At 63.0% G+C, this 112,786-nt stretch carries 110 protein-coding genes and 1 tRNA gene (1 of these 111 cut by a window edge); 51 read left to right on the plus strand and 60 right to left on the minus strand.

Annotation, left to right across the window (positions count from 1 at the left end):
• Positions 1-200 precede the first annotated feature (200 nt).
• On the plus strand, positions 201-1,088 hold the full coding sequence (ttcA, locus tag K1X12_RS00005) for a tRNA 2-thiocytidine(32) synthetase TtcA (protein WP_220988751.1): 888 nt from the start codon (positions 201-203) through the stop codon (positions 1,086-1,088).
• A gap of 1 nt (position 1,089) precedes the next feature.
• On the opposite strand, the gene K1X12_RS00010 is transcribed toward ttcA, so the two are convergent.
• The 4 genes from K1X12_RS00010 to K1X12_RS00025 form a co-directional block, all read right to left on the minus strand.
• Positions 1,090-2,379, minus strand: coding sequence for an acyl-CoA dehydrogenase family protein (locus K1X12_RS00010; RefSeq protein ID WP_220985592.1), 1,290 nt, complete (start codon positions 2,377-2,379; stop codon positions 1,090-1,092).
• Positions 2,380-2,455: 76 nt separating this feature from the next.
• Positions 2,456-3,751 carry an MATE family efflux transporter gene (locus tag K1X12_RS00015; protein ID WP_220985593.1) on the minus strand — a complete coding sequence of 432 codons (1,296 nt, stop codon included), beginning with the start codon at positions 3,749-3,751 and terminating at the stop codon, positions 2,456-2,458.
• Positions 3,752-3,792: 41 nt separating this feature from the next.
• Positions 3,793-4,509, minus strand: coding sequence for a hypothetical protein (locus tag K1X12_RS00020; RefSeq protein WP_220985594.1), 717 nt, complete (start codon positions 4,507-4,509; stop codon positions 3,793-3,795).
• Between the two features lie 69 nt (positions 4,510-4,578).
• The gene (locus tag K1X12_RS00025; protein WP_220985595.1) at positions 4,579-5,880 is read right to left on the minus strand and encodes an acyl-CoA dehydrogenase family protein; all 1,302 of its coding nucleotides are present in this window, start codon (positions 5,878-5,880) and stop codon (positions 4,579-4,581) included.
• 130 nt (positions 5,881-6,010) lie between these two features.
• On the opposite strand from K1X12_RS00025, the gene K1X12_RS00030 reads away from it, so the two are divergent.
• Both K1X12_RS00030 and K1X12_RS00035 read left to right on the plus strand, forming a co-directional pair.
• Positions 6,011-6,757: a sulfite exporter TauE/SafE family protein gene (locus K1X12_RS00030; RefSeq protein WP_220985596.1), complete on the plus strand. Its 747-nt coding sequence runs from the start codon at positions 6,011-6,013 to the stop codon at positions 6,755-6,757.
• 171 nt (positions 6,758-6,928) lie between these two features.
• Positions 6,929-7,825 (plus strand): LysR family transcriptional regulator, encoded by an 897-nt coding sequence (locus K1X12_RS00035; RefSeq protein WP_220985597.1) that lies wholly within the window; start codon positions 6,929-6,931, stop codon positions 7,823-7,825.
• On the opposite strand, the gene K1X12_RS00040 is transcribed toward K1X12_RS00035, so the two are convergent.
• The 3 genes from K1X12_RS00040 to K1X12_RS00050 all read right to left on the minus strand — a co-directional run bounded on the left by K1X12_RS00040 (position 7,822) and on the right by K1X12_RS00050 (position 11,024).
• Complete coding sequence (locus K1X12_RS00040; RefSeq protein WP_220985598.1) at positions 7,822-9,561, minus strand: cation:proton antiporter domain-containing protein; 1,740 nt, start codon at positions 9,559-9,561, stop codon at positions 7,822-7,824. The two genes, K1X12_RS00035 and K1X12_RS00040, sit on opposite strands and share 4 nt — an antisense overlap.
• Positions 9,562-9,619: 58 nt before the next feature.
• Positions 9,620-10,081, minus strand: a complete 462-nt coding sequence (locus tag K1X12_RS00045) for a nucleoside deaminase (protein ID WP_225907808.1) — start codon at positions 10,079-10,081, stop codon at positions 9,620-9,622.
• 277 nt (positions 10,082-10,358) lie between these two features.
• Positions 10,359-11,024 carry a crotonase/enoyl-CoA hydratase family protein gene (locus K1X12_RS00050; RefSeq protein WP_220985599.1) on the minus strand — a complete coding sequence of 222 codons (666 nt, stop codon included), beginning with the start codon at positions 11,022-11,024 and terminating at the stop codon, positions 10,359-10,361.
• Between the two features lie 144 nt (positions 11,025-11,168).
• Between K1X12_RS00050 and rsmD the strand changes: the two genes are divergently transcribed.
• Complete coding sequence (gene rsmD / locus K1X12_RS00055) at positions 11,169-11,729, plus strand: 16S rRNA (guanine(966)-N(2))-methyltransferase RsmD (RefSeq protein ID WP_220985600.1); 561 nt, start codon at positions 11,169-11,171, stop codon at positions 11,727-11,729.
• Here the strand turns inward: rsmD and K1X12_RS00060 are convergent, their stop codons facing one another.
• Positions 11,730-12,143 carry a hypothetical protein gene (locus K1X12_RS00060; protein WP_220985601.1) on the minus strand — a complete coding sequence of 138 codons (414 nt, stop codon included), beginning with the start codon at positions 12,141-12,143 and terminating at the stop codon, positions 11,730-11,732.
• 241 nt (positions 12,144-12,384) lie between these two features.
• On the opposite strand from K1X12_RS00060, the gene K1X12_RS00065 reads away from it, so the two are divergent.
• Positions 12,385-13,464, plus strand: a complete 1,080-nt coding sequence (locus K1X12_RS00065; protein WP_220985602.1) for a GGDEF domain-containing protein — start codon at positions 12,385-12,387, stop codon at positions 13,462-13,464.
• 77 nt (positions 13,465-13,541) lie between these two features.
• Here the strand turns inward: K1X12_RS00065 and K1X12_RS00070 are convergent, their stop codons facing one another.
• Entirely contained in the window at positions 13,542-15,524 is a 1,983-nt protein-coding gene (locus tag K1X12_RS00070) for a transglycosylase domain-containing protein (protein WP_220985603.1), read from the minus strand.
• Between the two features lie 223 nt (positions 15,525-15,747).
• Between K1X12_RS00070 and K1X12_RS00075 the strand changes: the two genes are divergently transcribed.
• Complete coding sequence (locus K1X12_RS00075; RefSeq protein ID WP_220985604.1) at positions 15,748-16,179, plus strand: c-type cytochrome; 432 nt, start codon at positions 15,748-15,750, stop codon at positions 16,177-16,179.
• Positions 16,180-16,183: 4 nt separating this feature from the next.
• Here the strand turns inward: K1X12_RS00075 and K1X12_RS00080 are convergent, their stop codons facing one another.
• Together K1X12_RS00080 and rsmI are read right to left on the minus strand one after the other, a co-directional pair.
• A complete protein-coding gene (locus K1X12_RS00080) occupies positions 16,184-16,558 on the minus strand; it encodes a YraN family protein (RefSeq protein WP_220985605.1) in 375 nt (124 codons plus the stop codon).
• On the minus strand, positions 16,548-17,423 hold the full coding sequence (rsmI, locus tag K1X12_RS00085) for a 16S rRNA (cytidine(1402)-2'-O)-methyltransferase (RefSeq protein WP_220988753.1): 876 nt from the start codon (positions 17,421-17,423) through the stop codon (positions 16,548-16,550). Before rsmI ends, K1X12_RS00080 begins: the two co-directional genes overlap by 11 nt.
• A gap of 47 nt (positions 17,424-17,470) precedes the next feature.
• Between rsmI and K1X12_RS00090 the strand changes: the two genes are divergently transcribed.
• Together K1X12_RS00090 and dnaJ are read left to right on the plus strand one after the other, a co-directional pair.
• Entirely contained in the window at positions 17,471-18,769 is a 1,299-nt protein-coding gene (locus K1X12_RS00090; protein WP_220985606.1) for a penicillin-binding protein activator, read from the plus strand.
• Positions 18,770-18,870: 101 nt separating this feature from the next.
• Positions 18,871-20,022, plus strand: coding sequence for a molecular chaperone DnaJ (gene dnaJ, locus K1X12_RS00095; protein ID WP_220985607.1), 1,152 nt, complete (start codon positions 18,871-18,873; stop codon positions 20,020-20,022).
• A gap of 3 nt (positions 20,023-20,025) precedes the next feature.
• On the opposite strand, the gene K1X12_RS00100 is transcribed toward dnaJ, so the two are convergent.
• Positions 20,026-20,709 (minus strand): TetR/AcrR family transcriptional regulator, encoded by a 684-nt coding sequence (locus tag K1X12_RS00100; protein WP_220985608.1) that lies wholly within the window; start codon positions 20,707-20,709, stop codon positions 20,026-20,028.
• A 257-nt stretch (positions 20,710-20,966) separates the two neighbouring features.
• Between K1X12_RS00100 and K1X12_RS00105 the strand changes: the two genes are divergently transcribed.
• The 5 genes from K1X12_RS00105 (at position 20,967) to K1X12_RS00125 (ending at position 26,948) form a co-directional block, all read left to right on the plus strand.
• A complete protein-coding gene (locus K1X12_RS00105) occupies positions 20,967-22,067 on the plus strand; it encodes an HlyD family secretion protein (protein ID WP_220985609.1) in 1,101 nt (366 codons plus the stop codon).
• Positions 22,068-22,071: 4 nt separating this feature from the next.
• Positions 22,072-23,667, plus strand: coding sequence for a DHA2 family efflux MFS transporter permease subunit (locus tag K1X12_RS00110; RefSeq protein ID WP_220985610.1), 1,596 nt, complete (start codon positions 22,072-22,074; stop codon positions 23,665-23,667).
• 154 nt (positions 23,668-23,821) lie between these two features.
• The gene (locus tag K1X12_RS00115) at positions 23,822-25,072 is read left to right on the plus strand and encodes an acetyl-CoA C-acetyltransferase (RefSeq protein ID WP_220985611.1); all 1,251 of its coding nucleotides are present in this window, start codon (positions 23,822-23,824) and stop codon (positions 25,070-25,072) included.
• A gap of 153 nt (positions 25,073-25,225) precedes the next feature.
• Positions 25,226-26,269, plus strand: a complete 1,044-nt coding sequence (locus tag K1X12_RS00120) for a class I SAM-dependent methyltransferase (protein ID WP_220985612.1) — start codon at positions 25,226-25,228, stop codon at positions 26,267-26,269.
• Between the two features lie 7 nt (positions 26,270-26,276).
• Positions 26,277-26,948 carry a pseudouridine synthase gene (locus tag K1X12_RS00125; RefSeq protein WP_220985613.1) on the plus strand — a complete coding sequence of 224 codons (672 nt, stop codon included), beginning with the start codon at positions 26,277-26,279 and terminating at the stop codon, positions 26,946-26,948.
• Here K1X12_RS00125 and K1X12_RS00130 read toward each other — a convergent pair.
• Positions 26,945-27,796, minus strand: coding sequence for a TauD/TfdA dioxygenase family protein (locus tag K1X12_RS00130; protein ID WP_220985614.1), 852 nt, complete (start codon positions 27,794-27,796; stop codon positions 26,945-26,947). The two genes, K1X12_RS00125 and K1X12_RS00130, sit on opposite strands and share 4 nt — an antisense overlap.
• Positions 27,797-27,904: 108 nt before the next feature.
• On the opposite strand from K1X12_RS00130, the gene K1X12_RS00135 reads away from it, so the two are divergent.
• Together K1X12_RS00135 and K1X12_RS00140 are read left to right on the plus strand one after the other, a co-directional pair.
• Positions 27,905-29,734: an ABC-F family ATP-binding cassette domain-containing protein gene (locus tag K1X12_RS00135; RefSeq protein WP_220985615.1), complete on the plus strand. Its 1,830-nt coding sequence runs from the start codon at positions 27,905-27,907 to the stop codon at positions 29,732-29,734.
• 81 nt (positions 29,735-29,815) lie between these two features.
• On the plus strand, positions 29,816-30,352 hold the full coding sequence (locus K1X12_RS00140; protein ID WP_220985616.1) for a PAN domain-containing protein: 537 nt from the start codon (positions 29,816-29,818) through the stop codon (positions 30,350-30,352).
• Here K1X12_RS00140 and K1X12_RS00145 read toward each other — a convergent pair.
• The 6 genes from K1X12_RS00145 to K1X12_RS00170 all read right to left on the minus strand — a co-directional run bounded on the left by K1X12_RS00145 (position 30,321) and on the right by K1X12_RS00170 (position 35,360).
• Entirely contained in the window at positions 30,321-31,922 is a 1,602-nt protein-coding gene (locus K1X12_RS00145) for a peptide chain release factor 3 (RefSeq protein WP_220985617.1), read from the minus strand. The two genes, K1X12_RS00140 and K1X12_RS00145, sit on opposite strands and share 32 nt — an antisense overlap.
• A gap of 113 nt (positions 31,923-32,035) precedes the next feature.
• Positions 32,036-32,404, minus strand: coding sequence for a hypothetical protein (locus K1X12_RS00150; RefSeq protein WP_220985618.1), 369 nt, complete (start codon positions 32,402-32,404; stop codon positions 32,036-32,038).
• A gap of 81 nt (positions 32,405-32,485) precedes the next feature.
• The gene (locus K1X12_RS00155) at positions 32,486-32,890 is read right to left on the minus strand and encodes a hypothetical protein (RefSeq protein WP_220985619.1); all 405 of its coding nucleotides are present in this window, start codon (positions 32,888-32,890) and stop codon (positions 32,486-32,488) included.
• Between the two features lie 74 nt (positions 32,891-32,964).
• Positions 32,965-33,318 (minus strand): DUF1491 family protein, encoded by a 354-nt coding sequence (locus K1X12_RS00160; protein WP_225907810.1) that lies wholly within the window; start codon positions 33,316-33,318, stop codon positions 32,965-32,967.
• 38 nt (positions 33,319-33,356) lie between these two features.
• Complete coding sequence (locus tag K1X12_RS00165) at positions 33,357-33,659, minus strand: hypothetical protein (protein WP_225907811.1); 303 nt, start codon at positions 33,657-33,659, stop codon at positions 33,357-33,359.
• 96 nt (positions 33,660-33,755) lie between these two features.
• The gene (locus tag K1X12_RS00170; RefSeq protein ID WP_220985621.1) at positions 33,756-35,360 is read right to left on the minus strand and encodes a sensor histidine kinase; all 1,605 of its coding nucleotides are present in this window, start codon (positions 35,358-35,360) and stop codon (positions 33,756-33,758) included.
• A gap of 160 nt (positions 35,361-35,520) precedes the next feature.
• On the opposite strand from K1X12_RS00170, the gene K1X12_RS00175 reads away from it, so the two are divergent.
• A complete protein-coding gene (locus K1X12_RS00175; RefSeq protein WP_220985622.1) occupies positions 35,521-36,495 on the plus strand; it encodes a hypothetical protein in 975 nt (324 codons plus the stop codon).
• Between the two features lie 84 nt (positions 36,496-36,579).
• Positions 36,580-36,999, plus strand: coding sequence for a SufE family protein (locus K1X12_RS00180; protein ID WP_220985623.1), 420 nt, complete (start codon positions 36,580-36,582; stop codon positions 36,997-36,999).
• A 5-nt stretch (positions 37,000-37,004) separates the two neighbouring features.
• Here K1X12_RS00180 and K1X12_RS00185 read toward each other — a convergent pair whose 3' ends face one another.
• The 16 genes from K1X12_RS00185 to K1X12_RS00260 form a co-directional block, all read right to left on the minus strand.
• On the minus strand, positions 37,005-37,616 hold the full coding sequence (locus K1X12_RS00185; protein ID WP_220985624.1) for a hypothetical protein: 612 nt from the start codon (positions 37,614-37,616) through the stop codon (positions 37,005-37,007).
• Between the two features lie 17 nt (positions 37,617-37,633).
• A complete protein-coding gene (locus K1X12_RS00190; RefSeq protein ID WP_220985625.1) occupies positions 37,634-37,978 on the minus strand; it encodes a helix-turn-helix domain-containing protein in 345 nt (114 codons plus the stop codon).
• Positions 37,979-38,079: 101 nt separating this feature from the next.
• Positions 38,080-38,580 carry a PAS domain-containing protein gene (locus tag K1X12_RS00195; RefSeq protein ID WP_220985626.1) on the minus strand — a complete coding sequence of 167 codons (501 nt, stop codon included), beginning with the start codon at positions 38,578-38,580 and terminating at the stop codon, positions 38,080-38,082.
• Positions 38,581-38,727: 147 nt separating this feature from the next.
• Positions 38,728-39,141, minus strand: coding sequence for a Ros/MucR family transcriptional regulator (locus K1X12_RS00200; RefSeq protein WP_220985627.1), 414 nt, complete (start codon positions 39,139-39,141; stop codon positions 38,728-38,730).
• 168 nt (positions 39,142-39,309) lie between these two features.
• The gene (locus K1X12_RS00205; protein ID WP_220985628.1) at positions 39,310-41,085 is read right to left on the minus strand and encodes a Na(+)/H(+) antiporter subunit D; all 1,776 of its coding nucleotides are present in this window, start codon (positions 41,083-41,085) and stop codon (positions 39,310-39,312) included.
• Positions 41,085-41,528 carry a hypothetical protein gene (locus K1X12_RS00210; protein ID WP_220985629.1) on the minus strand — a complete coding sequence of 148 codons (444 nt, stop codon included), beginning with the start codon at positions 41,526-41,528 and terminating at the stop codon, positions 41,085-41,087. The genes K1X12_RS00205 and K1X12_RS00210 overlap by 1 nt, the downstream gene beginning before the upstream one ends.
• Entirely contained in the window at positions 41,525-43,033 is a 1,509-nt protein-coding gene (locus K1X12_RS00215) for a proton-conducting transporter transmembrane domain-containing protein (protein ID WP_220985630.1), read from the minus strand. The genes K1X12_RS00210 and K1X12_RS00215 overlap by 4 nt, the downstream gene beginning before the upstream one ends.
• Entirely contained in the window at positions 43,030-44,568 is a 1,539-nt protein-coding gene (locus K1X12_RS00220) for a monovalent cation/H+ antiporter subunit D family protein (RefSeq protein ID WP_225907812.1), read from the minus strand. Before K1X12_RS00220 ends, K1X12_RS00215 begins: the two co-directional genes overlap by 4 nt.
• Positions 44,565-45,065, minus strand: a complete 501-nt coding sequence (locus K1X12_RS00225) for a cation:proton antiporter subunit C (protein WP_220985631.1) — start codon at positions 45,063-45,065, stop codon at positions 44,565-44,567. The genes K1X12_RS00220 and K1X12_RS00225 overlap by 4 nt, the downstream gene beginning before the upstream one ends.
• A gap of 3 nt (positions 45,066-45,068) precedes the next feature.
• Positions 45,069-45,521 (minus strand): Na(+)/H(+) antiporter subunit B, encoded by a 453-nt coding sequence (locus K1X12_RS00230; protein WP_220985632.1) that lies wholly within the window; start codon positions 45,519-45,521, stop codon positions 45,069-45,071.
• Positions 45,518-46,138, minus strand: coding sequence for a DUF4040 domain-containing protein (locus K1X12_RS00235; protein ID WP_220985633.1), 621 nt, complete (start codon positions 46,136-46,138; stop codon positions 45,518-45,520). The genes K1X12_RS00230 and K1X12_RS00235 overlap by 4 nt, the downstream gene beginning before the upstream one ends.
• Positions 46,135-46,503 (minus strand): monovalent cation/H(+) antiporter subunit G, encoded by a 369-nt coding sequence (gene mnhG, locus K1X12_RS00240; RefSeq protein WP_220985634.1) that lies wholly within the window; start codon positions 46,501-46,503, stop codon positions 46,135-46,137. The genes K1X12_RS00235 and mnhG overlap by 4 nt, the downstream gene beginning before the upstream one ends.
• A 1-nt stretch (position 46,504) precedes the next feature.
• Positions 46,505-46,801, minus strand: coding sequence for an MrpF/PhaF family protein (locus K1X12_RS00245; protein WP_220985635.1), 297 nt, complete (start codon positions 46,799-46,801; stop codon positions 46,505-46,507).
• Positions 46,798-47,286: a Na+/H+ antiporter subunit E gene (locus tag K1X12_RS00250; RefSeq protein WP_220985636.1), complete on the minus strand. Its 489-nt coding sequence runs from the start codon at positions 47,284-47,286 to the stop codon at positions 46,798-46,800. Before K1X12_RS00250 ends, K1X12_RS00245 begins: the two co-directional genes overlap by 4 nt.
• 94 nt (positions 47,287-47,380) lie before the next feature.
• Complete coding sequence (locus K1X12_RS00255; RefSeq protein ID WP_220985637.1) at positions 47,381-48,580, minus strand: DUF2336 domain-containing protein; 1,200 nt, start codon at positions 48,578-48,580, stop codon at positions 47,381-47,383.
• 66 nt (positions 48,581-48,646) lie between these two features.
• On the minus strand, positions 48,647-49,132 hold the full coding sequence (locus K1X12_RS00260) for a hypothetical protein (protein WP_225907813.1): 486 nt from the start codon (positions 49,130-49,132) through the stop codon (positions 48,647-48,649).
• A 145-nt stretch (positions 49,133-49,277) separates the two neighbouring features.
• Between K1X12_RS00260 and K1X12_RS00265 the strand changes: the two genes are divergently transcribed.
• From K1X12_RS00265 to K1X12_RS00285, 5 genes are read left to right on the plus strand one after another with little or no spacing between them, the layout of a single operon-like run.
• Positions 49,278-50,777, plus strand: a complete 1,500-nt coding sequence (locus K1X12_RS00265) for an MFS transporter (protein WP_369426042.1) — start codon at positions 49,278-49,280, stop codon at positions 50,775-50,777.
• Positions 50,778-50,809: 32 nt separating this feature from the next.
• On the plus strand, positions 50,810-51,865 hold the full coding sequence (gene alr, locus K1X12_RS00270; RefSeq protein ID WP_220985638.1) for an alanine racemase: 1,056 nt from the start codon (positions 50,810-50,812) through the stop codon (positions 51,863-51,865).
• Positions 51,866-51,871: 6 nt separating this feature from the next.
• The gene (locus K1X12_RS00275) at positions 51,872-52,657 is read left to right on the plus strand and encodes an MlaE family ABC transporter permease (protein ID WP_220985639.1); all 786 of its coding nucleotides are present in this window, start codon (positions 51,872-51,874) and stop codon (positions 52,655-52,657) included.
• Positions 52,657-53,430 carry an ABC transporter ATP-binding protein gene (locus tag K1X12_RS00280; protein ID WP_220985640.1) on the plus strand — a complete coding sequence of 258 codons (774 nt, stop codon included), beginning with the start codon at positions 52,657-52,659 and terminating at the stop codon, positions 53,428-53,430. Before K1X12_RS00275 ends, K1X12_RS00280 begins: the two co-directional genes overlap by 1 nt.
• A gap of 18 nt (positions 53,431-53,448) precedes the next feature.
• Positions 53,449-54,024 (plus strand): HutD/Ves family protein, encoded by a 576-nt coding sequence (locus tag K1X12_RS00285; protein WP_220985641.1) that lies wholly within the window; start codon positions 53,449-53,451, stop codon positions 54,022-54,024.
• Here K1X12_RS00285 and K1X12_RS00290 read toward each other — a convergent pair.
• Complete coding sequence (locus tag K1X12_RS00290) at positions 53,978-55,165, minus strand: TIGR03862 family flavoprotein (RefSeq protein ID WP_220985642.1); 1,188 nt, start codon at positions 55,163-55,165, stop codon at positions 53,978-53,980. The genes K1X12_RS00285 and K1X12_RS00290 overlap by 47 nt on opposite strands.
• A gap of 134 nt (positions 55,166-55,299) precedes the next feature.
• Here K1X12_RS00290 and radA point away from each other — a divergent pair, with 134 nt between their 5' ends.
• The 5 genes from radA to K1X12_RS00315 all read left to right on the plus strand — a co-directional run bounded on the left by radA (position 55,300) and on the right by K1X12_RS00315 (position 60,451).
• Positions 55,300-56,682, plus strand: coding sequence for a DNA repair protein RadA (radA, locus tag K1X12_RS00295; RefSeq protein ID WP_220985643.1), 1,383 nt, complete (start codon positions 55,300-55,302; stop codon positions 56,680-56,682).
• Positions 56,675-57,208, plus strand: a complete 534-nt coding sequence (locus K1X12_RS00300; protein WP_220985644.1) for a CvpA family protein — start codon at positions 56,675-56,677, stop codon at positions 57,206-57,208. The genes radA and K1X12_RS00300 overlap by 8 nt, the downstream gene beginning before the upstream one ends.
• Before the next feature lie 74 nt (positions 57,209-57,282).
• The gene (locus K1X12_RS00305) at positions 57,283-58,146 is read left to right on the plus strand and encodes a hypothetical protein (RefSeq protein ID WP_220985645.1); all 864 of its coding nucleotides are present in this window, start codon (positions 57,283-57,285) and stop codon (positions 58,144-58,146) included.
• 115 nt (positions 58,147-58,261) lie between these two features.
• The gene (purF, locus tag K1X12_RS00310) at positions 58,262-59,713 is read left to right on the plus strand and encodes an amidophosphoribosyltransferase (protein WP_220985646.1); all 1,452 of its coding nucleotides are present in this window, start codon (positions 58,262-58,264) and stop codon (positions 59,711-59,713) included.
• Positions 59,714-59,734: 21 nt separating this feature from the next.
• On the plus strand, positions 59,735-60,451 hold the full coding sequence (locus K1X12_RS00315) for an SDR family NAD(P)-dependent oxidoreductase (RefSeq protein ID WP_220985647.1): 717 nt from the start codon (positions 59,735-59,737) through the stop codon (positions 60,449-60,451).
• A 3-nt stretch (positions 60,452-60,454) separates the two neighbouring features.
• On the opposite strand, the gene K1X12_RS00320 is transcribed toward K1X12_RS00315, so the two are convergent.
• A complete protein-coding gene (locus K1X12_RS00320; RefSeq protein ID WP_220985648.1) occupies positions 60,455-61,381 on the minus strand; it encodes a Gfo/Idh/MocA family protein in 927 nt (308 codons plus the stop codon).
• Between the two features lie 228 nt (positions 61,382-61,609).
• Here K1X12_RS00320 and K1X12_RS00325 point away from each other — a divergent pair, with 228 nt between their 5' ends.
• The 3 genes from K1X12_RS00325 to K1X12_RS00335 all read left to right on the plus strand — a co-directional run bounded on the left by K1X12_RS00325 (position 61,610) and on the right by K1X12_RS00335 (position 63,912).
• Positions 61,610-62,632 carry an NADP-dependent oxidoreductase gene (locus tag K1X12_RS00325; protein WP_220985649.1) on the plus strand — a complete coding sequence of 341 codons (1,023 nt, stop codon included), beginning with the start codon at positions 61,610-61,612 and terminating at the stop codon, positions 62,630-62,632.
• A gap of 2 nt (positions 62,633-62,634) precedes the next feature.
• Positions 62,635-63,546: a hypothetical protein gene (locus tag K1X12_RS00330; protein WP_220985650.1), complete on the plus strand. Its 912-nt coding sequence runs from the start codon at positions 62,635-62,637 to the stop codon at positions 63,544-63,546.
• Between the two features lie 99 nt (positions 63,547-63,645).
• Positions 63,646-63,912 carry an HU family DNA-binding protein gene (locus K1X12_RS00335; protein WP_220985651.1) on the plus strand — a complete coding sequence of 89 codons (267 nt, stop codon included), beginning with the start codon at positions 63,646-63,648 and terminating at the stop codon, positions 63,910-63,912.
• A 32-nt stretch (positions 63,913-63,944) separates the two neighbouring features.
• Here the strand turns inward: K1X12_RS00335 and K1X12_RS00340 are convergent, their stop codons facing one another.
• Positions 63,945-65,363 (minus strand): MATE family efflux transporter, encoded by a 1,419-nt coding sequence (locus K1X12_RS00340; RefSeq protein WP_220985652.1) that lies wholly within the window; start codon positions 65,361-65,363, stop codon positions 63,945-63,947.
• 278 nt (positions 65,364-65,641) lie between these two features.
• Here K1X12_RS00340 and K1X12_RS00345 point away from each other — a divergent pair, with 278 nt between their 5' ends.
• Genes K1X12_RS00345 through K1X12_RS00355 form a run of 3 tightly spaced genes read left to right on the plus strand, consistent with a single transcriptional unit; the run spans position 65,642 to position 68,187 of the window.
• On the plus strand, positions 65,642-67,252 hold the full coding sequence (locus K1X12_RS00345) for a hypothetical protein (RefSeq protein WP_220985653.1): 1,611 nt from the start codon (positions 65,642-65,644) through the stop codon (positions 67,250-67,252).
• Positions 67,253-67,567, plus strand: coding sequence for a hypothetical protein (locus K1X12_RS00350; protein ID WP_220985654.1), 315 nt, complete (start codon positions 67,253-67,255; stop codon positions 67,565-67,567). It begins immediately after the preceding gene.
• Positions 67,564-68,187 (plus strand): DUF3558 family protein, encoded by a 624-nt coding sequence (locus tag K1X12_RS00355; RefSeq protein ID WP_220985655.1) that lies wholly within the window; start codon positions 67,564-67,566, stop codon positions 68,185-68,187. The genes K1X12_RS00350 and K1X12_RS00355 overlap by 4 nt, the downstream gene beginning before the upstream one ends.
• 76 nt (positions 68,188-68,263) lie before the next feature.
• On the opposite strand, the gene K1X12_RS00360 is transcribed toward K1X12_RS00355, so the two are convergent.
• Together K1X12_RS00360 and K1X12_RS00365 are read right to left on the minus strand one after the other, a co-directional pair.
• A complete protein-coding gene (locus tag K1X12_RS00360) occupies positions 68,264-69,454 on the minus strand; it encodes a hypothetical protein (protein WP_220985656.1) in 1,191 nt (396 codons plus the stop codon).
• Positions 69,455-69,515: 61 nt separating this feature from the next.
• Positions 69,516-70,892: a class II 3-deoxy-7-phosphoheptulonate synthase gene (locus K1X12_RS00365; protein ID WP_220985657.1), complete on the minus strand. Its 1,377-nt coding sequence runs from the start codon at positions 70,890-70,892 to the stop codon at positions 69,516-69,518.
• Between the two features lie 153 nt (positions 70,893-71,045).
• Between K1X12_RS00365 and K1X12_RS00370 the strand changes: the two genes are divergently transcribed.
• Positions 71,046-72,353: an AAA family ATPase gene (locus K1X12_RS00370; protein WP_220985658.1), complete on the plus strand. Its 1,308-nt coding sequence runs from the start codon at positions 71,046-71,048 to the stop codon at positions 72,351-72,353.
• Between the two features lie 95 nt (positions 72,354-72,448).
• On the opposite strand, the gene gor is transcribed toward K1X12_RS00370, so the two are convergent.
• The 3 genes from gor to glmU are packed head-to-tail and all read right to left on the minus strand — an operon-like array spanning position 72,449 to position 75,986.
• Complete coding sequence (gor, locus tag K1X12_RS00375; protein WP_220985659.1) at positions 72,449-73,834, minus strand: glutathione-disulfide reductase; 1,386 nt, start codon at positions 73,832-73,834, stop codon at positions 72,449-72,451.
• Between the two features lie 55 nt (positions 73,835-73,889).
• Positions 73,890-74,591, minus strand: a complete 702-nt coding sequence (gene rpiA / locus K1X12_RS00380; protein ID WP_220985660.1) for a ribose-5-phosphate isomerase RpiA — start codon at positions 74,589-74,591, stop codon at positions 73,890-73,892.
• A 9-nt stretch (positions 74,592-74,600) separates the two neighbouring features.
• Positions 74,601-75,986, minus strand: a complete 1,386-nt coding sequence (gene glmU, locus K1X12_RS00385) for a bifunctional UDP-N-acetylglucosamine diphosphorylase/glucosamine-1-phosphate N-acetyltransferase GlmU (protein WP_220985661.1) — start codon at positions 75,984-75,986, stop codon at positions 74,601-74,603.
• A gap of 81 nt (positions 75,987-76,067) precedes the next feature.
• On the opposite strand from glmU, the gene K1X12_RS00390 reads away from it, so the two are divergent.
• Entirely contained in the window at positions 76,068-76,781 is a 714-nt protein-coding gene (locus K1X12_RS00390; RefSeq protein WP_220985662.1) for an HAD hydrolase-like protein, read from the plus strand.
• Here K1X12_RS00390 and K1X12_RS00395 read toward each other — a convergent pair.
• On the minus strand, positions 76,751-76,993 hold the full coding sequence (locus K1X12_RS00395; protein ID WP_220985663.1) for a hypothetical protein: 243 nt from the start codon (positions 76,991-76,993) through the stop codon (positions 76,751-76,753). The genes K1X12_RS00390 and K1X12_RS00395 overlap by 31 nt on opposite strands.
• Before the next feature lie 496 nt (positions 76,994-77,489).
• Between K1X12_RS00395 and K1X12_RS00400 the strand changes: the two genes are divergently transcribed.
• The 6 genes from K1X12_RS00400 to K1X12_RS00425 all read left to right on the plus strand — a co-directional run bounded on the left by K1X12_RS00400 (position 77,490) and on the right by K1X12_RS00425 (position 81,940).
• Positions 77,490-77,564: transfer RNA gene (locus K1X12_RS00400), tRNA-Val, on the plus strand.
• Positions 77,565-77,632: 68 nt separating this feature from the next.
• Positions 77,633-78,373 (plus strand): lysophospholipid acyltransferase family protein, encoded by a 741-nt coding sequence (locus K1X12_RS00405; protein WP_220985664.1) that lies wholly within the window; start codon positions 77,633-77,635, stop codon positions 78,371-78,373.
• Positions 78,374-79,651: a 3-deoxy-D-manno-octulosonic acid transferase gene (locus K1X12_RS00410; RefSeq protein ID WP_220985665.1), complete on the plus strand. Its 1,278-nt coding sequence runs from the start codon at positions 78,374-78,376 to the stop codon at positions 79,649-79,651. It begins immediately after the preceding gene.
• Positions 79,648-80,634 carry a tetraacyldisaccharide 4'-kinase gene (gene lpxK / locus K1X12_RS00415; RefSeq protein WP_220985666.1) on the plus strand — a complete coding sequence of 329 codons (987 nt, stop codon included), beginning with the start codon at positions 79,648-79,650 and terminating at the stop codon, positions 80,632-80,634. Before K1X12_RS00410 ends, lpxK begins: the two co-directional genes overlap by 4 nt.
• Positions 80,635-80,650: 16 nt before the next feature.
• The gene (locus tag K1X12_RS00420; protein ID WP_220985667.1) at positions 80,651-80,953 is read left to right on the plus strand and encodes a hypothetical protein; all 303 of its coding nucleotides are present in this window, start codon (positions 80,651-80,653) and stop codon (positions 80,951-80,953) included.
• 24 nt (positions 80,954-80,977) lie between these two features.
• Positions 80,978-81,940 (plus strand): lysophospholipid acyltransferase family protein, encoded by a 963-nt coding sequence (locus K1X12_RS00425; RefSeq protein WP_220985668.1) that lies wholly within the window; start codon positions 80,978-80,980, stop codon positions 81,938-81,940.
• 96 nt (positions 81,941-82,036) lie between these two features.
• Here the strand turns inward: K1X12_RS00425 and K1X12_RS00430 are convergent, their stop codons facing one another.
• Positions 82,037-82,621, minus strand: coding sequence for a squalene/phytoene synthase family protein (locus tag K1X12_RS00430; protein ID WP_220985669.1), 585 nt, complete (start codon positions 82,619-82,621; stop codon positions 82,037-82,039).
• Between the two features lie 132 nt (positions 82,622-82,753).
• On the opposite strand from K1X12_RS00430, the gene K1X12_RS00435 reads away from it, so the two are divergent.
• From K1X12_RS00435 to K1X12_RS00445, 3 genes are all read left to right on the plus strand, one after another.
• A complete protein-coding gene (locus K1X12_RS00435) occupies positions 82,754-83,362 on the plus strand; it encodes a superoxide dismutase (RefSeq protein WP_220985670.1) in 609 nt (202 codons plus the stop codon).
• Positions 83,363-83,561: 199 nt separating this feature from the next.
• Positions 83,562-85,166, plus strand: coding sequence for a DEAD/DEAH box helicase (locus K1X12_RS00440; protein WP_220985671.1), 1,605 nt, complete (start codon positions 83,562-83,564; stop codon positions 85,164-85,166).
• A gap of 213 nt (positions 85,167-85,379) precedes the next feature.
• Entirely contained in the window at positions 85,380-86,822 is a 1,443-nt protein-coding gene (locus K1X12_RS00445) for a M20 metallopeptidase family protein (protein WP_439649728.1), read from the plus strand.
• Positions 86,823-87,001: 179 nt separating this feature from the next.
• Here K1X12_RS00445 and K1X12_RS00450 read toward each other — a convergent pair whose 3' ends face one another.
• Positions 87,002-87,400 carry a hypothetical protein gene (locus K1X12_RS00450; RefSeq protein WP_220985672.1) on the minus strand — a complete coding sequence of 133 codons (399 nt, stop codon included), beginning with the start codon at positions 87,398-87,400 and terminating at the stop codon, positions 87,002-87,004.
• Between the two features lie 484 nt (positions 87,401-87,884).
• Here K1X12_RS00450 and nadA point away from each other — a divergent pair, with 484 nt between their 5' ends.
• The 5 genes from nadA to K1X12_RS00475 all read left to right on the plus strand — a co-directional run bounded on the left by nadA (position 87,885) and on the right by K1X12_RS00475 (position 92,847).
• Positions 87,885-89,027 carry a quinolinate synthase NadA gene (gene nadA, locus K1X12_RS00455; RefSeq protein WP_220985673.1) on the plus strand — a complete coding sequence of 381 codons (1,143 nt, stop codon included), beginning with the start codon at positions 87,885-87,887 and terminating at the stop codon, positions 89,025-89,027.
• A gap of 69 nt (positions 89,028-89,096) precedes the next feature.
• Positions 89,097-89,576 (plus strand): hypothetical protein, encoded by a 480-nt coding sequence (locus tag K1X12_RS00460; protein WP_220985674.1) that lies wholly within the window; start codon positions 89,097-89,099, stop codon positions 89,574-89,576.
• Positions 89,577-89,588: 12 nt separating this feature from the next.
• Positions 89,589-91,127: an L-aspartate oxidase gene (locus tag K1X12_RS00465; protein ID WP_220985675.1), complete on the plus strand. Its 1,539-nt coding sequence runs from the start codon at positions 89,589-89,591 to the stop codon at positions 91,125-91,127.
• Positions 91,124-91,978: a carboxylating nicotinate-nucleotide diphosphorylase gene (gene nadC / locus K1X12_RS00470; RefSeq protein WP_220985676.1), complete on the plus strand. Its 855-nt coding sequence runs from the start codon at positions 91,124-91,126 to the stop codon at positions 91,976-91,978. Before K1X12_RS00465 ends, nadC begins: the two co-directional genes overlap by 4 nt.
• 59 nt (positions 91,979-92,037) lie before the next feature.
• Positions 92,038-92,847, plus strand: coding sequence for an SDR family oxidoreductase (locus tag K1X12_RS00475; protein ID WP_220985677.1), 810 nt, complete (start codon positions 92,038-92,040; stop codon positions 92,845-92,847).
• On the opposite strand, the gene K1X12_RS00480 is transcribed toward K1X12_RS00475, so the two are convergent.
• The 10 genes from K1X12_RS00480 to K1X12_RS00525 form a co-directional block, all read right to left on the minus strand.
• Positions 92,848-93,504 carry an O-methyltransferase gene (locus K1X12_RS00480; RefSeq protein ID WP_220985678.1) on the minus strand — a complete coding sequence of 219 codons (657 nt, stop codon included), beginning with the start codon at positions 93,502-93,504 and terminating at the stop codon, positions 92,848-92,850.
• 5 nt (positions 93,505-93,509) lie between these two features.
• Positions 93,510-94,670, minus strand: coding sequence for a cell wall hydrolase (locus K1X12_RS00485; RefSeq protein ID WP_225907817.1), 1,161 nt, complete (start codon positions 94,668-94,670; stop codon positions 93,510-93,512).
• 450 nt (positions 94,671-95,120) lie between these two features.
• Positions 95,121-97,838 carry a pyruvate, phosphate dikinase gene (ppdK, locus tag K1X12_RS00490; protein ID WP_220985680.1) on the minus strand — a complete coding sequence of 906 codons (2,718 nt, stop codon included), beginning with the start codon at positions 97,836-97,838 and terminating at the stop codon, positions 95,121-95,123.
• Positions 97,839-97,989: 151 nt separating this feature from the next.
• Positions 97,990-100,059: a glycine--tRNA ligase subunit beta gene (gene glyS / locus K1X12_RS00495; RefSeq protein WP_220985681.1), complete on the minus strand. Its 2,070-nt coding sequence runs from the start codon at positions 100,057-100,059 to the stop codon at positions 97,990-97,992.
• A gap of 8 nt (positions 100,060-100,067) precedes the next feature.
• Positions 100,068-100,964, minus strand: a complete 897-nt coding sequence (locus K1X12_RS00500; protein WP_220985682.1) for a glycine--tRNA ligase subunit alpha — start codon at positions 100,962-100,964, stop codon at positions 100,068-100,070.
• Between the two features lie 267 nt (positions 100,965-101,231).
• On the minus strand, positions 101,232-101,972 hold the full coding sequence (locus tag K1X12_RS00505; protein ID WP_220985683.1) for a tRNA1(Val) (adenine(37)-N6)-methyltransferase: 741 nt from the start codon (positions 101,970-101,972) through the stop codon (positions 101,232-101,234).
• On the minus strand, positions 101,969-102,931 hold the full coding sequence (gene coaA, locus K1X12_RS00510; protein WP_220985684.1) for a type I pantothenate kinase: 963 nt from the start codon (positions 102,929-102,931) through the stop codon (positions 101,969-101,971). Before coaA ends, K1X12_RS00505 begins: the two co-directional genes overlap by 4 nt.
• A 49-nt stretch (positions 102,932-102,980) precedes the next feature.
• Positions 102,981-103,340: a hypothetical protein gene (locus tag K1X12_RS00515; protein WP_220985685.1), complete on the minus strand. Its 360-nt coding sequence runs from the start codon at positions 103,338-103,340 to the stop codon at positions 102,981-102,983.
• Between the two features lie 92 nt (positions 103,341-103,432).
• Entirely contained in the window at positions 103,433-103,639 is a 207-nt protein-coding gene (locus K1X12_RS00520; RefSeq protein ID WP_220985686.1) for a putative signal transducing protein, read from the minus strand.
• Positions 103,639-104,124 carry a CC0125/CC1285 family lipoprotein gene (locus K1X12_RS00525; protein ID WP_220985687.1) on the minus strand — a complete coding sequence of 162 codons (486 nt, stop codon included), beginning with the start codon at positions 104,122-104,124 and terminating at the stop codon, positions 103,639-103,641. The genes K1X12_RS00520 and K1X12_RS00525 overlap by 1 nt, the downstream gene beginning before the upstream one ends.
• Before the next feature lie 227 nt (positions 104,125-104,351).
• Here K1X12_RS00525 and K1X12_RS00530 point away from each other — a divergent pair, with 227 nt between their 5' ends.
• Positions 104,352-105,308, plus strand: a complete 957-nt coding sequence (locus tag K1X12_RS00530) for a polyprenyl synthetase family protein (protein ID WP_439649729.1) — start codon at positions 104,352-104,354, stop codon at positions 105,306-105,308.
• 1 nt (position 105,309) lies between these two features.
• Here the strand turns inward: K1X12_RS00530 and K1X12_RS00535 are convergent, their stop codons facing one another.
• From K1X12_RS00535 to K1X12_RS00550, 4 genes are read right to left on the minus strand one after another with little or no spacing between them, the layout of a single operon-like run.
• Positions 105,310-106,377, minus strand: a complete 1,068-nt coding sequence (locus tag K1X12_RS00535; protein ID WP_220985689.1) for a glycosyltransferase family 4 protein — start codon at positions 106,375-106,377, stop codon at positions 105,310-105,312.
• On the minus strand, positions 106,374-107,267 hold the full coding sequence (locus K1X12_RS00540; RefSeq protein WP_220985690.1) for a 4-(cytidine 5'-diphospho)-2-C-methyl-D-erythritol kinase: 894 nt from the start codon (positions 107,265-107,267) through the stop codon (positions 106,374-106,376). The genes K1X12_RS00535 and K1X12_RS00540 overlap by 4 nt, the downstream gene beginning before the upstream one ends.
• Positions 107,264-108,976, minus strand: a complete 1,713-nt coding sequence (locus K1X12_RS00545; RefSeq protein ID WP_220985691.1) for a tetratricopeptide repeat protein — start codon at positions 108,974-108,976, stop codon at positions 107,264-107,266. The genes K1X12_RS00540 and K1X12_RS00545 overlap by 4 nt, the downstream gene beginning before the upstream one ends.
• A gap of 55 nt (positions 108,977-109,031) precedes the next feature.
• Complete coding sequence (locus K1X12_RS00550) at positions 109,032-110,036, minus strand: N-acetylmuramoyl-L-alanine amidase family protein (protein ID WP_220985692.1); 1,005 nt, start codon at positions 110,034-110,036, stop codon at positions 109,032-109,034.
• A gap of 625 nt (positions 110,037-110,661) precedes the next feature.
• Here K1X12_RS00550 and K1X12_RS00555 point away from each other — a divergent pair.
• Positions 110,662-112,786, plus strand: the 5' portion of a protein-coding gene (locus K1X12_RS00555; protein WP_220985693.1) for an Rne/Rng family ribonuclease. It continues 644 nt past the right edge of the window; 2,125 of the gene's 2,769 nt are visible here — the first part of the coding sequence; the start codon lies at positions 110,662-110,664; its stop codon lies off the right edge, out of view.

The following is a 112,786-nucleotide window of genomic DNA, read 5'->3' on the forward strand; positions in this document are numbered from 1 at the left end:
GCCCCCCGTTTCGCCAGCGCTCAACGCCTCCCCTGACGCGCGGGGGAGGATAAACGCGCTCCGCGTCAGCGAAGTGCAACCCGATCCTCCCCCGCCCGCGGGGGAGGTGCCCGAAGGGCGGAGGGGGGGCTTCACGGATGACCGAACGAGAAACCGCCCGCCCCTTGCCGCCCCGCCTCCCACATGGCACAGCGATTTTCATGGCCGACACCTCTCTTTCCCCCGTCCTGCCGATGTTTGCGGAGACACCCTCCAGCGTCAGCTTCAAGAAGCTGCGCAAGCGGCTCGTGCGCGGCGCGCTCGAAGTCATTGAAACTTATGGCCTTGTTGACCGCCGGGCGATCGAGACGGGCGAAAAGCCCCGGCCCAAATGGCTGGTCTGCCTGTCGGGCGGCAAGGATTCCTACGGCCTGCTTGCCGTGCTGATGGACCTGCAATGGCAGGGCGCCCTGCCGGTCGACCTGATCGCCTGCAATCTCGACCAGGGCCAGCCCGGCTTTCCCAAACACATCCTGCCCGACTGGCTGACGAAAAATGGTGTGCCCCACAAGATCATCACCGAAGACACCTACTCCATCGTGACGGAGAAAGTGCCCGAGGGCCGCACCTATTGCTCCATGTGCTCGCGCCTGCGCCGGGGCATCCTTTACCGCGTCGCGCGGGAAGAAGGCTGCGAAGCCATCGTCCTCGGCCATCACCGGGATGACGCGCTCGCCACCTTCATGATGAACCTCATCCATGGCGGTCGCCTCGCGGCAATGCCGGCCAAGCTGCTCAATGATGAAGGCGATGTCCAGGTCTTCCGCCCACTGATTACGGCGGCAGAGGCCGATCTCGCCAAGTTTGCCGAGGCGATGGAATTTCCCATCATCCCCTGCAATCTCTGCGGCAGCCAGGACGGGCTCCAGCGCGTGGCGATGAACCGCCTGCTGAATGAGTGGGAACAGAAGAAACCCGGCACAAGGCAGGTCATGGCCCGGGCGCTCGCCAATGTGCGCCCGAGCCATCTGCATGATCCCCGCGTCTTCGACTTTGCCGGCCTCACGCTCGGCGGTCAGGGCGAAGACGACCCCAACGTCCCGTTCTGACTCAGGCTTTTTCCATCGCCGGCGGCCAGGCAATGCCTGTCTCCGGGCGGTGGGCCGGATAGTCGGGCGCGTCGCGGTATTTCTTCAGCTCATTGCGGGCAATCGCGCGCAGGTGAACTTCATCCGGCCCGTCTGCCAGGCGCAATGTGCGAATGCCCGCATAAAGCTCCGCCAGCCCGAAATCATCGGTCACCCCGGCACCACCATGGGCCTGGATGGCGTCATCGATCACCTTCAGCGCCACACGCGGCGCAGCCACCTTGATCATGGCAATCTCATTGGCGGCGCCCTTGTTGCCAACCGTATCCATCATATACGCGGCTTTGAGTGTCAGCAGGCGCGCCATCTCGATGTCCAGCCGCGCTTCACCAATCCTCTGTTCCCAGATGGACTGCTGGTAAAGCGCCTTGCCAAAAGCCGCCCGCGTCAGCACGCGCCGCGCCAGTTTCTCCAGCGCCACTTCGGCCGCGCCGATCGTGCGCATGCAGTGGTGGATCCGCCCCGGCCCAAGGCGCCCTTGTGCAATCTCGAAGCCGCGCCCTTCCCCGAGGATGAGGTTGGCAACCGGAACACGCACATTCTCCAGCAACACTTCAGCATGGCCATGCGGGCTGTCGTCATATCCGAATACCGGAAGCATACGAACAATCTTCACGCCGGGCGTGTCCATCGGCACAAGGATCTGACTCTGCTGGCGGTGGCGCTCTGCATCCGGGTCCGTCTTTCCCATCACAATCGCCACCTTGCAGCGCGGATCGCCCACACCCGAAGACCACCATTTGCGGCCATTGATGACATACTCATCGCCTTCGCGGATAATCGATGTCTCGATATTGGTTGCATCCGAAGACGCCACCAGCGGCTCGGTCATCAGGAAGGCCGAACGGATTTCCCCGCGCAGAAGCGGGCCCAACCAGCGCTCCTTCTGGAAGGGCGAACCATACCGGTGCAGCACTTCCATATTGCCTGTGTCGGGCGCCGAGCAGTTGAACACTTCAGAGCCGAAGGAAACCCGGCCCATGATCTCTGAAAGCGGCGCGTATTCGGCGTTGGTCAGTCCCGCGCCGCGGAACATGCCTTCGTCATGCGCTTCGCTCGGCGGCAGGAAAAGGTTCCACAAGCCTTCGGCTTTCGCCAGCTCCTTCAAGCGTTCCAGTACCGGATTGATGCCCCACCGGTCCTTCTCATGATGCGCTTTATAGGCCTCGACCGCCGGATGGACGTGCTGATCCATAAAGGTGGTAACGCGGTCAATGTATTCCTTCGTCTTCGGACTGTACTCGAACTGCATCTTCTCTCTCCGCTCTATATCTGGCGGAAATCCTGCGCCTCTGGCGCATGACGCGGAATACGGAGGATTGCGGAGTTCAGGCGAACCATCGCATCAATCTGGGCCAGTAGATCGCAAGCGACCCGGCCCTATAGACATAGCCCAGCACAAACGCGGCCCAGACGCCGGTATTGCCCCAGTGTTGCGTCAGCAGAATGTCCGTCACCAGGTAAGCCGCCATCGCCATAAGTCCGGCATTCCGGACGGCTGCGCCCTGCGTCGTGCCGAGGAACAAGCCATCCAGCTGCCAGGCGGCCACACCGATCAGAGGAACAGCTGCGCACCAGGGCAAATAGGCAAGCGCCGCGTCCCGCGCCACAGGATCAAGAATGAACCGGGAGATGATCACCCCGCCGCCTAGCCAGAATAGCAGCGAGAATGCGAGTCCGCAGGCAATGGAAATCTCACTCGTCACACGCATGGCTCGCAACAGCCTCGCCCGGTCCCGCGCTCCGAAGGCTGCGCCAGCTTCCTTCTCAGCCACGAAAGCAAATGCATCCAGTACGAATGCCGAAACAGCAATGAACTGCAGAAGCACCTGATTGCCCGCAAGATTGGCCGTTCCCTGCCGGGCGCCCGATCCAACAAACCACGCGAAAATAAAGAGCAGCGCCAGCGTCCGGATCATGATGTCCCGGTTTGCGCTGAAGAGGGCGACCAGCTTTGCCCGGTCAAACAGGTTTGCAACAGGCCGCAATGCGCCCCGAACAAGAAGCAGGCCAAATCCCAGCGCGACCCATTCGGCAATCGCAGTTCCCGCCCCTATCCCAGCCGGCCCCATGTCGAACGCCGCGACGAAGAGGTAATCTAGGCCGCCATTGAGGGCATTCATCACAATCTGTACCGCCAGCAGGGCGCGTGTCCGCCCCGTCCCGATCAGCCAGCCGGTGACCGCGTATCCCATCAACGCCGCTGGCGCCCCCCAAATGCGGCCCCAGAAATACTCCGCCGCGCCAGCTTCCACGGCGCTTTCGGCATGGAACAGGCCAAGCGCAAAGCGGGAGAGAAGTGGAAAGCTGAGCAGGATGAGTGCCCCCAGCCCGCCACCGAGCAGCAAAGCCCGCAACAGGATTGCCTTCGTCTCTTCTGCGTCGTTTGCCCCGTCCGCTTGCGCCGTGAGGCCGGTTGTCGCCATACGGAGGAAGCCAAAGCCCCAATAGATGAAGCTGAACACCACGGCAGCCAAGCCAACCGCCGCCAGATCCACCGCAGACCCGAAACGCCCCATCACGGCGGTGTCAACGATGCCGGTTGTCGCCGTCGCCACCTGAGCCAGCATGATCGGCCAGGCAAGCGCAAGAGCGCGGGAGTGTGTAAGCTGCGACGGAGTCATGACCGGCGGGGCTTAGCCGGTTTACCCCGGCCGGGAAACGCTCAATCGCTGCCTGCTTCCAGCGTCAGCGTGTAAGGAATGAATATCTCCAGCTCCAGAGGACCAGAGGGTTGGGTCACGATCCGGCTCTCCAGCCCCGTCAGCACGACCTTGGTTCCGGTCAGGCCACCAAACTTTCCACGCCAGTTCGACACTTCGGTCGCAATGTCGGTCATCAGGTCTGCCCGGTGCTTGGCTACATCTCGGGCGCCGATGAACTGCTCATCGCCCATGTAGGCTTCCGCTCGCCCCGTGATCTCGACAGAATCCACAAACGCTTCAGCACGCTTCATCAGAGCTTCGAAGGACTCGTCCTTCCGTGTGTCGATGTTGAGGGTGAGAGTGAAGCGCCCGGTTCCGGAATAATCTGCCGAGTAGACATCTCCGAACAGAACCGTATCGATATCTGCTGTCGACTCTCCAACTGTGCCGCCGGAGAGGCTGAAGCCGTCCGTTTTTGCAGCTCTGGCCTTCAACCGGTTGAACATCGTCTCCAGCTCCTTGCGCCGCTCGCCGGTGTCCCGCGTGGCGCTCTGGTAGCTAACCGAAACAAGGACAAAGTCAGCCGGGATCTGCCTGTAAACAGCCGGCGCCGCGCGCATGTCATCCGTATCAATACGGTTTGCAGTGACAATAATGCGCTCCATATCCTGAGCAGCCGTAGGCAGGGCAAAGATCGCAGCAAGAGCTGCCGCCGCAAATCCAAACCTCAGATGCATGAAAAAACCCTCCCTGTTCTGACAGGGAGGGTCTGCTTCTTCCTTCAGGCTGTCAATCCAGCCGGGAGCTTACTTCCGCCAGATAGCGGCCAGCGCCGGGTCTTCCACGCCGCCTTCATATTTGCGCAGCTCATGGCGACCAACCACCATGTGGTGCACTTCATCCGGGCCGTCGGCCAGGCGCAGCGTGCGCTGGCTGGCATACATGCGGGCCAGCGGCGTCCATTGCGACACGCCGGTCGCGCCGTGGATCTGGATCGCGTCGTCAATGATCTTGCACACGCGCTCGGGCACCATGGCCTTGACCATGGAAATCCACACGCGGGCTTCCTTGTTGCCCAGAACATCCATCGCCTTGGCAGCTTTCAGCACCATCATGCGCATGGCTTCAATCTCGATGCGCGCGCGGCTGATCACTTCGGTATTGCCGCCGAGCTTGGCGAGCTGCTTGCCGAAGGCTTCACGCGACAGGCCACGGATGCACATCAGGTCGAGCGCCTTTTCCGCCGAGCCGATGGAGCGCATGCAGTGGTGGATACGGCCGGGGCCAAGGCGCAGCTGCGAAATCTCGAAGCCGCGGCCTTCGCCGAGCAGCATATTTTCCTTCGGAACACGGACATTCTCGAAGCGCAGGTGCATGTGGCCGTGGGGCGCATCGGGATCGCCGAACACATGCATCGGCCCCATGATCGTCACGCCCGGATGGGGCAGCGGCACCAGGATCTGAGACTGCTGGCGGTTCACATCCGGCCCGTCATTGGTCTTCACCATGGTGATCATGATCTTGCAGCGCGGGTCGCCGGCGCCGGAGATGTAATACTTGTCGCCGTTGAGCACCCACTCATCGCCTTCCAGGACAGCGCTCATGGAGACGTTCTTTGCATCCGAAGACGCCATGCCCGGCTCTGTCATTGCGAAGGCGGAGCGGATCTTGCCTTCGAGCAGCGGCTTCAACCACTGTTCCTTCTGGGCCGGCGTTCCGACGCGCTCGAGCACTTCCATGTTGCCGGTGTCGGGCGCCGAGCAGTTCATGCTCTCCGAAGCGAGCGAGTTCTTGCCGAGTTCGGCGGCAATGTAGGCGTAGTCGAGGTTCGACAGGCCTTCGCCGGTTTCAGCGTCCGGCAGGAAGAAGTTCCAGAGGCCCTGCTTCTTGGCTTCGTCCTTGGCTTTCTCCAGGCATTCCAGCTGGCCGGGCGCATAGGACCAGATGTCCTTGTTGCCTTCTCCGAGGCGATAGAACTCCTCGCTCATCGGCTGCACGGTTTCGGCAATGAAGCGCTTCACATGCTCGTAAAGCGGGCGGGCCGCGTCTGACATGCGCAGATCGTTCAGCTCTTCATAGGCATCAGGCGTTTGTTGTGTGTCAGCCATGGCTCTGTTTCCTCTCTGGATGGGCTTGGTTCTGTAATTTCCCTGAAGGCAGGGTAACTGAGATGGGGGCCAGCGCGCAAACGCTTTCACCCCCTCGTGACGCGCGGGAAAATGCGATAAGGCGCGAGATATGAGCCCGTTTATCGCCTTTGCGCTGCTGGTGACCGTCCTGATCACCTCGTTCATTTCCGGCATTTTCGGTATGGCCGGCGGACTGATCCTGATGGCCGCGCTGACGGCGCTGTTGCCAGTGGCCACTGCAATGGTCGTACACGGCGCTGTTCAGATGGTCTCCAATGGATACCGGGCAATCCTCTGGCGGAAATATGTCGACTGGAAGATCTTCCGCCGCTACGCGATGGGTTCGGTCGCCGCGATCCTGCTGCTGTTTGCAGTCTCCTGGCGCCCGGAGGCAACTGCGGTCTACCTGTTGCTGGCAGTTGCCGCTTTCACCGTCTGGATCCCCAAGAACTGGATCGACATTGACGTTCAGCGGCGCGGCCAGGCGGAAACCGCCGGCTTCCTCCTGCAGATGATGAACACGCTGGCCGGTGTCACCGGCCCGCTGCTCGATATCTTCTTCGCCCGAACGGTGATGGACCGCCGCGCCGTGGTCGCTACCAAGGCCGTCACTCAGGTCTTTGCCCACCTCGTGAAGGTTGCCTTCTGGGGCTCGGCCCTTTGGTCGGCGGAAACGCTGAACTCCCTGCCGCCAGCCTGGTTCTTTATCGCTGCGGTTCCGCTCTCCATGCTCGGCACAACGCTGGGCGGTAAACTGCTGGAGAAGATGACGGATATCGACTTTCGTCGCTGGATGCGCCTGCTGGTCACCGCTGTCGGCGTCTTCATGCTGTCCCGCGCCGCAGGCTGGCTCTAGGCCAGCAAGGGCAGCGCCTTCAGGCAGGAAGCCGAGGCGAGCAGGCGAAGACATCCACATCACAAAGCCGACATAACGCCGGGTAACACTATTCGGCTACTTTATTTTGTGAAACAAATTCATCACCCATAGTGATAGTCTGAAAACCCTGTTCCTCCCCGGGGCCTTGCCATGAATCTGAGAGCGCTTGATCTCAACCTCCTGCCGGTGCTGGAGGCAATCTATGCCGAACGCAGCCTGACGCGAGCGAGCGAGGTGCTGCACATCACGCAGCCAGCCGTCAGCAATGCGCTGTCGCGCCTGCGCGCGCATTTCGAAGACCCGCTCTTCGTCCGCGAAGGCCGGGGCGTGAAGCCAACCGCGATGACTGAAGCGCTGATGCCTGCTGTGCGTGAGGCATTGGACAAGCTGCGCACCGGGCTGGAGCCGCGCTCCGTATTCGAACCGTCACGATCCACGCGCGTGTTCAACATTTCCTGCCGGGATGCGAGCGCGCATATCCTGGCTCCGCCGCTTGCGCAGAAGCTGGAAGCCCAGGCGCCAGGCATCCGCATCGCCTGGAGCCAGATACACAGGTCAGCTGTGTCGAGCGAGCTGGCGTCCGGTCGGCTGGATCTGGCGATCGACATTCACGATCTGCGCGGCCCGGAACTTGAACGCACGCTTCTCTCATCTACCGATTATGCCTGCATGCTGGCCAAGGATCATCCGTTAGCGGATAAACCCCTGACGTTGGATTCGTTTTTCGGACTTCGCCATATTGCCGTTTCCAGCCGCCGGGAAGGACGCTGCCTCATTGAGGAAATGGCGCGATCCAGGGGCTACCGGATCACGCCCGTTCACCGCCTGCCCCATTATATGCCTGCCATTGAAGTCGTTCGCGGCACGAGGCTGGCGCTGGTGGCGCCGCAGCCGGTAGCAGCGTCAGCCGGTCTTGCCGTGTTGAAACTGCCGTTCGAGTTCATTTCTCCCGGCTCGGTACTCTATTGGCACAGGGAATACGCTCAGGACCCGGCGCTGATGTGGCTGCGCAGCATCATTACCAATCTGTCGAAGACGCCTCACTAAGCCCGGCGGTACTCCTCATCCCGGACCAGCGCGAGCCTGTCGCGCACGGTTTCCGTATCATAGCCGAACGCCTCAAGCGCCATACCGGCCATCTGAAGGCCGGACTCTACCGCTTCTGGTACAACATGCGCCGCGCCTGCTTCTTCCAAGCGGCCCGCATGTTCACCGTCATGCGCACGCGCGAGGATCAACATTTCTGCATGCAAGCTGCGTGCGCATCGAACCATCGTCTCCGCGCGAACCGCATCATCCACGGTGACGATGAACTGGTCCGCTTTGCCGATGCCGGTCAGCTCAAGGATTTCCGGCCGCGCAGCGTCACCCACATAGGCCGAGAGACCGTCGAGCCGAGCCTGATGCACTTTGGCCGGGTCCCGATCGAGCGCAACAAGCATGACTCCCTCGCTGCGGAGCACATGAGCGACAGCCTGCCCGACACGGCCATACCCGGCAAGAATGACATGGCTTTCAAATTCCGCCGGTTCTTTGAGTTCCATTCCATTGGCGTCGGGCGCTTCGGTCCGGCGCAGAGCAAGCCGGCGGCCAAGCTGGCCTAGAAGTGGCGTCAGCAACATCGAAAGCCCGGCAACCGCCGAGACGAACGCGGCAAGATCCGGCGTAATCGCACGCCCAGCCTGGGCCGCCGTCAGCACCACGAACGCAAACTCCCCCGCTGGAGCGAGCAGCAGGGCCGCCTCTATCGAGACTGGATGCCGGCCCGCAAACAAACGGCAGGCAAGATAAGCGATGCCAACCTTGACGACGATCAGCCCGGCGAGTGCAGCAAAGATCCAACCGATCTGGCTGGCGATCGCAGGCAGGTTAAGTCCCATTCCAACAGTCATGAAGAACAACCCCAACAGCAATCCCTTGAAGGGCTCAAGGTCGACTTCCGTCTGGTGCTTGAACTCCGTCTCCCCGACCAGCAGGCCCGCCAAGAATGCCCCGAGCGCTACCGAAAGACCGGCGCTGTAGGTAATGGCACCGGCACCGACCACCGTCAGCAGGGTCAGCGCCATCAGGAAGTCCCTTCCCCCACTGGCGGCGGCAAGCCTGAACACGCGATCCAGCAGGAAGTTTCCAACGAACCATATGACCGCAACAGCAATCAGCCCCCGGATGAAAGCATCCAACAGGACGCCGCCCAGATTGGCGCCGCTCTTAAGGGTTACAAAGCCGACGAAGATCAGGATGGGCGCGACCATCATGTCCTGGAAGAGCAGAACGCCAAATGAGGCCCGGCCCGCCGGCAGGGCCGCGCGGCGTTCCTCCACCAGCACCTGCATGACGATCGCCGTAGATGACAGTGCCAGCGCAAGCCCGAGGATCATGGCCGTGGCAAGATCCAGCCCAAGCAACACGCCCGTTGCCGCAATTGCGACAGCGCTCAGAATCGTCTGCACAGATCCCGCTCCCAGCACGACCCGTCGCAGGGCCCAGAGACGCGCAAATGAAAACTCAACGCCCAGCAGGAACAACAGGAACAGCACGCCCAGTTCCGCAAAGGGCATCGCCGCTTCAGGCTCGGTGATCGAAAAGTATTCCAGAAACGGATAGTCCTGCGCAAAATGGCCGAGCGCAAAAGGCCCCAGCGCGATGCCGGCAAGCATGAATGCGATGATGGTCGGCATCTTTAGGAGACGCATGGCCGGAACAAGAACGCCGGCCGCAATCAGAAAGACCAGAAGATCCTTGATCAGTGTCGGGTCGGGCCCGTGTGCTGCGCCATGCTCCATAGGCGATCCTTCCCCTGTTGTGTGAGGCGATCACTATGGCAGTTCGGCGGGTGTCTTGTCAGCCCCGCCGGTTGCGGAAGAAGCTGCGAAGCAGATCGCCTGCCTCTGCGTCGTGCAGCGGGTCCTGGCGCCATTCAGGACGCCAATGGCAGGTCGGCTGCTCAAAGAAGCGGCCACCGTTCATCACCGCGCCCCCCTTCACGTCTTGCGCAGCAAAGACCAACCGGCTGATCCGCGCGAAGCTGATGGCGCCGGCACACATAGCGCAGGGCTCTAGCGTGACATAGAGGTCGAGCCCGGTGAGGCGATAGTTCCCGAGCTTCGCCGCCGCGGCGCGCAGGGCGATGATCTCTGCATGGGCGCTCGGGTCATGCGTTCCCACGGGACGGTTCGCCCCCTCCCCAACGATCTGTCCTGTCGCGGGATCGACGACGACAGCGCCGACCGGCACTTCGCCGTCCGCTGCAGCTTCACGCGCCAGTTCAAGGGCGCGGCTCATCGCTTCGATCTCAATAGTCATAAACAGGGAGATTGCGCCACAACCCCTGAAAGTAAAGGGAAGTTCGCCGACGAGCGTGCTCGGGCGACGTGCCTGCGCTGACAATCATCGGACCGGCGCGCCCACCTTGAGTTCAACCCGCAGCGCCACAAAGGGCTCGACGCTGCGGTTCTCGGCAGAAGGCGGCCTCTCTGGGGCAGCGCACTTCCCAGCATCGGTAGCCTCCAATAACACCGGCCAGGACCGTAACAATTACGGCCCTGGCTCAACGAAAACCTTATGTGTTTTCCGCCGCCGCCTAATCCACCAGCGTCGGTCGGATGGCATCAATGGCCGGTCGGCGCGCAAGAATCTTGTTCCGGCCATAGGCGGCGTTGGCAACGGGAAGCAGGCGCTCTGCGTCTGCCATTGCAGCGCTGAGAACGTCCGCCGACTCCACCACCCTGTCGAGCCAACCTACGGGCACTGCCTCATCCGGCGAATATAGCCGGCCCTGCACCATCGCCTCGGTCATGTACATCGGGTTCAGCCGGTCGCGCGGCATCTCGACGGCAAAGCCGGGCAGCGTCATCCCGATTGCCGTTTCATTGGCGCCGATCTTGTAGGGCCCCCGCGCGCCGATCCGCGTGTCCGCGCCCAGCAGGAGGAACGAGCCCATCGCGATAGCATGGCCGGTGCATGCGGCGATCACAGGCTTATCCAGAGTAAACAGACGGAAAACGAGCTTGCCGCCGCCATTGACGAGCCGCCGGACATCCTCCGGCTCGGCCGACGCAAGGAACTTTAGATCGAAGCCCGCCGAGAACTTTTCAGCCCGCCCGGCCAGCACGATGACCTTTGCCGCAGCCGCCTCGTCCAACGCGGCATTCAGCGCATCGAGCATGGTGAGGCTGATGGCGTTCGCCTTGCCGTCGTCCATGGTGATGAGGGCAATGTCGTTCTCGATTTTGACGGTGGCAGTCACAGAGCGTCTCCTTGGTTGCGCATCCAGACAAAACTCTAGCGTGAGTAGATATCAAGCCCTTGCGCAGGGTCAGGCGACTCACCGTTGTCATTCTGCCGGAGGCGCCCTAGAGGCTGGGACAAAGAGTGGAGGATCCCCAGCCCAATGCGCATCATCGCCGGACAGCACAAGGGCCGCAGCCTTTCCGCACCGAAGGGCATGACCACGCGGCCAACCAGCGACCGGACGCGGGAAAGCGTGTTCAATATTCTGGCCCATGCAGACTGGGCGCCGGACCTGGAAGGCGCGCGCGTGATCGACCTGTTTGCAGGCTCCGGTGCGCTGGGCCTGGAAGCAATGAGCCGGGGGGCGGCGTTCTGCCTGTTTGTTGAGACCGACCATGGCGCCCGCGGCGCAATCCGCGACAATATCGAAGCGCTCGGGTTGTTCGGAAATACCCGCCTGCACCGCCGCTCCGCAACAGACCTGGGCGAGAAGCCAGCTGGCGTTGGCAGCCCCTTTACGCTCGCCTTCCTTGACCCGCCCTACCACAAGAACCTAGTGCAGCCGGCACTGGATTGCCTGGTAAGCGGAGCATGGTTGACGGAAGATGCCATCGCGATTGTCGAAACTGGCTCAGATGAAACGTTGATGTTTCCCGGCTGGGAACTCATCGACACGCGCGACTTTGGCGCGGCCCGTGTTCAGTTTCTCAAGCAGGCCTAGCTAGCCGATCAGATCGCTGGCAATGCAGCGCTTCACGCCCCGCTCGATCTTGTTTGCGTGAAAGGTGCCACCGCCACCGACGGCGTAAAACATGTAGCCCTTGGGCGCCCTCTGTCCACGAAAGCAGGATGTGCCCGTTTCCGGATATGTGAAGCAAGCTTGGCCATCTTCCGTGATCTGAAGGAGACCTTCGGAAAACCCACCGCCAAACTCGTAGAGCGTCCTTCCGCCAGGCTCTACACACTCATTCCAGGGCTGACCGGTCTGCACGACGACCCCGGACATTCGGATGCCAAAGAGCTCCGCCTGCATTTCCTCGACGCTCAGCGGTTCATTCCCCGCCCGCTTCTGTTCGGCGTCAGCAATCGGCGCGAGAAAGGCCATACACACCATAAACGAGGCAAATAATTTCATTCGGCACACCCAATGGAAAAACACACCCACGCAGCAAAACCATTAATACTCAACCTCACCACGCTTGACCTATGCTTTAATTGAGGAAATTTGGATATTTAGAGGCGCTAAGGAACATTACTGAGACACTTTGCGCATGTTTAAGCACTGTCGCGGATGCAAACAATCCAACCGGTATTAACCGTCCTCCAATTCTCTTGGGCTATGAGACTTACCTTGAGAGATAGAGCGGACTACCGTCATGAGCCTGAACGTCGCTGAAGCCAAAACCGCTGCCCCCTCGCCCGAGGCAAGAGGTGGCCAGGAATTTCGTGACGCATGCAAAGCTGCGATCAGCGTTTTCCAGCTCAGTGAAAAGTACAAAACAGCTCCGTATCCGCACGCATATGCTGTCTGGTTTGCATATACAACCAAAGCGGACCCTGAACTTGTCGCTGAGATTGACGAGTTGCTGCTGACGAAAGACACACTGACAGGTTATGATATCGACCTGCTGTTCCAAGCCTATCTGATTGAAGATACCGGTGTGTTTGCAACCCATGATATTGGCCAGGCAATCGGTGATGAAATTCACGAAGTGCTCGGTGTAATCAGCGAGAGCCTGGAACAAACCAGCAGTTTCAATAATCGGCTTGCGCACTTCGAGCAGGATATTCCGCAAGCCCTTTCCGCCGAAAAGCTCAGCGCAGTCGTAACGAACCTGATCGAAGAAAATCGGCGCATGGCAGCGATCACAGACCAACTGAGTCAGGGACTCAGCCGGTCCCAAGAAATGATCTCCACACTGAATCAACAGCTCAACGAAGTACGCAACCAGTCGCTTTGTGATGCTCTTACCGGCGTTCTGAATCGCCGCGCCTTTGATCGGGCTTTGGATGAAGCCGTCGAACGCGCTGGCCGGCTGCACCAGCCGCTTTGCGTCGCAATGGCAGACCTCGATCATTTCAAGACTCTCAACGACACGCACGGCCATCTATCTGGAGACGCTGTATTGCAGGCGTTCGCCGGCGTCCTCTCCGGCGATATTGAACATCCCGAGGCGGTCGCCCGCTATGGCGGCGAAGAGTTCGCACTTATCCTGCCCGAATGCGATCTGATGACAGCCTATAACCGGCTTGTCTCCATGAAGCACAAGTTCAGCAAAATGACCCATCTTTCTGGGGATGGAAATCAGGTAATCCCGCCGGTTACGGCATCCTTCGGCCTTGCACGCCTGGAGCCTGGAATGTCAGCCCGTGACCTGATGCAAAAGGCAGATGCATACCTGTACGAGGCGAAGTCGAAAGGCCGGAACACGGTCAAAGCACAAGGTATCGGCTGAAGCGATCGCCTCCCCCCACAAAAGACAACGATGACGCGGGAAAACTGATCGCGCGAGCAAATCCGCGATGAAGGTTCCTATTCTACCTGCTGGGTCGAGCCACCTCGACTAGCCGTGCGCGAAGAGCCAGACGCCGCAGCGAAGGCCTGCGCCATGCCGCGGTAGAATGTGATGCGTTCTTCCGCTGCCGGATCAAGCAAAACCATCCGGTCTGCACCGAACAATTGCTCTGATTTCTTTCCTTCGTGGGCGATCTTCATGATGTCAGACCAGATATCTGCCGGCAAACCGCCGCCGGTAACCCGCTTCATCGGGCTATCGTCATCATTACCAACCCAGACGCCGCCAACATACGCTGCCGTAAACCCAACGAACCATGCATCTCGGGATTCCTGGCTCGTGCCGGTCTTTCCGGCAACGGACCAACCGGGGATGCGCGCGCGCGCGCCAGTTCCGTGAGCGGAATTTACAGCGCGCATCAGCATAGCATTCATTTCTGCTGCGAGGTCTTCAGCGTATACTCTGTCCCGCTCTGAAGCTGGGTGCTCATAGTACATGGCGCCGCGGGAGTCCGTGACCTTCTGGATGATATAGGGATCAAGCCTGTAACCGCCGGTCTGGAACACGCCATAAGCCCGCACGAGCTCCCACAGGCTGACAACCTGGCTACCGAGTGCAATGGAAGGATAAGGCTCCATCTCGCTCGTGATGCCGAACTTGTTCGCGAGTGAGACGATGCGCTCCGGATTGACCTCAACGCCGAGCTCGGCCGCAATCGTATTGGTCGACCTTGCGAAAGCTTCGACCAGCGTCATCGGCCCATGATATTCGCTGCTATAATTGGTCGGCTGCCATTTGCCGATCGTTATCGGGCGATCATTGAAAACATCATACGGGGAGTACCCGTCCTCGAGCGCGAGCGCGTAGACGAATGGCTTGAAGCTGGAGCCGGGCTGGCGCTTGGCCTGCGTCACGCGATTGAAGGGGGAGGCTGCGTAGTCGACGCCGCCCGTCAGCGAGACAACCGCTCCATTGCGGTCGAGGATCAGGCTGGACGCTTGCCCTGCAGAAACAGACTTCCCATCTTTCGCCATGCGGGCGCTGATCTTTGCCTCGACCCTCTTCTGAATCTTCGGGTCGATCGTCAGGGTAACGACGGCATCTCCCGGCACTTGCGGCAGCATTGCCTTGAGGCGTTCAGCAGCAATATCGAGCGCGTAGCCTAGCTCCACATCGTACTTCGGCGCATCAATGATAGTAATCTTGGCGTCGCGGGCCGCTGCGGCCTGCTCCTTGGAGATGAATTTCTCCCCTTCCATCTCCTTGAGCACGTAGAGCTGGCGCGATTTGGCGCCCTCAAGATTGTCGCGCAGGTTCAGTTTGGAGGGCGCTTTAGGAAGCGCGGCCAGAAGCGCGGCTTCGTGAATTTCAAGTTCAGCGGGCGGTTTTCCAAAATAAAAGCGCGAGGCTGCGTCGATGCCATAAAGGCCCGCGCCAAAATAAATCCGGTTGAGATAGAGCGACAGGATCTCGTCCTTCGACATCTTCTTCTCAAGCTGCCGGGCGAGCGTGATCTCCTGCGCCTTGCGCTGCATGGTCTGGCGCGCATCCAAGACCAGGTTCTTGATAACCTGCTGAGTGATGGTCGAGGCGCCCGATACGGTTTCACCGGCAGCCGCATTGGAAATGGCGGCGCGGGCAATGGCGGCCTCATCAGCGCCGTCGTGTTCGTAGAAGCGCTTATCCTCTGCCGCGATAAACGCCTGCGGCACATGCTTTGGCAGCTCCGCCACCGAGACGGCGCGTCCATAGCGCGGGCCCCGCACGGCGAGCGTGTTGCCTTCAATATCGACAAACTCGATGGCGGGCTCACGCTGGGCTTGCCAGAGCGCTGCCGGTTCCGGCAGTTTTGGCATGCCAGTGTGCAGGCTTTGCCATTTCCAGAAAGCCCAGCCTGCCCCGCAAAGCAGGATGAAGCCAACTGCCAGCAGCAGGATGCGGACGGGGCTCAGCTGGCGCACTTCCAGTGCCTGCGCGGGCACCCGGATAACACGGGGCATTCTGGGCGGATTGGGACTGTCCGTCATGGCGATTGGGCCCGGTCTGGCTACGCTTTTGTGCCTCGAAACCGAAACGTAACTGATAGAAGATTACGGCAGGGTGAAGGCATCTGCTGGCATAGGGACAATTACAGTATTTGCCTTGTTGCTGTCAGAGTGCAGGGTGAAGATACAATAAAATGCACACGCAGCCCCTTTGATTCTGCTGCCGGGAGGCCCAAACATGCGCAAATACCTGTTTCCCATCCTTGCCGCATGCAGCGCGCTGACACTTTCCGCCTGTGGTCAAAAGGCTGAGGCACCGGAACCCGTCGTTCCCGCAGAAGCCCCCGCTGAGCCCGATGGCCCGGCATTTGACGTTGAAGCGCTTGGCATCCCGACGGATGCGGACTCTATCGCGGATGGCCGGGTGATCGCCGAAACACATTGCGCAATCTGCCACGGCCTCGATCAGGATCCGCCACTGCGCACCGATGCGCCGCCTCTGCGCTATGTGCTGTCGCTCTATTCACCCGAAAGCCTGGCAGAAGACTTCCGCGCCGGCATTCATGTCGGCCATGAAGACATGCCCGACTTCGTGTTCGGCGACTTGGGCATGGATGTGCTGCTGGCCTATCTTGTGTCCATTCAGGAAACCCCACCCGCATCCGAATAAGGCTTCAGGCGAGCCCTGGCCGCCAGGCATCCTTCAGGTGGCCCGGTAATTTTCCTGGCGCAAGCACGATCAGGTCATAGCGCCAGCCGAAATCAGAGAACTTGGGCCGCTGTCCCATCCAGGCTTCAGCTGCGCGCGCAATCCGGTGCCACGACTGGACGCTGACGGATGCCAGCGCAACTTCCTGTCGGCTGCGGGCTTTCACCTCGACGAACGCGATCAGACGCCCCTTGCGGGCGATAAGGTCTATCTCACCCACGGGGAGCTTCACCCGTGACGCCAGTATCGAGTAGCCTTTGAGGCGCAGCCATAGCGCGGCGCGGCGTTCAGCCTGGCGCCCGCGCGCCTCGGCTGCGCGGCGCCTACCGTCAGCCGGCATTTTCCGACTTCAGCTGGAGCGCGCGCTGGTAAACTTCCCGCCGTGGCAACCCCAGCGCCTCGGCGACACTGGTTGCCGCTTCCTTGGTTGGCATTGAGGCCAGCGCATCGCGCAGCGCTGTATCGAGATCCGCCGCAGTTGCGACTTTCTCCTCCGGCGGCCCGGCCAGAATGACAATCTCACCCCTGGGCGGGCCTGCCTGTTCATAATGTTCGGCGAGCGCAGTGAGTGTCCCCCGCCGGGTTTCTTCGAACATCTTTGTCAGCTCGCGCGCAACGGCGCCGTCGCGGCTACCGCCCAGAACGCTCGCAAGATCTGCAAGGCTTTCTGCCAAACGCGGGCCGCTTTCATAGAATACGAGCGTCGCGGGCACGTGCTTCAGCGCCTCAAGCGCCGCTTTTCGTGCGCCCGATTTCGGGGGCAGGAACCCTGCAAACATGAACCGGTCACTGGGCAGTCCCGACGCAACCAGTCCCGCCAGCAAAGCAGATGCGCCGGGCACCGGGTAAACCTTCAGCCCCTGCTCCAACGCGTCGTGCACCAGCTTCCAGCCAGGATCGGACACCAGCGGTGTGCCGGCGTCTGAAATGAGCGCAATTCGCCCACCTTCGGCAAGACGGGAAAGGATCTGCGGTCTCCGTTCGGCCCCATTATGGTCATGGTAAGGGCTGAGGCGGGCTTTAATCCCGTAGGCGGACATAAGCTTGGCCGCCACGCGGGTGTCCTCCGCCAGCACCTCGTCTGCCGCGCCGAGAATATCGAGCGCACGCAGGGTGATGTCGCGAAGGTTGCCGATCGGAGTAGAAACAACATACAGGCCTGGCTGAACGGCAACGGGCTGTTGCCCGGCTGCGCGGGCGCCCATAGAGTCGCCACGGGCTGGAATCGAACTGGCGTCGGAAGGATCAGAAGATGACATTGTTGCCACCATTGCTCAGGAAACTCCGGGCGCCAAGCCTTGTGCTGGCCTCGCTGCTTCTGGCAACTGCATGTGCCTCCGCGCCCGCCCGCCCGCCGGTCTCGATTGGCACCGGCCAACCGCGCGTCGATCCGGTCACCGGCGAGCCTGTTCAAGCCAAGCCTGGTGAAGAAGTCGACGATCTGGCGCTGGAACCCTACCACCGAGACGATGGCGGCCTGACCCCTGATTTCATGGTTGGCAAGGATGTGAAGCGCGCTGCCGTGCTGCTACCCTTCTCTCACCCCAGCGCCAATGTGCGTACCGAAGCCGAAGCCATGTTGGCCGGCATCGAGCTGGCGCTGTTCGAACTCGCCGGCACAGATTTCATGATCCTTCCAAAGGACACAGCTGGGCGCGCCTCGACGGCTGAAGCCCGCGCAGACGAGGCCATCAAAGAAGGCGCAGACATTATTCTTGGGCCGCTGTTTGCGGCAAATGTCGGCGGCGTTAAAGATGCGGCAAGCCGCAAATCCCTCCCGGTCGTCGCATTCTCCAATGACAAGACAGTCGCCGGCGGCGGAGTTTACCTTGCCTCCATCATGCCGGAAGAGGAAGTCATCCGCGTGATGGGCTACGCCGCCAGCCGCGGCACCCGCACCTTCGTCTTCCTCGGACCCGACTCCACTTATGGCAAGCAGGTGGAAGCGGCGATGCGCGCCGAGGCGGCCAAGAATGGCTGGCGGATGGCATCGAGTGCCTTCTACCCCGCCGACAGCGGCGCAGGCGACCAGGCCCGCCAGATTGCCAGCGTGATCAAGGCAGAAACCGCTGTCTCCAGAGAGCGCATTGGCGTGATGATCCCGGAACGCGGCGTAAAGCTGCTCGCAGTCGCTCCGCTCCTGCCCTACAATGGCGTAGACCTCGGCAAGGTGCGGCTGCTGGGAACCAGCGCTTGGGACGACAGCTCCATCTGGCGCGAGCCGGCGCTGGAAGGCGCGCTTTTTGCCACGTCCGATCCCGACAATATGTCGACCTTCAAAGACACTTACCACCGGATCTATGGCCGCGCGCCATCTGACCTTGCGGCTGCGGCCTATGACGCCGCCGCGATGGCAGTAAGCCTTTCTACCGCCAGCAGGATCCAGCATTCCGGCGTGACCGATCCGAATGGCTTCATGGGGGTGAACGGCCTGTTCCGTTACCGTCTCGACGGCACCGCCCAGCGCGGCCTCGCCGTCAAGCAAATCAGCGGCTCTGGCGCGGCTGTCGTAGAGAAAGGTATTACCCAATTCCCCCCGGGTGGTAGCTAATTGGCCTGTCCCGCGGCTGATCCCAGCCCTTGCGGGCTGCGTTCAGGCGCCCCAAATGACCCCGCAACAGGGTGAAATAGAGTTCAGGCAGCAACTACATCATGAGCAAGCGCGACTATTACGAGGTGCTGGGCGTTGACCGCGGGGTCGACGAAAAGGCACTGAAATCGGCATACCGCAAGCTGGCGATGAAGTATCACCCCGACCAGAATGCGGGCGACCCGGCAGCCGAAGAGAAGTTCAAGGAAGTCGGGGAAGCCTATGCTGTTCTTTCCGATGCCCAGAAACGCGCGGCTTATGATCGCTATGGCCACGGCGCCTTCGAGAATGGCGGCATGGGCGGAAACCCGTTCGGCCAGGGCGGCAACCCTGAAGACATTTTCCAGGATCTCTTCAGCCAGGTGTTCGGCGGGGGCTTCGCCTCAGGCCGTAAGCGCGGCGGCCCGCAACGCGGCGCAGACCTGCGCTATGATCTCGAAATCACGCTTGAAGAAGCTTTCTACGGCAAGGATGAGACCATCCATGTGCCGCAGGCCGTAACCTGCCGCCCCTGCGACGGCTCAGGCGCCTCGCCTGGCACCAAGCCTGAAACCTGCGAGACCTGCGGCGGCCATGGCCGCGTTCGGGCGCAGCAGGGTTTCTTCACGATGGAGCGCACCTGCCATATCTGTCAGGGGCGCGGCCAGATCATCCGCAAGCCCTGCAAGAGCTGCGGCGGCAGCGGCCAGGTGAAGGAAGAACGCAAACTGCAGGTGAAAATCCCGGCAGGCGTCGAAAGCGGTATGCGTATCCGGCTTTCCGGCGAAGGCGAGCCCGGCACCAGTGGCGGCCCGAAAGGCGACCTCTACATCTTTGTCGAAGTCGTCGAGCACGACATCTTCGAGCGCGACGGCCCCAACCTCTATTGCCGCGCGCCCGTGCCTATGACGACAGCCGCCCTCGGCGGCGAAATCGATATCCCGACCATTGATGGCGGCCGCGCCCGCGTCGCCATTCCCGAAGGCGCCCAGACAGGCCGTAAGCTGCGCCTGCGCGGCAAGGGCATGCCAAGCGTGCGCGCAAACGCCCAGACCGGCGACCTCTATGTCGAGATGTTTGTGGAAACGCCTCAAAACCTGACAGCTCGCCAGAAGGAATTGCTGCGGCAGTTCTGCGACTGCTCCGGCGCCGATTGCCACCCCGAAAGCGAAGGCTTCCTTGGCAAGATCAAGCGTTTCTGGGGCGGCGACGGCGACGAAAAGCGCCCGATCTGATCCTCAACGCTGGCGAAGGCCATCCAGGAAGAGGCTGACTGCATCTTCCACCACGCTGTTTATTTCCTCCGCATCCGGAAAGTATCCGGGATTCAGCAGGGCGCGGTGCGCCATCGTTCCCCTGACCATTTCGAGGAAGAAATGTGCTGCGCGAAGCGGGTCGCGCAACTTCAATTCGCAAGCCTGCTCGCGATCGCGCAGGTATTCCGCCAGCGCATCGCGCACCTCGCTCAGTCCCTTTTCGTAGAACTGGCGTGACAACTCAGGAAACTTCGGCGCAAGCCCCAGTATGATGCGGTAAAGGCCGACTCCGGCAGGCGTGAGAAGCTGCGCGACGAAATTCTGACCGATGCGTCTCAAACCCTCCTCAGCCGGCGTATGGGCAGACAATTCCAGCGCCATAGCGTTGGACAGCTCCTTTACCCGACGCTCCACCACAGCCAGGAACAACCCTTCCTTGTCGCCGAACTGCGAATATAGCGTCGAGAGCGAGCCCCCTGCCCGCGAGACGATCTCCGCCATGCTCGCCGCTTCATATCCCTGCTCAAGAAAGACTTCCCTGGCCGCATCGAGAAATGCAACGCGCCTTTGCTCAGCCCGAGCCGAACGACCAGGCGCCGTGCTTTCAAGGGATTTGGCCTCTGGAGCAGACATCAATGCACTTTCACGCTTTGGTGTAATTGACATTACACTAATTGATAGTGTAATCAAGATTACAAGTCCGGCGCTCTCCCACGCCTGGCGGCAAAAAGCAGAACCAAATGCGTTCCCAGACACTTGCCTCGAAACCCGCCGCTCAACCGCTTCCTCCCAGTGTTGAGCCGGGCCCAGCGCCCTCCCAGACGCTTCCCCCCGATGCGACCGGCCCTGTTCCTCCCGTTCAGGCGCCGGCCGCATCGGCGGCTACTCGGCCCAGCTTCATCGAGAAGCACAGGAGGCCCATCATGATCGGCGTTGGCGTCGTCCTCGCCGTCGTGCTTGCCTGGAAAGGTGTTGAATGGTGGACGACTGGCCGGTTCGAAGTTGAGACCGACAATGCCTATGTCCGCGCCGACATCACGTTGGTTGCCCCGAAGGTTCAGGGGTATGTCGAAAACGTTGTTGTGAGCGACAATCAGGCCGTGAAAGCTGGCGACCTCCTGCTGCGCCTCGAAGGCGCGGACGCCGCCGCCAGCATGGAAGAAGCCCGCGCCACGCTTGCCGCGTCTGAAGCCGAAGCAGCCCGCGCCCGCGCGCAGCTTGCCTCCCTGAAATCCACTGCCGCTGGCGCCGCCGCCAGCCTCACCGCAGAAAACGACCGCTTGTCCGAACTGAACGCCGGCGCCGATGCGGCCAGCGCGAACGCACGCCTTGCCCAGGATGAACTCGCCCGCGACCGGCAGCTTGCTGAGCGCGGCTTCTTTCCGAAGGCCGGCATCGACACCGCAACCGCCAGGTTTGACGCCGCCAGCGCATCGGCCGAGCAGGCCAACGCCGCCGTCGTATCTCAAAACAGCCGCATCGCTGTGTCCCGCACAGCGCTCGCCCGGGCGAATGAAGACCTGAGCGCCGCTGAAGCCGCCATTGCCAGCGCGGACGCGCAAGTCGCGGCCGCCAGAGCGCGCGTCGACGCCGCAGCACTCAATTCCGGCCGCTTTGAAATCCGCGCGCCGGTTGACGGCATCGTCACCAACCGGACCGTGTCGCAAGGCCAACTGGTCAATCCTGGCCAGCAGACGATGGCGATCGTCCCCGTGCAGAACTCCTACGTCATTGCCAACTTCAAGGAAACGCAGGTCGGCAAGATGAAGCCCGGCCAGCCGGTTGAGCTGAGCATTGATGCGTACCCGGACATGAAAGTCCACGGCACCGTCGACTCGCTCGCGCCAGCCTCGGGCGGCCAGTTCAGCCTGATCCCGATGGATACGGCGACCGGCAACTTCACCAAGATCGTGCAGCGAGTGCCCGTTCGCATTTCCATTGCGGATGAAGCATTGGCGACCGGCCTGATGCGGCCCGGATTGTCTGTCGAAGCCACTGTCTCGGTAAAGCCAGCCCGGAACTGATGCCATGACTGCCGCGACGGCCACGCCCGGTGCTGGTGCCCCTGCCGGTGCAGGCGCTGCGCATGAGAAAGTGCCCCTGACACTTCACATTGGCTTCCTCGCCATGGTGATCGGCATGTTCATGTCGATCCTCGACGTGCAGATCGTGGCAAGTTCCATTCGCCAGATTCAGGCGGGCGTTGCTGCCAGCGGTGAAGAAATCGCCTGGGTGCAAACCGGATACCTGATTGCGGAAGTCGTCGGAATTCCGCTGTCAGGCTTCCTCAACCGCGTTTTCGGCATCCGCCGCCTGTTCATCATCTCCGCCGGCGCCTTCACAGTTTCCAGCTTTCTGTGCGCGCTTTCATGGGACCTTGACTCGCTCGTCGCCTTCCGCGCCATACAGGGCTTTGTTGGCGCCGCCATGGTGCCCACCACAATGGCGGCCGCCTTCACACTGTTCCCCGGTGGGCGTTCGATGACCCAGCAGGTCATGATCGGCATGGTAGCAACCCTTGCTCCCTCCATCGGCCCGACGCTCGGCGGATGGGTCACCGAACATCTCGGCTGGCACTGGCTCTTCCTGATCAACATCGTTCCGGGCATCGCCGCCTGCGTGCTGGTCTATTTGTTCGTCCCCAAACAAAAGGGTGATCTCAACCTTCTGAAACGGCTCGATGTGCTTGGCTTCTCGGCCATGGCGCTTTTCCTCGGCAGCCTGGAATGGGTTGTCGATGAAGGCCCTGCGGCGGGCTGGTTCAGCGATGGCGACATTCGCATTGCAACCGCCCTCTGCATCATCTCCGCAGCGATCTTCTTCTACCGCGCTTTTTCTTATCATACGCCGGTCGTTGACCTGAAAGTATTCGGCAACCGGAACTTCTGGTCGGGCTCCCTGCTCGCCACAATCGTCGGCTTCGGCCTCTATGGGTCGGTCTATATTCTACCGCTGTTCCTCGGGCAGGTGCGGGGCTTCTCCTCGCTCCAGATCGGGCACATCATGAGTATCTCCGGCCTCGCCATGTTCATCGGCGGCCCGCTTGCCGGCGCCCTCACCCGCAGGCTCGATCCGCGCATCGTGGTGGGCATCGGCATCGCGCTCGTGATGACCGGCCTTTGGGGCAACGCGCAGCTGACGCCGCAATCGGGCTTTGACGAACTCTTCTGGCCTCAGGCGTTGCGTGGCATGGGCCTCATACTGACCATGGTGCCGGTGTCGAACCTTGCGCTGGGAACCCTGCCCCCGCCACAGGTGGCGAATGCGTCGGGCCTCTTCACTGTCGTGAGAAACCTCGGCGGCGCGATCGGCATCGCAGCGCTGAACACGATGACCTATCATTTCACCGCCCTGCACGAGCAGGAACTCGGCAGCCGCCTCGACCCGTCTCGCCCGGAAGTGCAGGCCTTCCTGCAACAGGCAGAAGCCAACGCCGCCGCCCACGGTCTGGCAGACCCTTCTTCGACGGCAATCGCCCAGCTCGTCATGCGGATGAAACTTGAAGCGCTCACCATGACTTTCAACAACCTGTTCATGGCCATGGCGATGGCGTTCTGCTTCATCAGCCTGACCCTCCTTGTGCTGAAGAAGCCAATCAATGCGCCAGGCGGGCCGGCGCACTGAACAGCTAAACGTATGGCTCACCCTGCGTAAGCCAAAACGCATAAATCCCGCCGAAACTGACCCGGCGTCACGGCTTCCCATGCTCCTTACGCGCGCGTAAGCCTTTGGACAGACGACGCCAGAGCGCGCCTATCATAAGTCAGGGAGATACATCATGGCCGAAGCCTATATCGTTGATACCTGCCGTACGCCTCGCGGCGTTGGCAAAGTCGGAAAGGGCGCCCTCGCCCACATGCACCCGCAGCACCTTGCGGCGACCGTTCTCAGCCAGCTGGCCGAGCGCAACAAGCTCAACACCGAGACCGTTGACGACATCATCTGGGGCACGTCCAGCCAGCGCGGCGCGCAGGGCGGCGACATGGGCCGCATGGCCGCGCTCGACGCCGGCTACAATGTGAAAGCCTCCGGCGTGACGCTGGACCGCTTCTGCGGCTCGGGCATCACCACGGTTAACCTCGCCGCCGCGCAGATCATGTCCGGCATGGAAGACTGCGTCATCGCAGGCGGCTGCGAAATGATGAGCTACACGGCTGCTTCGGCGGATCCGAAAAGCCCGCCGATGATGGACGCTGGCAACCTGCGCCTGCGCGAACGTCACCCGCAATCCCAGCAAGGCTGCTGCGCGGATGCCATCGCGACGCTGGAAGGTATCGACCGGGAAGCCGTGGACCGCCTGGCTGTCGTCTCCCAGGAGCGCGCTGCTGTGGCCCTGAAAGAAGGCCGCTTCAACCGGTCCGTTGTGCCCGTTTACAACGTCGATGGCACGCTCGCCCTCGACCATGAAGAATTCCCGCGTCCGGGCACCACGATGGAAAGCCTGTCGGGCCTGAAAACCGTGTTCAACATGTTCTGGAACATCCCGGTCGACGACAGAGGCACCACCTATGGCAGCCTGATCGAAAGCCGCTACCCGCAGCTCAAAGGCAGCATCCAGCACGTTCACCATGCCGGCAACTCCTCGGGCGTTGTGGACGGCTCGGGCGGTGTGCTGATGGCATCCGACGCCTACATGAAGAAGCATAACCTCAAGCCGCGCGCCCGCATCGTTGCCACGGCGAACATGGGCGACTGCCCAACGCTGATGCTCAACGCTCCGGTTCCGGCTGCCAAGAAAGTGCTCGAGAAAGCCGGCCTCTCCGTCAACGACATCGACGTCTGGGAAATCAACGAAGCATTCTCAGTGGTCGCCGAGAAGTTCATCCGTGACCTGAAGCTCAACCGCGACAAGGTGAACGTGAACGGCGGCGCCATGGCCCTCGGCCACCCGATCGGCGCCACCGGCTCGATCCTCATCGGCACCGCGCTCGACGAGCTCGAGCGCACTGAGAAGCGCTACGGCCTCGTCACGATGTGTGCCGCTGGCGGCATGGCTCCGGCCATCATCATCGAGCGCCTCAGCGCCTGATCTTCGCTCGAAGCGACACAGAATGCCCCGTCTGCCATCGCTGGCGGGGCTTTTTGTTTGGCCTCAAGTAAGCCTGCCCGCAGCAGCGCTGGTCGGATCGGGAACGGCAAATGCGCCTTCCCACAGGGCGCTGGGAAGGCTATCGCTCCGCGAATGATGGATCCTGTTGTCTTTGAAACCTTGCTGCTCGCCCTCGAAACCGAGGCTGTCACCCTGCCTGAGGATGGCCCCATCCTCGTGCTGAATGCCGAGCCCGGCCCCTGGCTGTCGCGCCTGCCGAAGGACCGCCTGGTCCTGCGGACCACCCAGAAACCTGCCCATGACGCCCTGACAGCTGCCGGTTACACCGTACTCGCGCCGGACTCGGTCGAGATCCCGCAAGCAAAGCTGACAATCGTCGTCCCGCCGCGTCAGCGCGATTATGCCCGCGCCCTGTTCGCCCGCGCCTTGCTGGCTGCGCCGGAGGGTGGCCTCATCCTCTCCGCCCTGCCCAATACGCTCGGCGCCAAGACGACCGACAAATCCCTCGCCGAGATCGCCGGCGAAACAACCAGCCTGTCGAAGCACAAGTGCCGCGCCTTCTGGGCAACCAAAGATACCTCCCGGATCAACACGGCGCTCGCAAAAGAATGGATCGCCGAAGATACCCCGCGCGAAATCGAGCCCGATCTCTGGAGCCGACCCGGCCTCTTCAGCTGGGACCGTGTGGACCCCGGCAGCGAGCTGCTGGCCGACAGCGTGCCCGAACATGTGAAAGGCCTCGGCGTCGACATCGGTGCCGGCAACGGTTTCCTCAGCCGCGAGCTACTCACTCACTGCCCCGCCATTGAACGCATGGATCTCTATGAAGCGGACTTCCGCGCGCTCGGTTGCATTCAGGGCACGATGAACGAGTTTGAAGGCCGCTTTCAGGCGCATTGGGCCGACGCGCTGAATGACATGCCCAAAGCGACCTACGATTTCGCCGTGATGAACCCGCCCTTCCATACAGGCCGCGCGGACAATACCGACCTCGGCCGCTCCTTCATCCGCGCTGCGGCGGCAACGCTGAAACCTTCCGGCACGCTGTGGCTGGTCGCCAACCGGCACCTTCCGTATGAGGCAGAACTCTCTGCCTGCTTCCGCGCCCATGAAATGCTGGAAGACGAGGCCGGCTATAAGATCATCCGTGCCGAGAAGCCCAAGCGGCAGAAGTGATTGCCCCATGAACGACACGCGAAAGCTGGCGAAATACCTTGCCGGGCTCGGTTACGGCTCACGCAAGGAGATGGAAATCGCCATCCGCCAGGGGCGCATCAAGGGTTGGGGTGAAGAGATTACCTTCGACGGTGAACCTCTGGACCCCGCCCCAGGCATGGTCATCCTGATGAACAAGCCGGCCGGCTTCACCTGCTCCCACCAGGATCAGGGCCGCCTTGTATACGATCTTCTGCCGCCCCGCTTTATTAAGCGCGATCCGAAGTTGTCATCGGTCGGCCGCCTCGACGCGCAGACTACCGGACTCCTTCTGTTTACGGATGATGGTGCCTTGCTGCACAAGCTCATTTCGCCAAAATCGGAAATCCCGAAAACTTATGAGGCAACCCTCGCCCGGCCGCTGGAAGGCCATGAGGCAGAGCTGTTCGCTTCCGGCACGCTGACACTGCGCGGAGAGGACAAACCCTGCCTCCCCGCCACACTGGAAGTCACCGGCGAGTGCACGGCGCGCCTGACGCTTACAGAGGGCCGCTATCATCAAGCCCGCCGCATGTTCGCCGCCGCCGGCAACCATGTCGAAGCGCTTCATCGCGCCAGATTTGGCGCCCTTGAACTTGGCGACCTCGCCGAAGGCGCATGGCGATTGCTGACTGATGCGGAGCGCAGCGAACTTGCCTAGGCAGCCTTGAAGTACGGTCGGTCACCAGCAATCGTTACCCGCTCCATCACGCGAACCTGCGGAAAGTAGTCGCTGGCTGCATAGTGCTGGCAGGCGCGATTATCCCAAAAGGCAATCGAGCCAGGTGCCCAACGGAAACGGCATTGGTATTCCGGAATTGCAGCACGCGAATACAGATATGCGAGCAGCTCATCGCTCTCTTTCCTGTCCACTCCCTTGATATAGTCCGTGAACGCAATATTGACGTAAAGCAATCTCTGCCCCGTCTCAGGATGAGTCCGTACGACCGGATGCTCCTGCGGCGGAAACCGTTTGTGCAGCTCGTCATTGTTCTTGTTCAGGCGCTTGGCAAAAACGCGCGCAATATCGTGCACGGCGGTAAGTGCGCACAAACGTTCCTGCAGGGCGGGATCTAGATCTTCATATGCCCGAACCATATTTGCAAAGAGGGTGTCCCCACCCACAGGCGGCAACTCGATTGCCCGCAAGATAGATCCAAGCGACGGCGCCTCACGCCATGTGACATCCGAATGCCAGAAATTTTCTTTCCCGCGGGAAGCTGCGCCGTGCGCGATACGCAGGATTTCCGGATTGTCCTGATCGTCTGGCGTTGCCGGATGGATTTCGAGTTCGCCGAATGCGCGGGCGAAGGCGATGTGCTGCGCCCGGGTTATGTCCTGATCCCGAAAGAATACGACCTGGTAGCGCAGCAGCGCAGCCCGGACCTCCAAAATCAGCTGCTCTGAGGGCGCCGCCAGGTTCGCACCAATCAATTCCGCCCCGATCGTCGGCGAAAGCGGGCGCGCCTCAAATTGCGTGAACCCTGCCTCAGCGTCTGAGTACGCCATACTTTTTCCTCCCATTGAATGCTTTTCGGAGATCGTAACAGCCTTTGGCCACAAAGGGGAAGCGGCTGCGCCCTAGCGCCGAGCCCCATCAGCGGCTATCTCCGCGCCATGGCACAGCCCCCTCTGATCACGCTCACCGATGTCCGCCTGTCCTTCGGCGGAAGCCCCCTGTTTGAAGGCGTTACCCTCGCCCTGTCGAAAGGCGAGCGCGCCGCGCTGGTCGGCCGCAACGGGGCGGGCAAGTCGACCCTGATGAAGATCATCTCCGAGCGCATCGAGCCCGATTCCGGCGAAGTCTGGCGCCAGCCTGGCGTAACCTATGCCAATGTCGCACAGGAGCCCGACCTCGCCGGCTACACAACCGTGATGGACTATGCCAGCGATGGCCTCGAAGCGACCTATATGGCGGAGGCAGAGCTGATGGAATTCGGCATCGATCCGGCCGCAGACCCGTCAACGCTTTCCGGCGGACAGCTCCGCCGAGCTGCCCTCGCCAAGGCTTTCGCGCAGGAGCCCACCATCCTGCTGCTGGACGAGCCGACCAACCATCTCGACGTGCCAATGATCGAGTATCTGGAAAGCCGCCTGAAGACTTTCAACGGCGTCGTTCTGGTCGTCAGCCACGACCGCCGTTTCCTAGAAAACATTTCGACCAATACGCTCTGGCTGCGCCAGGGCAAGGTGCTCAAGAGCCCGGAAGGTTACCTCAAATTCGATCAGTGGGCCGAGCAGATCGAGGAAGAAGACGAACGCCAGATGCGGCGCATGACGACGCACCTGAAGGAGGAACAGCACTGGCTTGCCCGCGGCGTCACTGCCCGGCGTAAACGTAACCAGGGCCGCCTCGCCCGCCTGAAGGACCTGAAGGTAGAGCACGCGCAAATGCGCAGCGCCCTGAACGATCGCAAGGCCGCCGCAACCATTTCGGCAGACGCGGGCGACTCCCTCAGCAAGAAGGTGGTCGAAGTCAAAGGCCTGTCGAAAACCTTCATCACGCCGGAAGGCGCGCCGCTCGTCATCGCAAAGGATCTGTCGTTGCGCATCCTGCGCGGAGACCGGATCGGCATCATCGGCCCCAACGGCGCGGGCAAGACGACGCTTGTCCGCCTGCTGCTGGGCGAGATCGAGCCCGACGCCGGCACGCTCTACCATTCCAAGACGCTGCAGGTGACCTATCAGGACCAGACGCGCGATACGCTGAACCCGAAGGACACGATCTGGGAAGCGCTTGCCCCTGAAGGCGGGGACTCCCTCATGGTGCAGGGCCGCCAGCGCCATGTCGCCGCCTATGCCAAGGATTTCCTCTTCAAGCCGGAACAGCTGCGCCAGCCTGTCGGCGCGCTCTCCGGCGGCGAGCGCAACCGGCTTGCCCTCGCCATTGGCCTTGCCCGCACGTCCAACCTGCTCGTGATGGACGAACCGACCAACGATCTCGACATGCAGACGCTGGATCTGTTGGAAGACATGCTCCTCAATTATGAGGGCACGCTGATCCTCGTCAGCCACGACCGCGCCTTCCTCGATGCGACGGTCACAAGCTGCCTCTCCCCGATTGGAGACGGCGAATGGATCCAGACCGCCGGTGGCTGGAGCGACGCGCAGGAACAGCTGAAGGATGTGCGCCGCAAGGATGCTGCCAAGATGCCCGCCGCCCCGGCGCGCGCGAAGGACGCCGCCCCTGCCCCCAAGGCAAAACCCCAGACCAAACTCTCCTTCAAGGACGAGCACCGGCTCAAGGAAATCGACGCGCTCATCCCCAAGCTCCAGGCAGAAATCGCCAAACTTGAAACCGAGCTCGCCGACCCCGGCCTCTATGCCCGTGATGCCGACGCGTTCAACAGGAAGTCCGCCCGCATCGGCGCTGCCCGCGACGAGCTGGACAACATCGAGATGGAATGGCTCGAAATCGAGGAAAAACGCGCCGGCCTAGCGGGCTGATCCACTGGTTTTCAGGGCAAACGCTTCGTTAACGCGGCAAACGTATCTTCAGCGCCGGATAATAGCCGGGAGTCTGAACCGATGCGTCTTGCCATGCTCATTGCTGCTGCCTGCCTTGGCGCGGCTGCTGTCGCCCATGCGGACGGCAAGGACGAGAAAACGCTCCTGGTGCCCCCCATTGCCCCGCTGGAAGCAACTGGCGCTGAAGCCGCGCCGCTGCCCGTCAGCCTCCCCCCTGGCCATGAACCGGAAACCTACCGTTTTGGCGCCACCTATTCGGTCACGGACGCGGTCTCCGCTCTTGCCTGCGAAGCGGCGTGCGATGATGCGCTGAGCTGCCAGGCATGGTCTTTCGTTGACACCTACGGCGCCTCGGCGGCTCGTTGCGAGCTTAAGCGTGGGCAAGGCCGCAAGGAAGAAAACCGCCTCGCAACCTCCGGCATCGCCATCAAGCTGAAAAACGCCACCCTCGGCGAACCGCCTGAGGCTGTCATGACGCCGGCGCCTGCTCCCGGCCAGCTCCAGGGCGGCCTGGCAGAGGCGGACGAAGCCGCCAGCGTCATCATCGAAACGGCAGACGCAGCGCTTACGCCAGCGCCCGCTCCTTCGTCGCCGTAAAGCGGATGCCTGGGTTCTTCTCCTGGGCATAGCCAACATCCCAGGCATTCTTCGCCAGATAGACCGGCGCCCCGTCGAGGTCAGTGCCTGAAGATGATTTGTTCTTTTCCATGAACTCTTCGAGCTTGTTCGGATCATCCGACGCCAGCCAGCGCGCTACATTGTAGGGCGCCTGCTCGAACATCACTTCGAGACCGTACTCAGCCGTCATCCGCTCGATCATCACTTCAAACTGAAGCTGGCCGACAGCGCCCACGATCATGTCCGAGCCGATCGACGGGATGAAGAGCTGGGTCACGCCCTCTTCCGCGAGGCCTTCGAGCGCCTTGCGCAAATGCTTGGCCTTCATCGGGTCTTTCACCCGGGCGCGGCGAAGCAGTTCAGGCGCAAAGTTTGGAATGCCACTGAACTGGATATCTCCGTTCTCGGAGAGAGAGTCGCCAACCCGCAACTGACCGTGATTAGGCACGCCGATCACATCGCCGGCATAGGCGGTCTCGGCGATTTCCCGGTCCTGCGCCATGAACATCAGCGGGTTATGAATATTGAGCTGTTTGCCAGCCGTCGTCTTGAGGCGCATCCCGCGGCGGAATTCGCCGGAACAGAGACGCACGAAAGCAACCCGGTCGCGGTGGTTGGGGTCCATGTTCGCCTGGATCTTGAATACAAATCCGCTTACGGATGGGTCCTCGCGAGAGATGGAAACAGCGGCGCCCTTGCGCACGGCTTTTTGGTCCCGCGGGCCCGGCGCATAGGAATGCAGCGTACGCAGGAGTTCGGCGACTCCGAAGTGGCGCAGCGCCGAGCCAAATACGACCGGCGTCATGTTCCCGCTCAGAAACGCGTCCCGGTCGAATTCCGGCAGCAGGCTTTTCGCCATTTCCGCGCCCTCGGAAAGCTCCGCATAGACGCTTTCGTCCAGCGCCGCTTTCAGCGCGGCCTCTTCATCAGGTACCTCTTCTGCCGCGCCGATGCGGGCAGGTTCTCCGGGGCGACGTTCATATTTCAGGAAGCGCGGCTTGGTCAGGTCCAGCATCCCGGCAAAACGCTGGCCGCTGGCCGCTGGCCAGTAAAGCGGCGCGGTATCGAGCTGCAGTTTGTCCTGCACTTCATCGAGCAGCGCGATCGGCTCGAGCGCCTCACGGTCCATCTTGTTGATGAAGGTGACGATCGGGATGTCGCGCATCCGGCAGACTTCAAACAGCTTCAGCGTCTGCGGCTCAATGCCTTTGGCCGCGTCCAGCACCATGACCGCGCAGTCGGCAGCCGTCAGCGTGCGGTAAGTATCTTCAGAGAAGTCTTCGTGGCCCGGCGTGTCGAGCAGGTTGAACATGTAGCCGTCAAACTCGAACGTCATCACCGAGGCCGAGACCGAGATGCCCCGGTCGCGCTCGATCTTCATCCAGTCGGATTTGGTGCGCCGGGTCTCGCCCCGCGCGGCCACTTCCCCTGCGGCCCGGATCGCGCCGCCGGCAAGGAGGATGTTCTCCGTCAACGTCGTCTTGCCCGCGTCGGGGTGGGCGATAATGGCAAAAGTGCGCCGCCGGGCGGCTTCGGTTACGTGCGACATGGGGATGGGCCGGTCTTGTCTGATCTGGGCGAGGCCCTAACCGATTTAGGCAATGGAATGAAGGGGCTGCCTGCCTTGAGGCGCCACTGGTTTGTTTGCCGGGGTCTGGGGTGTCAGGCCGCGCGGGTCCAGAAGGCGCTCGCATCAGCGCCCCGGCCCTCGGCCAGGCGTGTGCGCACGGCGTCCAGGATGGCTTCCGGCAGGATCGTCAGGCGCGCCTCGGCCACCCGCCCTTCATGCACCGGGAAGAGCGCAGCATTGGCGCCGGTCTTGGCAATAATGAGGGCGGCGAGATCATCGACCATCGCGCGGTCTGGCACCTGGCCCCGGTCATGCACCGCCTGCAACCGCCCGCGCGCCAGCTCCATCGCCTCGCGCGGGCGCAGTGCCTGCACGTCGCCGCCGAACACGGCTTCGCGCATCAGCAGCCGCATCTCCGGCGCTTCAATTTCGGTCACAATGTCATTCAGAAGGAACAGCATCGCCGCCCGGCCCCCAAGTCTTCGCCCCAGCGAGTCGAAAATGCCGGGATCAGGGTAAACAGGCGGTTTATGCCTGCCCGATTAGCGGTTGAGTTTCAGTCCCAGCCCGCCCAGCAACACGCCGGTGCGCGAATTGGCGCCGCAGGCGCCTTCATGTGCGGCAATGGCGGTCACCAGTTCTGCCTCGGCCGCGTCCCATTCGGGTTGCCGGTCGGTCCAGGCGAGCTCTGCCTTACGGATCGCGGCCTTGTAGCGGTCCAGCTCAGCCTGGCGTGCGGGGGTGTTGCCCTTGGCGTCGATTTCACGGCGCAGCTCGCCCCGCCCGGCTTCAGCATCCTCGAACTGGATCTGCACGGCCATGCGCTCATTGTTGGCCGCCTTCACGGCAAGCCCGGCCTTGTTCACATCGGCAACGTAAGACTCGCAGGCAAGCGCAGCAGGCGCAAACATCACGGCGGCGGCAATCAGGACAAAAGCGGGCTTCATGGAATCTCCTCCTGTTTGACGCGGAAGATGCCCGGCAGGCCGGCTTAATGCCAGATTACAATCGCATTAGCCGCTCAAGCAGCCGGATCACCTTCGACCTTCTCGGTCAGGAAGTGGCGCCCTTCCCGGTCTTCAATCTCGATGATCCAGAGGTCGCTGTCGCGCCCGCGGGCGCGCTGCACATAGGCATCCACCGAGGCCTCTTCCGGCCCGATACCCTGCACGATCAGATTGAGGAAAACGCGTTCCCCTTCGAGGTTCATCGACGGGGTATAGGCAGCCGCAGTTCCGTCGAGGCGGGCCACCTTGATCAGCACATCGCCGCGATCATCATCGCCGTGCTGCGTGACGAACGCGCTGGCCCCGGCGATACTCGCCCGGCGGATCAGCGCGTCCGCCCAAAGTCTGGCTGGCAGGCGTTCCATCATCGGCCCGAATGTGCCGTTTCACGCCTGCCGGTCAAGCATCAGCCGCCACCCATGGCGCAGCTCATGCCCACAGTCATCATGGCACCCATGATCTTGCCCTGCTCTTCTGCAGGCAGGTTTTCGATCATCTTCTGGCCGTCTTCCTCGCCCTTCGACATCGCCTTGGCGACCGTGCTGAAGGTTTTCGCATCGAGATTTTTCTCAAGACCATCTGCAAGGCAGGTGCACATCGCCTTGTCTTCACCGGCGTCCGAGCAGGCCTTGACCATAGCGGCCTTCGACGAGCCAGTTCCACCACATGCCGTAAGCGCAAGCGCCAGCGCGCCAGCAACGATTGCCATTCTCATTTTGAGATACCCCTTGACTGATAACAGTTCGCAGAACGTGACACGCTTTGCAGGGCAAGGCCACAGCTTTGTCGGCAGCTTTCTGTGAGCTTACTGCGCCGCCTCATCCAGCGGGAAAAGATCGGCCTCACTGGCGCGCGGCAGGATCACCTCGGCTTTGGTTCCCCGGCCGGGCCGGGAACTGAGACGCAATTCCCCGCCATGCAGTTCAGCAAACCGGCGCACCACAGACAGGCCGAGTCCGGTTCCGGGCTTCGCGCCCTTGGCCTGGGTAAAGGGTTGGGTCAGGCGGGCCAGATCGCTTGCCGGAATGCCCGCGCCCCGGTCCTGAACGCTGAGGATCGCGGCGCCATCCTCAAGGCGCGTCTCCAGTGTCACGGTCTTGCCGCTGCCTGAATACTTGATCGCGTTGGACACAAGGTTCTGCCAGATCTGGCGCACGGCGCGGGCGTCCGCCTCGGCCCACACTTCGCCGGTCGCCTTCAGCTTCAGCGTGACGCTCGCCCGGCTCGCATGGCCCGTCATCTGGCGGATCACCGACTCTGCAGAGGCCGTTAGGTCCACTGGTTCCGGATCAAGCCGCGGCTCGCCCGCCTCGGCGCGCGAGAGGTCGAGAATATCATCGACCATCAGCAACAGGTCCGTCCCGCTCTCATGAATGATCGCCGGATAATCGGCATAAGCTTCCGGCATCGGCCCCATCAGCTCCGCCTGCATCATCTCAGCGTAACCGAGAATTGCATGCAGCGGCGTGCGCAGGTCGTGTCCGAGGGAAGCAAAAAAAGCCGTCCGCCTTTTAAGCTCTGCCTCATAGGCTTCGCGTGCCTCCTCGCCCGGATCGGCAGGCAGGTTCGGCGGCGCGAAAAGTAGCAGCGCTGTGCCGCCCGTGCGGCGCTCGCCCGAGATCAAAACCCGCTGGCCCGTCACCAGCTTTGCCTCGCCCAGAATGGTCTCTCCGTCGGCCGTCATCCCGTCCGGCAGGCTGCCGGGCTCGAACAGCGCAGTCAGCGCTGTGCCGGGCCGCAGGGTCGTCATGCCAAACGTATCACCAGCCGCCGCGCGCAGGCGGCCTTCGGGGGTCACCTCGATGATCGCTGCGCCCTTGGCCGGTATCTGCGGCACCGGCACCGTGAGGCGCGCAGGCTCGATCTGGTTGGAGTTTTCCTGGTCGGAATGCCCGGCTCGTTGGAGGAATGGTTGGAGTTTTTCGGCCATGCCGGAATGCACCAGCATCCACACCATGAGCGCGGCCGTAACGAGGCCGGAGAACGCCAACGGCGCCGCCAGCGCGCCCGTCCATTCAGGCGGCGACGGCAGCCAGCCAAGACCGCCAGCGACCAGCGCCATGAACAGCGCCAGCGTCGCAAATACGCCTGCTTCTGCCGCCATTCGACGTGCGCCCGCCAGCAGTCCGGCCAGCGGTGGCAGCACCAGCAGCACGGTCAGCGGCGATACCCCGCCCCCGCTGAGAATCAGGCCAGCCAACGCCACCACCGTCCAGCAAATCACCACGATACCGCGCCCTGGCGTATCGCCAGCGGGCGTCGCGATTCCTGCGAATCCGGGAAGGACGGCGAACGCCGTGATCGCCAGCACCGGCCACACGGGCGCGCCTGCGATCAGGCCCGCAAAGCCGCTGCCTGCGCACAGGGCGAGCCAGGCAACGTGTACAAACTGTAATCGCTTCTGCGACATGCGGGGGTCCAAATGTTAACGCCCCAGTGAGATTTATTAGGCATTTTCTGCCCTACCGATCACCTGCTGTATTTGTAATGTTGCAAACAGACAAGGCGAGGTTCCCCCGTCAGGGAAGTTAAGGCATCACTATCGCGTGTCGCGTGAGGGAGAGAGAAAGATGGCTGCAGTGCGGGCGTTCGCAGCGGTTTTGGCCGTTGCTGGACTGGCGGGCGTATCAATCGCCCAGAGCAAGGACCCGGTCTCCGAAAAGGCGGCCGTGTACATGACCTATCAATCCGATGCCGACGAAGTTGGCGGCTCGCCGTTTAAGAATTCCGGCGACATCGATGACGCCTTGGCCACCCTCGGCTCCTATAATGCAGACCAGCTGACCCGTGGCTGGATCTCCTATTCTGCAATGGTCGCCTCGCAGGATCCCGATTTCCGCGCAAACGTGCGCGACATCGAAGCCTTCTACGGTCGCGACCGTGTCGTGAACAGCTTCGCAAACGGCGGCGGCTATGCCCGCTCTCTCAAAGGTGGCGATGATGCCGTCGGGTCGGCAATTGCCGTGACGGATGAAGATCTCGCCAAGATCTATTCGTCTGCCGCAGTCGTCAAAGAACAAGGCTATTCGCTGCAGGGTTATGGCTGGGCCAAGTCTCGCATCCGGGACGGCAACAAACGCGCAGACAACCTCAAGCTGATGCAGGGCAAAGGCCAGACGGCAGACAACCTTATCCTCGCTGCGCTCGCCGCGCCGAACGGGGCGACGCCGATTTCGGACACCAACGCCGCCAGCGTGACAGCCGCTGTCGCAACTGCTTCTGATGTGGCCACTGCAGTTCGCCTGCCCGCCTTCCTCTCCACCGGTTTCACCGGCGGCAAGAAGAAAGTGAAGTTCGGCAAGGAGCCGGTCGCCAACCAGATCGCTTCGGTCGCAGCGCTCCGCATCCTTGGCGCCGATGGCGTTGATGAAGCCAAGCTGAGCCGCGTTATGCTCGAGCCGAGCGTGCAGAGCTGCATGAAAATGCAGAACCTGCAGCTGCAGGGCTGCGTTGCCGGTGTCGGCCAGGAGTTCGAAGTTCCTCACTGCATCAGCCAGCACGCACTGGCCGAAATCGCAGACTGCCTTGGCGCCGTTTACAAATAACCAGCGCCCAATCTGCTCTCTCTCCGCCCCGGCACTGACTGTGCCGGGGTTTATTTTTTGCGCTGATTGGCCCAGATGACCGCCATGAGCATTCAGGACGCCGCCAGCGAAATCCGTGAAGAGTTCTCCTGGCTGGAGGACTGGGAAGCGCGCTATGCGCACATCATCGACCTTGGAAAGAACAATCCGCCCCTCGCGCCCGAAGAGCGCACAGAGGAGACCCGCGTGCGTGGCTGCGCCTCACAGGTCTGGATGGTGACCGCCATCGAGGGCGACCGCCTGACCCTGCGGGCAGAATCGGATGCAATGATCGTCTCCGGCCTGATCGCCCTGCTGATCCGGCTCTACTCCGGCGCAACGCTCAGGGATGCGGCAGAGTTCGATGCGGAAAGTTTCCTGGACGAGATCGGCGTGAAAGGCGCGCTTACCGCGCAGCGCTCCAACGGGCTGGCGTCGATGCTGGCGCGTATCCGGCGCGATGCGCAAGCAGCGCTCACAGGCTGAACCCCTCACGGTTGTTTGGACGTCAGACCGTAGAACGCTGCGAGCTGGCGCAACGCAGCGAGGCAAAGGGCCTCTGTCTCCCCTTCTGGGCAGCCGACGCATATCGCGAGGGATTGGAGCGCAAGCTGCTGGCACAGCAGTGCTTCCAGCAGGCGGAGCTGCGCCGGACCGAGCGCGCCCTCAAGACGCTCAAGCTTGGCACTGGCGGCACAGGGCTGCACATCTGCGGCGAACCAGCGGGCGGCGGTCTTGAGACGTGTGGCATCGGGCAACGCCGTTGTTGGACGCTCCAGCATCTGCGCCAGCAGGGAGACGGGTTTGCGGGGCTCTGCTGGCGAGAGGAAGCGGGATGGCAGCGGACCAGCGGGGCGATTGATGCGCTTCAGGCGAGCTGCATTTGCGATCAGACGAGCCGCGTCACCGGGCGCCTCCACCGCGATCGCCTCAGCGAGCAGGCGGCGAGAGATGAGCGGCGAGACGATGCCAGCCGGGCGCCGGCGGGCATCCTGGGTGCGGTAGGCACGCCATTCGCCGCCGGCAAAAACAAGCGTGCCGCCTGATGCCAAAAGGCGGCAAACCTGATCCTCACTGAGACTTCTTGGGGCAAACCGTGTCATTTTGGGGACTCTCTGTGTCAGTTTGCGGCTTCTGTGGCACGCAGAACGGCCACCGAGAGCAAACCCGCGGAGAGCTGTTCCAGCCAGATGTCGAAGTCGGGGTCCTCCCGGTAATCCTCAATGATCTGACAGGCATGGGACACGGTTGACCGGTCGCGGCCAAAAGCACGGGCAACGCGCGCAAGGCTCATCCCGCAGGCCGCATGGGTCAGGTACATCGCAATATGCCGGGCCCGCGCATGGACGGGCGTGCCGCGTTCGGCCGAGAGCACATCTTCCTGCTTCAGTCCGAGCGCATAGGCCACCAGCGCGCCCGCCAGATAGGCCCTGTCTTCATCTTTCCTGGGATTGAAATCCGCCATTCACCACTCCTCTTCGGGTTATGGTGTGACAATACCCGAGGTAGAGAGGTGTAGGATAAGTTTCCTATAGCCGCAACTGAACGCCCGGTAATTGCTGGGGATCAGGCAGCGAAACGCGACTTGGTTTGTTGGACAAGCCCATCGCCCTGAGGGCCGGGACGCAGCAGGCGGCGGCTTGGCAGAAGCTCGTCATGGCAGAGCACCTGGTTGAGCTGGCCATCTTCCCCTGCGAGCGGCAGGCGCAGCCAGGCATGGATACGGCCACCAGACTCGATAACGCCGCCGACAGGCTCGCCCCGCTCCAGCGCCGCAGAGAGGCCAAGAGCATAGCATTCGCCATGCACACCGGCGATCTCGGCAACGCGCATGCCCCGCACTTCAACCCCGAAAATCTCCCGCAGGCGGGAGCCGGCGATACGGAAGCGGCCATCGCCGTCCTCATCCGTCTCAACGATGGAGATACAGGCCAGTGTGCTGCGCAGGGCGCCGGGGTCAATATTCTCCCGGGCGACGCGGCCTTCGCCGTCGCGACGCGATTGCCAATGCCCGATCAGCATCTGCTGAGCATCGGTAACACCTGCAAAAACATTCTGTTGACGCATGAGAGCCGCCCCCGCGGTGATTCGACAAGAATCACCTATCGCGCGAGTGGACTCCGGGATCAAGAGTCAACGAAGGAATTTGTTAACACAGATTAGCGAAATATTTCATTTCGATTTCGCAACGACCGGCATTTGCTTGCGCTGTTCTTACCGTTCCTGGCGGCCAAGCCCCATCTTCTTGGCGAGTTTTGACCGCTGTGCAGAATAGCCGGGTGCGACCATCGGATAGTCTGCAGGAAGGTCCCATTTCTCCCGGTATTCATCCGGAGACATGTCATATTTTGACCGGAGATGGCGTTTCAACGATTTGAATTTGAGACCGTCTTCCAGGCAGATCAGGTAATCCTGATGAATGGATTTTTTCACCGAGACGGCGGGTTTCGGCTTTTCCGGCTCGATTTCCGACCCGCCCAATTCAATCAGGGAGCGGTGAACGGCGCGAATCAAATCCGGCAACTCAGCGGTTTGCACCGTGTTGTTGCGCACATACGCAGACACGATTTCTGTTGCATATACAACGAAATCCCCCGCGCGGACCGTTGTGTTTTCTTCTTCCTGCATGCCGACGCCCCGTACATTACTTGGAAAGCCTATGTCAGCGCATGCGAACGTCAAATACAGAAAAGCCGAGACCGCTGTAGAACAGTCTTCACTTGGCTCTTTATTGCATCGGAGTTGAAGTAGTACGGTTGAGCGGCCGGGCGTGCAGCACACGCCCGGCGATCAGCGTCAACTCGACAGGAAGGACAACAGCAGGACGGCCGCCAGGATCACGGCGGTCCAGATGGTGGCGCCCCCGGAAAGGCCACCGCGGGCAAGATCACCACGCGGGCTGAACGCGGCTTCAAGCCGCTTGTAGGTGCGCTCCGACAGGCGGGCGAAGATGCCCGACATCGCCGGGCCCAGCTTGCCCCAGACCGCGCCGGACCACTGAACGAAGCCGTAGCCCGCCTTGCGGTAAAGCCAGTCGGTATCGAGGATCGTGCCAGGCTTCTCTGCCGGATAAAGGGCGAAGCGCTTGAGCAGGATGAAAGCGAAGGTGGCGAGCACCAGGAGCTGCATCTGCGTGAGCACGTGATCGAGTGTAAAGGGCTGATAGCTCGACGCCTCGATCGGGTAAGGCAGCAGGCCGTAGAGCCACTGATAGCCAAAGCCCGGAATGATGGCCGGCAAGCCGACAGCGATACAGAGGAAAGCCGCCATCCCCATGGCAAGCAACATGTTGAAGGGCGCTTCCTTCACACGTTTGCCGCTGTCATGGCCGAAGAAGGCGAAATACGGGATCTTGATGCCGGAGTGTTCCAGCACACCCGCCGAAGCGAAGAGCAGCATCAGCCAGACCACAATCATGGCCGGATCATGCGCGCCTTCATAGGCAACCGCGCTCATGGTCAGCGACTTTGCAACAAAGCCGGAGAAGAGCGGGAACGCCGAGATCGACAGGCCGCCGATGATACAGAACACCGTGGTCCAGGGCATCGAGCGGTAAAGGCCGCCGAGTTCAGAGGCTTTCGTGGTGCCCGTCCGGTAGAGGACGGCGCCCATGCTCATGAACAGGAGGCCCTTATACATGATGTGCGCAAAGGCGTGGGCACTGGCGCCGTTAAGCGCGAGCGGGTTGCCGACGCCGGCAGCCCCTACCCCGATGGCGCAGATCATGAAGCCGACCTGGTTGTTCAGCGAGTAGGCCAGAACGCGGCGCAGATCGTTTTCGATGACGGCGAAGAAGACCGGGAAGACGGTCATGATAGCGCCAATCCAGATCAGCGCGTCAAAGCCGGGGAACAGCCGCGCAAAGCCATAGACGGCCAGCTTGGTCGTAAAGGCCGACAGGACAACCGCGCCGACAACCGAGGACTTCGGATAGGCATCCTGAAGCCAGTTGTGCATGAACGGGAACGCCGCCTTGATGCCCAGCGCGATGAAAATATAGATCGCGCCCGGATCGCTGAAGCTCTGGAACGCTTCAAGCGAAAGCGTGCCGTTATAGCGCCAGACATAGGACAGACCGTCGAGCAGGATTACACCCGACAGGATCTGGATCACCAGATAGCGCATCGAGGCGAAATAGGCCGCGCGCGTGCCTGCCTGCAACACCAGGAAGACGGACGTGATGGCCGTGATTTCCCAGAAGATGAACAGCGTCATCAGATCGCCCGCGAAGCTGGCCGAGACGGCCGCACCGGCATAGGCGAGGGCCATGCCGTCCTGACGGGGATTGTTCGTGTGCAGCGCGTAGATCGCGTTCAGCAGCGAGGCGATCAGGAAGGCGAGGCCGAAGATGAAGTTGAGATTATCGACCCGGTAGAAGCTGAAGGTGATGTCCAGCGCTTCAGCGGTGAGCAGGTCCACCTCGTGCGGGGCCATCACGAGCAGCGCGATGGCAATAATCGGCGTGCCAATGGTGAGCACCTGGCGCACCTGGCGGAACGGAATGAACAGGGCGACGATCCCGACAAGGATCATCAGCCAGCCAGGATTGAGGGCAGCAAGCCAAGCCGGCATCATTCTTCTCCCTCAAAGACTTTCGGCGCGCCCGCGTTCAGGCGGTCTGCGATGGCCGGATCAATGTCAGCGGGAGGACCGCTGAGATCGCCATAATAATTCTCGTCACGGCGCAGGAGGCGGGCCAGCGGCCAGCCCATCAGCACGACGAAGCTGAACGCGGCAAAGCCCCAGATGGCGTAGAAGCCGACAGCATTGGCGATGCCGATCTTCTCATGCCGGACCACGACGAGATCGAGCAGCACGAGGATCACCGACAATGCGGCCATTCCCCAGAAGATGATCGAGCCGATGCCCTTGGCTTCGGTCCAACCAAAGAGGACGCGCGACATCGGGTGGATGCCATCCTCTGGCGTGCGGGTCATGGCGTTGACCTTCTCTGCCGCCGTTTTCACGAAGCGGCCGGAATTGTCCCTGCCGGGAGGGGTCGTGTCGTTGCTCATGGCAGCGCAGCCTCCTGAACTGATTGTGTAGCCGCATCGAGTGCGGGCGCCAGGAAGTCACCCATCGGATCGATGAGCAGGAATAGCAGCAGACAAAGGATGGCCGTGAACATGGGCGCAGCCACTGTCAGCGCCGGGGCCCCGCCCGGACGCTTGAACTCCTTCACCGGCGTTTCCGGCGGCGGAGGCATCAGCGCGAGGATCGGGATGGGCAGCAGGTAAGCGATGTTGAGCACCGAGGAGGCGATCAGAATGAACGGTACCCAGTCTGCCCCGCGATCAACCGCGCCCTGCATCAGCTCATATTTCGGCCAGTCACCCGCAAAGGGCGGCACGCCGATGATCGAGAGCGAGGCCATGAAGAAGGCGATGAAGATCAGCGGCATCTTCCGGCCCAGGCCGCGCATGTCCGAGATGTTGGTGAGCCCCGTGGCGACATAGATGGCGCCGGCGCACATGAAGAGCGTGATCTTGGCTGCCGCGTGGGCCGCGATCTGGAGCGAACCGCCCATGAAGCCGGCTCGGTCGGCCAGCATCGCGCCGAGCGTGACATAGGCCAACTGGGCGACGGTGGAGTAAGCCAGGCGCGCCTTGAGATTGTCCTTGGTCAGAGCGATCAGCGAGGCGACGACAATGGTGATACAGGCCACATCCATCAGGAATTCACGCGAAGGCGTCGCGTTCAGCAGATCCGCGCCGAAGATATACATCGACACTTTGAGGACTGTGAACACACCCGCCTTAACGACCGCCACCGCGTGCAGCAGGGCCGATACGGGCGTGGGCGCGACCATCGCGTTGGGCAGCCAGAAATGGAACGGCATGAGCGCCGCCTTGCCGATGCCGAAGACAAACAGCAGCAGCAGCGCGCCAGACACCATCGGCGTGATGTCGACATTGGCCAGGAGGCCGCCATCGATAAAGTCGAGCCGCTGGCCGGCGATCACCCAGGTCCACATGATAGCGGTCAGCAGCAGGCCGATCGACGTGCCGAGCAGGGTCAGCAGGTAGATCCGGGCGCCGCGCTGGGCATTGGCATCGCCCTTATGGGCAACGAGCGGATAGGTCGACAGGGTGAGCACTTCATAGAAGATGAAGAGCGTGAAGAGGTTGCTGGCGGTGGCCACGCCCATCGCGCCGCAGATGGCGATGGCGAAGCAGATGTAGAAGCGCGTCTGGTTACGCTCGCGGTTCCCGCGCATGTAGCCGATGGAGTAGAACGAGTTCACGATCCAGAGGCCGCTGGCGACCAGTGCGAACAGGGCGCCGAGCGGTTCCAGCCGGAAGGCAATCGCCAGGCCGGGAGCCGCCTCTCCGATGAACAGTTCCGGCCGCGCGCCGCTGGACACCTGCATGGCCAGCTGGATCACGACAACGAAGAGCGCGATCGATCCGAGGATCGTCACCCCTTCCCTGACATTCGGGAACTTGCCAGTCGCGGCGATGCCCGCGGCGATCAGCAGGGGCAGGATGATGACTGCCGAAATGAGGGTTTCCGGGCTCATCGGAACGCCTCCAGACCAAGGGCAGCCACGGCCCCATCCTGAGCCAGGCTCAGCGGGAAGTTAGCGGCAATGCCGAAATAAAGATTGGCGAGCGCAAGGATCCATAGCGGAACGAGGATGAGCAGCGGCGCCTCCTTGTGCGTCTTGCGCGGGTTGACCGGCGGCTGGAAGAACGCCGCCTGCAGGATGCGGCCGACGTAGAAGACCGCCAGGAAGCTGGAGAACACGACGAGCAGAACAGCCCACCACCAGCCTTCGGCAAACAGCGCGTAGCCGAGCTGAAGCTTGGACATGAACCCTGCCGTGAGCGGAACACCGATCAGCGACAGGCCAGCGATGGCGAAGGCTGTCATCGTCCACGGCGCAGTGCGGCCAAGGCCGGCAAAGTCGCGGATCGTGGTGCCCTGATTGGACAGGCAGACACCGGCGATCGCCATGAACAGTGCGCCTTTCATCAGGGCATGGTTGAAGAGGTGCAGCAGGCCGGCGGCCACGCCGGGCGCGGTTGCCAGCGACACGCCGAGCAGCATGTAGCCAACCTGCGCGACCGAGGAGTAGGCCAGCACGCGGCGCACATCGGTCTGGAACACGGCCTGGAAGCTGCAGATCACCATCGCGGCAATGCCGAGCGGGGCGAGGATCCAGGAGAAGCTCGCCAGCTCGAATGTGTATTCCGGGCGGAAGATCGTGAACAGGAACCGGATCAGCGCGTAGAGCGCGACCTTGGTGGCTGTCGCCGCGAGGAACACGGTCACGAAGCTCGGGCTGTAGGAATAGGCGTTGGGCAGCCATTGGTGCAGCGGCCACATCGCCGCCTTGAGGCCAAGGCCGACGATGATGAAGGCAAAGCCCACCTGCACGGAGCGGCTGTCGGTCAGCGCCGGGAGGCGGTCAGCGATATCGGCCATGTTGAGCGTGCCGGTGGCCGCATAGAGGAAGCCGATGCCGATGATGTAGAAGCTCGCGCCCAGCGTCCCCATGATGAGGTAGTTGAACGCAGCCGGCAGCGCGCGCCGGTCGCGGCGAGCACCGAGGGCCACCATCACATAAGTGGCCAGCGAGCTGATTTCGAGGAAGACGAAGAGGTTGAACGCGTCGCCGGTGGACGCCACGCCAAGGAGGCCGGCAAAGCACAGCAGGAAGGCAGCATAGAACATGCCAAGCTTGTTGTGATTGCCGAGCTCGGACGAAATCGTCGGCCAGGAGAAGATCGAGGCGAGAAAACCGATGCCGGTAACCAGCAGCAGGATCATCGCGTTGAGCGCATCGGTCCGGAACTCGATGCCGATAGGCGGGGGCCAGCGGCCGATCTCATAGGAGAGGACACCGGTGGGATCAGACTGAACCAGGCCCAGCGTGACCATCGCCAGATAAAAAGACAGGCCTGTCACAAGGATCGAACCAAGCCAGGCGATGCGGCCATTGGGGATGATTGCCAGCAGCGGCGCGATCAGCATCGGCACGGCAACGATCAGCACCGGCGCATGCGCCAGCGCCCATGCGGGCGCGGAAGTCAGCACGGATTCAATCATCATGCCGACACCTCTTTGGTGTCTTTTTCCACTTCGAGTTCCTGAGCGAGCGCTGTCTGCATGTCGATGTCGCGGACTTCATCGGCTTCGATGGTGCCGTAGGCTTCGCGGATACGCACGATCAGCGCGAGGCCGAGCGACAGGGTCGCCACGCCCACGACAATCGCCGTCAGCATAAGGACATGCGGCAGCGGGTTGGAGTAGATGTGGTGAAGGTCGGCAAAGCGTTCGCCGCTCGCCGCAACCAGAGCGTCAGCGCCACTGGCAGCTGCGTGGCCGGCGCCATGTGCGTCGCCCATATCATCCGGCAAGAGGATGGGCGCGGTGCCGCCCTCGACCTTGCCAAGTGAAACGTAAAACAAGCAGATCGTCGTCTGAAAGATCGACAGGCCGACGAGCCGCTTGATCAGGTTTTCCGCTGAAAAGGCGATGTAGAGCCCGATCATCATCAGGCCGATGATCGCCCAGTAGCCGGCGCGTTCGAGAATGAATTCGACCATGGCTTACCAGTCCTCGTCGCGAATTTCGGCAACCCGGCCGGCGAGCGCATAGAAGATCGTGACCATCGCGCCCGCCACGGCGCACAGGACGCCAAGCTCAACGATGATGACACCGGCATGCTGGCCATGATGGCCGCCCGGGCCTTCACCGAACAGCGCCTGATACTCCAGGAACAGGCCGCCCTTGAGCAGCGCCCAGAAACCAACGCCGACATAGATCATCACACCCACCGCCGCGACCGTGCGGGCGAAGACCGGCGGAACCGCTTTCATCGTGCTGCTGAGGCCGAAGATCAGGGCGTTCAGGATGATCGCCACAGCGATAACGACCCCCGCCTGGAACGCGCCACCCGGCCCCACTTCACCGTGGAACTGGACGTAGAACCCGTAGATCATGATCAGCGGAATGAAGCATTTGGCGATGACGCGCAAAATCATGTGATGGTCGCTCTTCATGATGCGTCGCCCCCCTTGCCCTTTCCGCCCTTCTTCTTGTTGGAGCGAAGGGTTTCAGCCAGGGAGCGTTCTCCGAAACCGAGCAGCATGGCGACAGCGAGACCGGCCACGAACACCACGACCGTCTCGCCCATCGTGTCGAAACCGCGATAGCTGGCCAGAACGGAGGTGACGACGTTGGGGATGCCCATGTCGTACCAGTTGACGTGCATGTAGGTCATGCCTGCGCCTGTATTGGCCGGCGAGTTGGGATCGCCCAGGCCGGGCAGATCAACCGACGCATAGATCAGCATCACAGCAGTCGCGCCGCAGATGATGAAAGGCCCAAGACGTTTGAGCGGTTTTTCGGGCTTTGCCGTGCGCGCCGTCAGCAGCATCGCGCCGAGCAGCACAGCAGTAGACATCCCTGCCCCGACGGCCGCTTCGGTGTAGCCCACATCGACTGCATCGACGGCGATGTACCAGGCAGCAGATACAAGCGAGTAGACGCCCGAGAGCATCACGATCGCAAACAGGCTGCGCAGGCGGGCGATAGCGATGGCGACGATGAAGAGGATGGCCAGAAGCGTGATGTTGATCAACGCGGGGCCGGCATCAGCCGTGAACAGTTCCCTCATACATGGTCCTCCGGGTCAGCAACGCCGACGGGGCCGATGCGCGGCTGCAGGCCGGCGACATGCGCAGCGTTCACCAGCGCATGTGCCGCTGCGGGGCTGGTCAGGAACAGGAAAATGAAAATGCACAGCAGCTTCACCAGAACCAGCCAGCCTGGTGCCATCAGCGCCATGCCGATCAGCACGAGCGCCGCAGCGGAGGTATCGGTAACGCTGGCCGCATGAAGACGGGTGTAGAAATCCGGGAAGCGCAGGACACCGATCGCGCTGATGATGCTGAGCAGGCCGCCCGCAAGGCAGGCCGCCGCACCGAGCGGATGGCGCACCACTTCCCAGAAGCTGCCAAGATTTGCGAAGAATTCGGTCATCCTATTCGCCTCCCTTCGCAGCATCCGGCCGGCGCGTAAGCGGCACCTGGAAAGAGCGGTAGCGGAAGAATTTCAGGATCGCGATTGTCGTGACGAAGTTGATCAGCGTGTAGATCATGGCGATGTCGAGAAAATCCGGGCGGCCCATCACATAGCCGAGCAGGCCGATGACCAGAACGGTCTTCGTGCCGAACGCGTTGACCGCCAGGATGCGGTCATACAGTGTCGGCCCCAGCAATGAGCGCACAAGCAGAAGCACCATCCCGATCAGGATGGCGATCAGGGCCGCTGCAGTCATGCGCGCACCTCCTTGGGATCGCACGCAACAGCGCAGCGCTGATCCATTTCGATGAAAGCCTCCGGCTGGGTGCCATTCTCGTAGAGACCGTGCACGAGCAGCTTGTCGCCCTCGATCTCAACCGTGACCGTTCCCGGCGTCATGGTGATCGAATTGGCGAAGGTTACCTTGGCCAGATCGGTCTTGCAGACCGTCTTGATCTTGGTGAGCGTGGGGGTGATGTCGAGGTCTGCGCGCAGGCAGGCCTTGATGACCACCCAATTGGCCTTGACCACCTCGACGGCGAGCCAGGGATAATATCTGAGCAGTTGCGGCAGACGCACATAAGGCGCCCCTTCCCGGTCAACGATGCCGAGCCGGAACGACAGCACAAGCGTCAACCCAATGGATGCAACGGCAAAGCCGAGCATCAGCGGCGTGTAATGGCCGGAGTTTCCGAACCAGAAGGCGACAAGTGCCGCTAAAAGTCCCAAGAAATACGCCACAGCGCCCCTCAGCTCCGAACGATCCCGATTTGGTGAACGCCTCACCTAAATGCCCGGAGCGCGCTTGGGAAGCCCGCCAGCCCCGAAAATGACACTAACGCCCGAAGACGAGGCGCGCCGTTCGCTGCGCTGTAGAGAACTCTGCCTCTTCATTTGCGGGGTCACCGAGGGCTTGAGCGTGACGCAGCGCCGCAGGGGAGAACGCCGAAGACAGAGCCCAGTTCCAGTAACGCAGCGTCGTTTGCGCTTTGAGGACAGAGAGCACCTCATAGGTTTCCGCCACCAGCGCGAACTGGGGATGGGGGTGTCCGGGGTCCTGCTCCAACGGGCGGCCAAGGGCGCGCCAGAGGAGCGCGAGATATTCCCGCTTGAGGCCGGTCGCCTTGCAGAGCACGGCCAGCCCCTCCCCGCCCGCATCTGAAAGGATCTTGGCGGCAGTGACGGGCTTGATGCCAGAAAGATAGCCGATCTCCTGCGCCGTCTTGGCCTCCATGCCGGCTTCGGCAGCGGCCTGAACGGCGTGTTCCAGGCTGTCATACGGGCTGCGCGCAATGGCGGCGCGGTTGCGCTGGCGTCGCTCGATCATCTGCAGCGCCTTGCGGGCGACCCCATCCTGCCAGCCTTCGGCAGCAGCCATCTCGAATACATCGGAGCAGAGCGAGATCATTTCCTGCCGCTCGGCAGCGTGCCGGGTGAGGATCTTGCGGCGCGTCGGCCCATCGGCCCACCAGAACATCGCCATGGCATGCGAGGGTTTAAGCTCGATCCGCTCGACCAGCAGCGGGCAATAGCTCGGCTCGTCCCGCGAAGCCGCGATGAGACGGTCGATGGTGGTTTCAGCGAAACTTGCCGTCCGGTTGGCCAGCACTTCGCGGACAATGTGAGGCTCGGCCACCTCGGCAAGCACAGCCGTAACGGCGACGGACAAGTTGCGGCGGCGGGCAATGGTTTGCCGGTGTTCTGGCTGGGTCTGGCGGATGATTTCAGCCAGGTCGCAATCGTCGAACGCGTCGCTTTCCTCCAGCAGAGGCCGGGCCACCGGGAAATTTGCCTGCGCCAGATACCGCAGCAGCCGGCGCGGCGCTTCGCGGCTGCCGGCCAGGCGCGTGGAACAGATCAGACGGTCACGCTCGTCGGCATGGAACAGCATGTCGAGCAGGATATCACCCGCCATCTGCCGGTCCTGCGGCGGGATTCGGGAAGCAGGCATGGAGACGACATCCAGAATACGCCGCAGGAGCGCGTCTCGCGCCGCGCCCAGCGGAGGCTTTTTCTGTTCTGTCGCGTCGTTCATGCGCAATCCTCGGGGATTCTGCCCGGGAACGTTGCACCAAATCCTTAAGGAGAAATGGAATCCGGTTTACGCCTGACGCCAATACTGCGCCGCACTGAGTACGCGGGTTGTACGCGACTTGCCGGGATGGACGACCAGCAGCAGCAGGCTGATGGCCAACAGGATAACCGTGATCAGGAAATGCAGGCCGCCATCGGTGGTGCCGTCGGCCAGCGGGATTTCCCGGCCAAGCCAGGGCGAGAGATGCAGGCCAAGGCCGGTGCCGAAGATGATAACCGCCAGCACGGCGCCGACACGACGGCTGAACGGCAGCAGGATCAACAGGGCCGCCATCAACTCGAAGACGCCGGCAACAAAACGGCCGGCTGGCTCGAACAGTGTCATGCCGGATTTCTCAGCAAGCGCAGCGAACACGATATGCTGGCCGGGCGGAGAGAAGAACTTCACATCCCCCACCGGAGGGTCCGGAAGCGGGTGGAGTGTCAGATGGATGAACATCGCCGCCAGGGCGAGGGCGAGCCCCCAGCTGACCGCGTGCCGGAACGTCCTCATGGGATGTGACCTCGCCCGCAGGGTTAACCAAGGAAAAATCCTATCGGTACAGCCATGGCTTTGCAACCGCGCCCCGCTGCTGCTAGCGGTCGCGTTTCTTTGTCAGCGGTGATGTAACAATGTGCGCTGCGTGGGGACGAGTTAAGTGACAGACCAGACCGGAAACAGCCCAGACGAACCGGCGAAAGAGGCGGGCGCTGAAACCTCCGAAGAGGCAACGGCCGACGCCGCCGTCAGCATTACGTCTCCCGTCAGCGGTGTCAGCGAGGCGATCACTGCGGGCGCCTCATTCCTGGCCACCGCCACGAACTGGCGCGCGCGCAAGCTGCGCCGGGGCGTGAAGATCGAGCTGCCGGCCTATCTGGGCGTCCAGTGCAGCTGGTTCATGGCATTTGGCCTGCAACTTGTGCTGTTTCCCTATCTCATCACCGGCCGGAACCATCTGCATCTCGACGGGCTTGCGCTCGGCCTTGCCAATATGGCGCTGTCGGCGCCGTCAGTTGTCTTCCTGCTGATCGGCGGCGTGGTCGCAGAGCGCGCCGATGGGCGCCGCCTGCTGATCCTCTTGCACCTTCTGGCCTCGGTCCCTTCCCTGTTCCTCGCCTATTCACTGTCGCACGGCCAGCTGAGCTATCCGGCGATGATCCTCTATGCTGTGTGCATCGGCACCATTGGCGCCTTCATGATGCCGGCGCGTGACGCGATCGTGAACGAGGTTGTCGAGCGGCGGATGCGGGTCGGCTCGGGCGTGACATTGCAGCTGGGCGTGACGCTTGCGACGATGGCGCAGTTTCTGGCGCAGATCGCAGGCCTGATCCTGGCAGGCTATGCCGACAAGGCGACACAGATGCCGGCCTGGCTCGGCGGGTTCTCGATCGGCCCGATCAGCGCCGCAACGCTGCTGACTGTGCAGGGACTGGCGCTGGCGACCGGCGCAGGCTTTGCCCTGCTGATGGCGCGGGGGCGGCAGGTGCGCACCGGGCGCAAGGGCATCGGCGCCACCTTCGGGGACATTCTGGACGGCATCCGCGCCGTGCGCAGCGACGGCAAGCTTTCGGCCATGACGCTGCTGATGTTTGGCGTCGGCGTGTTCGTGATCGGCTCCTTCCTTGTGGTGCTGCCGATCGTGAACCGGGACGTTTATCATTTCGGCTCCTCCGGCATCCGCGACATGTTCGTCACCTTCTGGATGGGCGCGTTCGCCTCCTCTGTGGTTCTGGCGATCTTCCGCCGGATCAAGCGTCAGGGCCGGCTGCTGCTGATCGCGCAGTTCATTGCCTCGGCCGGCATGATCCCGATGCTCTGGATCGTGCCGCACTGGGTGTTCCTCGTGATCGTGTTCGTGTGGGGCAATGCGGCGGGCATTTCCATCGCCATGAGCCGGTCCATCGTTCAGGACGCCGCGCCCAAGCACCAGCTCGCCCGCGTCCTCTCGATCTACCAGCTCGGCTTCATGGCAGGCGCGCCGTTCGGCGCAGCGATGATGGGCGCGCTGGTGGACCTTTTCGGCCCGCAGAAGATCGCCATCGTGCCGGCAGGCGGGATGATCCTGCTGATCCTCTGGATGGTGTTCTTCACTCCGGTCTGGAACATGAAAGGCTCAGCCTGGCTGGCACATCACCAGAGCGGCAAGCAGGCAGGATGACAAGGCGTTGAAACTCGCCTAGCGGTGGGCGCATGACCCTTATGCCCCATGCCACCGTGATGACCGGCAACATTGCGGACAATTGGAGAACTCTGGACGCCCTGCACCCCGGCACGACAACGGCTGCGGTGGTGAAGGCGGACGCCTATGGCCTGGGCGCGGCGCGTGTCGCGCGCAGCCTCCGGATTGCCGGATGCCAGACCTTCTTTGTTGCCTATGCCGAAGAAGCCCTTGTGGTGCGCAAGGCCGCCGGGAAAGCGGCCCGCATCTTTGTACTGAACGGCCCCGTGCGGGGCGAAATGGCGCTTTACCGGGACGCCGACCTGACCGCCGTGCTCTCCAGCGAGGCCCATGCGAAGCTCTGGGCCAACGCGCCCAAAGGCTCCTGCGCGCTGCATTTCGACACCGGCATGAACCGGCTGGGCCTGCCCGCCGACATGACGGAAAAGGATCTGGCGGATTTACGCCGCCTGCAGCCCGTTCTGGTGATGAGCCATCTGGTCTCCGCCGATGAGCCGGACAATCCGGTCAACGCCGCCCAGCGCAAGGCGTTCAATGAAATTGCCGATGCCTTCCCCGATACGCCAGCCAGCCTTGCCAATTCCAGCGGCTGTTATCTCGGCAAAGGGTTTGCCTACGACCTGACGCGGCCAGGCCTTGCCCTCTATGGCGGGACCGAGCCGCCGGAGAAGGTGAAGCTGAAACCCGGCGTGATGCTGGAGGCCACGATCCTCGCGACCTTCAAAGGACGCGCTGGCACTCAGGTTGGCTATGGCGGCGCATATACGCTGAGCGAAGACCGCATGCTGGCGACCGTCGGACTCGGCTATGCCGACGGTATACCCCGCGCCGGGGCGAACCGCCTGACCGGATGGCTGCAGGGGAACCCCTGCCCCGTACTCGGACGCGTCTCCATGGATATGATGACTTTGGACGTCACTGACTGCGCAAAACACGCCAAGCCGGGCGCGCGGGTTGAATTTCTGGGTGAGAACGCCAAACTCGAGGCGCAGGCAGCCGCCTGCGGCACGCTGGGTTATGAACTGCTCACGGGCCTTGGCCCCAGGGTGCAACGTGTCTACCGCTGAGGCCAGATGATGCCTAATCCCCTCCAACTCATCGGCCGGGCGACGCTTGGACTGTTCACCGAGGTCGGCCGCCTGACGAGCTTTGCCACCCAGGTCAAAGCGGCGGCCTTCACGCCCCGCTGGTATGGCGGCGAAATCCTGCGCCAGATGGTGCGGATCGGCTTCTACTCATTGCCCGTTGTCGGCCTTTCTGCCGTATTCATCGGCGCCGCGCTCGCCCTCAACATCTATGAAGGCGGCAGCCGCTATGGCGCTGAGCAATTCGTACCGAGCATCGTGGTGCTGGGGATCACGCGGGAACTTGGCGTGGTAATCACCGGCCTGATGCTGGCGGGCCGCGTCTCCGCAGGGATCGCCGCCGAGATTGGCGCCATGCGCGTGACTGAACAGATCGACGCGCTGGAAACGCTCTCCGCCTCCCGCTTCCGCTACCTCTATGCGCCGCGCTTCCTTGCAGCCCTGATCACCCTGCCGATGCTGGTCGCGCTGGCCGACATTATCGGCGTGATGGGCGGCTGGCTGGTCAGCGTGTATGGCCTTGGCTTCGACTCGACGGTCTACCTGCGCAACACGCTCGATTTCGTGACCCGCAACGACATTCTTGCCGGCCTGATCAAGGCCGTGGTTTTTGGCGCCGTGATCGCCGTCATGGGCTGTTATCAGGGCGACCGCAGCCAGGCTGGCGCAACCGGCGTTGGCCGCGCCGCGACCCTTTCGATGGTAGGCGCAGCGGTCCTCATCCTCGCCTTCAACTATGTCATGTCCACCCTGTTCGTGGAGATCGGCCTGTGATGACTGATGCGGCACACCCCCTGCTGAAACTGGAAGGCGTCGAAAAATCCTTCGGGACGAAAACCGTCCTGCGCGGCGTGGACATCGATGTGGCCCCTGGCCAGAGCCTTGTCGTGATCGGCGGCTCGGGCTCGGGCAAATCGGTGATGCTGAAGAACGCGCTCGGCCTGATGACACCCGACAAGGGACGCATCCTGTTCGACGGCGAAGACGTGACCAATGCCAGAGGCAAGGAACGCGAACGGATGCGCGCACGCATCGGCATGCTGTTCCAGTCCGGCGCGCTGTTTGACTCCCTCACCGTGTGGGAAAACGTCGCCTTCCGTCTGATCAATTCCGAAGGCATGAGCCGCAAGGACGCCAAGGAACGCGCCATCGACACACTGAAGAAAGTGCGCCTTGGCTCTGATGTTGGCGCGCTCTACCCGGCAGAGATTTCCGGTGGCATGCAGAAGCGCGTCTCGCTCGCCCGGTCGATCATCTCCGAGCCCGACCTCATTTTCTTCGACGAACCGACGACGGGCCTTGATCCGATCACGGCCGACGCCATCAACGACCTGATCCTTGAAATGGTGCGCGGCCTTGGCGCCGCGGCCGTGACGATTACGCATGACATGGCCTCTGCGACCAAGATCGCCGACGAGATCGCCATGCTGTTCGAAGGCCGCATCATCTGGCGCGGCGCGGCAAAGGATGTCTATTCCAGCGGCAACGACTATGTGGACCAGTTCGTGAACGGACGAGCCGAAGGGCCGATCCAGCCGGCAATCTGATACCCGGATGGGGGCTACATGCAGCTTGTTCACCTGCCAGCGTCGGAGCGAAAACCTGCACCGTGGAAGAATGGCGGCGGAAGCACTGAAGAAGCCGCGGTTTCTCCGGCTGGCGCGTCAATGGACACATTCGACTGGCGCATAAGCATCGCCACAGTCAGCGAAGCCGGAGACTTCTCGAAGTTTGAAGGAATTGACCGGCACCTGACGCTTCTGCGGGGGAAGCTGCTTCTTACTTCTGAAGGACAAACCCACACGCTGTTGCCAGGTGAGAGCCTTGCCTTTGATGGCGGCGCGCCCTTCCACGGAGACCCCGGCCAGGCCCCAGCCATGGATCTCAACATCATGACTCGCAGAGGCAGCTTCGATGCGGAAGTTGCGCGATTGTCTGACAGCGAGGCCCACAATCTGGCGCCCGGATCTGGATTCTTCTTCGCATTGGCCCCCGCGATCGTTGCAGGCAGACAATTGGCAGAGACCGACCTTCTGAGATTTGAAACGGATGCCCCGGAGAGTATCCGCATCGCGGGCGGCCCCGTCTTGCTGATCAAATTCTTGCCCCAACAGCCCGGCCCATCGCCAGACAGGCCGTGAGCAGATAGCCGCCGGTCGGCGCGTCCCAGGCGACCATCTCTCCAACACAATACGTACCCGGAATGTCCCTCAGCATCAGCGTGTCATCGAGCGCGCTCCAGGAGACACCGCCGGAGGTCGAGATAGCGGTATCGAGCGGCGCCGGGCCATGCAGCCGCAGCGGGAAGGCTTTCAGGGTGCTGGCGATCTGCGCAGGATCACGCATCGCATTGCCCCGGAACAGTTCCTGAAAGAGTGCGATCTTTGGGGGCGGCAGGCGCGCGGCTTTCCGCAGGCGGTTGGACAGGGATTCCTTTGCCGGCGATGATGCGAGCCGGCTTGCCAGATCCGCTTCGCCTGCATCCGGCAGAAGGTCGATCATCAGCGTTTGCGGATCGCCCCGGCGGGCAGCAGCGGCAAGGCTGGCCGCAAGGGGATAAAGCGCGCCGCCTTCGAGGCCGCGTTTCGTGATGACGAAATCGCCCCGGCTTTCCTGCCCGAAGGCTGAGAGGCGCACACCCTTGATGGAGGCGCCTTCATGCGCCTTCAGCATGTGATCTGACCACGGAATATGAAATCCGCAATTGGCAGCGCCGAAGGGCTCGATCTCCACGCCGCGCGCGGCCAGCAGCGGCGCCCATCCGCCATCCGAGCCGAGGCGCGACCAGCTTGCCCCGCCAAGCGCGAGGATGGCGGCGTCAGCCTCGACCGTTACCTCCCCTTCCGGCGCGCGAAAGCATAGCCGTCCTGACCGGTCCCATCCCGTCCAGCGATGGCGCGTATGCAGCGTTGCTCCGCCTGCGCTGAGCCGGGCAAGCCAGGCACGCAGCAATGGCGAGGCCTTCATGCCGACCGGGAACACCCGGCCGGAGGAGCCGGCATAGGTCTCGATGCCCAAACCCTTCATCCAGGCGACAATCTCTGCCGGGCCGAACGCGTCGATCATCGCGGCGAGCCGGCCATCGGGCGCGGTATACCGGGAACGGAACAAGCTCTCGTCTTCAGAATGGGTGATGTTGAGGCCGCTCTTGCCGGCCATCAGGAATTTGCGCGCCGGGCTGGGCATCGCGTCATAGATAGACACCTGCGCGCCGCGCGCGAGGGCTGCCTCAGCCGCCATGAGGCCCGCCGGCCCTGCCCCGATGATCGCAACGCGTTTCATCCCGCCCCTTTAGCGGCTGGTCGCGCGGGTCGCCAGCTTTTGCAGATTTTCTGTCCGTCAGGTGGCCAAGGCATTTGCGCCGCTTTGCCTGCCCGCCTAGACTCCGCGCCTCATACTCAGGGTTCCGATTCCTTATGGCCAAAACCTCCACCTCCGCTTTTGTCTGCCAGGCTTGCGGCGCCGTGCACGCCAAATGGGCCGGGCGCTGTGAAAGCTGCGGCGAGTGGAACACGCTGGTGGAAGAAGCTGTCTCCGCCCCGCCCGGCGCGCTGAAGGCCGAGAAGGCCGGCACCAAGCGCGGCCCGAAGGCCGAGTTCGTTGCGCTCGACGCCGTGACCGAAACGCCCGACCGGATCGTGATCGGCGTCGATGAACTCGACCGCGTATTCGGCGGGGGCATCGTGCCCGCCTCTGCCACGCTGATCGGCGGCGACCCCGGCATCGGTAAATCCACACTCCTGCTGCAGGCGGCTGCGCGCCTTGCGCGCAATGGCGTGAAGACGGTCTATGTCTCCGGCGAGGAGGCCGCTGCGCAGATCCAGGAACGGGCCAAGCGGCTGAAGGTCGCCAACTCTCCTGTCCAGCTCGCCACCGAAACCGATCTTCGCAAGATCCTCTCGGCGCTGAAGGAAGCTTCGCCCGCTTTCGTGGTAATCGACTCGATCCAGACGCTCTGGTCCGATGGACTGGAAGCTGCGCCGGGCTCTGTGGCGCAGGTCCGCGCCTGCGCGCAGGAACTTGTGCGCTGGGCCAAGAAATCCGGCGCTGCGCTGGTGCTTGTAGGCCATGTCACCAAGGAAGGTACGATTGCCGGCCCACGCGTGGTGGAACACCTTGTCGATGCCGTGTTCTATTTCGAGGGCGAGCGCGGCCACCAGTTCCGCATCCTGCGCGCGGTGAAGAACCGGTTCGGGCCGACGGACGAGATCGGCATCTTCGAAATGCACCAGTTCGGCCTCGCCCCGGCAAAAGAACCCTCCGCCCTCTTCCTCTCGGCGGATGACGAGCCCGGCGGCGGCACAGCGGTGTTCGCCGCAATGGAGGGCTCGCGCCCGGTTCTGGCGGAAGTGCAGGCCCTTGTCGCCAAGAGCCCGTTCGGCACGCCCCGGCGCAGTGTGATCGGCTATGATTCCGGGCGTCTCGCCATGCTGCTGGCCGTGCTGGAGGCGCGCTGCGGTATCAATCTGGCGGGCATGGATGTCTATCTCTCGGTCGCGGGCGGCTACAAGATTACGGAACCGGCGGGCGACCTTGCAGCAGCCGCGGCACTGCTCTCCTCGCTCTCGGGCAATCCAGTTCCCAACCGCTCGGTGTTCTTTGGCGAAATTGCCCTTTCCGGCGCTGTCCGGCCTGCGCCCCGCATGGATCAGCGCATCAAGGAGGCAGCCCGGCTCGGCTTTCGCAACGCTTTTGCGCCCGAGGGGGTAACATCAGCAGAGAGCGGCTTGACGGTGGCGCCGATTGCAAGGCTTATCGGCCTCGTTGATTTACTCGCGCCGGACGCGCCTGATGCTTGAAAACATTTCAGCTTTTGACGGAATCGTCGTCGGCGTGATTGTCGTTTCCGCGATCATGGCGTTCGCGCGCGGCTTCCTGCGGGAACTGGCAACGCTCGGCGCCTTCATCGGCGCGCTCGCCGCCGCCTATTACGCCCGCAAGTTCCTCTCCGGCACGGTTGCCCAGATGCTGCCGGACGGCACCCATCCGCTGGCGCCGGACGTGATCCTCGTCGTGACGGCCTTCCTGATCGTCTATGTGATCGTCGCCTGGTTCGGGCAGAGCCTGTCGAAATCTATCATGACGAATGGCGAAATCGGCCTGTTCGACCATATTGCCGGGCTCGTCTTCGGCATTTTCCGTGGTTTCATTGCGCTGGTCTTCTTCGCCGTGCTGCTGAACGTCGCCGTCGAGCATGACCGCGTGCCGCCTTTCATCGCCGAGAGCTTCACCTACCCCTATCTTGAGCAGATTGCCGACGGGGTGACGGGCGAAGCCGAAGAAGCCAGCCGCGAATTGAGCGCCGTGCGCGAAGATCAGCGCTAGAAGCTCGTCCAGCGCTTGCTTCGGCCCGTCTGGTGGCTAGGCTCCTGTTTACTGATCGTTTCAGGGAAACTCCGATGCTGAATTTCGATGGCAGAACGCCAATCGCTGCTTTCTGCGGCGCGCTGATGCTGGCAGCCTGCGCGACGCAGGCGCCCTCGCCGCCATCCGTAAGCGTCGAGACAGTCGACTCTGCCGCCAGCCTTCTGGCACCGCTAAGCGTGCCGGTGGCCACCCTCTCGGCGGACGATCCGGGCATTCAGACATTGGCGAAGAAGCTGGAAGGCACTGCCCAGGTCAGCTTCGCTTCAGGCTGGGAACGCTACCAGGAAGACCAGCGACTGAAGTCTGCGCTCACCGAAGCCCTGATCGGATCGGGCGCAGCGGGCCTGCTCCTGCTCAACGTTCCCTGCGAGGGCGCCGGCATTCTGGATCAATACGCCAGCGGCGCCGCAACCAGCGATCTGGCGGCAGATGTGGTCCGTGCGGCGCCCCTCCCGGACAGTCAGAAAACCGAAGCGCTTGCCGATGTGCTGACCGTCGCGCGCGGCTGGAACGCGGTGAACCTTGACCGTCCCCTGAAGATCTCCGGCGTGCATTGCGATGCGGCTGCCTCTGCCGAGTCAAACCGCACGGTCATCTTCTGGGGCATGGAACAGCTCGCCTCGCAGGAAAGCGAAAAGGCCGTCGCGGCTGAAGCGCGCACACCCGGCGTCCCTGCCCGCCCACATGTCTGGCTTGCACAAGCCTCGGGAAGCGCACTCAGCGACATCATTCCAGCAAGCGGCTGGCTGGACCTTCGCGACCTTCCCGCAAAGCCCGCGATCGCCGCGTGGCGCGCTGAAAAAGGCCTCGAAGTGCCTGCACTCCTCGGCGAGAAATCCTGGTCGGCGGACATCGTGTTTCGCCATACAGCCTCGACGCCGGCAGTGCCGTTCTGACACACAGCCTGTGATTTGATGACAGGAATGTCATTGCCGGGCTTTCGCCGCCGGACAAACAGGCCTATATCGGCCGCAAGCAGCCCCGCCCCACATAGCAGAGCCGGAACGTCCGATGGTCTACTTCGATCATGATGACGACAAACCCCACGAAGAGTGCGGGGTTTTCGGAGTCTTTGGGAGCGCCGAAGCCAGTCTTTTGACCGCGCTCGGCCTCCATGCCCTCCAACACCGTGGACAGGAGGCGTGCGGCATTGTCAGCTTTGACGGCAAGCGCTTCGCCTCCGAACGCCATATGGGCCTCGTCGGAGAGAGCTTCGGCGGAGACCTTCGTCAGCGCCTTCCCGGCCATGCCGCGATCGGCCACAACCGGTACTCCACGCAGGGCCGGCCGATGCTTCGCAACATTCAGCCGATCTTCGCAGATCTTGATACCGGCGGGTTCGCCGTTGCTCACAACGGCAACCTGACCAACGCCCGTATCCTGCGCAAGGAACTGGTCCGCAGCGGCGCGATCTTCCAGTCGACGATGGACACTGAAGTGATCCTCCACCTCGTCGCCCGCAGCCCTAAGAAAAAGTTCGTCGAACGCCTCGTCGATGCGATGCATCAGATCGAAGGCGGCTACGCGCTCGTTGGCATCACTGGCAAGAAACTGATCGGCGCACGCGATCCGATTGGCCTGCGCCCGCTCATCCTTGGCCGTCGCGGCAAATCCTATGTGCTCGCGTCTGAAACCTGCGCGCTCGACATCATCGGCGCTGAGTTCGTACGCGAGATCGAGAATGGCGAATTGGTCGTCATCAGCGAGGAAGGCATCGAGTCGATCCGCGCTTTCCCGCCGCGCCCGCCAAGCCCGTGTATCTTCGAATATGTCTACTTCGCCCGCCCCGACAGCTTCATTCAGGGCCGCTCGGTCTATGAAGTCCGCCGCCGGATGGGCCAACAGCTCGCCGCCGAAACGCCTGCGGATGCTGACGTGATCGTGCCGGTGCCGGATTCCGGCGTGCCGGCCGCACTCGGTTTTTCCGAAGCCTCCGGCATCCCGTTCCAGATGGGCATCATCCGGAACCATTATGTCGGCCGGACCTTCATTCAGCCGACGCAGACCGGGCGCCAGACGGCCATTTCCAAGAAGCACAGCCCGAACCGCGCCGTGCTTGAAGGCAAGCGCGTTATCCTGGTCGACGATTCCGTTGTGCGCGGGAACACGTCCAAGAAAATCGTGCAAATGGTGCGCGAAGCCGGCGCGCGGGAAATCCACTTCCGCTCGGCCAGCCCGCCCATCGTGAACCCGGATTTTTACGGCATCGACATGGCGGCAAAATCCGAACTTTTCGCCGCCATCCACACGCACGAGGAAATGGTACGCGAGCTGAAGGTCGAAAGCCTCGGCTTCCTGTCGGTGCCGGGTCTCTACAAGGCCATCGGCGAGCCGGTGCGCAATGGAGCCCAGCCGCAATTTGCCGACCACTGCTTCACGGGCGACTATCCGACCCCGCTGGCAGACCATCAGCGCGATCAGGCGGACAAAGAGCGCCAGCTCTCCCTGCTGGACGACGTGTAACGGGCGCGCTAAACGCCCGGCATGTCCGAGAAACCCAGACTTGTTCTTGTTACCGGCGCGTCGCGCGGCATTGGCCGTGCGATCAGCCTTGAGCTTGCCCGGCAGGGCAATGTTGTCGTGGCTGTCGCCCGCTCCAAGGCGGCGCTGGAAAAGCTTGACGATGAAATCCGCAAGCTTGGCTCAGAAGCCGTGCTGGTGCCGATGGACCTCAAGGACACCAAGGGCATCGAGACGCTTGGCAAGATTATCTCCGAGAATTTCGGCACGCTCGATGGCTTCGTTGCCAATGCCGGCCTGCTTGGCACGCTGGGCCCGCTGGAAACCTGCGGCCCGCGCAGCTTTGAAGAAACGATTCAGGTGAACCTCACCGCCAACGCGCACCTGATCCGCGCGCTGGGACCGTCCCTGCACCGCGCGGAAAGCCCGCGCGCCGTGTTTGTCACGTCCGGCGTGGTGCCCCGCCCGCGCGCTTTCTGGGGGCCTTACCAGGCTTCCAAGGCTGGCCTCGAAGCACTCGTCAAAGCCTGGGCCGACGAGAGCGAGAAGATGGCGCTGCGCGTCAACCTGTTCGATCCCGGCGCCGTGCGCACCGGCATGCGCGCCGAAGCGATGCCGGGCGAAGACCCGATGACGCTGCCGACGCCCGAGGAAGTGGCCGCAGAACTGGTGAAACTCGTCGCGCCGGAAGAAACGCGCACAGGCGCGCGCGTCGTGTTCCGCGAGATCGCGCGCAGCTAACGTCTATTTTGCCGGAATGGCGGCCAGCACGCTGGCCTCTGCGGCTTCTGCCATCGCAACGGCGGCAACGGCGCCGTGGGCCGGAACCGGGCTGCGCGCAAGGCCAAGGCAGGCGGCGTAGAAGCCTTCATCGGCTGCGCCCAGCGGGTCCGGCAGGTCAGCGGCGATATCCACCTTCACTTCGTAAGGTGTCGTATTTTTCAGACGGCGCGTGAGGAAGTCGATGTCGATCTCGCCCGAGGGATAGACAACACGCATCGTCCGTTCCCGGAACTCTGCAGCGCGGCTGGCGCGCAGCTTCGCCTTGCCGCCGCTGGCATAGTTGAACACCGCTTCGGCCTCGTCGATCTTGCCGGAATGGACGATGCGGCCGGTGGCTTCGACCTGCGTGAACTCACGCCCCAGCATCATCGCCGCCAGATCGAGATCGTGGATCATGAGATCCCAGATCACCGATACATCCCCCGCCCGCCCGCCGGGCGTCGGCGGGCCGGAGCGGACCGACTCGATCAGGGTCGGCGTTTCCTTGATCGCCAGCACGCCCATGGCCATGGCCACGAAGCGTTCCTGGTGGCCGACCTGCAGGATGCGCCCGCGGGCAGCAGCTTCATCGGCCAGGTCGCGCGCAGCCAGGCCTGAGAGCGCCAGCGGCTTTTCGACGAGGACATGGCAGTGCGCCTCAATGGCTTCACGGGCGAGCTTCTCGTGCCAGGTGGCCGGAACGGCCACCACGACAGCATCGCACTGGCTGAGGAATTCACGATAATCAGCGAAGCCCCGAGTGCCAAAGGTATCGGCCAGCTTCTGGGCGCGGGTGAGGTCTACATCGAAGATGCCGGCGAGGTCTGCGCGCGCCGAGGCGGCGGCTTTCTGCGCGTGGTAATTTCCGAAAACGCCGGCGCCCGCGACGCCCACTTTCAGCCTGGTCATGCCTGCCCTTGTCCTTTTTGTTGCAGCCGACATGACATTGGCGGGCGGGAACGGCAAGTCTCGGGCTGAAGCTGGCCGGAATACTGCGCGGCGGGGGATTCTTCGGGTCACCCCTTCACAGGCCGGGCCTGGCAGGTCATCTGATGGGGCAAAGTGTGTATTTTTGAGTACGAACCGGGACAGATCGCATCAAAAAGCGTCCGGAATGAACCAGGGAAGGACTTCGCCATGTCTAAACTGACTGCCACTGAGTGGACCCTCGCCGCGCGCCCTGTCGGGATGCCCAAACTCTCCGACTTCGCCGCCCGCAAGACCGAGATTGCCGATCCGAAGGACGGCGAGATCCAGGTGGTGAACACCTGGATGTCTGTTGACCCATATATGCGCGGCCGGATGTATGACCGGGAAAGCTATGTGCCGCCCTTCCAGATTGGCGAGCCGCTGCAGGGCGGCGCCGTGGGCCGCGTGACGGCCTCGGCCCATCCCGACTTCAAAACCGGCGACCTTGTCTCCTCAATGCTCGGCTGGCGCACAGCCTGGGTGGCGGCGCCGCAAGCGGCGATGGTGCAGAAGCTGCCCGCCAGCGGCCTTCCGGAGAGTGCGTATCTGGGCGTTGCCGGGATGCCGGGGCTGACGGCCTATGCCGGCCTGCTGCGCGTGGGCGAGCTGAAGGAAGGCGACACGGTGTTCGTTTCCGGCGCAGCCGGCGCGGTTGGCTCGACCGTGGTGCAGATTGCCAAGATCAAGGGCGCGACCGTGATCGGTTCAGCCGGCGGGGCGGACAAATGCGCGGTCGTGAAGGCACTCGGCGCCGATCATGTGATCGACTACAAGCAGGCCAAGGGCTTTGACGGCCTGGTGACAGCGCTGAAGGCTGCCGCGCCCAAAGGCATCGACGTGTATTTCGACAATGTGGGCGGAGATCACCTGGCCGCCGCAATCGAAGCGGCCCGCCCGTTTGCACGCATGGCGCTTTGCGGAATGATTGCGCAGTATAACGAGACCGGCAAACCGGAAGGCCCGCACAACATCATTCAGGCGGTGGGCAAACAATTGAAGCTTCAGGGCTTCATTGTTTCCACACATGCCGATATGACGCCCGCCTTCCACGCCGACATGGCCAAATGGATTGCCGGCGGGAAAATGAAATATGAGGAAACCGTGATGAACGGGATCGAGAAGGCGCCAGACGCGTTCCTCGGCCTGTTCACCGGTGCAAACACCGGCAAGATGCTGGTTAAACTGGGATAGACATGGCTGCTCTTTTTGACGCCTACATCATGGTTGACTGGAGCGCGGCGTCAAAGCCGTCGCTCGGCGCCAATTCGATCTGGATCGGCATCCTGGCGAAGGATGCCCGACTGAAGCTGCAATATCGCGGCGTGAACATCGACACCCGCCTGAAGGCGCGCGCCTTCATCGAGGACATGGTGGCCAAGCTGACCAAGCGCGGCGACAAGGTTCTTATCGGCTTCGACTTTGCGCTGGGCTTCCCGGCAGGCACGGCGGCAGCGCTTGGCCTCGACACCTCGGCGCAGGCGCCGTGGGCGGCGATGTATGCCCACCTGGCCACCAAGATGAAAGAGAAGCCGGACAATTCCAATGCGCGGTATGCCATTGCCGCCGGCATGAACTACGCCATCTCCAAAGGCCCGTTCCCCTTCTGGGGCGCCCCCACCCGCGATGTGGTTTCGACCCTTGCGGCGACGCGACCGGAATTCGAGGGCGCGGCACTCGCCGAACACCGCCATTGCGAAAACTACCTTAAAGAGAACAAAATCGGGCAGCCGAAGTCTGTCTGGCAGCTCGCTTATGCCGGTTCCGTCGGCAGCCAGACGCTGACCGGTATCCCCCATGTGCATGCCCTGCGGCAGGCCTGGCCGACATCCCGCGTGTGGCCCTTCGAGCTCGGCACCGAGCCCCTGACCCGCGATGCCCTGGAGGGAATCAGCGTCGTCATGGCCGAGATTTACCCCGCCCTGGTCAAGGCAAAGCCAGAAAAAGGTGAGGTCGCCGACGAGGCCCAGGTCCGCCAGATCGCCCGCCACTACGCAGATCTGGACGAAAAAGGCACACTTGCAGCGTCTTTTTCCACAGCCAAATCACTTTCCCCTGAACAAAACAGGGACGTGGCCGAAGAAGAGGGCTGGATTCTCGGCGTTTAGCCCGTGTTTATTGGGCCCTCGACGTATTCACGGCCTACGAATCGTGGGTAAGTCGGCCCAATGGCGCGCAAGCGTCATTTAACCTAGAGGAGAACCCCTATGAATAAGGGTGAACTGACCAAAGCGGTGGCAGCGGCCTCCGGCCTGTCTCAGAGCGACGCCGGCAAAGCCGTCGACGCCCTGTTCGAGACCGTCGCTGGGGCAGTGAAGAAACGCCAGCAGGTTGCAATCGCAGGCTTTGGCACTTTCTCGGCCAAGACCCGGAACGCGCGCGAAGGCCGCAATCCGGCAACCAAAGAAACGATCAAGATCCCTGAAAAGACCTCGATGGCATTCAAGCCGGCGTCGGCTCTGAAAGACATCTAAGGGGACCGTCCCCTCTAGGGGACCGATCCGGATCAGGCGGCGCGCTTCACACCGGAGCGCGCCGCTTTCAGTTCCAGCAGGATAAGCTGCAGCGTTCCGGCCACGAAGACGCCGATGAAGGCCCCTTCCAGCACGCCCGGTGCGCCCCGCTCCAACACGATGGCCAGCAGGTAGCAGACCGGGATCATCACCACGAAGAACGAGCTGAGATGGATGGCGCTGGGCAGCCAGACCATGCCTTGTGCGCGCAGCGCAAAAGACGCCGTGGCCTGAAGCCCGTCAAACACCGTCGCCGCTGCCGCAAGCCAGAGCAGGCCGGCAATGGCAGGCGCAATCGCCACGCCGCCGATGATCGCATCTTCCCGCACCAGCAGGCGAGAGATCGGCCCGGCGAAGCTGACCAGCAGTACACCCATCACGATGCCCATGACGAACGTAGCCGCGACGCCGAGGCGGCCCGCATTGCGGACTTCATCCGGATTGCCCCGGCCCATGGCCTCGGCCACGCGCACGGACGTAGCCGTGGCAATGCCGAGATAGAACATGAAGCACACGCCCATCACCTGAACCGAATAACCATAGACGGCGTTGGCCGCGATGGAGACCCAGGTGGCAATAATGAAGGTGACGTTGAAGCCGCCCCATTCGGCAACATTGGAGATGGCCGTACCTGTGCCGACGTCGAACTGGCGGCGCGCCTCGCCCGCCTCTGCCGGCGGCGACCGGCGGAAGCCCGGCGTAAGCGCGGCGACGAAGATGAGCATGATGATAGCGATCAGCCAGCGCGTGACCGTAGTGGACCAGGCAACGCCTTCTGCGCCCATCTGGGGGAAGCCCCACCAGCCCGCCACAAGGGCGAGGTTGCCGAAAATGTTGATGACCACGCCGGTATACATGACGATGGTGACCAGCAGCGGGCGGCGCAGCGCTTCCAGGTAGTAGGAGCAGGCCTGCGAAACCATGTGGCCGACCAGGCCGAACGCCAAGATGCGCGTGACCGCCGCCGTGGACGACGCCACGACATCGGGCGGCACAGCTTGGCCGGCCCCCTGCCCTTCGGGCGCGATGGTGACGAAGATCCAATGGAAGAAGGGCTGCGCGAAAGGCACCAGCGCCAGCGTGAGCAGGGCGCCGAGCACAAGCGACCACCAGAGCCCGCGCCGGAAGATGCGGCCCGAGCCCGCCTCACGGCCTGTGCCCAGCATTTCGGAGGTCAGCACCTGCACACCGAGCAGGATGCCGATGCCGAAACCGAGCGACACACCGATCGGCAGCCAGGCGGACAGCACAAAGGCAAGCTCACCCGGCGCATACTGGCCAAGCACGATCGCATCCGTCAGGCCCATCAGCATCATCGCCATACGGCTGACAGCGATCGGCACCGACAGGCGGATCAGGTCCAGAATATCTTTTGCCCGCGCCCAGGCGGGCAGGCGCGAAGTCGCCGTCATGACTGCCCTCCCTTGGTCTTTGTCCAGGCTGATGCCTGATTTTTGAGCAGCCGGGCGTGATGCCCGAAACCCCACTTCAGGGCAAGCCATCCGGACAATGAATTTTTTGCGTCCGTGCATTTTCCTCTGCAGGCGGATGCGCCGCAAACACTGCAGATCGCGCAGCGGTTAGCGCGCGGTTAGCCAAGGCGGCCGGGATTTGGGGTTGATCAGGCTGGCGGTGTCAGTCAGTCTCAAATGCAAATTCAGGCTCAACCGGCACTTTAGGGGATGGAACGATGCCGCTTGGACGATTGATTGCAGCCGTCCTTCTGGGGGCGCTTATTGCCGGATTTGCATTCGCCGAACCGGGCACGCCGCCGGGCGACGAAATCAAGGCCGAGAAGCTAGATTATAAAGACCGTCCGGATAAGGACGGGCGCATGGCGGCGACCGAAGTGACGGTCGGAGAGACGCCTGTGCGCCTTTATGTGCGCGGCACCAATGTTTCGGCTCCCTTCTCCGTGCAGGTGATTGCGGCGGCCAAGGCGCGGCCGCTGGAGGTGACGCTGCACCGGCAGAACTGGGGCAAGGCCGTGCAGACAGGCGATACCGGACGCGACGGCACGTTCGCCTTTGAGGGCCGGGCCTATGGCGATGTCGGCGTGCAGCTGACCTCGCCCGATGGTCAGCCAGCGCGCGCAACCGTGGTTTTCTGGGAGGGCACGCCTGCCCTGCCGAGCCTGGCGACGGTTTACACCAACACCGCAATGCAGGGAGGCGGCACGGCCAGCCCGAACAGCGCAGGCGGCGCAAGCGCCCCGGCAACCGGCGGCACGCCAATCATCATGTATGTGATCGCGGGCCTGCTGGCGGTGATCGTCGTGTTCCTCGGCCTGATGGTGATGCGCCGGGGCAAGGGCGGGGCAGCAGCGCTGCTGATCATCGGCGGCCTGACGATGGCAGCGGTGCACGAGCCAGCACCGGCCATGGCGCAGGGCGAGACCGGCCCGCCCGATGGCGGCATCAACCCGTTCACCGGCGATGGCATCACGCGGCCGGGCACGCCGCCGGCAGAGCCGAAGCCGGGCGAAGTGGCCAATCCCTTCGATGTCGACAAGCCGCCGCCAGAAGTGCCCGGCGACAAGGACAAGGACGCCACCGCGGGCAAGCCGGACGAAACCCCGAAGGACAATCCGTTCGCCGGAGAGGGCACGACAACCGCAGGCGGGCCGGTGGAGCTGAAACCGGAAGACTTCGATCCCAGCAACGCGCCCAAGGATGACGCCGATGCGCCGGTGGACGCCGACTATGCCGAGCGGCTGGACGCGGCGGAACAGCGGATCGCGGACCTCAACCGGCAGGCTTCGGCCAACCGGGCGGAGATCGAACAGCTGCGGATGCTGGTGGAATCTGACCGGAAGAATGAGCCCGACCCGTCCAACCTGCCTCCCCTGCCACTGAGCTGCCGCCCGCCGGCCATCGACCGCAGCGAGGCGGACGCCGCCGTGGAAGCGGGCTGGGAGAATTTCGAGGCGTGCAAGGCCTGCTTCAGCGCGCCGCTGACGGAGCTGGACGAGCTGATGCTGAATTATGAGCGTCTGCGGATCATCCTGATGAGCACTGCAGAGTTCGTGAACACGGCCATCACGATGGGCGACACGGTGCCCAAACCGCACCAGTTTGTCGAAATGTCCTGGGCGAAGGAAAAGGCCGGCATTCAGAAGAGCTTCCAGGGGACAAAGGACGCCTATGATGCCAAGCGGGCCGAGTTCAATGACAAGCTGAGCGGCATTCTGGACGAGCTGGGCAAATGCGAAGCCGATCTCAACAACAATCCGATGTGGCGCAGCACTGATGGCCAGCTGTTTTACCAGACCATGAAGGCCAGTTATCAGAGGGCGAACTAAATGGCACAATTGAAACGGATGCTGGGCGCAGCGGCACTGGCGCTGGTGGCGGCGTGCGGGGCGCCGGCGACCGCCTCCCCCGGCGACACCCCGGCCAGCCAGAGCGCGCAGCCTGAAGGCCTGCCTGCCGACGCCGTGAAGCTCAGCAGCACCGATGGCAAGGAATATTGGGGCGTGCCGCGCGAGGATGGCCGCATCCTGCTTTATGAGACGATGGCGGATGGCCAGATGGCCGCGACCGCCGGGCCGCTGAAAGACCTCGAGACGATTTACACCTGGGTCGATTTCGCGCCGCTGAAGGAGAAGATGGAATGAGATTGACGGCTTCGATCTGCGCGCTGCTTCTGGCGGGTGTCGCCGCTTGTGGTGGCAGTGAACCTGCCGCGCCTGCCGAGGCGCCCGCAACGCCGGAAGCGGCACCTGCCGCCACCGAGCCCGGCCAGCCGGCGACGCCCGTGACGGCAACGGGCAGCTTCGACTGGGACAAATGGGCAAGCGTGGTGAATGAAAACCCCTGCAGCTGGCTGAGCGCAGAGGATCTGGCTGCCCTTGGCCTGCCCGCCACCGGCGACGCGGCAACCACGGCGACGGAAACGAGCTGCGTGTGGAAAGACGCTGACGGCGCGCAGCTGTTCAGCGCCAATGTGGTGACCTGGGACAGCGCAGAAAACCTTGCAGGCGAGCGCGCGGAACAGGTGAAGCTTGCCGCAGAGATGGGCGGCTTCATCCAGGTGGGCGATGGCAGCGGCACGGTGACGGCGATTTATCGCAAGAGCCGCGGGAGCCTCGTGATCTTTCCGAACTCGGACGATGAGAGCGCTGCCATTACGCTGAACGCGAAGAAGACCGCGCGCGATGATGAAGCCGCCAAAGCGGCGAAGGACGAGCGCGCCCTCGCCTTTACTACCAAGCTGATCGAGACTTACGGGCTCTAACGCTTCAGAACAGCGTCGAGGCGTCGTTGGCGATATTGTGGGCGATCTCCGGCAGGAGCAGGCTGCCGGGGAAAACTCATCGCGTGACAGTGAGCTGCACGGGCCTCTCAAGAAGTCCCTCTGCTCCGAAGGCGACCACGACATAATCGCCCGGCATCAGGATCAACGGGATCTCTTCGCCGGGGCGTAGCAGCAGGCGGTCTGAAGGGACAATTTCATCCCCCTCCCCGGCACGCCGCGCCTCGATGATCGCCAGGCCGGATACCGGACGAAGCGCCTCGGGAACGGCAATGTCTTGCGTCTCGGCGCTACGCCGATAATCCGGCCGGTTTGAGGTGAACGTCACTACCGGCATACGGGCCACCAGATCTGTTCCCGGCGCCCAGGGATTGCCCCTGAAGGTCACCTCGCCCGCCAATACCGGCGCGGCGCCACCAGGCTTGCACGGCGTCAGATCAATCGTCAGCGGATCAATGCCGGTCTTCGCTTTCAGGCGGGCTGCCATCCACACACTCGGCTGGCCATTGACCATCTCATACACATGCGCATGCCCGACATGGATGATGATCCGGGTTTCCGGCGCGCGTGCAAACACAGCTTCGATGAGGTTGTTTGCCTGGGCTTCTTCGCGCGCATTGATGGACTCGTCCATGGAAGCATCGTCCGGCGCGCGCTGTTCAGGCCGCTGCTCATATTGAACGAGCGTCGTGCCAGCCGCGCGCAGCTCCGCAAGCAGAGCCGCCAATTGCGGGTCCTGCGTGTACCAGCCATCGCTCACCCGCGTGGCGTGATCGTCCCTCGGCGTCACAGCGTCCGGATACATCGCCTCGGCGGCATAATGCGTGAAGCCGGATGCAGTCAGTTCACGAACAAGGCCCGCAATCACGCCGCGATGCTGGGGAACGGCGTGATCTTCGTTGACGATCACCACAGAATAGGCTTCGGCGCGCCGCACGATTTCGCCAATCGCATCGCCTGCGCCTTCAGCACAATCGGATTTCGGGAACCAGTTTGTAGATTCCGGAATGAGGGCCTGCAGGTCTTCCCGGCCCAACAGGGCGATCGTCTGCTGGTGCCAGCCCCGGCTGGTATCCGAACCGGGATCAGCAAGGAACGCCCCGGCATGTTGCAGGTATTCCCGCCGCGCATCCTGCATTTCTTCAGACACCACATAGGGCGGATCAGCGGCCGCACCCTGCTGCCCAGGCGCTTGTGAAGCGCAGGATGCCAGAGTCAGAGCGCTCGCCACCAGCAGGGCACGGACCATACGAAAACTCCCGGAAGTTGCCTTCCGGGAGCTTAGGGGAATTCTACCTTGAAGTAAAACTTCAGCCCGCCTTGCGGGAGCCGGCAGCGTCGGCTTCAGCTGCCTGGAGTTTTTCGGCCACGAGGAAGGCCAGTTCCAGCGCCTGTTCGCCATTGAGACGCGGGTCGCAATGGGTGTGGTAGCGGCTGGAAAGATCCTCTTCGGAGATCGCCTGCGCGCCGCCGATACATTCGGTGACGTTCTGACCGGTCATCTCGAAGTGGACGCCGCCCGGATAGCAGCCTTCCGCCGACAGAACATCGATGAACTGGCGCACTTCGGAGAGAACGCGGTCCACAGGGCGCGTCTTGAAGCCGGTGCCGGTTTTCAGCGTGTTGCCGTGCATCGGGTCGCAGGACCAGACGACCGTGCGGCCGGATTTTTTCACGGCGCGTGCCAACGGCGGCAGGCCGGCCTTCACGCCTTCAGAGCCGAAGCGCGAGATCAGCGTGATGCGGCCGGGCTCGTCTTTCGGGTTCAGCGTGTCGATGAGGCGGAGGAGTTCGTCCGTCTCCATGCCGGGGCCGCATTTGATGCCGATCGGGTTTTTCACGCCTTTGCAGAAATTGACGTGGGCATGGTCGATCTGGCGCGTGCGGTGGCCGATCCACAGCATGTGGGCGGAGGTATCGTACCAGTCGCCGCTGGTGGAATCGATGCGCGTCATCGCTTCCTCATAGCCCAGCAACAGCGCTTCATGGCTGGTGTAGAACTCAACTTGTGCCATTTGCGGCACGGTTTCAGCGTTCAGGCCAACAGCTTCCATGAAGCGCAGCGAGGCGGAGATCTGGTCCGCCAGCTTCTCATAGCGCTCGCCCTGAGAGCTGCGATCCACGAAGCCGAGCATCCAGCGATGCACATTGGCGAGGCTGGCATAGCCCCCCTGGCTGAAGGCGCGCAGCAGGTTCAGCGTCGCCGCTGACTGCGAATAGGCCTGGATCAGGCGTTCGGGGTCGGGAATCCGGCTCTCCGGCGTGAACTCCATGCCGTTGATGTTGTCGCCCCGGTAGGACGGCAGCGTGACGCCATCGATCGTCTCGGTCGGCTCGGAGCGCGGCTTGCCGAACTGGCCGGCAATGCGGCCGACTTTCACGACTGGCTTGGCCGCTGCAAAGGTCAGCACGACCGCCATCTGCAGGATCACGCGGAAGGTGTCGCGGATGTTATCCGGGTGGAACTCCTTGAAGCTCTCCGCGCAGTCCCCGCCCTGCAGCAGGAAGGCCTTGCCGGCGGCCACGTCGGCCAGGCGCGACTTCAGGCGGCGGGCTTCACCGGCAAATACCAGCGGCGGAAAGCTCTTCAGGCGGGACTCCGCGGCTGCCAGGGCAGCGGCATCGGGATAGTCCTGCGGGATATGCTTTGCGGGCAGGTTGCGCCAGTCGGAAGGTTGCCAGGTCATTGCTCGGTCTCACTACAAGTTTCGCGGCGATAAAACATATGAGCGCCCCTTGCTCAAGTTTCACCATAATTTCACTGCAAGAAGATGGCGGAATCGCCGGTTGGGCCGCTAAAAGGCCCTTCCAGACACCAGATTCATGAGGCGCGGGGCCACATGTCGCACGTATATATCAGCCATTCGGGCAAAGACCCGGACGCCCTGCTGGCCTTGCACGAGGCCCTGCGGGCGGCTTCCGTAACGGTATTCTATCCCACGGGCGACACGACGCGCGAGGAAGCGGACGCGGCCATCGACCGGTCCTTCGCCGTGATCGTGCTCGTTTCGGCTGAAGCGGTTCGCTCGCGCCGGGTGCGCCAGGATGTTGAGGCGGCCAAGGCGCTGGGCCTGAAGCTCATCCCCTACCAGGTCGACAAGGCGCGCCTCAACGGCTTCTTCAAGCAGGAAGTCCAGCCGGCCTTGCGTCTCTCCTCGGCGATGCCGGACGGGCTGGATCAGCTCGTGTCCGAGACGCAGGAAGCCTACCGCAAGAAATGCCCGGTCATCGCGGTGATGAACCTCAAGGGCGGGGTCGGCAAGACGACCGTGACAGCGCAGGTCTTCGGCGCGTGGCAGGAAGCCTTCGGCGGCCGCGTCCTGCTGATCGACCTCGACCCGCAATATAACCTCACCCAGACTTTTTACCCGATGGAGACAGCCGACGCCTCTTCGGCGCAGGACCGCTCGGTAATCTCGCTCTTCGAACGCTCGCGCCTGCATGCGCGCGACGCGGCTTCCCCGGCGGAGAACTGGCTGGGCCTGACAACACAGCCCTTCACGCCCGCCCCGCGCGACCAGTTTGTTCACCCCATCCTCGGGGTCGATGGCCCGCCCGGCCGGCTCGACATTATCTCCGGCCAGTTCGAGATCTCGAAATACGCCTTCGCGGCAGACCCCGACGCGCTGGCCGCGATCAAGCAGCATTTCCTGCGCAGCGTGGAGCATTACCGCAGCGAGTATGATCTCATCGTGTTCGATACGAACCCGAACGCCACCTTCCTGACGCGCTGCGCGCTGGAGGCGGCAGACCGGGTGATCGCGCCGATGCATGCCGACATCTATTCCCTGCGCGGCGTGCGCCTGCTCGCCCAGGTGATCCGTAACCAGATTGAAGAGCCCAAGCGGCCCGAACTCTCGATCCTGTTCAATGCCGTGAACCGGAATGAGCAATCGACCTTCGAGGCCGACGCCCGCAATGGTGTGTTCGACGAGATAGCAGGCTTCACCCTGTCACATTCGCTGATGACGGCGGCCCTGCCCCGCTCGGCCCACTTTGCTGTCAAGGCGCCCCAGGATGGCCAGCCCGCCTGGCGCCAACTCGTCATCCATGCCGGGCGCGGCGGCGGCCTGAAACCCATCCGCGAAAGCCTGAAACAGGTGGCGCTGGAGATCCGTGATCTGAATGAGGGGAAGAAGGGGCACTAAACCCGCCCCTTCACGCGCCCCCATGCGCGCCGTCATCCCGGATATTTGCTATGCAAATTCCGGGGTGACGAAAACGGAAAGGCCCGGCTTGAGGCTTAAACCCCTTCCGGCACCCATTTCGTCCGCATCGTGACGAGCTCTTCGGCGGCGGATGGGTGCAGCGCGCAGGTCTGGTCGAAGTCCTGCTTCGTGGCGCCCATCTTCACGGCAATCGCGGCGGTCTGGATCATCTCGGCGGCGTCATCGCCCACCACATGCACACCCAGCACGCGCTGGTCTGAGGCGCGCACGACAAGTTTCATGAAGGTGCGCGTCTGGTCGCCGTTGAGCATGTTCTTCATCGGGCGGAACTTCGTCTTGTAGATATCGATCTCGCCGAAGGATTTGCGCGCTTCGGCTTCGGAGATGCCAACCGTGCCGACTTCCGGCTGGGTGAACACGGCAGTCGGGATATTGGCGTGATCCATCTTCCACGGCTTGCCGCCAAACTCGGTGTCGGCAAAGGCGTGGCCTTCGCGGATTGCGACGGGCGTGAGGTTCACGCGGTCGGTCACATCACCCACGGCCCAAATGTTCTGCACATTCGTGCGCGACCAGTCATCGACCAGCACTTCGCCCTTCTCGCCCAGCTTCACGCCGGCCTTGTCGCAGCCCAGATCATCCGTATTCGCACGGCGGCCCACCGCCATCAGCACGACATCGGTTTCGATCTCATGCCCGCTGTTCATTTTCACAGTGAGACCAGACGCGCCTTTCTCGATCGACTTGAACACGCATTTGGTGACGACGCGCACGCCGGACTCTTTCAGGCCCTCATGCACGGCGAGGCGGATTTCGTCGTCAAAGCCGCGCAGCACGGTTTCACCGCGATAGACGAGCGTAACTTCCGTGCCGAGCCCGGCAAAGACATGCGCGAACTCGACCGCGATATAGCCGCCGCCCGCGATGACCATACGCTTGGGCAGGTCCGTCATCTCGAACACGCCATTGGAATCGATCACATGCTCGACACCCGGCAGTTCTTCTGCCGACGGCAGCCAGGGGCGCCCGCCCACCGCGATCAGGATCTTGCCGGCAGTGATCGTCTTGCCGGATTTTTTCAGGCGCAGCGTATGCGCATCAACGAACTCGGCGCGCTCATCAAACACATCGACGCCGGCATTCTTCAGGTTCCGGTCATAGATCGCCGACAAGCGCTCGACCTCGGCATGAAGCCCATCCATGAAGCGGCCATGCTCGTAGGAGACTTCCCCGACATTCCATCCGTATCCGGCGGAAAGCTCGATATCCTTGCCATACTTGCTGGCATAGACCATGAACTTCTTGGGCACGCAGCCGCGCACGACGCAGGTGCCGCCCATCCGGTATTCCTCAGCCAGGCCCACCTTCGCGCCCGCCTGCGCCGCGATCCTTCCGGCGCGCACCCCGCCAGAGCCGCCACCAATCACGAACAGGTCATAGTCGTAGGCAGTGTCGGTCATGGGAATTTCCTTGGATTTCAAATGGGTTTCCGGCCCGGAATGTGAGGCGCCCGGCTCAGTATTCAATGATGTGGGCGCCATTTTCCTCGCCGATGATGACGGTGCGTGCGAGCCCGATGAACAGGCCATGCTCCACAACGCCCGGCACGGCGGAGAGATAGGCGGCTGCCTTTGCGGGATCGGGAATGCGCCCGCAATGGCAATCGAAGATGAAGTTGCCGCCATCGGTGACCAGCAGGTCCACGCTCTGGGGCGCTTTGCGCAGCTCTACGCGGGGACGGTCCACGCCGGCCGCGGTCAGCGCGTCGTGCACCTTCTTGGCGGTGATCGTGTAACCGAACGGCGTCACCTCCACCGGCAGCGGGAACGCGCCGATATGGGGCACCTCCTTGGAGCTGTCGGCAATCACGGCCATGTGATCGGAGGCGTTCGCGATGATCTTCTCGCGCAGCAGCGCCGCCCCGCCGCCCTTGATCAGCACGCCGCCGGGGCCAACCTCATCGGCGCCGTCCACGGTCAGGTGAATGCGGTCCACCTGCTCGAACGGGATCAGCGGAATGCCAAGGCTGCGGGCGAGATCGCGCGTCTGGTTGCTGGTCTCGATGCAGCGGACGATCAGCCCATCGGCGATTTCATCGGCCAGCATCTCCACGAAAAACTTCGCCGTGGAGCCTGTGCCGAGACCGATGGTCATGCCCTCTTCGACAAACTCCATCGCAGCGGCGGCGGCATTCTGCTTTTCAATGTCGTTTGCCATGAGCCCGCCTCAGCCCTTCTTGTCCTTGCCTGAGCCGCGCGCGGCCTTTTCGGCGGCCTTCTTTGTACGGAACTCTGCGCCCCAGCCTTCGCGCTCCATCTGGCGCCCGCGCGCAACGGCGAGCGCGTCGGCGGCCACGTCTTTCGTGATGACGCTGCCCGAGCCGATATAGGCGCCATCCCCGATTTTAACCGGCGCAACGAGGGAGGAGTTGGACCCGACAAAAGCCCCCTCGCCCACTTCGGTATGGTGTTTGAAGAAGCCATCATAATTGCAGAAGATCGTGCCTGCGCCGATGTTGGCGCCGGCCCCGATGCTGCCATCGCCGAGATAGGCGAGATGGTTTGCCTTGGCGCCTTCGCCCATTTCCGTATTCTTTGTCTCGACGAAATTGCCGATATGGACATTCGCCGCAAGCACCGTGCCCGGACGAAGCCGCGCATAGGGGCCAACGCTGCAGCCTTCGCCGACGACGGCGCCTTCCAGATGGCTGAACGCGCGGATCTGCGCCCCGCCTGCCACGCGCACGCCGGGGCCGAACACGACATTCGGCTCGATCACCGCATCGGCGCCAATCTCGGTATCATGCGACAGGAACACGGTTTCAGGCGCGACCATGGTAACGCCCGCGTCCATCAGCGCGCGGCGGCGGCGGCGCTGGAAGATGGCTTCAGCCTCGGCAAGGTCGGCCTTGGAATCGCAGCCGATGAGATCGTCTTCACCCGAGACCGCCGCGGCGCAGCGGATGCGTTCGGCGCGCGCAAGGCCCACAAGGTCTGTCAGGTAGTATTCGCCCTTGGCATTGTTGTTGGTCACATTCGCCAGCAGACGGAACATATCCTTGGCGCGGCCCGCCATGACGCCGGAATTGCAGAGGCGCACCTGAAGTTGCTCGGGGCTTGCCTCGCGCGCCTCGACAATCGCCTCAAGGCTGCCATCGGCGCCGGTGATCAGCCGGCCATAAAGGCCGGGCTCATCGGCCTCGAAGCCCAGCACGCCAAGGCCGGTCGTCTCCGACAGGGTGGCGAACAGGCCTTCGATAGTGGCGGCCGGCACCAGCGGCGAGTCGCCATAGAGCACGGCAAGATCGCCCTCAAAGCCTGCCAGCGCGCCTTCGGCGCAGCGCACGGCATGGCCGGTGCCCTGCGGCGGGTCCTGGAAGGCAATCGCCACATCGGCATGATGCTTCTGAAGGTGCGCGATGAGCACATCCTGCGAGGGATGGACCACGGCAACGATGCGCGCGGCGCCCACAGTGCGCGCAAGCTCGATCGACCAGTCCACCATCGGCCGGCCGGCGACGGCATGCATCACCTTCGGCAAGGGCGACTTCATCCTCGTGCCCTTGCCGGCGGCTAGGATTACGGCGGCGCGCTGTCTCTGGCCTTGGGTCAAATGCGGGCTCCCTCTCGCTTTCCTCTACCCCATCGCCTAGACGAAACCCCGCATCTTGGCGAGGGCGAAGGAGAATTCCGGATGGCTGAAATCAGCAGTTTCGAGGGCTGGACCGTCGCATTCGATCTGGATGGAACGCTGGTTGATACCGCGCCGGACCTGCTGGGCGCGCTCAACCATGTGCTGACCGATGCAGGCCTGCGCCCGGTGGACCTGCCGACCGTGGCCACGCTGATCGGCAGCGGCGCGCGGGCCATGATGGAAAAGGGCTTCGGCATTCAGGACATCACGCTACCAGCCGCGGAAATGGACGCTGCCTTCGAGAAGTTCATCGCCTATTACGTCGCCAATATTGCGGTTGGCTCGCGGCCATTCGAGGGCTGTGTCCCGGCGCTGGATACTCTGCTGGAGGCGGGCGCAACGCTCTGCGTGTGCACCAACAAGCGGCAGGATCTGAGCGAACAGCTGATTGGGGAGCTGGGCATCACCAGCCGGTTTGCCGCGATCCTGGGCGCCGACCGGGCAACCAACAAGAAACCCCATGCCGACCATGTGTTCGAAGCCGTGCGGGCTGCTGGCGGCGATCCGGCGCGCGCCCTGTTTGTCGGCGATAGCCGGACAGATGAAAGGGCAGCCCGGAATGCCGGGCTGCCCTTCGTATTCGTGACCTTTGGCTATGAGCAGGAAACCGTCGAAGAGATCGCGCCCGATGTTACGATCGGCCACTATTCCGAGTTGTTTCCGGCTCTTTCAGTCCTGAAAAATCAGGCGGTCGCTTCACGGCTGGGACGGTAGGTCGGACGCGCGGCGCCCGCCTCGCCCACCGCGCGGCGGCGGGGCATGCCATTGACCATGTTCGAGCGCACGTCGCAGCGGGCGCTCCGCATTGCGGGAACAAAGCCTGCGTCCACAAGGTTGACGTCAACCTCATAACCACGCTCTGCCCAATACGAATTGATTTTTTCGCGGAGGCGCTTCGCGCCTTCTTCGTCACACCAATCTTTCACTCTGCTCTCTCCAGGCGATTTTTTTCGTTCTAGAAGTTAAGACAGCCGTGGCTGTCTGTGCCTGTCCTTCTTAGGTTCATCACGCGGACCTTGCCGACCCGTCTGTGTATGTCGGCTAAATGACAATGTTTGAGGTGTTTCTCAAGAGTTATTCTATATAACATTATCTTAATCAACTAATATGAACAAACGTTCATTATGAACAGACATTCATTTTGCGTTCATCCCATCGCCTTGATTTTTCGAATGCTCTTGAAATTGCAACCGGTTTCAGGCGCCCTGCAAATCCACAACATTCCGCTGCGTCCACTCGTGAGGCGCGCGCAGAAATGTGAGACCTGCTTCAAATATGCATAATCGCATGGCAACTCACCCCACCCATGCGTACAAGTCTGGCGACTTAACCATGGAAACACCGTTCTGACCATCATGCATATGCTTTGCGATATGTGCTTGACCTGATTGCGCACCAGCTTTACCCACCCCGCTCGCGGTCGGGCGATTAGCTCAGCGGTAGAGCACTGCCTTCACACGGCAGGGGTCACAAGTTCGAACCTTGTATCGCCCACCACCTTCCCGACTGCACCTCCTCTGAACTCCGCAATGGCGCCTCCACCGAAGCGCAGTATAAGCCGCCAGATGAAAGCGTTCCTCCGCTCCGCCCCTGTTGTCGCCGTGGTTGGCTGGCTCATCTGGGCCTGGATGGTGCTGGTTGGGCGCACCGTGCGCTGGACAATCGAAGGCGAAGCCGAAGCCCGTGCAAGCCTGGCGGATGAATGTCCCGGCCTTGTGGTCGCCTGCTGGCACGAGACAATCCTTCTTATGCCCTCGGGCTGGAACCGGGCCATACGCCGCTGGCCGGAACGGCGGGAGCGCGCCGCAATGATGATTTCCCTCTCGCCAGATGGCGAATCCGTCGCCCGCGCCATCAAGCACCTGGATCTGGATGTCGTACGTGGCTCGAAAGGCAACAAGAAGAAAGCCAATAAGGATAAAGGGGGCCTGCGCGCCATTGCCGAAGCCGCCGGCCGGCTGCGCGAAGGCGGCTATATCTGCATGACGCCGGATGGCCCGCGCGGTCCGCGCCGCATCGCCAGCCAGGGCGCCGTCACCCTGGCCCAGCGCAGCGGCACAAAAGTGCTGCCCTATGCCATTTCCACCCGCCCCGCGCCGCGCCTCAATAGCTGGGACCGCTTCATCGTTCCCCTTCCCTTTACGCGGGGTGCCATTGTTTTCGGCCCGCTGATCGATTGCCCGCGCGATGCCTCGCCCGAAGCGTTGCAAGACGCGCTGCAACGCGGCATGGATGAAGCAACCCTGCGGGCCGAAACGCTGGCAGGTTATGCGGTTCAACCCACACAAGCCGGAGTTCGTGACTGAATGACGCCTGCGTTGTTCGCCTACCGGCTGGCCACTTATGCCGCTTCGCCTTTCCTTGGCTTCGTGCTGAGCAAGCGCGCAAAGGATGGCAAGGAGGATTATCTCCGCCTGCATGAGCGCTACGCTAAGCGCCTGCCGCCGCGCCGCCCCGGCCCCCTGGTCTGGCTGCATGGCGCGAGCGTCGGCGAAAGCAGCCTGCTGCTGGAGCTTGGCCGCCGCCTCATTGCAGAGCGGCCCGGCGTGATGCTGGTGTTCACCAGCCAGACGGTGACCTCCGCGCGCCTGCTCGGCCCCCTCCTGCCGGACAACGCCATCCACGCGATGGCCCCGCTCGATACCCCGCAAGCCGCCCGCCGCTTCATCCAGCACTGGAAGCCGGATCTCTGCGTCTTTGCCGAAGGCGAAATCTGGCCAAACCTCATCCATGAAGCGCGCAAGAATGGCGCGCGCACGGCACTGGTGAATGCCCGCATGACGCAGAAATCTGCCGACGGCTGGCAGAAGGTGCGCGGCCTCTTCCGCCAGCTTGTCGGCGGGTTCGAGATTGTGCTCGCTGCAGACCTCGACACGGGCCAGCGTCTTGAAAGCCTGCTCGGCCGCGCGGTGCGCGCTGCGGGCAATCTCAAATCGGCGCTGCCCCCACCGGCCGCCAATGATGTGGAGCTGACGCGCCTCACCAATAATTTCATCGCCGGGCGCCGCTGCCTTGTCGCCGCCTCAACTCATCCGGGTGAGGAGGAAATCTTCCTGGATGCAGCGGCAACGCTGGACGAGGATGTGGCCCTCATCATTGCCCCGCGCCACCCTGACCGCGGCGACGAGATCGAAGCCCTGCTGAAGAAGCGCAACCTGCGCCATGCCCGCCGCTCCAAGGGCGTCCAATCAGATAAGCGCGACCGCGTGCTGCTGGCCGATACGATGGGCGAGATGGGCACCTGGCTGCGCATGGCCAATGCTGTTTATCTTGGCGGTGGCCACGCCGAAGGCGTCGGCGGACACAATCCGCTGGAGCCGATCCGCCTCCACCGCCCCGTCGCCTCCGGCCCGCGCGTGCATAACTTCGCGGACCTGATGGCAAGCCTTGAGGCGAGCGGCCTTGTGAATCTTGTGGCCGACACTGCTGCCCTCGCCGCCTTCTTCAAGGAGACGCCGCCTGTGCCGGATGCCGCCCTCGCCGCGCTTGCCGCAGAGGCTGACCAGCCGATGCTCGTAACGCTCGGCGCGCTACTGCCGCTCGTGCCCCGTCCACTGCTTGAAGCATCGGATCGCCAAAAGTGAAGGCGCCGCATTTCTGGTCGGCGGGACTTGATCCCAAATCCCGCGAAGCTGCCCCGCTGACCCGGCTCCTGCTGACGCCGCTGTCCTGGCTTTACCTGAAGGGCCTCAAACGCAAGCTCGCGCGCACGCTTCCGGAAACCGCGCCCGTCCCCGTCATCTGCATCGGCAACCTGACCGCCGGCGGCGCCGGCAAGACGCCGGTCACAGAAGCCATCCGCAACCGGATTATCGAAGGCGGCCTCCGCGCCGCCAGCCTCTCGCGCGGCCATGGCGGAACCGAGCGCGGCCCGCTCTGCGTCGACGCGGGCGCCCACACCGCGCAGGAAGTCGGCGACGAGCCCCTATTGCTGGCCGCCAGCGGCGAAGCCTGGATCGGGCGCGACCGGCCCGAAGCGGCCCGCGCGATGGCCGTGGCCGGGGTCCAGGTGATCGTCATGGACGATGGCCACCAGAACCCCTCGCTGAAGAAAGACCTTACGCTGATCGTCATCGACGCGGAGGCGCCCTTCGGCAATGGCCACGTCCTGCCCAAGGGACCGCTACGCGAGAAAGTAGCCGATGGCCTCGCCCGGGCCGATGCTGTCATCCTGATGGGCGCAGGCCCCGTACCGCCGGAAGTGACCGCCAGCGGCCTGCCCGTGCTGCGCGCGCGCCTGGCCCCGGTGGCCCCGCCCCCGCCCGGCCCGCTGGTCGCATTCGCCGGCATCGGCCGCCCGCAGAAATTCTTCGACAGCCTGGCCGAGGCCGGCGGCGACGTTCAGGACGCTATCCCCTTCGCCGACCACCACCCCTATTCGCCCGCCGACATCAAATTCCTTAAAAGCCTGGCGGCCCGTGATCAGGCCCGCCTGATTACAACCACGAAAGATCATGTCCGCCTGCCCCCGGAAGTGCGGCAGGAAATCCACGCCTGGCCGGTAACCGCAGTGTTCGAAGACACCGCCGCGCTTGACGCGGTGCTCGCGCCGATCTTCAAACGCTGACATTGAGGTTGGATAAATGTTTGTCGTCGAGAGCGTTGATGATCTGTGGAACCATATTGCCTATGTGATGGCATACGCTCCTGATCAATTTCCTTATCGAGACTTCATTCCGGAAGATCATCAAATGAACCTTGACCGCGCGTTCGAACAACTCCGGCAAGGCGTGGAGATCGCCTATCCGGAGGCATCATTTGCTGAGAAGCGCAATCATCTGAATGGCATTCTGGATCGCTCTTATACTGCCTATCAGGCGGGTGATGACATAGCGGCAGGACATCTCCTGAATGAGTTTCAGGACAATATCTTCAAGACCGAGTAAGCGTCTATTCTTTAGATCAAGCCCATGAACGACGAGTCCCCCACCGCCTATGTCCGCCCGAAGGACATCGATAACCGCGCCACCTTCTGGCAGCGAGTGCAATGGCGGCTGGAAACGATCGCCTGGGATCTGATCTACTGGGCACCGGTCAAGGCGATGGGGCCGGACAAGGCGTCAGACTTTGGCGGCTGGCTGCTGAAGAAGATCGGCCCGCGCCTCTCCCAGCACAAGACGATGCGGCGCAATCTGCGCCTCGCCTTCCCGGACTGGACCGAGGCGCAGATCGAACAGACCGCCATGGCCGCTTGGGAAAGCGCCGGGCGCACAGCGGGCGAGCTGCCCCATCTGCCGAAGATCGATCCCTACACCTCCGGCCGCGTCGAAATCGTCGGCCTCGACGTGCTCGACCAGATCCGCGACAGCGGCAAGGGCGCGGTCTTCATCTCCGGCCACTTTGCCAATTGGGAAATCATGCCCGCAGCCATCACCAAGCGCATTCCCCATGCCGTGATGACCTACCGTGCCCTGAACAATCCCCATATCGACAAACGCATCGCTGACCTGCGCCATGATTACGGCACAGCGGTCAACGCGCCCAAGGGCATCGGCACGCGAGAGCTGATGCGCGCCCTGGCCAAGGGCTCGCCGATCGCGCTGATGAACGATCAGAAGTTCAATGAGGGCATCCCAGTTCCCTTCTTCGGGCATGAAGCGATGACCGCGCCCGGCCCTTCGCGCCTCGCGCTGAAATACCAGGTGCCGATCGTGCCGGTCTCCACCACGCGCACAGGCCCGGCCCGTTTCCGCATCGAGTTTCACGCGCCCTTCGTGCCGGAAAACACCGGCGACCAGGACGCCGATGTCCGCCGCTCGGTGGAGCGCATCACCGCCTTCATCGAAGCGCAGGTGCGCGCCCATCCCGGCCAATGGTTCTGGCAACACCGCCGCTGGCCGAAGGACGCCTGGAAAGAAGCGGGTGTCGTCTGATACAAAAAAACTCCAACGCGGTTGGAGTTTTTGGTCCCGCCGTTGGAGTTTCGGTTGGAGTTTTTTAGCGGGACTTATCCACGCTTTTCCGGCGAGTCAGACTTCGCCGGAATTGATCGCCTTCATGATCGAAAACCGCTTGGTGAAGGGGTTGGGCGACTTGCCTTCACAGTAAAGCTTGCGCAGCCGGTAATGGGCAATCGCCGGGCGCATCTGCTTGGGCGCGGGCGAAACGATCGGGCCGAACGCCTTGGACGCATGCCGGCGCGAAGCCGCATAGGCCGCCGCCACCCCTTGCAGCTCGCCGGCCCAGTTGTGGATCGGCAGCAGCACATTGGCAGCCGTCAGGCCAAGCCAGCCTTCAGGTTCCTTGGCGCGGTCATTGTCCACGAACGCGGTCTGATAGCCATCGACCAGCTTTTGCAGCGCGCCCGGCTTCAGGCGGCCCGCGCCGATCTCTTCGGCCAGCGCCAGACACACATCATGGCCCCGTGGCGGCTTGCCTTCGGCAATCTCCTGGATCGCCTCGCGCCACCATTGGAAGCGGATAAGTCCCAGCGTCTCCTCCGACACCGCATCGCGCACCCGGACCAGCTCATACGCCAGAGCATAAAGCGCGATCAGGGCGCGGCGTTCCTTTGCGGGGGCAAACCGGCTGGAAATCCAACGGTCCTCGTCCACACGCCGGACTCTTTTATCAATTTCTTCCCAGGGCGTTTGGGTCAGGGGGGTGGTCTCGTTTGACATGAACCCCATATGTGCGAAACCGCTGCTGAGCGAAAGAGACCAAAAACGCGAGATAAGGACACCGCCATGGCCTTCACCCTTCCCGAGCTTCCCTATGCCCGCAGCGCCCTGGCGCCGCACATCTCCGAAGAGACCCTGAACTTCCACTATGGCAAGCACCATCAGGCCTATGTGACCAACCTCAACGGCCTTGTTGACGGCACCGACCTTGCCGGCAAATCGCTTGAGGAAGTCATCAAGATTTCGGGCGCCGACAAATCCAAGGCCGGCATCTTCAACAACTCCGCCCAGGTCTGGAACCACACCTTCTACTGGCACTCGATGAAACCGAATGGTGGCGGCAAGCCGACCGGCAAGGTCGCTGAGCTGATCGAGCGCGACCTCGGCGGCTACGACAACTTCGTCAAGGAGTTCAAAGCCGCTGGCGCAACCCAGTTCGGCTCGGGCTGGGCCTGGCTGTCCTACAAAGGCGGCAAGCTGGTGATCTCCAAGACGCCGAACGCCGAAACCCCGCTGACCGAGGAAGGCACCACCCCGCTCCTGACCATGGACGTGTGGGAACACGCCTACTATCTGGACTTCCAGAACCGTCGCCCGGACTACATCGACACGTTCCTCAACAGCCTGGTTAACTGGGACTTCGTGAACGAGAACCTGGCCAAGGCCGGCGCGTAAGCCGTTAAGAATCTGCACGTAAAGAGAACGCCCGCCCTTTCCCGGCGGGCGTTTTTGCATTATGTGCGCCGCATCAATCGCTCCGGGCATGGGATTCGCCCGGCTGTGACTGGCCAGACATGGGGTCTGGCAGACGCAGGACGAGAGCCGCCAATCCGGGCGGCCAGGCAAATCAACCAGACATCCCGGAGACCATTCATTGACCGACACCCCCACTGTAAAATTCGCTGATCTTGGCCTTGCCGAGAACATCCTCAAGGCACTGACCGAAGCGGGATACGATATCCCGACGCCGATCCAGGCTGAAGCCATTCCGCACATCGCCATGGGCGGCGACGTGACCGGCATCGCCCAGACCGGCACCGGAAAGACGGCCGCCTTCGTGCTGCCGATGATCCAGCGCCTGTCGACCGGCCGCGCCCGCGCGCGGATGCCCCGCTGCCTCATCCTCTGCCCGACGCGCGAACTCGCTGCGCAGGTCGCCGAGAATTTCGAGAAGTATGGCAAGTATCTGAAGCTCACAATGGCGCTGCTGATCGGCGGCGTCAGCTTCAAGGATCAGGAAACCCTGCTTCAGCGCGGCGTGGACGTGCTGATCGCAACGCCGGGCCGCCTGATGGATCAGTTCGACCGCGGCAAGCTGCTGCTGATGGGCGTTGAGACGCTGATCATCGACGAAGCCGACCGGATGCTCGACATGGGCTTCATCCCGGACATCGAGAAGATCTGCACCAAGCTGCCTGCCAACCGCCAGACCCTTCTGTTCTCTGCAACCTTCCCGGCAGACATTCAGCGCCTGGCGAAGAACTTCCAGCGCGATCCCAAGAAGATCGAAGTGGCCCGCCCTGCGCAGACTGCCGAGACGATCACCCAGCATGTCGTCAAGCTGCCCGGCAATGACGCGAAAGCCCGCCGCACGGCGCTGCGCCGCGTGATCGAGGCTTGCGGCGAGGTGAAGAACGGCATCGTCTTCTGTAACCGCAAGGTGGAGGTGGACATCGTTGCCGCGTCGCTCACCAAGCATGGTCATGATGCTGCGCCGATCCATGGCGACCTGCCACAGAACGTCCGTATGGAAACACTGCAACGCTTCCGCGATGGCCACCTGAAACTGCTGGTCGCATCGGATGTTGCCGCACGCGGCCTGGATATTCCGGACGTTGGCCATGTCTTCAACTTCGCGCCACCGCCGAAGGATGAGGACTATGTGCACCGGATTGGCCGCACCGGCCGGGCCGGGCGCAAGGGGGAAAGCTACACGCTGGTTTCGCCAGATGACGAGAAGTCCTGGGGCTTCGTGCTGAAGATGATCAAGAAGGACGTTCCGGAATTCATGCCGGAAGGCCTGCTTGACGAACTGGCCGCCCTGCCGCCGGAAGAGAAGCGTTCGCGCGGACGCGGCGACCGGGAGCGTGGCCGGGGTGGACGCGGCGAACGTGACCGGGATCGCGGCCGCAGCCGGGGCCGCCGGGAGCGCGAAGAGGCAACCGCCGAGATCGACGCGCCCGAGACCGAAACTGTTGCCGTTGCTGCAGTGGCGGAGCCGGTGGAAGCTGTTGCCGTCGCCGTTCTTGAAGACCGCCCGAAGCGCGAGCGCCCTGCCCGCAGCGAGCGGAACGAGAAACGCCGCGAGCGCAATGACGACCAGCCGCGCGCTGAGCGGGGCGACCGCAGCGAGCGCAGCGAGAAGCGCGAGCGGCCCCAGCGCGACTACAAGCGCAAGGATGACGACCTGATCCTCGAGCCGGCGCCTGACCGCGTGATCGGTTTCGGCAAGGACATTCCGGCCTTCCTCAAGCGCTGACAGACACAGGTACAAGGCCGGTCTTTTCGGGGCCGGCCCGTATCAAACAGTGTCAAACCGGATCATTTCGGGGACAATCGGTGTCAGATCGGGCACTTTGCGTGCCTGATTACGCCCTTTATGGCCCAAACGGGCCTGCCCCTTTCCCCCCGCCCCAATCCTGATTAGGCTTCCCGCCAATCGAGGGATTGTTTCCGGGGTGCTGTCATGAAAATCCACCATAGCCTGCTCGTTGCCGTTTTTGCCCTGGGCCTTGCTGCCTGTGGCGGAGAGAAGACCGATGGCGGCGACGCGCCGAGCGAGCTGCGCCCGGATGAGGGCGCGGTGGCGACAACCGCGAGCACAGCAGTGACCGGCATGCCGGTTGGCGAGCTGCGCGCCGCCGATCCCAGCCTGATCGACATTTACAAACACCTCCACTCCAATCCCGAACTCTCTTTCCGCGAGGTGGAGACTTCCAAGCTGCTGGCCGGGGAGCTCAACGCGCTCGGCTTTGAAGTGACCCAGAATGTGGGCGATGCCTGGGTGCGCGAGAAGGCGATGAAGGATATCGGCGAGGTCAAACCCGGCGTGGGCGGGTATGGCGTCGTCGGCGTGTTCCGCAATGGCAAGGGACCGACGGTGCTGATCCGCGCCGACATGGACGGCCTGCCTGTGCCTGAACAGACCGGCTTTGACTTTGCCTCCAAGATCGCCTCGCAGACCTGGACGGGCGTGGACAGCCCGGTGATGCATGCCTGCGCCCACGACATTCACATGACGGTCTGGGTCGGCACGGCCCGCGAGCTGATCAAGAACAAGGACAAGTGGAAGGGCACGCTGGTGATGATTGCTCAGCCTGCTGAGGAAATCGGCCTTGGCGCGCAGGCGATGCTGGCCGACGGGCTCTATAGCCGCTTCCCGGCCCCGGACTTCAACATTGCACTGCACGTTTCGGCGAGCGCGCCGGCAGGCACGGTGGAATACTCCTCCGGCTATGCCCTTGCCAATGTCGACAGCGTGGACATCAAGGTGAAGGGCGTGGGCGGGCACGGCGCCTATCCCCATTCGACCCGCGACCCGGTACTGATCGGCAGCCATATCGTGGTGGCGCTGCAGAGCCTTGTCTCGCGCAATGTGAACCCGCTGGATTCGGCCGTGGTGACGGTCGGCTCGTTCAAGGCGGGCGCCAAGCACAACATCATTTCGGACGAGGCCGAGCTGCTGCTGACGGTTCGCTCTTATGATGACAAGACGCGGCAGATGCTGCTGGACGGCATCAAGCGGATTGCCGAGGGACAGGCCGCCTCCTTCGGCGCGCCCGCCCCGGAAATCACCATCGAGCGCGACTATACGCCGGCGACCTTCAACGATCCGGACCTGACCGAGCGGGCGATGAAAGCCGTTGCCAAGAAGCTGGGCGAGGCGAATGTGCGCGCCGTGCCGCCGGTGATGGGCGGCGAAGACTTCGGCCAGTTTGCCCGCACCGACGAGAAGATCCCCGGCCTGATCTTCTGGCTGGGCGCGGTGGACCCGGACCGCTACGCCGCCTCCAAGGTCGACGGCATGCCCCTGCCCTCGCTGCACTCGCCGCTGTTTGGCCCGGACTACGACCCAGCCATCGGCACCGGCGTTGAAGCGATGACGACAGCGGCGATTGATCTGTTCAAGGATTGAGGCGGAGCGCGGCGAAAGCCCGCTCTATCCTTCGATCTCATCCTGAGCCCGGCGAAGGACGCTCAGGATGAGCTCATCAGACCGGCATGAAACCGGAAGGCTTTGCCGCGCCAGCAGCTTTGGCCGGACGCAGCTTGCGCTGGCCGGTGGTGGGGGCTGGGTTCGGGCAGGTTTGAGCGTCAGGACGTGTCGGCGGCGGGCGCCTGGACGATGACCGCGCTGAGGCGCGGGCGGCGCGGGGCGGCTTCCGCAATTTCGAAGGCGGCAAAAAGGCCAGGCGCCGCGTCCGCAGTGAACACCGCAGGCATATCGCTGGCCCAGGCCGGATCGGACCAATGGGGACGCTCGCGGGGCACTGGTTTGTAGGCGGAAGGATCTTCCTTGCGCGCGCCGGGATAGAGGATTTCCACCCCGCCCCACCAGCGAATGCGGATCAGCGCATTGGTGTAGCCGCCTTCAGAAAGGCGAAGGGCGGCGCGCTTCAGCTGCCAGTAGAGAATGGCCCAGAACAGGGGATGCACACACTCAAAGTAGCAGGCGAACACGGGGTTCCGGGCGAGGCTGGCAAGATTGACCATGAGGCGCAGTTTACGCCCGCCCCCGCGGGCGTGGATAAGCGGCAGGCGGATTATTTTCAGAGCGCTGGCAGGATTGGGATTTTTGGGCGGCGGGGGCCGGGAGTTTGTTGGATAGGGGGCGAGGCGGAAGCCCGCTCTATCCTTCGACTTCGCTCAGGATGAGGTCGAGGGATGGGCGGGAAGGAAGGCTGGGTCCCGGTCTTCGCCCCGGATCAAGTCCGGAGCAAAATCGGGATGACGGGAATGAGGCGCCCCGCGCGGCGCAGATTCAATAAAGGCAGGAATAAGGCGCCGGGGGTTGCGTTTGGGGCTCCGATTCGGTAGACACCCTTTTGCTCAGACTGCGCATAAGGATCACATCCCTGTCGCGGAAGAGCCCTGGACCGGTAAGCATTTTGAGGGCGCCCCTTGAAATGCTTCTTTTCAGGCCTAACTTATACTCAAATCGAGCATAAATAGCTCGGTTGGTCGAAGGAGGTACATTATGGCGCGTTTGATCGACTCTGGTCCCGGCTGCCCGACCCCTACCCCGCTGCGCGGCAAATCTGCCGCTGAAACGCGCGGTCTCTTTTATGATGATGCGGTGAAAGCCGAAACCGACCCGCTTTACCCGCTGGTCCAGGACTTCATCACGCCGATGGAATGGCCCGCAATTGCGCCGCTGGTGGCCGGTATCAACCGGCTGAAGCGCGAGAAAAATGCGGTGATCCTGGCGCATAATTACATGACGCCGGACATCTTCAGCCTGGTGGGCGACTTCCGGGGCGACAGCCTGCAGCTGGCGCGCGAAGCCGCGAAAGTGGAGCAGAGCGTGATCGTTCAGGCCGGCGTGCACTTCATGGCCGAGACCTCCAAGATCCTCGCGCCGGAGAAGACCGTGCTGATCCCCTCGCTGGAGGCAGGCTGCTCGCTGGCAAGCTCGATCACGGGCGCCGATGTGCGCCTGATCAAGGAGAAGTTCCCGGACTATCCGATCGTGACCTATGTGAACTGCACGGCGGACGTGAAAGCCGAGTGCCACATTACCTGCACCAGCTCCAACGCGGCGCAGGTGGTGGAAGCCATCGCCAAGGAATGGAATTCGGACACCGTGATCCTGGTGCCCGACCAATACCTGGCCAAGAATGTGGCCGCGCAGACGGGTATCCGCATCCTGACCTGGCCGGGCGCCTGCGAAGTGCATGAGCAGTTTTCGGCAGAGGATGTGACGCAGCTGCGCGAAGCCCATCCGGGCGTGATCGTGCTGGCCCACCCCGAATGCCCGCCCGACGTGCTGGAGGCCGCCGACTTTGCCGGATCGACCTCAGCGCTGGCGAGCTATGTGGCGGACAACAAGCCGTCCAAGGTGGTGCTGCTGACCGAATGCTCGATGAGCGACAATGTGGCGGCGGAAAATCCGGGCGTGAACTTCATCCGCCCCTGCAATCTCTGCCCGCACATGAAGCGCATCACGCTGGAAAACATCTATGACTGCCTGATGACGGGCGAGCATGAGGTGACCATTCCAGAGGATGTGCGCGTGCACGCGAAAGCGGCGCTGGACGCGATGCTGGCCCTGCCGAAAATGGACAAGCCGCTGGCATTCAAGACCGGCCTCAAGCCAATGGAACTGGAACTGGTTATCTAGTGCGGAAACCGGGTTGCCAGAGGGGGGCCTCAGGGATGAACTGGACAGGCGTGTTCAGGAGGGATGTCCATGCTTAAGTTCGGCGGGCGCGCCGTTGCCGCGCTGGTTCTGGCGAGCCTTGTGGCTGGCTCGGCGCTGGCCAACTCCGGCAAGGACAAAGGCACGGGCAAGGACCCGAGCGATGTGCTTGGCGCCTGGAGCTTCCAGACCAGCCCCTATCGCGGCGGGGAATGCGTGATGAGCGGCACCATGCGGCTTACCCCGCACCCCGATGAAGGACGCTATGCCTGCGAGCTGACCGCCGTGGAAATGTGCTCCATGTGGGGCCGCTCCGTTGTGCGCCAGTCCTGCGAGGCGCGCCGGTTTGGCGACCAGGTGTCGATCCGCTCCACCATCGAGGAGATGCTGGAAAGCAAGACCGAGGGCCTGCTCTATGTGCCTGACAATTTCACGCTGACGATCCAGTCGCACGAACGGATGTTCGGCGCGCTCGTCTCTGCCGTCACGGCTCCGGTGGAGTTCCGCCGGGCGAATGACGGTATTTCCTGATCGGATCTGACCATGTTTTCAGGGGCTGATAACCGCCTGCCGGCCGGCGCCGGAGCCGTGACCGACGTGCTGATCGTCGGGGCGGGCCTGGCCGGGCTTTTCCTGGCGCTGAAGCTGGCGCCGCGCCCCTGCGTGGTGGTTTCTCCGGCGCCGCTGGGGCAGGCCTCTTCCTCCGCATGGGCACAAGGTGGCCTCGCGGCCGCGCTGCATCCGCTCGACTCCCCTGCTCAGCATGCGGACGACACGGTGGCCGCGGGCGCCGGGCTGGTGGACCCGCTGGTGGCGCGCCTCATCGCCGAGGAAGGCCCGGCGCGTGTGCGCGACCTGATCACGCTGGGCGTTCCGTTTGACCGCACGCCGGACGGACAGCTTGCCCTGTCGCTGGAAGCGGCCCATTCCCATCCGCGCGTGGCGCGCGTTTCCGGCGACCTTGCGGGCAAGGCGATCATGGACGCGCTGGTGGCTGCCGTGGCCGCCGCCGACCATATCGAACTGATCGAGGGCGCGCGGGCCGAGAGCCTGCTGCAGGACCGCAATGGCAGGATCGCGGGCGTTGTGCTGCGCGGAACGACCGGGCGGCCATACGTGAAGACGGCGCGGGAAACGGTGATGTGCACTGGCGGCTCGGGCGGGCTTTACCGCGTGACCACCAATCCGAAGGAAGCCCAGGGCGAGGCCATCGCCATGGCGCGCCGGGCCGGCGCGCTGATGGCCGACCTTGAATTCGTGCAGTTCCACCCGACCGGTATCGACATTGGCCGCGACCCTGCCCCACTGGCCACCGAGGCGCTGCGCGGGGAAGGCGCAACGCTGCACAATAGCGACGGGCGCGCCTTCATGGCGGACTATCATCCGCTGGCGGAGCTTGCCCCGCGCGATGAGGTTGCCCGGGCGATCCATGCCGAGCGGGCCGCCGGGCGCGGCGCATTCCTCGACTGTACCAAGGCCGTGGGCGAGGCATTCCCGCACCATTTCCCGACCGTGTTTGGCGCCTGCATGAGCGCGCGGATTGACCCGCGCACGCAGATGATCCCGGTCGCCCCGGCGGCGCATTACCATATGGGCGGCATCGTGGCGGACCTCTGGGGGAAATCGACGCTGGAGGGACTTTCCGTCTGCGGAGAATGTTCCGCTACCGGCGCGCATGGGGCCAACCGGCTTGCCTCGAACTCGCTGCTGGAAGCGGTGGTGTTTGCCGAGCGGATTGCGCGGCGCCTGCGCGACGCTGACCTTGCCGAAGCGGGGGCGAGCGAAGGCTATACCACGCCGAGACTGGCCGAGGCGGACATGCTGAGCTTGCGCGAAGCGATGTCGCGCGAGTGCGGCGTGGTGCGCAATGCAGCGGGGCTGACGGCGCTGCTGGACCTGATCGAGCGGCTGGAGACGGCGGCGCCGGGCGCAGCGGCGCTGACGGCGGCGCGCCTGATCGCGAGCGGGGCGCTGGCGCGCACCGAAAGCCGCGGCGGGCATTTCCGCTCCGACTATCCCGAGACCGGCGCGCCAGAGCGCCAGTTCCTTCTACCCCCAGCCCGCGAGGCGCTCGTCATATGACCTACATCCCTCCCCTTTCGCCGATCATCCTTGATCCGATCGTTCGGCTGGCGCTGGCCGAAGACCTTGGCCGGGCGGGCGACCTGACGACGGACGCGACCATTCCGCCGGAGACACAACTGTCCGTCGTGATCGCGGCGCGCAAGCCGGGCGTGATCGCGGGGCTCGACGCCGCCGCTTATTCGGCGCAGCTGGTGGACCCGGACCTGAAACTGCAGATCGAGAAGCCCGATGGCAGCGCGCTGACGCCGGGCGATGTGGTGGCGCGGCTGTCTGGCTCTGCGCGCTCCATCCTGATTGCCGAGCGCACGATGCTGAACTTCCTGGGGCGGCTTTCCGGCGTGGCCAGCCTGACGCGGCAATATGTGGACGCTGTTTCCCACACCAAGGCGCGCGTTGTCTGCACACGGAAGACGACGCCGGGCCACCGGGCGCTGGAGAAGCGGGCCGTGCGCTGTGGCGGAGGCACCTCGCACCGCTATGGCCTGGATGACGCAATCCTCATCAAGGACAATCACATTGCCGCCTGCGGCGGATCGATCGCGGCGACGCTGGCGCGGGCGAAAGCCTATGCCGGGCACCTGCGGATGATCGAAGTGGAGGTCGACACGCTGGCGCAATTGGAAGAAGCGCTGAAGCATGGGCCGCATGCCGTGCTGCTGGACAATATGAACCTCGACCAGCTGCGCGAGGCTGTGCGCCTGACCGCCGGGCGGGTGACGCTGGAGGCTTCCGGTGGGGTAACCCTTGAGACGGTCGGCGCGATTGCCGAGACGGGCGTGGACTTTATTTCGTCCGGCGCGCTGACGCATTCTGCACCGAACCTTGACCTGGGGCTCGATGTCGTCTGACAGTTGCCGCCGGAAAGACTGGCATGACCAGTGACAAATAAACCGGCGGGAGGACAGACATGGCGCGCGCAAACGGCCGCAAGGCAATCTTCATCACAGGCGCAGCCTCAGGCATCGGCGCGGAAACGGCGCGCTACTTCGCCCGCAAGGGCTGGTTCTGCGGCCTCTATGACCTCAACGAAATGGGCCTGAAGGCCGTTGCCGCCGAAATCGGCGCCGACAATTGCCATATGGCGAAGCTGGACGTGACGCAGCGGGCCGACTGGACCGCCGCCATGGCCGGCTTCAGCGAGGCGACCGGCGGCAAGATGGACGCCCTGTTCAACAATGCCGGGATTGGCCGCCATGGCTGGTTTGAGGACATTCCGCCCGAAGATTCCGACCTTGTGATCGACATCAATGTGAAGGGCGTGATCAATGGCGTGTATGCCGCCCTGCCCCTGCTGAAGGCAACGCCAGGCGCGCGCATCGTCAACACCGCCTCTTCGGCTGGCATCGTCGGAGCGCCGCAGCTGTCGGTCTACTCCGCCTCCAAATGGGCCGTACGCGGACTGACCGAAGCGCTGGACGCGGAGTTCCGCGACCTTGGCATTCGCGTGACGACCCTGATGCCCTGGTTCGTGGATACCCCGATCCTTGAAATGGGCAGCAAGGAAGGCGCGAACGAGAAAATGTCCGACCAGATGAAAGCCAATGGCGCGAAGGTTTACCCCGTTTCCATGGCGGCAGAGAAAGTGTGGGACGCCGTGCATGGCGACGACATCTATTACATGGTGGGCGCCGAGGCCGACCGGGCACGCTTCATGACGCGCTGGCTGCCGGGCATGGTGCGCAAGGCGATCCGCAAGAACGTGCCGCCACGCGCCTGATCAGCGCCGGCGCGCGAGGGCAAGGCCATCATGCCCCTTGATGCCGACCTGCTGTAACACAATGGATTCAAATTCCGGATGGGCGGCGAGCGCGGCGAGGAATTGCGCCGCGCCGTTTGCCATCGGATCATCCGCTGGCGGATCAAGAACGGCGCCCTTGCGCACGACATTATCTGCCAGCAAGAGCCCGCCCGGCCGCAGGAGGCGCGCGGCCTCGGCAAAATAGGCCGGGTAATCATCCTTGTTCGCATCCAGGAAGACGAGATCGAACGGCCCGATCAGGCTCGGCAGGTTTTGCAGGGCCGGACCGGTGAGAATGACCGTCTGCCCACCCAGGCCTGCCTCATTGAAGGACGCGCGCGCAAAGGCGGCGTAGGCTTCGGAAAGCTCCAGCGTCACCAGCTCGCCCTCGGGCGGCAGCGCGCGGCCAAGCCAGATGCCGGAATAGCCGCCGAGCGTGCCGATCTCCAGAATGCGGCGGGCGCCGATGAGCTTTGCGAGCAGGTAAAGCAGCTTGCCCTGCCCGGCCGACACTTCGATGTGCGGGAGGCCTTCTGCAGCGGCCCGCTGGCGGAGGCGGCGCAGGGCGGCGTCTTCGGATGCAAAAAGGCCGTCGATGAACTGATCGACGGCCTCAAAGGTCTGATTGTCAGGCATGGGCCTTATTGGCCGGCGGTTGCCCGGGCCTGGGCGATCTGGCGGGCCATGTATTCGTCCACGACGACAGCGGCGGGAACTTCTGCGCCTGCCTCTGCGTTTTCCTGAACCGGCGCCGGGGCAGCCTCGGCAACAGCCGGCTTCACGGCAGCGTCTGCCTTGACCGTCTGGACCGACATCAGGCGCGGCGCAGGGGCCTGGACTGTGCGGGTCGAGGTGGTGACGCCGGCGGGCGCAACGGTCGGGGTGACGGTGTAATAGGTGTCGTCTGCCGCGCTGGAAGCGTCTGCGAAGAGCAGGCCTTCATCAAGGGCGGCCATGTCGGCTTCCTTCGCCGCGTCCAGCGCTGCCAGGCGCAGCTCGGTCTGGCGTTTGCGGGCTTCGAAGTTGCGCTCCACGCTCGCCCATTCGGCGCCGCGCGGGAAGCGGTAGAAGATGTGCAGGCCGACCTTTTTGGTCTTGATCAGGCCAGCATTCCAGACCGGATCAACATAGGTGGCGTGATAATGAGTGGCGCCGTCGGTGCGGTCTTCATTCAGGCCCATCATGACATGGGCGGCAACGCGCCTGGAACGCTCCCAGGCTTCACCGACCGGCTGTTTCTTCATCGCGCCATCGCACGTGAAGGTGAACTGGCAACCGGTGGTGCGGGTCGCGCCCTGGAAGACCACATCGCAAACCGTGTCAGGATAGCGATGATCGCGGACACGGTTGGAAATGACTTCGGCAACGGCAAGCTGGCCTTCGACCGGCTCGTGACCCGATTCATAATAGACAGCCTGCGCCATACACATCAGCTCGGCATCGATGGTCTCGGCGCGCTGGATCTGGTCAGGACGGAAAGAGGCAAGCGAGGCAAGCGCCGCGCCATCGCGGTCGCGCATCGCATAGCGGCTCATCGAAGAATCGATGTCGCGCTTCAGGGTGTATTCGACGGTGCGCAGCCAGGGCGTGTCGAGCAGGCCCGGCGTGTGGCTGGCCGTGCGCACGGCAAGGCCACCATCTTCATACATGGCCAGACGCCCCGCCTCGGCGCGGAATTCCGCGTCGGCGCGCAGGTCGGCCTGCTGTTGGGAAATTGCGGGAAGAGAAACGGACGCAGTCACCGCGACAACGGCAATCATGCCGCCGCGGATGAAGACATCACGCTGTTCCTGGTCAGTCATACCGAGCCACCACCGTGTGAGCTTTTCACGCAGCCCATTAACCCGGAATACACTGGCCCGGCCTGGTTTAAGAAACCTTAACATCACCGCTCCTCTTTCCCCGGCCGGCAGTTATGCTCTGCCTCGGACCCCGGGGTTTTCGAGATTTATTCGTTTCTAATGAGGCCGCATGTACCCGGCCGGCCCCGTTCGGGACTGGAGGGAATTGGCCCACCCGCAACTATCTAGCAATATTTCAGCCAGTTTCCTGAGTGACAATTCAGATAGCCTTGGGGCTGAGCCGAATCGCGGATTTCGCGCGACGCGTGAATAATTCGATGTAATTATCTGAAAAATAAAAGAAAAACGGGGCCACTGCGGACCCCGTTCATCTTCAACTCACTGGAAGATTGTTGCTGAAATGCAACGATCAAGCGGCACGGATTCTTGAGCGGAATCCCGGAAATGTGCCTATTTTTTTGCCTCGCGGACGGCCGCCTGTGCCGCTGCGAGACGCGCAATCGGCACCCGGTAAGGCGAGCAGGACACATAATCGAGGCCCGCACGGTGGCAGAATTCCACAGAAGCCGGATCTCCGCCGTGTTCACCGCAGATTCCGAGCTTGATATCGGCCCGAGTCTTGCGGCCGCGCTCGGCTGCGATCTTAATAAGTTCCCCTACGCCATCCTGGTCAAGTGTTACGAACGGGTCCTTTTCGTAGATCCCCTTCTCTGAATAGGCAGGCAGGAATTTGCCGGCATCGTCGCGGGAAATACCCAGCGTCGTCTGCGTCAGATCGTTGGTGCCGAAGGAGAAGAATTCAGCCGCTTCGGCGATCTCGCCCGCAGCCAGCGCTGCGCGCGGCAGCTCGATCATCGTGCCGACCATATAGTCGAGCGTGACACCGGTTTCAGCGAAGACTTTCCTGGCCGTTTCGTCGACCAGCTTCTTCAGGATGTCGAGCTCGCGGTGGGTGGCCACCAGCGGGATCATGACTTCCGGAACCGGCTTGAACTCGCCTTCTTTCGAGACATTGACCGCCGCCTCGAAGATGGCGCGGGCCTGCATCTCGTAGATCTCCGGATAGGTGATGCCGAGACGGCAGCCGCGATGGCCGAGCATGGGGTTGGACTCATGCAGGTCAGCCGCGCGGCGGCGCAGCTCCTCGGCGCTGAGGCCGGAAGCCTTGGCAACACCGGCGATGTCTTCATCGGTATGCGGCAGGAATTCGTGCAGCGGCGGATCGAGCAGGCGGATGGTGGCCGGGCGCTCGCCCAGGATGCGGAAGATTTCCTCAAAGTCGGACCGCTGCATGGGGAGCAGCTTGGCAAGCGCCTCGCGGCGGCCCGCCTCGTCATTGGAAAGGATCATCGTGCGCACCGCCGGGATGCGCTCTTCCTCGAAGAACATGTGTTCGGTGCGGCAGAGGCCGACGCCTTCGGCGCCGAACTCGACAGCGGTGCGCGTGTCCAGCGGGGTTTCGGCGTTGGCGCGAACCTTCAGCTTGCGGCGCTTGTCGGCCCAGCCCATCAGCTCACCGAAATCGCCGGAGAGATCCGGATTGATCAGCTCGACGCCGCCGGCAATGACGCGGCCATTGACGCCGTCGACGGTGATGAAGTCGCCCTTCTTGAAGGTGCGGCCACGGGCGGTGAATTCGCCTTTGGCGACATCGATGCGCAGGTCGGACGCACCGCAGACGCAGGGCCGCCCCATGCCGCGCGCGACGACGGCAGCGTGGCTGGTCATGCCGCCACGGGCGGTGACGATGGCGCGGGCAGCGTGCATGCCCTTGATGTCATCCGGGCTCGTCTCGACACGGACGAGGATGACATCCTCCCCCTTGGCAGCGAGATTGAACGCCTCTTCGGAATCGAACACGACGCGGCCAACCGCAGCGCCAGGGCTGGCCGGCAGGCCCTTGAAGGCCACGTCATAGGCCGGTTTGCCGGCTTTCTTGTTCTCGTCATCCGACGGGATGCGCGGGTGGAGCAGCTGGTCGAGCGCCGCCGGATCGATGCGCAGGAGCGCTTCTTCTTCCGTGATCAGACCTTCGCGGACCATGTCCACGGCGATCTTGACGGCGGCGGCGGCAGTGCGTTTGCCGTTGCGAGTCTGCAGCATGTAGAGCGTGCCGTCTTCGACGGTGAACTCGATGTCCTGCATGTCCTTGTAGTGGCGCTCCAGCGTCTCGGCGACGTCGATCAGCTGTTTGTAGACCGGCGGCATCGCCTCTTCGAGCGGGGCATCCGATGAACCAAGCGTGTTGGCGCGCTCACGCGAGATCGGCGCCGGGGTGCGGATGCCCGCGACCACGTCTTCGCCCTGCGCGTTGATCAGGTATTCGCCATAGAAGATGGGCGAGCCGTTGGACGGGTCGCGCGTGAAGGCAACGCCCGTGGCCGACGTGTCGCCAAGGTTTCCGAACACCATGGACTGGACGTTGACGGCCGTGCCCCAGCTTTCGGGAATGTCGTTCAGCTTGCGATAGATGATCGCGCGATCGGACATCCAGGAATTGAAGACGGCCGAGATGGCGCCCCAGAGCTGTTCGCGCGGGTCTTCCGGGAACGGACGGCCGAGGACTTTCAGGACGGCGTCCTTGTAGCGGACGATGACTTCCTTCCAGTTGTCGGCGGACAGGTCGGTGTCGAGGTCGAGGCCCTCGCGCTCCTTATAGTCGTCCAGGATGTGTTCGAACTCGTCATGGCCCATGCCGAGCACGACGTTGGAATACATCTGGATGAAGCGGCGGTAGCTGTCATAGGCGAAGCGTTCGCCTGCCTTGCCAGCGAGGCCGGCGGCGACTTCTTCATTGAGGCCGAGATTGAGGACCGTGTCCATCATGCCCGGCATCGAGGCGCGGGCGCCCGAGCGGACGGAGACGAGGAGCGGGTTTGCCGGATCGCCGAAACCCTTGCCCGTCTTGGCCTCAAGATCGGCCAGCGCGGCGGCGGTCTGGGCTTCGAGCGTGGCGGGATAAACCCGGCCCGTTTCATAATAAGCGACGCAAACCGCCGTCGAAATCGTAAAGCCGGGGGGCACTGGCAGGCCAAGCTTTGCCATTTCGGCAAGGTTGGCGCCCTTCCCGCCCAGAAGGTTGCGCATGGAGGCATCGCCATCTGCGGTGCCACCTCCGAAAGCGTAAACCCATGTTTCGTCAGCGTTTTTTACTGCGGCGTTGCTCATACGAAGCGTTCCCCGTGTTCAGCTTTGATCTTCCGGCCACCGGCCCCGGTAGCCAGCCTGCAAGTCCTATGCTGCAACAGCGAGCGAAATGCCAGTCACGCAATCGTCACGGGAGCCCATGACGCAGGGTGACAAGGTTGCCGCCCCCTTTTCAGCCCTCAATCTTCGAGAAATCGGCGACCTTGTGCAGCGCGTCGCGCACGGCGACGAGCAGCGCGAGGCGGTTTTCCCGCACTTTGGCATCCGAATCGTTGACCATCACGCCCTCGAAGAAGGCATCGACCGGCGCGCGAAGGACCGAAAGGACCGACATGGCCCCGGCAAAGTCCTCTGCGGCGAGCGGCGCGGCGAGCTTGCCTTGGGCCACTTCCAGCGCGCTCCAGAGCGCCTGTTCTTCCTTCGGCCCCTTGCCGATGAGGGCGGGATCGACCTTGAGCCCCTCGGGCAGCGCGCCCTTCTTCTCTTCGGCCTTCAGGATGTTGGCCGCGCGGCGATAGCCGGCGAGCAGGTTGGCCCCGTCATCGGTCGCCAGGAAGGCGGCGAGCGCCTCAACCCGTTTGACGATGAGGACGAGATCGTCCTCGCCGAGGGCGAAGACGGCGTCGATCAGGTCGTGACGCTTGCCCTGGTCGCGGAGGACTTGCTTGAGGCGGTCGGCGAAGAAGAACTCAAGGTCATATGCCTTGCCAGATTTGAACTCAGGGAATTCCTGACCTGCCGCCTTCATCGAACTTCTAAGAGGCAGTCGTATTTCGGCGTCGAGAATAGAACGAACAACACCCAACGCCGCTCTCCGCAGCGCAAACGGGTCTTTCGAGCCCGTGGGCTTTTCATCAATCGCCCAGAAGCCGACAAGGGTGTCGAGCTTGTCGGCCAGCGCAACGGCGATGGAGACCGGCTCTGCCGGAACGGAGTCGCTGGGGCCTTGGGGTTTGTAGTGGTCGCGGATGGCGTCGGCGACGCGTGGGTCTTCGCCTGCGGCGAGGGCATAATACCGCCCCATGACGCCCTGAAGCTCCGGGAACTCGCCGACCATTTCGGAGACGAGGTCAGCTTTTGCGAGGCGCGCGGCGCGTTCGGCCAGCGCCGGGTCTGCGCCGACTTTCGGGGCGAGTTCGCGGGCGAGCGCGGCGACGCGCTCCACCTTGTCACCGAGTGAGCCGAGTTCTTCCTTGAAGGCGATGGTCTTCAGCTTTTCGCCCATGACTTCGAGCGGGGTTGCCTTGTCCTTCTCCCAGAAGAAGCGGGCGTCTGACAGGCGAGCCGACAGCACGCGGGCATTGCCCTCAGCAATCTTCACGCCGCCATCGCTGGCGGTGATATTGGCCACGACGATGAAGTTTGGCGCCAGCTTGCCGGTCTTCTTCGTGTTGGCCGCAAAGTATTTCTGGTGGGTGCGCATGGAAAGCGTGATGACTTCCGGCGGCAGGTCCAGGAACCCTGCGTCCATCTGTCCAAGGATGACCACGGGCCATTCGGCAAGGCCGGTGACTTCTTCCAGAAGCCCCTTGTCCTCGATCCATTCAAGGCCAGCATCGGCGCAGACTTTGGCGATACCATCAAGAATGGTCTGGCGGCGATCATCGCGGGAGAGGACGACATGCCCCTTCCCTTCAAGCTGGGCCTTGTAGTCCGCCCACCCCGTAACCGTGTACGGACCACGGCCATGGACGCGGTGGCCTTCGGTCGTGTTGCCGCTGGCAACGCCGCCGACTTCAAACGGGACGACCACGCCATCGAGCACGCAGACGATGCCTTGCAGCGGGCGGACCCAGCGCATCTCGCCGGTGCCCCAGCGCATGGATTTGGGCCAATGGAAATCCCGGATGATGGCGGGCACGGCCTCGGCGATCACGTCCGTGGCGTTGCGACCCGGCGTTGTGATGTAGGCGACGTAGAAGTCGCCCTTCTTGGGATCGGAGGCGATTTCCGCTTCGCTGATGTCTTTCAGGCCGGCGCCGCGCAGGAAGCCCGCGATGGCCTGTTCCGGCGCGCCGACCTTGGGGCCTTTCTTCTCTTCGCGCACATCGGCGGAGTGGGCGTCGAGCCCCTCGATCACCGCCGTGAGGCGGCGCGGGCCGGATACGGCGAAGGCATTCTTCCAGCCAAGGCCAGCCTCTTTCAGCTTTGCCGTGAGCGCGGCCAGCAGGTCGGCCTCGGCCTTTGCCTGCATGCGCGCGGGGATTTCTTCGGAGAAGAGTTCGATCAGAAGTTCAGACATGGGGTCTCTCAGCTCCGCGCGGCTTCTTGTTCAGCCCACTGAGCAGCGGCCCCGCGCGTGAGGTCGCGAACGCGGGCGATATAGGCCTGGCGCTCGGTGGGTGAAATCGCGCCGCGGGCGTCGATCAGGTTGAAGGTGTGGGACGCTTTGAGCGCATAATCATAGGCGACGAGCGGCTTGCCTGCTTCGCGCAGCGCCTTGGATTGGCTTTCACAATCGACAAACCAGCGCTTCAGCATCTCGACATCGGAATACTCGAAATTGAAGGCCGATTGCTGGCGCTCGTTTTCGAGGAAGACATCGCCATAGGTGAGCGGGACTTCCGAGGCCGGATCGTTGAATGGCAGGTTGTACACATTGTCGACGCCGAAGACATACATGGCGAGGCGTTCGAGACCGTAGGTCAGCTCGCCGGAGACGGGGAACACGTCGAGGCCGCCGACCTGCTGGAAATAGGTATACTGGCTGACTTCCATGCCATCGCACCAGACTTCCCAGCCAAGCCCCCAGGCGCCGACGGTCGGGTTTTCCCAATCGTCTTCCACGAAACGGATGTCATGGATGAGCGGGTCGATGCCGATGCAGTAGAGGCTCTCCAGGTAGAGGTCCTGCAGGTTTGCCGGGTTCGGCTTCAGGATGACCTGATACTGGTAGTAATGGCCGAGCCGGTTGGGGTTTTCGCCATAGCGGGCGTCCTTGGGGCGGCGGCTGGGCTGAACATAGGCGGCGCGCCAGTTCTTGGGCCCGAGCGCACGCAGGACGGTGGCGGGGTGGAGCGTGCCGGCGCCGACTTCCATGTCGTATGGCTGCAGGATGGCGCAGCCCTGGGCGGACCAGTAGGTCTGGAGCGTCAGGATGAGTTCCTGAAAGGATTTCGGCTTGGCGTGGGCCTTGGGCGGGGACATGGCATTCTTCCGGTGGGATCGTTCCCAGCGGGACTAGCGCTGACCGCGAAACTTCGCAACCGCCGCAAGCGGGAGACTATTTGCGTTTCTTGCGTCCTGAATCGTCAAAGTCGCGCTGGCCGAAGGCGCCGTAGATGGCGATGGCAAGACCGAAGACGAGGCTGACGAGGTAGAGGAATGTGAACATGGAGGCCGCCTCCGTTTTGTGAGCTGCCCATACGTATGGAGATTGGGGGCTCGGCGGCCGGGATCAAGGCGAAATCGGCCCTACCAGGCGAGGGGGCGGCCTTCCACGACCGCCTGGGCAGCGGGTGTGCGGGCGGCGCCGTCCTCAGTATGGGTGACCAGCGCCGGCAAGAGGGTGAGCGGGCCGCGTTTCAGCCCCTTGCGGCCGCGCACCAGCACGCGGCGGGCAGGCTCGCCGGCCTTGGAGGCGACGGGCAGCACGGTGATCTCGCCCGCCTGCCGGTCAAGCTGGGCAAGGATGCGGGCCAGCTCGGCAGCGCGGTGGACAAGGATGATCGGCGCGCGGGGCCGGGCGGCATGGACCATCGCCTTGATCCAGCCTTCCAGAGAGAGGGTTTCGACATAGGCGGGCACCTTGCCCTCCCCCGGCTCGGAGATCTTGCCGGGCTCGAAATAGGGCGGATTGGCGAAGACCAGATCGAAGCGGTTTTCGTGGGGCGTAACCCAATCGGAGGCTTCGGCGTTTTCGACGGTGACGCGCGCGGCAAAGCCGTTCAGGGCGGCGCCCTGGCGGGCCATTTCGGCAACGTCCTGCATCATTTCGATGCCAGTGAAGGCGGCGCCGGGCATCCGGAAGGCCGAGGGCAGCAACGCGCCGCCGCAGCCGCAGCCAAGCTCTAGCGCTTCGCCTTTTTCCAGCACCGGGAGCGCCGCCGACAGCAGCAGGGAATCGAAGCCCGCGCGGAACCCCTTCACCGGCTGAACCAGCCGGACGCGGCCCTGATAGACGGTGTCTTCTGTGGTGTCGCGACTGCCGGTCATAGCCGCCTCAGCGCGACCTCGGTGACCAGATGGCCCGCGCCCTTGCGCAGGATCAGATCGGCCCGCGGGCGGGTGGGCAGGATATTTTCGTGCAGGTTCTTCAGGTTGATGTTTTCCCAGAGCGCAATGGCGGTCTGCAGCGCTTCGGTTTCAGAGAAGGTGGAATAGCGGTGGAAGTAGGATTCTGGGCTGCGAAACGCCGTTTCGCGCAGGCGCATGAAGCGGGCAATATACCATTCGCGCAGCAGGTCTTCGTCGGCATCGATATAGATCGAGAAGTCGAAGAAGTCCGACAGGAAGGGCACGATCTTGCCATCGCGCGGCAGGTCGCGCGGCTGGAGCACGTTGAGGCCCTCGAAGATGAGGATGTCGGGCTGATCGACCGTGACGTATTCGCCGGGGATCACGTCATAGGTCATGTGGGAATAGACCGGCGCGCGGACATGGCGCTGGCCGGACTTGATGCCCGAGAGGAAGCGCAGGAGCGCGCCGACATCATAGCTTTCCGGGAAGCCCTTGCGCTGCATCAGGCCCTCGGCATTGAGGATCGCGTTGGGCAGGAGGAAGCCATCGGTGGTGACGAGATCAACCTTCGGGCTGGACGGCCAGCGGCCAAGCAGTTCCTTCAGGATCCGCGCGGTGGTCGACTTGCCGGCCGAGACCGAGCCCGCCATGCCGATGATAAAGGGCGATTTGACGATATCTTCGGCGAAGAAGGCCTGGCGCTGGCGAAACAGGCGTTGCGTGGTCTCGACATGGGTCGAGAGGAGACGCGAGAGGGAAAGATAGATGCGCCGGACCTCGTCGAGGTCCACAGGTTCGTGCAGAGAGGAGAGGCGATGGACCTCATCCTGCGTCAGCGTCAGGGGCGTATCGGCCCGGAACTGCGCCCACTCCTCCGCCGCAAAGACATGGTAGGGCGAGTAAAAGCCCGCAGGATCAAACTGGTTTACCGGCATCTTCTATTCCACGCGCCCCGACACGCTGCCCTGCCCCCACCGCTGGGGATCAGCAACTCCAAGCGGTGTTCCAACCATAGCCGGGATGTTCATGGATGGTGTAGGTTTTTTCGCCATATTCAAGGTCGAAGGAATACTCGCTGCCATTCTCGAAGGAAACTTCGATCAGGGCGCCATCTTCTGCCCAGTTCTGGAAATAGAGATAGCCTTCGCCACCGCTGACGCCGGAAAACTCGTTCACAAAGCCATAACCGGAGGCGCAGTCATGGGACACGCTGTCCGACTGGTCGGGCCAATAGGTGCCGTTGGCTTCCTGCATGGCGACATTGAACGCCGCCAGATCGGTGGATGAGCAACCTGTGAGCGCACCGCCCGCCCCCAGAATTACCGCGATGATTGCAGCGCGCATCCCTTTGATTCCCCTTGTGAATTTGCCGGGGAATCTCTTTCGGACTTCTGCGCCCGCATCAAGCCCGACGCAGGGTTAAACAAGGCGAAGGCCTAATCCTGCCTCAACTCCGCCAGGGCAGCATCGGCGCGTGCCTTCTGTTCGGCCTTTACCATCAGCCTGCGCGGAAACGCACCGATATTGCCCTCCACCGCCGAGATATGCCGGTCGGCCACAAAATACTCGATGCCCGCTTCCGAGAGCAGGTGTTCGGCATAGGACAACTTCACCGGATCGTTGGTGCGGAGCACTTCTTCCATTACTGGACCTGGCCGCGAAGGTTCATATCGACCGAGCGGGCATCATAGGCGGCGGCATTGTCCGGCTTTGGCCCCGCACCGGTGACGATTTCCAGGACGACCGTGGTCTTGCCTGTGGAGCCCCCGCCCAGCGGAATGCCGATACCAACGCCCACGCCGACACCGGAAGAACGGCCATAGGAACCGGAGCCGCCACCGATGCTGATGGACGAGCCGCCCGAGCGGCCCTGTGTCGTATCGGCATACTCGGCGGTGACCTCAAACCAGTCCTTGCTATCCAGCAGGGTGATCTCAGCCGCCCGCAACAGCGCCAGATTGCGCCCTTTGCCCGCATCGGCATCTGTATAGGATACGCGATAGCGACCGGTTTCGATCTGCTGGGACGCGTAACCCATGGCGCCTTCCTTTGCGGCCGGGCCGTAGGCCGGCGACGTGGCGCAGGCGGCAAGAGTGACAGCCGCAAGGGCGAGCATCAGATGTTTCATGGACTGCATTCCTCATATAACGCACAAACTGGACCAGCGGTTGCAGGCTAACCTATTGCCGCAGAGGCGCCAATGCGCTCAAAGGCGTGCGGCCCGGTGCCACGTCGAGTTGTGCGGGCATTTGCGTAGATTTACTTAACTGACGACCGTTCTGCCGGAGAGCCCCCGTTTTGACCCTCGCGCCCAAACCGAAGAGCAAGGCCCAGCTCTCCTCGATCACGGAGCGGATGCAGGCACTTGTCGCAGACGACCTGACCGCCGTTGAGCAGTTGCTGGCGACACGCGCCGCAAGCCCGGTGGCGATCATTCCCGACCTTTCCGGCTACATCGTCTCGGCGGGCGGCAAACGCCTGCGCCCGATGATCACGCTGATTTCGGCGCATGCTGTGGGCACGGCAAATGCGGCAACGCATGCGCTGGCCGCTGCAGTCGAGTTCATTCACACCGCCACGCTGCTGCATGACGACGTTGTGGACGAAAGCGACCTGCGCCGCGGCAAACCCGCCGCCAAGGCAATCTGGGGCAACAAGGCCTCGATCCTTGTGGGCGACTTCCTGTTTGCGCGTGCCTTCAACCTGCTGGTCGAAGCCAACAGCCTGGTCATCCTGAACCGGCTGGCGACAGCCTCCACCGTGATTGCCGAAGGCGAAGTGCACCAGCTGGCTGCGATGGCAAGCCGCGACCTGCCGACCGAAGAATATCTAGCCATTGTGGAAGCCAAGACAGCCGCCCTGTTTGAAGCCGCCGCTGAGACCGGCGCGCTGTCTGCCGGCAGCGAAGCGCATGCAACGGCGCTGGCGACCTATGGCAAGAATCTGGGCCTCGCCTTCCAGATCATCGACGACGTGCTCGACTATGGCGGCACGACTGCCGTGATCGGCAAATCGGTGGGCGATGATTTCCGGGAAGGCAAGATCACCCTGCCGGTGATCATTGCGCGGCGCCGGGGATCGGATGAGGACCGGGCCTTCTGGGACCGAGCCCTGAACCCGGAGACGCAGGAAGATTCAGATCTCGCGCACGCCGTGCACCTGATCCGCGCGACGGGCGCTGCCGAAGCAACCGTGCAGGAAGCTGAAGCCTATGCCGCCCTGGCCAAGGGCGCGCTGCGCACCCTGCCCGCAACGCCTTACCGCGACGCACTGGAAGATCTCGCCGATTTCTGCGTGAGCCGGGCTTACTAGGTCAGCGCCCTTCCGCGGCGAGGCGCCGCCCGAGCGTCACCCGTTGCCGAACCCAAAGCGAAACGCCTGCCGCCAGCAGCAGCAGGAAGAGGCCGAAAGCGACCGATGGGCCAAGACGCGCCCCGGCGATGGCGGCAAGCGATGCAACCAGGCAGAAGCCCCACCAGAGACCCGCAACCTCCAGATGGCTCCAGCCTGCGCGCAGCAGAAGCTGGTAGGCATGATCCCTATGGGCCTGCATCAGCGGGCGGCCATGGCGGGCGCGCCAGATGAGCGTGAGGAAAACATCGACCAGCACTGGCAGGACGAGCGTTGCAGGCACCCAGACCGAATGGGCGACGGCCACTGACAGGCCGCCAGCGCCGATGAGTGCGCCGATAGCGAGAGCCCCTGTGTCGCCCGCATAAAGCCGCCCCGGAAGGTTCCAGGCGAGAAGGCCGCAGAGCGCCGCAGCAGCGGCCACAAGCAAGAGAAAGAGAACACCCGGCGCAGCGCCAGTCGGAGGGGACGCAATGATCGCGAGGGCGGCAATCAGTATGGCGGATGACCCCATGGCGATGCCGTTTGCCCCATCCATGAAATTCACCGCATTGGCCATGACGAACAGCCAGACAGCAGCGCCCGCAATGGCGATGATCGCAGGCAGCGGCAGACCGACGGCGCCTGCGCCAGGCAACCAGAAGGCCGTGAGCTGTGGCCCCAGCACCGCCGCAAGGATCGCGCCAGCGGCCAGGACGTTTAGCTTTCGCCCGGCGGGCAAATTGTAGCGATCATCCAAATAGCCAAGCAGGCCGGCAATCAGCACAAGGAGGACAGGGCCGCCAAGCGCCGTATGAGACAGGGTAAGCAGCGGGCTTTCCAGACCGCCCGGCCGAAAGAGGCTGGCAGCAAGGATTGCAGACCCGATACCCGAGAGGACACCAACGCCTCCCGCGCTGGGCACAGCGCGGGCCTGCGTCTTGCGCTCCCCATCGGGCGCATCCTGCGGGCCGAGGCGGATCATCAGCGCGCAGACGAGGAAGCTGACAATCAGCGGCAGACCGGCCCAGACAAGCGAGAGCGTGATCATGGCGCAGCCCCGAGGCGACAGGCGGCGGTCCACCAGGTTTTTGTGGCGGGCTGGCTTTTCAGGACGACGCCGGCGCGTTCGGCAAAGGCGATGGCCTCGAAAATGGCAAAGCAGGTGGCGCCCGAGCCGCTCATGCGCGCAAGAAGCACGCCCGGCTGGGCGGCGAGCGTTTCAAGCACGGCGGCAATTTCCGGCACGAGGGCGATGGCGGGAGCCTCCAGATCGTTGCGCTGATGGCGGAGCCAGGCGACGAGCTGTTTGGCATCCTGCAAATCCGCTGGCGGATCTGTTTCAGCAAAGCCGGCGCCGCCGCCAGCCGCGTCATAGGCGCGGAAGATAGGCCCCGTTGGACAGGCCACACCGGGATTGACGAGCAACGCCGCAACAGGCGGCACGACGCAGGGGATGACACGTTCCCCTTCCCCGCGCATCAGGGCGGGCAGACCAGAGAGCGCAACAGGAACATCGCCGCCAAGGCTGGGCGCGAGGGCGATTGCATGGGCCGGGTCGACACCCCAAAGCTCTGTCAGCAAGCGCAGCGCCACCGCCGCATCCGACGAACCGCCCCCGATACCAGCCGCCACGGGGAGGCGTTTGATGAGGCGAAGGCGGGTCCCTTTCGGCGTGCCGCTCGCGGCTTTGAGCGCAAGGGCGGCGCGCAGGACGAGATTATCGGCCGGATCACCCGATGCAGGCGCCGTGGGGCCGGAGACATCCAGCGTTATGTCTTCAGCAAGCTCCGCCGTCAGATGGTCTGCAGCGGACGCATCGGAGAAGACCACAAGAGAATCAAGGTTGTGCCGGCCATTGGGTTTAACCGGGCCGACATGCAGGGTGAGGTTCACCTTGGCAGGCGCAAAGCCGGACAGGCTTACAGGCGAAGTTGTCATTGCAGCGTCGCGGGCGCCGGTTCCGGGACGAGACCCGTGCGCAGCTTCTCTTCGATCAGCGTACGGTCTTCTTCACCGGGATCGAGCTTGAGGGCGCGGTTCCACTGGAAGCCGGCTTCGAGATGCCGGCCGGCCATCCAATAGGCATCGCCCAGATGATCGTTTAACGTCGGGTCGCCCGGCATCAGCTCGACGGCGCGCTCAAGGAAGTCGACGGCTTCCTCATACTTGCCAAGCCGGTAATAGGCCCAGCCGAGGCTGTCGACGATGTGGCCGGATAACGGCTCGAGGATGACAGCGCGGCGGATGAGGCTGAACCCTTCCTCCAGATTGATGCCCCGATCGATCCAGGAATAGCCGAGATAGTTGAGGATGGTGGCGTTCTCCGGGCGCAGCTCGAGAGCGTGCTTCAGGTCGGCCTCGGCGGCTTCCCAGCTGCCCTGGCGTTCACGCGCCGCGCCGCGGGCGAAGATGACGCGCCAATCGGCCTGCTCGCCATCGCTGGCGATCACTTCGCTGAGAATGGCTTCGCCATCGGTGTACCGTTCGCGCGAGATGTAGAGGTCTGCCAGCTGCAGTTTCAGGCCGCGATCAGGATTGCCTGCAAGCGCCTCTGCGGCGACCTGCAGTGCTTCTTCGCTGCGGTTTTCGGCGTTGAGCAGATTTGCCAGCTGGCCGCGCGCATTGGCGTAATAGTCCGAGGACGGCGGAACCTCGCGCAGGATGCGGATCGCGTCGTCGCGGCGCCCGCCATTCTCGAGCGCCTGCGCCCAGAGCGAACGGGCGACATGAAGGTTCGGGTCCAGCGCGAGCGCCAGCACGAAGTAGACTGAGGAGAGATCATCTTCGGTCTGGTACATCAACGCGGCGGCGGGCACATAGAAGGACAAGGCGGCGCCCTGGCGCGTGGAAAGGCGGCGCGGCTTGATGCGGACACCGGACTCGATGCGGTCTGCCAGAGACGCAAGGCTTGCATTGACGCCAACATCGGCGCGGAAGGTGTCGATCAGCTCCAGCGCGCGTTCCCTGTCTCCCCCCGCGGCCAGCAACTCAGCATGGGCTTCCACGCCGACGGCGAGGCGGGCGCCCGATGTCCAGACCTTCTCGAAGGTTTCAATCGCGGCTTTGGTCTCCCCCGCGGACATCTGCAGCAGGCCAAGCATATAGAGGGACGGGCTGTCGAAACGCATGTCTCCGGTAAGCTGTTGCTCGACGAATGGCGCCGCATCGGACAGGCCGCCTTTTTCGAGGGCCACCCAGGCGGAGAGATTGTTGGCAATCGACCGGTTGAAGGGCGGCAATCCCTCCCCCTCAAGCCAGGGCCTTGCTTTCTGGGCGCGGCTACGGGTGATGGCATCGGTGGCGAGCGTCAAGCGGACGAGGCTTGCCTGGCTGCCCGCTTCGCTGGCACGGTGAGCCAGACCGACGGCGACCGCGTAATCGCCCGCCAGCAAGGCAGAGAAAACCGCACGCTCGGCAATCGGCGCCTTGTCCGGCATCGCGTCGATGACGGCACCATAGCTTAGGGCGGCAGTTTCCGGATCATTGGTCAGCGACGCAATGCGCGCGATCATGAAGTCCCGGTATGAGGACGCCTCTGGGGGGCGGTCTTCGGAGAAATTATACGAAGGCCCGTGCGGCCCGGAGCTGGCGCAACCGCCCAGCGTGACAAGACCGGCCAACAGGAGCGTCGAGAAGAATGGTTTCATGAGGCGACACTTGCAGTATCCGGCAGGAGCGACAAGAGGGCCGCAACCGCGTGCCCTATTGAGAGGCGAGGCGCACATCCTGCCGGTCGAAATAGGAATCGATGGCCCGCTTGACCGCCTGAACGGCTGCCTCGCGCCCCCTGTCCGACTGGAGACGCCGGGCGTCCTCGGCATTCGTCAGGAAGCCAAGCTCCAGCAGAACGGCAGGCACGTCCGGCGCCAGCAGCACATAAAAACCCGCGCTGCGGTGGGTATTGCGCAGGACGGGGCCTGCCTTTTCCAGTTCGGGCAACAGCAGCTCGGCAAACTCGCCCGAACGTGTCTTGGTTTCGCGCTTCACAAGGTCTGACAGGATGCCCGTGAGGCGCTGGGGCGTGCCATCTTCAATGGGGATGACCCAGTTGTTGCGACTGGCTTCCCGGTCGATCCGCCCCTCGCCGCGTGCCGAGATGGTGTAGACCGAGGCGCCTGCGACCGTGCTGTTGCCGGCCGCATCGGCATGCAGCGAGATGAACAGCTCGGCATTCCAGTTGCGGGCGCGGGTCACACGATCCTCATGATCGACATAGACATCGGTGTCGCGCACAAGGCGGACAGTATAGCGGCCATCGGCTTCCAGAAGGTCGCGCAGGTCCAGCGCCGCCTTGAGGGTAATGTCCTTTTCCTTGCCGCCATTGACGGCGAGCGCGCCGGGATCCTTGCCGCCATGGCCGGCATCAATAACCACCACATGGCCTTTCGTGCCGCGGAGCGGAACTTTACGGGTGGAGGTGGACGCGCCGGCAAGCTGGAGCGCAGCTTTTTCGGCAGCCTTGCCGGCATCGGCCTCGGCCTTGGCAAAACGGCGCACATCCCGCTTGGCCATGCTGGCGAAACGGGCGTCCGACACCGTGTCGAGATCGATGATGACGCGGTGGGCCGTTTCAGTTCCCGTGGGCGGCAGGCGCAGGACGCGCACGACGGACATCGGCCGATCCAGTTCGAACACCAGTTCGCCGGGGTTCAGCGTCCAGACGCTGACACCGCCGCTGCCGAGGCCTTCCGCAGAATAGGCGTTCAATCTCAAAGGGAAAACAATGCGCCGCCCGCCAGCGCCCTCCTGAAGGAAAGCATCCCCTTCTTCCGGAGTGTCCGTCCAGACCGTGATTCGGGTGGGGGCACCGTCCCCCACGACCCGCACTTGTGACACATCGGCAACGGCGCCGAAAACGGCGACAAAGCAAAGGGTTAACAAGACTGAAACGGTGCGTATCAGCATCAGCTCGGCGGGTAAAACGGGCAGGCCCTGCCCAAATTGACGTCAGCCCATTGGATACCCACAGGAAGATTAACCCAGCCTTGACCGCAGATTAGCGGTTACAGCACCCGCAGCGGGAATTTGGCTCTTTCAATTGCAGGGAAAATTGGGCACAGTTCTCATGTGGCCGCCGTAAAGGGTCGGCCCAACGGTTTCCCAACAGCGCACCCCGGCCCGGCTTCCCCGGAAAGGCAAGCGGGCGGCGCGCTCCGGAAAGCAGGATAAATGCGCACAGGTGCCGCGAACACTGCAGGTTTGACCGACTCGCCGAGGCGAGACGGCTCCCTGCGCCCGCAAGGCGCCTCCCTCCCCACTTATTCCGGCCTGCCAGCCCGCCTGAGGCGTGATACGCCCTGGCGCGCGGCGCCGGACCGAAAGGTTCTGTTTCATGAGCAGACTGATGCTGATCGACGCCGCCCACCCCGAAGAAACGCGGGTGGCGATCGTCAACAACGGCCAGGTTGACGATTTCGACTTCGAGGCAACCGGCAACGAACAACTCCGCGGAAATATCTATCTCGCAAAAGTGACCCGGGTGGAGCCCTCGCTCCAGGCGGCCTTTGTCGAGTATGGTGGCAACCGCCATGGTTTCCTCGCCTTCAGCGAGATCCACCCCGATTATTACCAGCTGCCGGCCGAAGACCGCGAAGCCCTGCTGCGCGAAGCGGCCGAGGAAGCTGCTGCCGCCATCGAAGACGATGATGACGGCCCATATGTGCCCCATGGCATGAGCGCGGACATGGAAAATGGCGGCAATGGCGGCCACACCCATGCGCAGGACGAAGACGGCGAGGATGACGCCGAAGGTGACGGCGACGAGGAAGACGGCGCCGAAGCAGCTGCCGGCGAAGACGACGCCGAGGACGAAGACGCCGGCGAAGAAGGCGAGCCCAAAGCCGCCAAGCCCGCTGCCAAACCGGCCCGCCGCAACAGCCAGAAGAAAACCCAGCGCACGCCGATTTCCAAGCGTTACAAGATCCAGGAAGTGATCCGCCGCCGCCAGGTGATGCTGGTGCAGGTGGTCAAAGAGGAGCGCGGCAACAAGGGCGCCGCCCTGACGACCTATCTGTCGCTGGCCGGCCGCTACTCCGTCCTGATGCCAAACACCCCGCGCGGCGGCGGGATTTCCCGCAAGATCGTCAATTCGGCAGACCGCAAGCGCCTGAAATCCATCGTTTCGGAGCTGGATGTGCCCGATGGTCAGGGCCTCATCGTGCGCACGGCCGGCGCCAAGCGCACCAAGGCCGAGATCAAGCGCGACTATGAATACCTCTCGAAACTGTGGGAGCAGATTGTCGAGAAGACGCTCTCTTCGGAAGCCCCGGCGCTGATCAATGCTGAGGGTGGCCTCGTCCACCGGGCGATGCGGGACATGTTCGACAAGGAGATCGAGGAAGTCTGGGTTCAGGGCGATGACGCCTACCGCGAGGCGAAAGACCTCGCCAAGATCATCATGCCGAGCCAGGCCAAGAAGGTTCAGCAATGGCGCGACGAAGATCCGCTCTATGTGGCTGAAGCGGTCGAGAACCAGCTCGATTCCATCTATTCGCCGGTCGTTCAGCTGAAATCGGGCGGCTATCTGGTGATCAACCAGACCGAAGCCCTCGTAGCCATTGACGTGAACTCTGGCAAGGCGACCCGCGAGCGCAATATCGAGCAGACTGCCCTGCGCACCAATCTGGAAGCAGCTGAAGAAGCCTGCCGCCAGATGCGCCTGCGCGACCTGGCCGGCCTGATCGTGATCGACTTCATCGATATGGAGGAGAACAAGAACAACCGCGCGGTCGAGAAACGCCTGAAGGAATGCCTGAAGGTGGACCGCGCCCGCGTGCAGCATGGCCGCATCTCGCAATTCGGCCTGATGGAAATCTCGCGTCAGCGCCGCCGCCAAGGCGTGCTGCAGGCGACTTCCGATCCCTGCCCGGCCTGTAACGGCACGGGCCGCCGCCGCTCGATCCCATCGGCGGCGCTGCAACTGATCCGCGCCATCGAAGCGCGCGCTGCAACGGGCGGCCTGCGCGGCATCGCCGTGAAAGCGCCGACCGATGTGGCGCTCTACATCCTCAACAACAAGCGCGAAGCGCTGATCGGCATCGAGCGGGTGGCGGGCTTTGCCATTTCCATCCACTCTTCCGAGGACATGCTGCCGGGCGATTTCCAGATCGACGCCGAACGCGACCCGAACGCCAAGCCGAAGAAACGCTCCACACCGCGCTCGCTGATGAAACCGACGCCGCCGCCTTCGCGTGACGAAGACGACGAGGATTTCGAAGACGAAGACCTGATCGAGGCCGATGACGAAGCCGGCGATGAGGATGACAGCGCCGAAGCTTCCGATGCTGATGGCGGCAGCGAAGAAAAACAGGGTGGCGGCCGCCGCCGCCGCCGCCGCCGCAGAGGCGGACGCAATCGCGGCGAACAGCGCGAAACCGGGCTAGAAGTCGTGGATGCGGAAGCCCCGGCCATTGAGGTGGGTGAAGCAGACGCCGACGATGAAGACGAGGGCGACGACG

This window comes from Hyphomonas sediminis (genome assembly GCF_019679475.1).
Lineage (GTDB): Bacteria > Pseudomonadota > Alphaproteobacteria > Caulobacterales > Hyphomonadaceae > Hyphomonas > Hyphomonas sediminis.

Coding starts and splice junctions, on each gene's coding strand:
- K1X12_RS00505 (WP_220985683.1), bottom strand. CDS start 101,972: ATGACCGGCAGTCGCGACACCACAGAAGACACCGTCTATCAGGGCCGC.
- K1X12_RS00120 (WP_220985612.1), top strand. CDS start 25,226: ATGATGGATCCTGTTGTCTTTGAAACCTTGCTGCTCGCCCTCGAAACC.
- ppdK (WP_220985680.1), bottom strand. CDS start 97,838: ATGAGCAACGCCGCAGTAAAAAACGCTGACGAAACATGGGTTTACGCT.
- K1X12_RS00475 (WP_220985677.1), top strand. CDS start 92,038: ATGGCGCGCGCAAACGGCCGCAAGGCAATCTTCATCACAGGCGCAGCC.
- K1X12_RS00100 (WP_220985608.1), bottom strand. CDS start 20,709: ATGTCAATTACACCAAAGCGTGAAAGTGCATTGATGTCTGCTCCAGAG.
- K1X12_RS00285 (WP_220985641.1), top strand. CDS start 53,449: ATGCAGCTTGTTCACCTGCCAGCGTCGGAGCGAAAACCTGCACCGTGG.
- gor (WP_220985659.1), bottom strand. CDS start 73,834: ATGACCGACACTGCCTACGACTATGACCTGTTCGTGATTGGTGGCGGC.
- K1X12_RS00325 (WP_220985649.1), top strand. CDS start 61,610: ATGTCTAAACTGACTGCCACTGAGTGGACCCTCGCCGCGCGCCCTGTC.
- K1X12_RS00025 (WP_220985595.1), bottom strand. CDS start 5,880: ATGGCTGACACACAACAAACGCCTGATGCCTATGAAGAGCTGAACGAT.
- K1X12_RS00245 (WP_220985635.1), bottom strand. CDS start 46,801: ATGACTGCAGCGGCCCTGATCGCCATCCTGATCGGGATGGTGCTTCTG.
- K1X12_RS00175 (WP_220985622.1), top strand. CDS start 35,521: ATGGCTGCAGTGCGGGCGTTCGCAGCGGTTTTGGCCGTTGCTGGACTG.
- K1X12_RS00255 (WP_220985637.1), bottom strand. CDS start 48,580: ATGAACGACGCGACAGAACAGAAAAAGCCTCCGCTGGGCGCGGCGCGA.
- K1X12_RS00210 (WP_220985629.1), bottom strand. CDS start 41,528: ATGAGCAACGACACGACCCCTCCCGGCAGGGACAATTCCGGCCGCTTC.
- K1X12_RS00065 (WP_220985602.1), top strand. CDS start 12,385: ATGAGCCTGAACGTCGCTGAAGCCAAAACCGCTGCCCCCTCGCCCGAG.
- ttcA (WP_220988751.1), top strand. CDS start 201: ATGGCCGACACCTCTCTTTCCCCCGTCCTGCCGATGTTTGCGGAGACA.
- K1X12_RS00365 (WP_220985657.1), bottom strand. CDS start 70,892: ATGACCTGGCAACCTTCCGACTGGCGCAACCTGCCCGCAAAGCATATC.
- K1X12_RS00160 (WP_225907810.1), bottom strand. CDS start 33,318: ATGATGGAACGCCTGCCAGCCAGACTTTGGGCGGACGCGCTGATCCGC.
- K1X12_RS00090 (WP_220985606.1), top strand. CDS start 17,471: ATGACATTGTTGCCACCATTGCTCAGGAAACTCCGGGCGCCAAGCCTT.
- K1X12_RS00315 (WP_220985647.1), top strand. CDS start 59,735: ATGTCCGAGAAACCCAGACTTGTTCTTGTTACCGGCGCGTCGCGCGGC.
- K1X12_RS00480 (WP_220985678.1), bottom strand. CDS start 93,504: ATGCCTGACAATCAGACCTTTGAGGCCGTCGATCAGTTCATCGACGGC.
- K1X12_RS00320 (WP_220985648.1), bottom strand. CDS start 61,381: ATGACCAGGCTGAAAGTGGGCGTCGCGGGCGCCGGCGTTTTCGGAAAT.
- K1X12_RS00235 (WP_220985633.1), bottom strand. CDS start 46,138: ATGAGGGAACTGTTCACGGCTGATGCCGGCCCCGCGTTGATCAACATC.
- K1X12_RS00435 (WP_220985670.1), top strand. CDS start 82,754: ATGGCCTTCACCCTTCCCGAGCTTCCCTATGCCCGCAGCGCCCTGGCG.
- K1X12_RS00070 (WP_220985603.1), bottom strand. CDS start 15,524: ATGCCCCGTGTTATCCGGGTGCCCGCGCAGGCACTGGAAGTGCGCCAG.
- rsmI (WP_220988753.1), bottom strand. CDS start 17,423: ATGGGCGCCCGCGCAGCCGGGCAACAGCCCGTTGCCGTTCAGCCAGGC.
- K1X12_RS00370 (WP_220985658.1), top strand. CDS start 71,046: ATGTCGCACGTATATATCAGCCATTCGGGCAAAGACCCGGACGCCCTG.
- K1X12_RS00485 (WP_225907817.1), bottom strand. CDS start 94,670: ATGACTGACCAGGAACAGCGTGATGTCTTCATCCGCGGCGGCATGATT.
- nadC (WP_220985676.1), top strand. CDS start 91,124: ATGACCTACATCCCTCCCCTTTCGCCGATCATCCTTGATCCGATCGTT.
- K1X12_RS00130 (WP_220985614.1), bottom strand. CDS start 27,796: ATGGCGTACTCAGACGCTGAGGCAGGGTTCACGCAATTTGAGGCGCGC.
- K1X12_RS00105 (WP_220985609.1), top strand. CDS start 20,967: ATGATCGGCGTTGGCGTCGTCCTCGCCGTCGTGCTTGCCTGGAAAGGT.
- K1X12_RS00165 (WP_225907811.1), bottom strand. CDS start 33,659: ATGGCAATCGTTGCTGGCGCGCTGGCGCTTGCGCTTACGGCATGTGGT.
- K1X12_RS00215 (WP_220985630.1), bottom strand. CDS start 43,033: ATGAGCCCGGAAACCCTCATTTCGGCAGTCATCATCCTGCCCCTGCTG.
- nadA (WP_220985673.1), top strand. CDS start 87,885: ATGGCGCGTTTGATCGACTCTGGTCCCGGCTGCCCGACCCCTACCCCG.
- K1X12_RS00515 (WP_220985685.1), bottom strand. CDS start 103,340: ATGCGCGCTGCAATCATCGCGGTAATTCTGGGGGCGGGCGGTGCGCTC.
- K1X12_RS00390 (WP_220985662.1), top strand. CDS start 76,068: ATGGCTGAAATCAGCAGTTTCGAGGGCTGGACCGTCGCATTCGATCTG.
- K1X12_RS00500 (WP_220985682.1), bottom strand. CDS start 100,964: ATGTCCCCGCCCAAGGCCCACGCCAAGCCGAAATCCTTTCAGGAACTC.
- K1X12_RS00020 (WP_220985594.1), bottom strand. CDS start 4,509: ATGCATCTGAGGTTTGGATTTGCGGCGGCAGCTCTTGCTGCGATCTTT.
- K1X12_RS00200 (WP_220985627.1), bottom strand. CDS start 39,141: ATGCAGGAAGAAGAAAACACAACGGTCCGCGCGGGGGATTTCGTTGTA.
- K1X12_RS00465 (WP_220985675.1), top strand. CDS start 89,589: ATGTTTTCAGGGGCTGATAACCGCCTGCCGGCCGGCGCCGGAGCCGTG.
- K1X12_RS00060 (WP_220985601.1), bottom strand. CDS start 12,143: ATGAAATTATTTGCCTCGTTTATGGTGTGTATGGCCTTTCTCGCGCCG.
- K1X12_RS00425 (WP_220985668.1), top strand. CDS start 80,978: ATGAACGACGAGTCCCCCACCGCCTATGTCCGCCCGAAGGACATCGAT.
- K1X12_RS00360 (WP_220985656.1), bottom strand. CDS start 69,454: ATGGTCCGTGCCCTGCTGGTGGCGAGCGCTCTGACTCTGGCATCCTGC.
- rpiA (WP_220985660.1), bottom strand. CDS start 74,591: ATGGCAAACGACATTGAAAAGCAGAATGCCGCCGCCGCTGCGATGGAG.
- alr (WP_220985638.1), top strand. CDS start 50,810: ATGACCCTTATGCCCCATGCCACCGTGATGACCGGCAACATTGCGGAC.
- rsmD (WP_220985600.1), top strand. CDS start 11,169: ATGCGCATCATCGCCGGACAGCACAAGGGCCGCAGCCTTTCCGCACCG.
- K1X12_RS00045 (WP_225907808.1), bottom strand. CDS start 10,081: ATGACTATTGAGATCGAAGCGATGAGCCGCGCCCTTGAACTGGCGCGT.
- K1X12_RS00220 (WP_225907812.1), bottom strand. CDS start 44,568: ATGATGATTGAATCCGTGCTGACTTCCGCGCCCGCATGGGCGCTGGCG.
- K1X12_RS00135 (WP_220985615.1), top strand. CDS start 27,905: ATGGCACAGCCCCCTCTGATCACGCTCACCGATGTCCGCCTGTCCTTC.
- K1X12_RS00230 (WP_220985632.1), bottom strand. CDS start 45,521: ATGAAGAGCGACCATCACATGATTTTGCGCGTCATCGCCAAATGCTTC.
- K1X12_RS00225 (WP_220985631.1), bottom strand. CDS start 45,065: ATGGTCGAATTCATTCTCGAACGCGCCGGCTACTGGGCGATCATCGGC.
- K1X12_RS00030 (WP_220985596.1), top strand. CDS start 6,011: ATGAGCCCGTTTATCGCCTTTGCGCTGCTGGTGACCGTCCTGATCACC.
- K1X12_RS00460 (WP_220985674.1), top strand. CDS start 89,097: ATGCTTAAGTTCGGCGGGCGCGCCGTTGCCGCGCTGGTTCTGGCGAGC.
- K1X12_RS00150 (WP_220985618.1), bottom strand. CDS start 32,404: ATGCTGTTCCTTCTGAATGACATTGTGACCGAAATTGAAGCGCCGGAG.
- coaA (WP_220985684.1), bottom strand. CDS start 102,931: ATGCCGGTAAACCAGTTTGATCCTGCGGGCTTTTACTCGCCCTACCAT.
- K1X12_RS00520 (WP_220985686.1), bottom strand. CDS start 103,639: ATGGAAGAAGTGCTCCGCACCAACGATCCGGTGAAGTTGTCCTATGCC.
- K1X12_RS00280 (WP_220985640.1), top strand. CDS start 52,657: ATGACTGATGCGGCACACCCCCTGCTGAAACTGGAAGGCGTCGAAAAA.
- K1X12_RS00345 (WP_220985653.1), top strand. CDS start 65,642: ATGCCGCTTGGACGATTGATTGCAGCCGTCCTTCTGGGGGCGCTTATT.
- K1X12_RS00035 (WP_220985597.1), top strand. CDS start 6,929: ATGAATCTGAGAGCGCTTGATCTCAACCTCCTGCCGGTGCTGGAGGCA.
- K1X12_RS00010 (WP_220985592.1), bottom strand. CDS start 2,379: ATGCAGTTCGAGTACAGTCCGAAGACGAAGGAATACATTGACCGCGTT.
- K1X12_RS00180 (WP_220985623.1), top strand. CDS start 36,580: ATGAGCATTCAGGACGCCGCCAGCGAAATCCGTGAAGAGTTCTCCTGG.
- K1X12_RS00335 (WP_220985651.1), top strand. CDS start 63,646: ATGAATAAGGGTGAACTGACCAAAGCGGTGGCAGCGGCCTCCGGCCTG.
- K1X12_RS00530 (WP_439649729.1), top strand. CDS start 104,352: ATGCAGGCACTTGTCGCAGACGACCTGACCGCCGTTGAGCAGTTGCTG.
- K1X12_RS00275 (WP_220985639.1), top strand. CDS start 51,872: ATGATGCCTAATCCCCTCCAACTCATCGGCCGGGCGACGCTTGGACTG.
- mnhG (WP_220985634.1), bottom strand. CDS start 46,503: ATGACCGAATTCTTCGCAAATCTTGGCAGCTTCTGGGAAGTGGTGCGC.
- K1X12_RS00545 (WP_220985691.1), bottom strand. CDS start 108,976: ATGAAACCATTCTTCTCGACGCTCCTGTTGGCCGGTCTTGTCACGCTG.
- glyS (WP_220985681.1), bottom strand. CDS start 100,059: ATGTCTGAACTTCTGATCGAACTCTTCTCCGAAGAAATCCCCGCGCGC.
- K1X12_RS00420 (WP_220985667.1), top strand. CDS start 80,651: ATGTTTGTCGTCGAGAGCGTTGATGATCTGTGGAACCATATTGCCTAT.
- radA (WP_220985643.1), top strand. CDS start 55,300: ATGGCCAAAACCTCCACCTCCGCTTTTGTCTGCCAGGCTTGCGGCGCC.
- K1X12_RS00540 (WP_220985690.1), bottom strand. CDS start 107,267: ATGACAACTTCGCCTGTAAGCCTGTCCGGCTTTGCGCCTGCCAAGGTG.
- K1X12_RS00145 (WP_220985617.1), bottom strand. CDS start 31,922: ATGTCGCACGTAACCGAAGCCGCCCGGCGGCGCACTTTTGCCATTATC.
- K1X12_RS00300 (WP_220985644.1), top strand. CDS start 56,675: ATGCTTGAAAACATTTCAGCTTTTGACGGAATCGTCGTCGGCGTGATT.
- K1X12_RS00410 (WP_220985665.1), top strand. CDS start 78,374: ATGACGCCTGCGTTGTTCGCCTACCGGCTGGCCACTTATGCCGCTTCG.
- K1X12_RS00355 (WP_220985655.1), top strand. CDS start 67,564: ATGAGATTGACGGCTTCGATCTGCGCGCTGCTTCTGGCGGGTGTCGCC.
- K1X12_RS00525 (WP_220985687.1), bottom strand. CDS start 104,124: ATGAAACATCTGATGCTCGCCCTTGCGGCTGTCACTCTTGCCGCCTGC.
- K1X12_RS00015 (WP_220985593.1), bottom strand. CDS start 3,751: ATGACTCCGTCGCAGCTTACACACTCCCGCGCTCTTGCGCTTGCCTGG.
- K1X12_RS00075 (WP_220985604.1), top strand. CDS start 15,748: ATGCGCAAATACCTGTTTCCCATCCTTGCCGCATGCAGCGCGCTGACA.
- K1X12_RS00190 (WP_220985625.1), bottom strand. CDS start 37,978: ATGGCGGATTTCAATCCCAGGAAAGATGAAGACAGGGCCTATCTGGCG.
- K1X12_RS00080 (WP_220985605.1), bottom strand. CDS start 16,558: ATGCCGGCTGACGGTAGGCGCCGCGCAGCCGAGGCGCGCGGGCGCCAG.
- K1X12_RS00195 (WP_220985626.1), bottom strand. CDS start 38,580: ATGCGTCAACAGAATGTTTTTGCAGGTGTTACCGATGCTCAGCAGATG.
- K1X12_RS00405 (WP_220985664.1), top strand. CDS start 77,633: ATGAAAGCGTTCCTCCGCTCCGCCCCTGTTGTCGCCGTGGTTGGCTGG.
- K1X12_RS00260 (WP_225907813.1), bottom strand. CDS start 49,132: ATGAGGACGTTCCGGCACGCGGTCAGCTGGGGGCTCGCCCTCGCCCTG.
- K1X12_RS00205 (WP_220985628.1), bottom strand. CDS start 41,085: ATGCCGGCTTGGCTTGCTGCCCTCAATCCTGGCTGGCTGATGATCCTT.
- K1X12_RS00140 (WP_220985616.1), top strand. CDS start 29,816: ATGCGTCTTGCCATGCTCATTGCTGCTGCCTGCCTTGGCGCGGCTGCT.
- K1X12_RS00115 (WP_220985611.1), top strand. CDS start 23,822: ATGGCCGAAGCCTATATCGTTGATACCTGCCGTACGCCTCGCGGCGTT.
- K1X12_RS00330 (WP_220985650.1), top strand. CDS start 62,635: ATGGCTGCTCTTTTTGACGCCTACATCATGGTTGACTGGAGCGCGGCG.
- K1X12_RS00450 (WP_220985672.1), bottom strand. CDS start 87,400: ATGGTCAATCTTGCCAGCCTCGCCCGGAACCCCGTGTTCGCCTGCTAC.
- purF (WP_220985646.1), top strand. CDS start 58,262: ATGGTCTACTTCGATCATGATGACGACAAACCCCACGAAGAGTGCGGG.
- K1X12_RS00170 (WP_220985621.1), bottom strand. CDS start 35,360: ATGTCGCAGAAGCGATTACAGTTTGTACACGTTGCCTGGCTCGCCCTG.
- K1X12_RS00290 (WP_220985642.1), bottom strand. CDS start 55,165: ATGAAACGCGTTGCGATCATCGGGGCAGGGCCGGCGGGCCTCATGGCG.
- K1X12_RS00535 (WP_220985689.1), bottom strand. CDS start 106,377: ATGATCACGCTCTCGCTTGTCTGGGCCGGTCTGCCGCTGATTGTCAGC.
- K1X12_RS00040 (WP_220985598.1), bottom strand. CDS start 9,561: ATGGAGCATGGCGCAGCACACGGGCCCGACCCGACACTGATCAAGGAT.
- K1X12_RS00340 (WP_220985652.1), bottom strand. CDS start 65,363: ATGACGGCGACTTCGCGCCTGCCCGCCTGGGCGCGGGCAAAAGATATT.
- K1X12_RS00110 (WP_220985610.1), top strand. CDS start 22,072: ATGACTGCCGCGACGGCCACGCCCGGTGCTGGTGCCCCTGCCGGTGCA.
- dnaJ (WP_220985607.1), top strand. CDS start 18,871: ATGAGCAAGCGCGACTATTACGAGGTGCTGGGCGTTGACCGCGGGGTC.
- K1X12_RS00350 (WP_220985654.1), top strand. CDS start 67,253: ATGGCACAATTGAAACGGATGCTGGGCGCAGCGGCACTGGCGCTGGTG.
- K1X12_RS00125 (WP_220985613.1), top strand. CDS start 26,277: ATGAACGACACGCGAAAGCTGGCGAAATACCTTGCCGGGCTCGGTTAC.
- K1X12_RS00155 (WP_220985619.1), bottom strand. CDS start 32,890: ATGAAGCCCGCTTTTGTCCTGATTGCCGCCGCCGTGATGTTTGCGCCT.
- K1X12_RS00185 (WP_220985624.1), bottom strand. CDS start 37,616: ATGACACGGTTTGCCCCAAGAAGTCTCAGTGAGGATCAGGTTTGCCGC.
- K1X12_RS00305 (WP_220985645.1), top strand. CDS start 57,283: ATGCTGAATTTCGATGGCAGAACGCCAATCGCTGCTTTCTGCGGCGCG.